Below are 100,952 nucleotides of genomic sequence, written 5' to 3' on the forward strand. Positions count from 1 at the left end.
CGTAGCAGGGGATCGTCCGGCCGCCCCACTGGCAGACGCCGCCACCCCCGCCGCCCCCCGACGCTCCCCCGCCCCGGGCCCCCCCCCCCCCCGGCCCGGTCAGATGAGTCGACCGGGCCGGCGCGGGCGTCCCGGTCAGGGGTAGTTCGTCAGGTACACCGTCTGGTTGGCGGCGTTCGCGGTGCCACCGGCGTTGTTGATCACCCGGTTGATGGTGCCGACGCCACCGAGCGAGACGGTGACCATGTTGGTGAAGCGCACGTTCGAGTTGACCGGCACCTCGAAGGAGTGCTCCTCGACCACGGCGGGGTTGACGTTGAAGTAGCTGTAGCTGCCCAGCCCGAACGCCTGGTGGCTGGTCACCGAGTCGGCCACCTTGTACGCGGCGTAGCCCCGGGTGGACCCGTTCATCCAGGCCGCCTGGTTCGGCACGTCGTACGGCAGTTCGTTCTGGTAGAAGTACGTCCGCCCACCGTTGCCGTTCCAGATGGTCTGGTACTTCTGGTAGTGCTCGACGAAGAGGCCGTACATGGTGACGTCGTCGCCGTTGACGGTGAGCCCGGTGTCGGCGGTGTTCAGCGTCCACCCGGTGGGCACGCCCTGGGCGGCGTGGTCGGCCCGCCACAGCCACATGTGGTCACCGATCACATTGTCGCTGTTGACGGTCAGCGTGTTGGTGGCCTTGCCGACGAGCGGACCGCCGATGCGGAAGAACACGTCGTGCAGCGAGGTCGGGTTGCCGGCGTGGCTCGCCGACGAGCCCGACGGGCCGACCTCCATCAGCACCGGCGAGTTGGTGGTGCCGGCCTCGAACATGATGCCGGCGACCTTGACGCCGTCCACGTCGGCGACGCGCATTCCGACGCTGCCGTTGTCGGCCTGGATGGTGGCCAGGCCGAGGCCGAGGATGACCGTGTCGGCCCGGTTGACCTGGATCGGCTCGGTGACGTGGTGCACGCCCGGGGTGAAGAGCAGGTGCTTGCCCTGGGCGAGGGCGGCGTTGATGGTGGCCGCGCTGGTGCCGGGCTGGACGACGAAGAACTGCGACAGCGAGATCGACGAGCCGGCCGGGGTCTTGTTGTACCAGCTCGTGCCGGTGGAGTTGGTGCGCACCGCGGGCACGAAGACCCGGTACTCGCCGCTGCCCGTCACGTAGAGGAACGGCTTCTCGCGGACCTGCGGGGTCTGCGCGATGACGGTGTGCGACGGGTTGGGGAAGCTCGGCGGCGGAGCGCCGTTGACGCCCTGGAAGACCATGTTCCACACCGAGCCGGTCCAGCCGTTGCCGAACTCGCTGTTACGCGAGTACCACTGCTGCTGCGATCCGGAGACGACCAGGCCGTCGATGCGGGTGTCGGCCAGCAGGCCGCCGCTGGACCAGCCGTCGCCGCCGTTCCAGAGCTGGATCTGGTTCTGCGCGCCGCGCAGGTGCATCCGCCGGTACGGCGCGGCCTGCGACACCGCCCACCGCTCCACGCTGACTCCGGACGGCAGGGTCACCGAGAGGTTCTCCGCGGACCGCCAGAAGTTCTGGGTGGCGTTGCCGCCGAACCAGGTCGCCTCGGCCCGGACGTGACCGTTGAGGTTGACGTCGTCGGGGCTCATGCCGAGGCCGGCGACCTGGGTGAAGAAGCCGAGGTTGACGTCGGCGGTGTAGGTGCCCGGCTTGAACAGCACGGCGTAGCGCTGCGCGCCGAACTGGTTGGTCTCCTGCTGGGTGAAGATGGTGTTCAGTCGACTCTGGATCGTCGACGTCGGGGTGCTCGGGTCGAAGACGTACGTGTTCGCGCCGAGGTTGGGGTTGTACGGGTCGGTCGTGCCGACCGGGGGTTCGGTGGTGCCGCCGCCGGTCGTGTTGACCGCCACCTCCCACAGCGAGTAGCCGTAGGCGGTGCCCCGGGCGGTGCCGTACACGCGCAGGTAGCGTCCGGTGCCGGTGACGGTGAGGCTCTGCGTGCCACCGGTTGCCGTGGTGGTGGAGTAGATCGTGGTCCAGGTGGACCCGTCCGCGGAGGTCTGGAGCTGGAAGGCCCGGGCGTACGCGGCCTCCCAGGTCAACGTGACCCGGCAGATGGTGCGGGTGCTGCCCAGGTCGACGCGCAGCCACTGCGGGTCGCTGGCGGCGCTGGCCCAGCGGGTGCCGGTGTTGCCGTCGACGGCGGCCGAGGCGGGGGTGCCGGCGTTCTCGGTGGACGGGGCGGTCACCGGGCTGCCCTGCGCCACGTTGGCGCTGCCGCAGGTGGACGTGTCGCCGCCGGTCTCGCCGTAGACCTGGAACTCCCACAGCGAGTAGCCGTAGGCGGTGCCCCGGGCGGTGCCGTACATCCGCACGTACCGGCCGGCGCCGGTCACGGTGAGGTTCTGCGTGCCGCCCGCGCCGGTGGTGGTCGAGTAGATCGTCGTCCAGGTGGCGGCGTCGTCGGAGGTCTGGATCTGGAAGGCGCGGCCGTAGGCGCCCTCCCAGAGCAGGTTGACCTGGCTGATGGTGGCCCGCGCGCCGAGGTCGACCTGGAGCCACTGCGGGTCGCTGAAGGCGCTGGCCCAGCGGGTGCCGGTGTTGCCGTCGACCGCGGCCGAGGCGGGGGTGCCGGCGTTCTCGGTGGACGAGGCGGTCACCGGGCGGCCCTGCGAGAGCAGGGTGGGGGCGGCCTGCGCGGGCGCCGTGGCCACCGCCGGGGTCAGGGCTGCCACCAGGGCCACCGCGACTCCGGTGAGGAGGTGCCGAACGGTCCGCCGCCGGGGACGCGGGCGTACGGATGTAGCACGAGATGTCATGACATCGCCTGTCGATAGGGCGTTACGGACGCCGTGCGGGTGGGGTCGGTCTTCGCCCGTGGTGCCGTGGGTGGTGCCGCCGATGCGACGCCGCGGGGAGAGGAGAGCGCTCTCGTAGGAGTGTTGCGGCGAGATTGCGGCGGCGTCAAGACATCGATCTATAACTTCGTTATTTATCCCGAGAATCAGATTTTGTGTAATTCCACCCCGCCCCACCCGTCCACCCCCGTCCCGCCGGCCCGAGCTGACTCCCGTTGATCAAGAGGTTGGCGTCAGAAACCGCGCCCGGGATGACGCGAACCTCTTGATCAACGGGCGAAGGGGGTCAGGTGGGAGGGACGCCGCCGGCGGTGAGGAAGCGGGCTATCGGGAGGGTGGCCGCGCCGAGGGCCACCGCGTCGACGCCGAGGCGGCACAGTTCGATGGACGCCTGCTCGTACGGCTGGCGCAGCGCCTGCCGGCCGGCGGCCTCGCGCACGGCCGGCAGCAGGTCGCCCAGCGCCATCGCCGCCCACCCGCCGAGGACCACCCGCTCCGGGTTGAACAGGTTGATCAGGTTGGCCACCCCCGCGCCCAGGTAGCCGGCGGTGTCGTCCAGCACCCGGCGGGCGGTGGCCGAGCTGTCGGCGGCGGCGACCAGCGCGGCGAGCTGGGACTCCTCGTCCTCGCCGGGAACGGCGCGTCCCCGACGGGCCTCCCGGTAACGGTCGATGATCGCCTCCGCGCCCACGTACGCCTCGAGGCAGCCGCGTGCGCCGCACCGGCAGGTCCGGCCGCCGTACACCAGGGTGGTGTGCCCCCACTCCCCCGCGCTGCTGGACGCGCCCCGATAGGTGGCGCCGTTGGTCACCACGGCGGCGCCCACGCCCGACCCGACCAGCGCGAAGACGGCGTGCCGGGCCCCACGCCCGGCGCCGAACCACATTTCGGCCTGCCCGAGGGTCTTCGCGCCGTTGTCGATGTGCAGCGGCAGGTCGGTGCCGGCGCCGATGAGGCGTTCCAGCGGCACCCGGTCCCAGCCGAGGGCCTGGGCGTGCACGACGGCCTCGTCGCCCTGCTCGACCACGCCGGAGACGCCGATGCCGACGCCGAGCACGTCGGCGGTGGCCACGCCGGCCCGGCCGGTCACCACCTCGATGCCGGCCAGCACGTGCCCGGCCACCAGGTCCGGCTCGGTACGCGCCGGGTCGAGCGGATACTCGACGCTGGCGAGCAGCGTCATCGCGAAGTCGAACAGCTCGACCCGGACCCGGGTCTCGCCGACGTCCACGCCGATCACGAAGGCGTACCGGGCGGCGACCCGCAGCAGCATGCTGGGTCGGCCGCCGTCGGACTCGGCGGCCCCGGCCTCGACGACGATGCCCTCGTCGATCAGGTCGGCCACCACGTTGCTCACCGCCGGCTGGCTCAGCCCGGTGCTGCGCACCAGGTCCTGCCGGGTGAGCGGGGCATCGAGGAAGAGCTTCGTCAGCAGAGCGGACCGGTTGCGCAGCCGGACGCTCCGGTTGGTGGCACGCGCCAGCTCCACTCGTCACCTCGTTCCCGTCGGCCGTAGGTGGCGACTGTAACCGCACCGTGCTTGACGACCCACCGGCCAACCACTTTAATGACGACATTCATTAAGCCGTGATGTAACTCCCGGGAAACGCCGAAGGACCTCCGACGGCGCGTCCGGAGAAACCCCGTCCGCAGCCGACCGCCGTCGCCTCACCCCTATCGACGACGACGGTCGGCGGACCCCCACCACGCACCGGAAGGGCTGACCGTGTCGAGACGACACCTCGGGATATTCGCTGCCGCCGTACTGGCCGCCGCATCGCTGACCGCCTGCGGCGGCTCCGGCGACGACTCCGCCTCCTCGCCCAAGACCCTCACCTATTGGGCCAGCAACCAGGGCGCCAGCCTGGAGGCCGACAAGACCACCCTCCAGCCCGAGCTGGACAAGTTCGAGAAGCAGACCGGCATCAAGGTCAACGTCGAGGTGGTCCCCTGGTCGGACCTGCTCAACCGGCTGCTCGCCGCCGCCACCTCGGGCAAGGGCCCGGACGTGGTGAACATCGGCAACACCTGGTCGGCGTCGCTGCAGGCCACCGGCGCGCTCGTCGAGTTCGACGACGCCGCGCTGCAGGCCGTCGGCGGCAAGGACCGGATCGTGCCCGCCGCGCTCGCCGCCGCCGGCGCGCCCGGCAAGCCGCCGGCCGCCGTCCCGCTCTACTCCATGGCGTACAGCCTGTACTACAACAAGAAGATGTTCGCCGACGCGGGCATCACCGCCCCGCCGACTACCTGGGAGCAGGTCGTCGAGTACGGCAAGAAGCTCAGCACCGGTGGCAAGTGGGGCCTCGCGATCGAGGGCGCCAACCCGTCGGAGAACGCCCACCACGCGTTCACCTTCAGCCAGCAGTACGGCGGCGAGTGGTTCGACTCGGCCGGCAAGCCGACCTTCGACACCCCGCAGAACGTCTCGGCCATCAAGCGCTACATCGACTTCATGGCCGCTGACAAGATCACCAACCCGAGCAACGCCGAGTACGCGCAGAACCAGTCGGTCTCGGACTTCGCCAACGGCAAGGCCGCCATGCTGCTGTGGCAGTCCGCCGGTTCGAACCTCAAGACGCAGAACATGGCCGCCGACGCGTACGGCGTGGCCCCGGTGCCGTTCCTGGCCAACCCGCCGGCCGGCGGCAAGAAGGTCAACAGCATGGTGGCCGGCATCAACATGGCCGTCTTCAAGCACACCAAGAACAAGGACGGCGCGCTGAGCTTCGTCAAGTTCATGACCAGCGACGAGGAGCAGACGATCCTCAACAAGACGTACGGCTCGCTGCCGGCCGTGAAGACCGCCGGCGCCGACCCGGCGTTCAGCGCTCCGGAGCAGAAGAGCATCCAGGAGACCCTGGTCACCACCGCGGCCCCGCTGCCGCAGGTGCCGGAGGAGAGCACCTTCGAGACCCTGGTCGGCACCGCGATGAAGGAGTTGTTCGCCGACGCGGCGAGCGGCAAGCCGGTCACCGAGGCATCGGTGAAGGCGAAGCTGACCGACGCGCAGCAGAAGATGCGCTGACCCACGCAGCGCCGGTGGCCGTGGTCGGGCTCGTCGCCTGACCACGGCCACCGCCTCCGAGAGGACCCCGATGGCAACCAGCACCACCGCGCCGGACGCCGACCGGTGCGCACCCCGGGCCGGGTCACCCGCCCGGGGGGCCGCCCGCCGGCCGCGCGGCCCCCGCCGTTCCCCCCTGCCGTACCTGCTGCTCGCGCCGGCCATCGTGCTGGAACTCGCCATCCACGTGATCCCCATGGTGGTCGGGGTCTGGATGAGCATGCTGGAGCTGACCCAGTTCCACATCCGCGACTGGTCCACCGCACCCTTCGTCGGCCTGGAGAACTACCGGGCCACCCTCGATTTCAACAGCGCCGCCGGCAAGGAACTGCTGCACTCGTTCTGGGTGACGCTGGCCTACAGCGTGCTCTCGGTCGGCTTCGCCTGGCTGCTCGGCATCGCGGCGGCCGTCGTGCTGCAGAAGCCGTTCCGTGGGCGGGCCATCCTGCGGGCGCTGTTCCTCACCCCGTACGCGCTGCCGGTCTACGCCGCCGTGATCACCTGGAGCTTCCTGCTGCAGCGCGACACCGGCCTGGTCAACCACGTGCTCGTCGACCAACTCGGGCTGCTGAACGAACGGCCGTTCTGGCTGATCGGCGACAACAGCTTCTGGTCGCTGCTGGTGGTGTCGGTCTGGCGCAACTGGCCGTTCGCCTTCCTCTGCCTGATGGCCGGTCTGCAGAACGTGCCCGGCGAGCTGTACGAGGCCGCCGCGATCGACGGCGCGGGGTTCTGGCGTCGGCTGCGCTCGGTCACCCTGCCCATGCTGCGGCCGGTGAACCTGGTGCTGCTGCTGGTGCTGTTCCTGTGGACGTTCAACGACTTCAACACGCCGTTCGTGCTCTTCGGCGGCTCCGCGCCCGCGCAGGCCGACCTGATCTCCATCCACATCTACCGCAGCTCCTTCAAGACCTGGGACTTCGGGTCGGGCTCGGCGATGTCGGTCGCGCTGCTGCTGTTCCTGCTGGTCGTCTCGGCCGCGTACCTGCTGATCACCAACCGCCGGAGGGACGATCATGCGTGAGACCGCCGGTGAGCGCTGGGGCCGGCGCATCGTGCTGACCCTGCTCACCCTCTTCGTCGTCATCCCGCTCTACGTGATGGTGACCTCCGCGGCGAAGCCGCTGCGGGACGTGCAGAACGGGTTCACCTGGTGGCCCAGCCGGCCCACCCTGCAACCGTTCGTCGACATGTGGAGCACCGTGCCGCTGGCGCGCTACCTGGTGAACAGCCTCGTGGTGTCGAGTCTCGCGGCGGTCTGCTCGGTCGCGATCGCCATCTTCGCCGCGTTCGCGGTCAGCCGGTACCGGTTCCGGGGCCGGGGCGTCTTCACCGTGACGGTGCTGTCCACGCAGATGTTCCCCGGCATCCTGTTCCTGCTGCCGCTGTTCCTCATCTACGTCAACCTGGGCAACGCCACCGGTATCGAGCTGTACGCCAGCCGGACCGGCCTGGTCATCACGTACCTGACCTTCTCGCTGCCGTTCTCGATCTGGATGCTGGTCGGCTACTTCGACTCGATCCCGCGCGGGCTGGACGAGGCGGCGCAGGTCGACGGGGCCGGGCCGTTGCGCACGCTGTTCCAGGTCATCCTGCCGGCCGCCGTGCCCGGCGTGGTCGCGGTGACCGTGTACGCGTTCATGACCGCCTGGGGTGAGGTGCTGTTCGCCTCGGTGATGACCGACGAGGGCAGCCGCACCCTGGCCGTCGGCCTGCAGGGCTACTCGACCCAGTTCAACGTCTACTGGAACCAGATCATGGCCGCGTCGCTGGTGGTCAGCATTCCGGTCGTCGCCGGGTTCCTGGCCCTGCAGCGGTACTTCGTCGCCGGCCTCACCGCCGGCGCCGTCAAGTGATCCACCCGAACCCAGAGGAGAGCCTTCCCGTGCCGGACCTGTCCAAGCTGCCACCCGACTTTCTCTGGGGCGTCGCCACGGCGGCGTACCAGATCGAGGGGGCCGTCGATGTCGACGGCCGGGAGCCGTCCATCTGGGACACCTTCTCGGCGACCCCGGGCAACGTCGACAACGGCGACACCGGGGCGGTGGCCTGCGACCACTACCACCGGTGGCCGGAGGACGTCGGGCTGCTGCGGCAGCTCGGCGTGGACGCGTACCGGTTCTCGGTGGCCTGGCCCCGGGTGATGCCCGCGGGTGTGGGCCGGGTCAACCCCGCCGGGCTGGACTTCTACGACCGGCTCGTCGACACGCTGCTCGCCGACGGGATCCGGCCGTTCGTCACGCTCTACCACTGGGATCTGCCGCAGGCCCTGCAGGACGCCGGCGGTTGGCCGGAGCGCGCCACGGCCGAGGCGTTCGCCGACTACGCGGCGGTTGTGGCCTCTCGCCTGGGCGACCGGGTGGCCGACTGGTGCACGGTCAACGAGCCGCTCTGCGTGTGCTGGATCGGGCATCTGGACGGGAACATGGCCCCCGGCGAGCGGGACCTGACCCGCGCGGTGCGCGCCTCGCACCACGTGCTGCTCGGGCACGGCCTCGCCACCCAGGCGATCCGGGCGAACGCCGCCCGGCCCGCCTCGGTGGGCCTGGTCGTCAACCTCAGCCCGATCGAGCCGGCGACCGACCGGCCCGAGGACGTCGCGGCGGCGCGGCGGGCGGACGGGCACGTCAACCGCTGGTGGCTGGACCCGATCCACGGGCGGGGCTACCCCGCCGACATGGTCGAGACGTACGGGGTCGAGCCGCCGGTACGCGGTGACGACCTCGCGGTGATCGCGACGCCCACCGACTTCCTCGGGGTGAACTACTACTTCCGGCAGTTGGTGGTCGACGACCCGACCGGCCCGGCGCCGTACGCGAAGCAGGTGCCCGTCCCCGGCTCGGTGGAGACCGCGATGGGCTGGGAGATGTACCCGGCAGGGCTGGAGCGGCTGCTCGTCGACGTGCACGAGCAGTACGGACCGGCCCGGATCATCGTCACCGAGAGCGGCTCGGCGTGGCACGACGAGATCACCCCCGACGGCACGGTCGAGGACAAGGAGCGCACCGACCACCTGGAGCAGCACCTGGCGGCGTGCGCGTCGGCGGTGGCCCGGGGCGTGCCGCTGGACGGCTACTTCGTGTGGTCGCTGCTGGACAACTTCGAGTGGGCGTACGGCTACGACAAGCGCTTCGGGCTGGTGCACGTCGACTACGCCACCCAGCGGCGGACGGTGAAGGCGAGCGGTCTGCGCTACGCGGAGTTGATCCGCGCGCATCGGAATCTTGCCCGGGCCACTCCGGTGGCCTGAGACGGGGGCGGGCGGACGGCCGCCCGGGTGGCGCTGCGGCGCGTACCCGGGCGGCCGTCGCCGTTCGCGGGGCGGACGCCCCACGGCGAAGCGCTCTTCGCGTTATTCGCCCGCATTTGTACCCGGGATGGCTAATCTGGGGCGGTGTCCGCAGCAGCAGAGAGACAGACGGTCGTCGACGCGCAGCACGCGTCCCGGGTGGGGTTCGACGTCAACGGCGCCCCACGCGAGGTGACGCTGGACAATCGCACCACCCTGCTCGACACGCTGCGCGAGCATCTCGGCCTCACCGGGGCCAAGAAGGGCTGCGACCACGGCCAGTGCGGCTCCTGCACGGTGCTGCTCGACGGTCGCCGGGTGAAGAGTTGCCTGCTGCTCGCGGTCACCCTGGACGGCCGCTCGGTGGTCACCGTGGAGGGGTTGGCCGACGGGGAGGAACTGTCGCCGTTGCAGGCGGCCTTCATCGCGCACGACGCCTTCCAGTGCGGCTACTGCACCCCCGGGCAGCTCTGCTCGGCGCGCGGGATGCTCGACGAGGTCGAACGGGGCTGGCCCAGCGCGGTCACCGAGGACCTCGCCGCCGCGCCCGACCTCACCGACGCCGAGATCCGCGAGCGGATGGCCGGCAACCTGTGCCGCTGCGCCGCGTACCCGCACATCGTGACGGCCGTCCGCGAGACGGCGGCGGCGCGATGAGGCCGTTCCGCTACCACCGGCCCACCGACGTGGCCGACGCCGTCGCCGTGCTGGCCGCCGAGCCGCAGGCGGCGTACCTCGCCGGCGGCACCAACCTGGTGGACCTCATGAAACTCGGGGTACAGCGCCCCGACGTGCTGGTGGACGTGAACCGGCTGCCCCTGGACACCGTCGAGGAACTGCCCGACGGCGGACTGCGGATCGGCGCGACGGTGCGCAACAGCGACCTGGCCGCGCACCCGGCGGTCCGCCGCGACTACCCGGTGCTGACCCGCGCCCTGCTCGCCGCCGCCTCCGGGCAACTGCGCAACATGGCCACCACGGGCGGCAACCTGTTGCAGCGCACCCGTTGCCCGTACTTCCAGGACACCGGCAAGGCGTGCAACAAGCGCGAGCCGGGCAGCGGATGCGCCGCCCTGCACGGCGAGAACCGCGACCTCGCGGTGCTGGACTGGTCCGAGCAGTGCGTGGCCACCCACCCGTCGGACCTGGCCGTCGCCCTCGCCGCGCTGGACGCCGTGGTGGAGGTGCACGACACCGACGGTGTCCGGGACGTCCCCATGGTCGACCTGCACCGCTCGCCCGGCGCCCATCCGGAACGGGAGACCACCCTGGCCCGGGGCGCGCTGATCACGGCCGTACGGCTGCCGGCGCTGCCGGCCGCGCGCCACTCGACGTACCTCAAGGCACGAGACCGGGCGTCGTTCGCCTTCGCGGCCGGCTCGGTGGCCGCGGTGCTGGACCTCGACGGCGGCGTCGTCCGCGACGTGCGGCTGGCCTACGGGGCGTTGGCCCACCGGCCGTGGCGCGCGTACCGGGCCGAGCAGGAGCTGCGCGGCCAGCCGTTCAGCCCGGAACTGGCGGCGCGGGCCGCCGACGCGGAGCTGGCCGAGGCCCGCCCGCTGAGCGACAACGGCTTCAAGCTGCCGCTGACCCGGTCCATCACCGTACGGGTGCTCAGCGAACTGGCGGCGTCGTGAGCACCGGGGCGATCGGTCAGGCGCACCCCCGGCTGGAGGGCCGGGAGAAGGTCACCGGCGCGGCGCGGTACGCGGTGGAGTACCCGGTCGACGGCGTAGCCTACGGCTGGGTGGTGCCCGCGACGGTGGTGCGCGGTCGGATCACCCGGATCGACACCACCGAGGCGCTGGCCTCGCCCGGCGTGCTGGCCGTCGTGCATCACGGCAACGCGCCGCGGCTGGCGACCATGGTGGAGCCGGACCTGTGGCTGCTTCAGGACCCGGCCGTGCACTACCGGGGGCAGTACGTCGCGGTGGTGGTGGCCTTGAGCCTGGAGGCGGCCCGCGAGGGCGCCCGGCTGGTGCGCGTCGAGTACGACACGGGCCCGCACAGCACGGTGCTCACCGACGACCACCCCGGTCTGTACAAGCCGGACGAGGTCAATCCCCACTACCCGACCGACACGGCCGAGGGGGACTTCGACGCGGGGTACGCGGCCGCGCCGGTCCGGGTGGACGCTACCTACCGGACCCCGGCCTACCACAACAACCCGATGGAGCCGCACGCCACCACGGCGCAGTGGACCGGCGGGCGGCTGCTCGTGCACGACTCCAACCAGGGCGCGTCATCGGTGCGGGCCACCCTCAGCGAGCTGTTCGACCTGCCCCGCGAGTCGGTCCGGGTGATCGCCGAGCACGTCGGCGGAGGCTTCGGCAGCAAGGGGTACGCCAAGGCCGCCGTGGTGTTGACCGCCCTGGCCGCCCGCCACGTGGACCGGCCGGTGAAACTGGCGCTGACCCGCCAGCAGATCTTCGGGCCGATCGGCTACCGCACGCCCACCATCCAGCGGGTCCGCCTCGCCGCCGACACGGATGGGCGACTGACCGCGATCAGCCACGACGCGATCAGCCAGACCTCGATGATCCGCGAGTTCGCCGAGCAGACCGCCGTCTACACCCGCAGCATGTACGCCGCGCCGCACCGCCGTACGACACATCGACTGACCCGCCTCGACGTGCCCACCCCGTTCTGGATGCGGGCGCCGGGCGAGTGCCCCGGCGCGTACGCCCTGGAGTCGGCGATGGACGAGCTGGCCGTGGCCGTCGGCATCGACCCGGTGGAGCTGCGCGTCCGCAACGACCCCGAGGTCGACCCCGACCAGGGGAAACCGTTCACCAGTCGGAATCTGGTGGCCTGCCTGCGCGAGGGCGCGCGGCGGTTCGGCTGGGCCGACCGGAATCCGACGCCCCGGTCCCGGCGCGAGGGACGCTTCCTGGTCGGCTCCGGCATGGCCGGCTCGGCCTACCCGACCCGGTCCCGCCCGTCCTCGGCGCGGGTCACCGCCCGTCCGGACGGCGGCTTCCTGGTCCAGATCAACGCCACCGACATCGGCACCGGGGCGCGTACGGCGCTCTGGCTGGTCGCCGCCGACGCCCTGGGGGTGCCGCCCGAACGGATCGAGATCAGGATCGGTGACAGCGACCTGCCCACGGCCCCGTTGGCCGGTGGCTCGATGGGCACCTCCAGTTGGAGCTGGGCGGTGATCCGGGCGTGTGCGGCGCTGCGCGCCAAGGTGCCCGACGGCAGACCGCCGGACGCCGAGGTGACCGCCGAGGCGGACACCACCGACGAGATCGGCGAGCAGGCCGCACTCCCCCGGTACGCGTACGGGGCGCAGTTCGTCGAGGTCCGGGTGGACACCACCACCGGCGAGATCCGGCTCAACCGGATGCTCGGCGTGTTCGCGGCCGGCCGGATCGTCAACCCGACGACGGCGCGCAGCCAACTCATCGGGGGCATGACGATGGGCCTGTCGATGGCGCTGCACGAGGGGGGCCTGCTCGACGAGCGGTACGGCGACTGGGTCAACCACGACCTGGCCACCTACCACATCACGGCCTGCCCGGACGTGGAGTCCATCGAGGCGTACTGGGTGGACGAGCACGACGACGAGCTGAACCTCGCCGGGGTGAAGGGCATCGGGGAGATCGGCATCGTGGGCGCGGCGGCGGCGGTCGCCAACGCGGTGTACCACGCCACCGGGGTGCGCATTCGTGACCTGCCGATCCAACTCGACAAGCTCGTCGGAGTATCAGAGCTGGCTTAAATAAGTCAGGAGTGATACAACTGTCGCCGTGCACGCCTTCGACGTGCTGGGCGATCCGGTCCGGCGCCGCATCCTGGAACTGCTCGCCGACGGCGAGCAGAGCGCCGGCGCGGTGAACGCGGTCATCCGCGACGAGTTCGGCATCTCCCAGCCCGCCGTGTCCCAGCACCTCAAGGTGTTGCGGGACAACGGCTTCGCCACCGTGCGTCCGGACGGCGCCCGGCGGCTCTACGCGGTCGACCCGCGCCCGTTGCGCGAGGTGGACGGCTGGCTGGAGCACTTCCGCCGCTTCTGGGCGCCACCCCTGGCGGCGCTCGCCACCGAGCTGGCCCGGGGCCGACGCGAGCGGCGCCTACGCGGGCCCGCCGACCCACCCGACGAGAGGAACACCTGATGTTCGACGCCACCGAGCAGATCAACGCCGTCCAGCGACAGGTCGGCAGCCGCACGCTGGCCGCCGGCGAGGCCCGGGTGACCACGATCAGCCAGACCTACCAGGCGACGGCCGAGGACCTGTGGGACGCCTGCACCAACGCCGAGCGCATCCCCCGCTGGTTCCTGCCGATCAGCGGCGACCTGCGGCTGCACGGCACGTACCAGCTCGAGGGCAACGCGCACGGCACCGTCGAGACCTGCGAGCCCCCGCACCGCTTCACCGCTACCTGGGAGATGGGCGGCGAGGTGAGCTGGATCGAGGTGCGGGTCACGCCGGTGGGCGACGATCAGGCCCGCCTGGACCTGGACCACATCGCGCACGTCGACCAGGACCGGTGGGCCCAGTTCGGACCGGGCGCCGTCGGCGTCGGCTGGGACCTGGGCCTGCTCGGCCTCGCCACGTACCTCTCCGGCGGCGTCGGCGTGCGACCGGAGGACAGCGCCGAGTGGGTCGCCTCCGCCCAGGGTCGACGGGCCATGGAGCTGAGCAGCCACCTGTGGGGCGAGGCAAGCATCGCCGCCGGCACCGACCCCGACGAGGCCAAGGCCGCCGCCGAACGCACCACCGCCTTCTACACCGGCACGCCAATCGAATGAGCGCGGCCGGCGGGTAACGTGCTGCGGCATGACCGGTACGCCGTACTCGCACTGCTCCTACTGCGGCGCCGCCTACCCCGCGGCGGCCGGCTGGCCGCGGGTCTGCGCGGCCTGCGGCGAGACCGTCTGGCGCAACCCTTTGCCCGTCGCGGTGGCGGTGCTCCCGGTCCGCACGGCCGAGGGCCTCGGCGTGGTGGTCGTCCGCCGGGCCATCGAGCCGGCCCGCGGGCTGCTCGCGCTGCCCGGCGGTTTCATCGAGTACGGCGAGGAGTGGTCCGACGCGCTGGTGCGTGAACTGTGGGAGGAGACCGGGCTGGTCGCGGACGCCGCCGACGCCCGGCTCCTCGCCGTACGGGGCGCACCACAGGGCGGCACCATGATGATCTTCGGGATGCTGCCGGAGCGGGACGCCGAGGATCTGCCGCCGTCGCGGCCCACCGAGGAGGCGACCGAGTGGTTGGTCCTCACCGACCCGGTCCAGTTGGCGTTCTCCACCCACACCCGCGTCCTGGCCGACGTCCTCACCAACCAGGCCTGACCACGACCCCCGGGCCCGGCCCCCGCCGCGATGATCCACTCGGGTTCGGTGATGTCGGGCCGTACTCAGCGGCGAGACGCCCCGGGTTCCTTGAACCCGAGTGGATCAAGCCCGAGCCGAGGCTCACCCCGACCCCCGCCGCGCCGCGGCTCCCACAGAACCGCCAGCCCAGCCCACCCACCCCGCCGGCCGGCCGGCCGGCGATCTTGCACTTTATGCGGCGACATAGGGCGCATCCCCACCGAATTCAACAACCGAAAGTGCAAGATCGCGGGGGCGACGGGCGGGGCGGGGGCGACGGGCGGGGCGGGGGCGGCGGGCGGGGGTGGCGGGCGGGGATCAGGGGCGGTGGGCTTCGCTGGTGTGGGCGCGGTAGCCGCTGGCCTGTAGCTCGAACAGCTCGCGGTAGAGGCCCCCGGCCGCCATCAGCTCGTCGTGGTTGCCCTGCTGTACGAGACGGCCCTGATCCATGACGAAGATCCGGTCGGCGTGCCGGACGTTGGCCAGCCGGTGGGTGATCAGGACGACCGCCCGGTCGGGCCGGCGACGCAGGTGCTGGAACAGGGCGTGTTCGGCGCGGGCGTCCAGAGCCGCCGACGGCTCGTCGCAGATCAGCAGGGCGGCGTCCCGGTAGAGGCCACGCGCGGCGACCAGCCGCTGCCACTGTCCGCCGGACAGCTCGTGGCCGTTCTTGAACTCCCGGTCGAGCAGGGTGTCGTAGCCGTGCGGCAGGCCCTCGATCATGTCGTGGGCGGCGGCCGCGTCGGCCGCCTCCCGCACGGTGGGGCCGGGCCGCTCGGGCGTACGGTCGTGCCGGCCCACCCTGATGTTCTGACCGGCCGTGAACGGGAACTTCCAGTACTCCTGCGTCATCACCGCGACCTGTGCGCCGAGCGCGCGCGGATCCAGCTCGGCGGCGTCGACGCCGTCCCAGCGGATCGTCCCGCCGGTCGGCTGGTAGAGACCGGCGATCAGCTTGGCGAGGGTGGTCTTGCCGGAGCCGTTCTCACCGACCAGCGCGATCACCTCGCCGCGCCGGATCGTCAGACTGACCCGGTCGACCGCAGGGGCGTCGGTGTCGGGGTAACGCAGGCTCACCTCGTGCAGGTCGATCGCCTCGACGCCGTCGGCCGTCCGGCTGCCGCCGACGGGCACCCGGCCCTGCGCCCGGGTGAGGAAGTCCCGGTAGTCCTGGTAGTAGAGGGCGTCCTCGTACAGCGAGTTGGTGGCGACGACCGCGACGCCCAGGCTGGTCCGGGCGGACTGGAGGGCGAGCAGGGCGGTGGCCGCGGCGGCGAGGGCGACCATGCCGGCGAGCAGCAGGCCACCGAGCACCGCGTACACGCCGAAGGTGGCCAGGCCCGCCACGGTGGCGCCGGCGACCCGGGTGCCGGTCTGCGAGCGGACCAGCCGCAGTTGGGCGCGGGTCTCGACGGCCATCACACCCCGGTACTCGGCGAGCAGGAACTCGCGCATCTGATAGGCGCGCACCTCGGCGGCGGTGTGCCGGTTGGCCATCAGGTGGGCGAGCATCCACATCCGCCGCCGTCGGGTGATCCGGGCGAGCATCGCCAGGTACTCCCGGCGGGCCATCCGCACGGCCGTGATCGCCTGGGGCACCGCCGCGAGCAGCAGGCACGGCAGCAGCAGCGGCTGGATGACGGTCACCGCGACGGCGGTGGCGAGCATCCCGACGACGCCGGTGACCAGGTTGACGGTGTGGTCGACGATCCACGCCGCCTCGCCCATCCCCCGGTCGCGGACGCGGTCCATCTCCTCGGCGAACCCGGCGTCGTCGAACGCGGCCAGGTCCACCGCCGTGGTGGCCTCGAACAGCCGCAGCTCCACCTGGTAGTTGATCTGAGGGGTGAGCCGGGCCTGGGCCCAACCGGCGGCGATCGTCAGGCCGCCGCGCGCCGAGATCGCCGTCGCGGCCACGATCAGCGCCGGCAGGGCGGCGCGCACCCGGTCCGGGGTGGGACCGGCGGCGAAGAGTTCCCGCAGTACGCCGGTCGTGGCGAGCAGGCCGAAGGTGGTCATCACCCCGGCGGCGACGTTCAGGCCGATGGAGGCGACCGTGTCCGTGCGGTTGGTGGCCCAGGCCAGGGCCACCGCCTCACGGACCAGCCTCGGCAGCCGGCGGGCCACCGCCCAGAAGCTGGTGTGCGCGAAGGTGTGCGCGTGGTGCATCCAGACGGCGTCCTCCAGCTCCGGCAGCACGGAGCTGTCGTCGGGGGGATCGATCGGCTGGTCATCGTGGGTCGCGGTACGCGGGCGGGCCATCGAGTCCACGGAAGCTCCTCGGGGGGCGGGAAGCACGGACGCCGCCCGAGACTACTGCCCGCAACCGCTCGATGTCTCTAGGTAGTCGGCGTGTCAGGGCAACGCGGCCACGTCCTCGGTGATCGGCAGCAGGACCCGGAAGGTGGTGTGCCCCGGCTCTGTCTCCACCCGGATGTCGCCGTGGTGCTTGTTGACCACGATCCGGTACGAGATGTCCAGTCCCAGTCCGGTGCCCGCCCCGACCGGCTTCGTGGTGAAGAACGGCTCGAAGATGCGCGGGCGCACCTCCGGCGGGATACCGGGACCGGTGTCGGTGATCTCCACCGCCAACAGGTCGCCGACCCGTCCGGTGCGGACGGTCAGCACGCCCTTCTCCCCCATCGCGCCCAGCGCGTTGTCGACGAGGTTGGTCCACACCTGGTTCAGCTCCGCCGCGTACGCCGGGATCGGCGGCAGGCTCCGGTCGTACTCGCGGACGAGTTTGACCTCGGCCGGGATCTTGCCCTTGAACATGACGAGCGTCGCGTCCAGCAGGTCGTGCACGTCCACGACCCGGTGCGGCGCGCGATCGAGCTGGGAGTACTGCTTGGCCGCGCCCACCAGACCCGAGATCCGGGTCACCGCGTCGCCGATCTCGCGCATCAACAGTTCGGTGTCGACCGTGTACGACAGCCACCGCACCGCGGCCTCCAGGTCCGCCGGCCCGACGGCCGCCTTCACCTGGGCGAGCCACGCCGCGTCCAGGCCCCCGGCGACCAGGATCGGCGCCAGGTCCCACGCGCCACCCACACCGTGGTCCTCCAGCCAGTCGGTGAGGATGTCCTCGGCGTCGGCGGTGGCGACCGGGGTCAGCTTCGGCGCGGTCGCCACCCGGGCCACCGCCTCCTCCTGCAACGCGACCAGCCCGTGCAGCGCCCGCCCGTCGAGCCGCCCGTCGGCGATCATCGCGAGCTTGTGCCGCATCCCCGCGACCCGGTCCCGCAACACCGACGTGGCCCGCACCGCCGCGGCGGCCGGATTGTTCAGCTCGTGGGTCAGCCCCGCCGAGAGCGAGCCGAGCGCCAGCAGCCGCTCCCGCTCGCCCACGATGGTCTGGCTGTCCCGCATGCCGAAGAACAGCCCTTCCAACAGGTGCATCGGCATCGGGAACCAGGACCGCAGGGCGTGCGCGAAGTCCTCCGCCGGCAGCACGAAGAAGTCGGCGTCGACGAGCGCGCGCAGGCTGTTGCGGTACGTCTGCTCGACCTGGTCGCCCAGGTAGGCCTGGGTGGCCCCGCCGTACACGCCGCGCTGGTCGGTGCGGCTGACCTCGACGTCGTCGCCACGGACCTGCCGGCTCAGCGCCACCGCACCGCGCAGCAGCACGAAGAAGCAGGTGGCGGCCTCGCCCTCGCCGTACACGAGGGTGCCGCCGGCGCGCTGCTCCACGCGGCCGTGCTCGCTCAGCCAGTCGAGCTGCGCGTCGTCGAGGGCCTCGAACAGGAACAGCTCACGTAGCTGTGCCGGGGTCAGCCGATCGGACTGGCTGGTCATTGGGCCTCCAGGTAGCGGTGCACGAGCGACACGGCCATCGCGCCCTCGCCGACTGCCGAGGCGACCCGCTTGACCGACTCGGCGCGGACGTCACCGGCGGCGAAGACCCCCGGCAGGCTGGTCTCCAGGTGGTACGGGTCGCGGGACAACGACCAGCCGGCCGGGCGTCGCCCACCGGCCAGCAGATCCGGGCCGGTGACGATGAAGCCCCGACCGTCCCGCACGAGCACGCCGTCCAGCCAGTCGGTGCGGGGTTCGGCGCCGATGAAGATGAACAACCAGGAGGTGTCGACCGTGCGACTCTCCCCGGTGCGGGTGTCGCAGAGGGTGAGCCGTTCCAGGTGGTCGTCGCCGGCCGCGCCGACCACGGCGGTGTGCGGGTGCACGGTGATCCGGTCGATGCGCGCCAACTGGTCGATGAGGTAGCTCGACATCGACGCCGTCAGGTCCGCGCCGCGGATCAGCAGGTGGACGCGCGCGGCGTACCGGGAGAAGTGCACCGCCGCCTGGCCGGCCGAGTTGGCCCCGCCCACGATGTAGACGTCCTGGTCGACGCAGCTCGGCGCCTCGGTGGCGGCCGCGCCGTAGAACACCCCCCGACCGGTGAAGTCGGCCAGCCCGGGAGCGTCGAGCACCCGGTACGACACGCCGGTCGCCAACACCACCGTGTGCGCGGCGATCTCGCTGCCGTCGCCGAAGCGCAGCAGCCGCGCGCCGCCGGCCTCGCTCAGGCCGACCACCTCGCGGGCGCTGAGCAGCTCCGCGCCGAACTTCACCGCCTGCCGGCGGGCCCGGTCGGTCAACTGCGCGCCGGAGACGCCGTCCGGGAAGCCCAGGTAGTTCTCGATCCGGCTGCTCTGCCCGGCCTGCCCGCCGGTCGCCCGCCGCTCGACGAGCACGGTCCGCAGCCCCTCGGACGCGCCGTACACGGCCGAGCCCAGGCCCGCCGGGCCGCCGCCGATCACCACGAGGTCGTAGAAGTCGGACCCGGGCACCACGGTCAGCCCGGCCAACGCGGCCAGCTCGGCCTCGCTGGGGGCCACCAGCGCCTTGCCCTCGGCGGTCACCACCAGGGGTACGTCCGCCTCGGTGGCCCCGGCCGCGTCGAGCAGCCGGGCGCCCTCCGGGTCGTCCGAGAGCAACCAGCGGTACGGCACGAGGTTGCGGGCCAGGAAGTCACGGATCTTGAACGACGGCGCCGACCAGCGGTGCCCGACCACGCGGATCTCGGCGCTCGTGGCGTCCGGGGTCACCGACCAGGCCTCCAGGAGCCCGTCGACGACCGGGTACAGCTTCTCCTCCGGCGGGTGCCACGGCTTGAGCAGGTAGTGATCCAGGTCCACCACGTTGATCGCCTCGATCGCGGCGTCGGTGTCCGCGTACGCGGTGAGCAGCACCCGGCGGGCCGCCGGGAAGATGTCCATGGCGGCCTCGATGAACTCGACGCCGGTCATCTCCGGCATCCGGTGGTCGGCCAGCAGCAGCGCCACCTGCTCGCCGCGTAACTTGACCTCCCGCAGCGCGTCCAACGCCTCCGGTCCGGAGGCGGCGCGCAGCACCCGGTAGCGGTCGCCGTAGCGGCGCCGGATGTCCCGGGCCACCGCCCGGGACACCGCGGGATCGTCGTCGACGGTCAGGATCACCGGGTTTGCCATGGCGCCAATAGAACCACCTCGCCGGGCCGCTCCGCACCACCGGTGGGCAGCGCCGCGAGGCGTGATCCGGCGCGGGGCGGGTAAGCGGCACCGCCGCGGGCGGCCGGCGCCGCGTCCCGCCGGCTGTCACACACCTCGGGGGGCCCATGGCGGACGCGTCGCCGACCGGACCGGAGACGGGTCGGATCGTGGAGCTGCGGGTGCACGGCGTCTCGGGGGCGGGCGCTGACCGGGTGCTCAACCGGCCGTTCGTGCACCAGGTGGCCGGCGACCGCAGCGGCGGGTTCTACCGCCCCCGTCCGGGCTACCCGGACTCGACCGGCACGGACGGGGTGACGCTGGAGGCGTACCGCTGGAACGACCTGCCCTCCGGCACGGCCGTACGGACGCTGTCGCTGGTGTTCCTGTTGCCGTTCATGCTCTGCAACGTGGCGCTCTGGATGCGCCCCGCCAACGATTCGGCGAAGCACGCCCTCGTCGCGTTGGGTCGGGTGCTCGCACTCACCCTCACGATGCTCTACGTGCTCACCATCGTCGGGGTGGCGGTGGACCTCGTCGCCTGGCGGTGCATGGGCACGCCGAGCTGCCTGGACGGACGCAACTGGCTGTCCTGGCTCGGCGGGCGTTCGCCCGGCGTACGCCTGGGCGTGCTGGCCCTGGTGCCGGTCGCCGCCATCGGGATCGTGTGGCGGCTGTCCGCTCGGCCGAGCCACTCGTTCGACGCCTTCCGCACCGGGGCGGTCCAGGAGACGTCCGTGTCGCAGTTGAGCGCGGTCGGCCAGTGGGACGGCACGCCGGTGGTGGGACGGCTGCGCTCCGTGCACGTCGCGGCCGCGTTCGCCACGCTGGACGGCAGCCTGCTGGCCGCCTGGGACAGCGAGAACTCCTCGTGGGTGCGGGTGGCGCTGGCGGTGGCTACGGGCGTCGTGCTGCTCGCCTGCCTGGTCCTGCTGACCCAGGTGAGCGGCATGGACCGAACCAGCTTCGTGCCCGGGCTGGAGAGCGTCACGCGCGGGCTCCGTACGATCGCCTGCGGCCTGACGATCCTGGTGATCGCGTACACCCTGGCCAGTGGCGAGCCCTGGCCGCACAGCGAGATGCTGCCCGGGTACAGCGCCACCGTGGCCTGGTTGTTCGTCAGCCAGACCTTCCTGCTGGTCATCCTCGCGGCGACGGCGCTCTGGGCGCGCGGCGGCGGACGGCGTGCCGACGGACAACGGCTCCCGCGGCTGCGCGCGCTGGGCGCGCCGGTCTTCGTCACGGTCGCCGCCGGACTCGCGGTCGCGTTCTCCGCCGAGTTGGTCTACCGCGTGGCGGACGTGTTGGACCGCGACGGGCGGCACGTCAGCCGGTTCGCGTTCGGCCCGCCGCTGGCGTACAAATGGGCGATCTTCGGGTTTTTCCTGGCGGTGGCCGCGGCGGTGCTGGTGGGCGTGCTGGTCACCGTCGCGACCCGTGCCAGCCGGTGGCGGGCCGCGCGGGCGATCGTGGCCGCCGACTACCCGGACGCGCCGCCGGAGGCGGCGACGCGGCTGCGACGGGTCGAGCAGGCGGTCGCCCGGGCCCGGTTCACCGAACGCGTGGAACCCCTCGCCGTGGTCTACGCCGCATTCGCCGCGATTGGGCTGGCCACCAGCCTGCTCGGCCTGTTGCAGCTCTATCCCGGCGACCTGTTCCAGGCGTACCTCGGTGTGCCCGACAGCTTCGTCAACTTTTTCATCGGGGCGGGCAACTACGCGATCGCCGCGATCCTGATCGGGCTCGTGATCGGTGGGTTCTTCGCCTACCGGACGGCCGGGTTCCGCCGGTACGTGGGCGTCCTGTGGGACCTGGGCACCTTCTGGCCCCGGGGAGCGCATCCCTTCGCGCCACCCTGTTACGCGGAGCGGGCGGTGCCCGAGTTGGCCAAGCGGATCACCTACCTCGTGGACCAGGGCGAGGGCGTCCTGCTGGCGGGGCACAGTCACGGATCGGTGCTGCTCACGGCCACGCTGCTGCAACTGCCACGGCGGGTCACCGACCGGGTCGCCCTGCTGACCTACGGGTCACCGCTGAGTCGGCTGTACTCGCGGCTGTTCCCCGCCTACGTCAACCCGGGGTCGCTCCGGGACATCGGCGAGCGCATCGGCTGGCGCTGGGTCAACCTGTGGCGCGACACCGACCCGATCGGTGGGTGGATCTTCGCCCCGCACCGGTGCGGGGACACCGGGCCGTCGACCGGGCCGGAGGCGACGGTGGACCGCCGGTTGACCGACCCGCAGGGGCTCGTGCCCCCGCCCAGCGACAGCGTGCCGCCACCCATCCTCGCTCACCTGCCGTGCGAGTCGCAGGAGGAGTTCGGGCAGGCGGTACGGGACCTGACCGCGCGGCTGCGTGCCGAGCGCCGGACGGGAGACTGAGGCGGCGCCGGATATCGTCGCCGGGTGAGCCCGTCCCGCAAGCCCGAACGCCGACTCATCGCCTCGAACAAGAAGGCGCGACACGAGTACACCGTGCTGCGCACGTACGAGGCGGGCATCGTGCTGGTCGGCACCGAGGTGAAGTCGCTGCGCGAGGGGCGGGCATCGCTCGTGGACGCGTTCGCGCACGAGCGCGACGGCGAGATCATGCTGTACGGGCTGCACATCGCCGAGTACCGCTACGGCACCTGGACCAACCACGCGCCCCGCCGTAACCGCAAGCTGCTGCTGCACCGCTCCGAGATCGGCAAGATCCTGGAAAAGGTCCGCGAGGGCGGGGTGACGCTGGTGCCGCTGTCGATGTACTTCGACAACGGGTGGGCCAAGGTCGAACTGGCCCTGGCCAAGGGCAAGCGCACGTACGACAAGCGGCAGTCCCTCGCCGAGCGCGACGCCAACCGCGAGATCGCCCGGGAGCTGGGCAGACACCTCAAGGGCCATCCCCGCCCCAACTCCTGAGTCAGCGTCCGATCGTGTCCAGCTCGACGAGGTCGTCGTCGGACAGGACGAGGGCCGCGCCCGTGATGTTCTCGCGCAGGTGTGCCACGGACGACGTGCCGGGGATCAGCAGGATGTTCGGCGACCGCCGCAGCAGCCAGGCGAGGGCGACGGACATCGGTGTCGCCTTCAGCCGCGTGGCGACGGCCGAGAGGACGGCGGACTGCAACGGGCTGAAGCCGCCCAACGGAAAGAACGGCACGTAGGCGACGCCCTGGTCGGCGAGCGCGTCGATCATCTTGTCGTCCTGGCGGTGCGCGAGGTTGTACATGTTCTGCACGCACACGATCGGCGCGATCGACTGCGCCTCGGCGACCTGCTCCGGCGTCGCGTTGCTCACCCCGAGGTGCCGGATCAGGCCCTGCCGCTGAAGGTCCACGAGCGCGTCGAGCGCCTCCGCCACCGGCCCGGGTTCGGGGCCCTCGGCGTTGCCGAGCCGCAGGTTCACCAGGTCGAGCAGTTCGAGGCCGAGCGTCTGGAGGTTCTCGTGGACAGCCCGGCGCAGGCTCTGCGGGTCGCGGGCAGTGGGCCATCCGCCCTGTTCGTCGCGGATCGCGCCGACCTTGGTCACGATGTGCAGCGACTCGGGGTACGGGTGCAGCGCCTCCCGGATCAGCTCGTTGGTGACGTGCGGCCCGTACGCCTCGGCGGTGTCGATGTGGGTGACGCCCAGTTCGACGGCCTCGCGAAGCACGGCGAGCGCGCCGTCCCGGTCGGCCGGCGGTCCCATGACCCAGGGGCCGGCGAGCTGCATCGCGCCGTAGCCGAACCGGGTGACGTCCAGGTCGCCCAGCCGGAAGGTGCCGCCGGGGAGAGAGTGGGAAGCCATCTTCGCTACCTCTGACTTTCGCATCGCACCGCGCGGGGCGCCGGTGCCGCACTGTTACCGGAACCAACTATCAGGGGGTAACTTCCTGATGGAAAGTAGGCACCTCGAAGTGCGTAACTCACCCTCAGGAAGGAGCAGGGCGATGGCGACGGCGACAGCGGCCCAGAAGAGGGCGCAGGCCAAGTCGGAGTACGACGCGTTCCTGGCGCAGTGCCCGAGCCGCAAGCTGCTCGACCGGATCGCGGACAAGTGGGTCACGTTGGTGCTGGCCGCGCTCCGCGGCGCAGGCTCGCCGCAGTCCGGTGCCGACTGTGCCGGCGAACCCCGGCCGATGCGCTACTCGGAACTGTCGCGCCAGCTCGCCGGTGTCAGCCAGAAGATGCTCACGCAGACACTGCGCTCGCTGGAGCGGGACGGTCTGATCACGCGCACCGTGGAGCCGACCGTGCCCGTCACGGTCACCTACGAGCTCACCGACCTGGGCCTCTCCCTGCACGAGGTGGTGCGGGGCCTGAAGGCCTGGGCCGAGACCCACATGGACGACGTGTTCGCCAACCGCGCGACGTACGACACCCGGGCCAGCTGAGCCCTATCGCAACTGCGATCGAAAACCGCGCACGCGTACGCAGAATCGGCCCTGTTTGGCTCTTCTTCCTCGCAGATGCGGCGGCTATGGTTTTCCGGTGACGACCTTCCGGATCGGCGCGGCGGCCGACCTGCTCGGCGTCAGCGCCGACACGATCCGCCGATGGGTGGACGCCGGGCGGCTGCCCGCCGGGCGTGACGAGCACGGCCACCGGATCATCGACGGCGTCGACCTCGCGGCGTTCGCCCGGGCGCAGGCCGCCGACCCGGACGCGGGCGCCGAGCTCTCCTCGGCGCGCAACCGGCTGCGCGGCATCGTCGTCGACGTCCGCAAGGACACGGTGATGGCCCAGGTCGACATCCAGGCTGGCCCGTTCCGGGTGGTGTCGCTGATGAGCCGGGAGGCGGTCGACGAGCTCGACCTGCGGGTCGGCTCGGTCGCCGTGGCCGTCATCAAGTCGACCACCGTGGTGGTGGAGCGGGCCGCGCCCACCGCCCCGGCCGGAGCGAGGGGGAACGGATGAGGCCTCGGGCCAGATTCGTGGCGCTGGCGCTGGCGGTGGCCGTGCTGGCGACGGCCGGCTGCGACCGCGCCGGCGACCCGGCGACCGGGGGTGACACCCGGGACGGTCGGGTCAGCGGCACGGTGACCGTGTTCGCCGCCGCCTCGCTGACCGAGTCGTTCACCCGCATCGCGAAGGACTTCGAGGCCGCCAACCCGGGCGTCACCGTCACCCTCAACCTCGCCGGCAGCTCGGCCCTGGCCAACCAGATCACCCAGGGCGCTCCGGCGGACGTCTTCGCCTCGGCCGCGCCGAAGAACATGGCGACCGTGACGCAGGCCGGTGACGCCGACGGCACGCCGTTCGTCTTCGCCCGCAACCAACTGGTGGTCGCGGTGCCCAGCGGCAACCCGAAGGGCGTGACCGGTCTCGCCGACCTGGCCCGTCCGGGCGTGAAGGTCGCGCTCTGCGCCGAGCAGGTGCCCTGCGGCGCGGCGGCGCGTACCGCCCTGACCGCGGCCGGCGTCGCGCTGACGCCGGTCACCCTCGAACAGGACGTCAAGGGTGCGCTGGCCAAGGTCAAGCTCGGCGAGGTCGACGCGGCCCTCGTCTACCGCACGGACGCCCGTGCCGCGAGCGCCGACGTGACGGGTGTCGAGTTCCCCGAGTCCGCTCGGGCGATCAACGACTATCCGATCGTCGCGCTGAAGAACGCGCCCAATCGGGCGGGCGCGCGCGCCTTCGTCGCGTACGTCCGCTCGACGCCGGCACAGGCGGTCCTCGCCGAGGCGGGGTTCCAGGCGGCGTCGTGAGCCTGGTCCGCGAGCCCACCACCTCGCGACGTCGTTCGAGGGTGCCGGCGGCGTTGCTGATCCCGGCCGGGCTGGGCCTGCTCTTCCTGGTCCTGCCGCTGGCCGGGCTGGTGATCCGGGCGCCATGGGCGACGCTGCCGCAGCGGCTCACCGCGCCGGGGGCGCTGACGGCGCTGCGCCTGTCGGTGCAGACCGCGACCCTAGCCACGCTGCTCTGCCTGCTGCTCGGAGTGCCCCTGGCGTGGTTGCTGGCCCGGGTCGACTTCCCCGGCCGCCGGCTGGCCCGCGCCCTGGTCACCGTGCCGCTGGTGCTGCCGCCGGTGGTCGGCGGCGTGGCGCTGCTGCTGGTCTTCGGCCGACGCGGGCTGCTCGGCGGCTGGCTCGACGCCACATTCGGCGTCACCCTGCCGTTCACGACCGCCGGCGTGGTGCTGGCCGAGGCGTTCGTCGCCATGCCGTTCCTCGTCATCGCCGTCGAGGGCGCGCTCCGCGCGGCCGACCACCGCTACGAGGAGGCCGCCGCGACACTGGGGGCCAGCCGGTGGACGACCTTCACGCACGTCACGTTGCCGCTGGTAGCACCCGGGATCGCCGCCGGCGCGGTGCTGTGCTGGGCGCGGGCGCTCGGCGAGTTCGGCGCCACCATCACCTTCGCCGGCAACTATCCCGGGCGTACGCAGACCATGCCGTTGGCCGTCTACCTGGCGCTGGAGACCGACCTGGAGTCGGCCATCGTGCTCAGCCTGGTGCTGCTGATCGTCTCGGTGGGCATCCTGGCCGCGCTGCGCGACCGCTGGATGGCGGCCCCGTGACCACGCCGCCACCCAACCAGAGGCCCGTGACCGCGCCGCCGCCCAACCAGAGGCCCGTGACCGCGCCGCCGCCCAACGAGAGGCCCGTGACCGCGCCGCCGCCCAACGACCAGCCCGTGACCACGCCGCTGTTGGATGCCCGGCTGGTCGTCGACCGGGGCGCCTTCCGGTTGGACGTACCGCTGCGGGTCGCACCGGGTGAGGTCGTCGCGCTGCTCGGGCCCAACGGGGCCGGCAAGACCACCGCGCTGCGCGCCCTGGCCGGGCTGCACCCGCTCACCGCCGGGCACGTCACCCTCGACGGTGTCGACCTGGACCGGCCGGCGAGCCGGGGCTGGGTGCCCACCGAGCGCCGGCCGATCGGCGTGGTCTTCCAGGACTACCTGCTGTTTCCGCACCTCGACGCGTTGGACAACGTGGCGTTCGGGCCGCGCCGGCACGGCATTGACCGGCGGGCGGCACGGGCCACCGCGCGGAGCTGGCTCGACCGGGTGGGCCTCGCCGACCAGGCGCACCGCAAGCCCCGCCAGCTCTCCGGCGGGCAGGCGCAGCGGGTGGCGCTGGCCCGCGCGCTGGCCGTCGGACCGTCGCTGCTGCTGCTCGACGAGCCGCTGGCCGCCCTGGACGCCCGTACGCGCCTGGAGACCCGCGCGCAACTGCACCGCCACCTGGCCGCGCACCCGGGTGCGACGGTGCTGGTCACCCACGATCCGCTGGACGCGTTGGCGCTGGCCGACCGCCTGGTCATCGTCGAGGGCGGGCGCGTCGTCCAGGAGGGCGACGGCCCGAGCGTCACGGCCCGCCCGCGCACCGACTACGTGGCACGGCTGGTCGGGCTGAATCTCTACCGGGGTCGGGCCGAGGGCCACGGCGTACGTGTCGCGCCGGAGTTGACCCTGAGCGTGGCCGACCGGCTCGACGGCGACGCGTTCGTGGCGTTCCGCCCGGCGGCGGTGGCCCTGCACCCGTCGCGACCTGACGGCAGCCCCCGCAACACGTGGGCGGGCACGGTGAGCGGCGTCCAGCGCCACGGCGACAACGTGCGGGTGCAGGTGGACGGACCGGTCGGCGTGGCCGCCGACGTCACGCCGGCCGCGGCGGCCCAGCTCCGGCTGATCCCGGGCCAACGGATCTGGGTGGCGGTCAAGGCGACCGAGACCCACGCCTACCCGGCGACGAGCTGACCCCGCCGCACGACGAACGGACCGTGCCCGCTCTGCCGGCCTCGGTGCGCAGGGCGAGGCCGGACCGTGTGCGTCCACCGCCGCACGGCGCCCAGGCCCGACGCCGGACCGGGCGCGAGCCGCCGCCGGACCGGGCGTGAGCCGCCGCCGGACCGGGCGCGAGCCGCCGCCGCACGGTGCGCAGGGCCAGGCCGGACCGGGCGCGAGTCGCCACCGGCCCCGGTAAGCGGAGGTCAGTCGGCCAGCAGGTCGGCGTGCGCGGCGCGCAGCCGGGCCAGCGTCGGGTCGCTGCCCGGGACGACCCGGCGGTCCAGCTCGGCCCACACCTCCGCCAGCGCCGCGCGGACCGCGCCCAGCTCGGCGGCGTGCCGTTGGCTGCTGCGACGGTGCTGCTCGTCGAGGCGGCGGGCCCACCCGGCGGTGACCGCGGCGAGCCGGTCGGCGTCGGCGCGGGCCTGGGCGGCGCTGCGGGCCGCGGCGGCGGGAACGATCGCGGCGACCGGGCGGGGATCGCCGTCGCGGGTGACGACGGTGACCGCGTCGGTCAGCTCGGCCAACGCGACGAGCTGGCTGAACCGGGTGCGCGCCTCGCGCAGCGGCACGGAGCGCGGCGGGTCGGGATGCGGGGTGAGCGCGGGGATGGCCATGAATGCATGCTGCCGCCCGGGTACGACAGAAATCCGTCGTCGTCAGTGGACGGTGGGTGGTGGCACGGACGCGGCCCGCCACTCGTCGGCCAGCACCGACCAGATCTCCAGGTCGATGCGACCGTCCATGCCCGGGTAGACCTGACGCAGGGTGCCGTCGTGGCGCAGGCCCAGCCGGCGGGCCAGGGCGATGCTGCGGACGTTTGCGGCGTTCGTCCGCCACTCGACGCGGTGGATGCCGCGCTCCCGCACCGCCCAGTCGACGACCCGCCGAATCGCGGGGGCGACGAAGCCCTGGCCCTGCGCCGCCGGCTCCACCCAGCAGCCGACCTCGCACAGGCCCACCGTGACGTCGAACGACACGAACATCACCCCGCCGACCAGCGTGCCGCGCCACCACAGGCCCCAGATGCCGCCGGCGTCGGCCGCCCAGCGGTCGGCGTAGCGCTGCAACACGGCACGGGCCGACGGCAGGTCGGTGGCGACGAAGGACGGCGCCACCCAGGGACTTATGTGATCCCGCGCCCGGTCGAGATGGGCGAGGAACTCCTCGGCCCGCCAGGGGTCCAACGCGCGCAGCTCGACATCCTCGTTCAGCGCCAGGGCGAACACCGGGCCTCCCCCGAAGTTGGCGACGACGGGTACCAGGCTCGCACAGGGTCGCCGGTGCTAGACCGGCAGGTGCGTCCGCAGGGCGGCGAACTGGGCCACCGTCAGGTACGAGGGGTTGGCCGCCTGCGGCTGTCGGAGCACCTCCAGAGCGGCGAGCCGGTCGTCGGCGCGCAACACGCCTCGGGGCACCCGGTCCGGCTCGGCGAGGATGGGCAGCTCCACGGGCACCGACCAGGGTCGCCCCGGTGGCCCCGGCTCGGCCGGCCCGGTGACCCGGCCGACGCCCCACACCCCGTACGGCAGGCGGGCGCGGCTGCCACTGGCCCAGAACACCACGGGCTGCCCGGTCCGCATCAGCCGGGCGCGGTAGCCGGGGCGTACGCACCAGCTCGTCACCAGGGGTTCGCGGGCGAAGCGGGTGGCGAGGTCGACGGTGTCCGCGTTGCCCTTGATCAGCCAGGCGCCCAGGTCGTCGAGGCGTACCCGTGGCTCGGTCATCGCCTCATCCTGCCCCGACCGACGTCCGTCCAATCAGATGATCATGTGGGTCCAGTAGGTGAGCCAGAGCACGAACAGCGCGCCCTGCACGAGGGCGAGCGCCGCCGTCAGCCACCCGTCGACGCTCGCCCGGCGGGCCCAGCGGGCCAGCACGAGGGCCACCGGGAACGCGGCGAGCAGGTAGCGCAGCAGGCTCTTGTAGACGGCGGGGCCCAGCGACAGCGGCACCACCACCATCAGCACGCCGTAGACCAGGTAGGGCAGCTCCCGACGGCGGAACCCGGCGGCCAGGACGGCCAACACGACCAGGGCGAACAGGACCCGGGCGGCGTCGCGCGGCTCGCCGGTGAGCCCGCCCAGGACCACCGGAAGCGGGTTCTGCGTCTCGATCCCCCAGCCGGCCTTCTGGGCGTGCTGGTAGGCGAACCAGTCCCCGCCCCGCCATTTGCAGAACGCCATGAAGGTGAACCATCCGGCGGGCAGCAGCAGTAACGGCCAGCCGGTCCGCAGGTATCCGAGCAGGGCACGCGGACCGAGCCGCCAGTCGTGCTGGCGCAGCAGCACGAGCGCCAACGGCAGGACGACGAGCAGTCCGAGAGACCGGCTCATCGCCAGGAAGTAGCCGACCACGCCGACCACCAGCCACCGGCGACGCTCGGCGTAGTAGAAGGCGGCCAGCGCGAGGCAGACGAACAGCGACTCGGTCAGCGCGGCCTGGAACAGGAACGCCGTCGGCAGGAGCACCAGGTAGCGGGTGAATCGACGAGCCGCGTCGGCGTCGGCGAACAGCAGCTCGGCCAGCCGGTAGCCGTACCCGAGGACGCCCAGGAACGCGACATTGCTGATCAACAGCAGGGCCAGCGCGTTGTCGCCGCCCAGCAGCGCGCCGACCGGCCGGGCGAGGAAGGGGTAGAGCAGTGGAAAGCCGAAGTCCCCCCACGGTCGCCCGGTCAGCGGCAGCTCGCTCAGCCGCAGGTAGAGCAGCGCGTCCCAGGCGAACCAGAAGGAGATCCACCGGTGCCCGGAGATCTCCCGCTGCTGCGCCCACATCAGCGCCTCGTCCGGCGGTGGCGCCCCGGGGATGCCGTCCCAGGCGTGCAGGACCAGGAGGCCGAGCAGGGTCAGCAGCAGCTTCGCGCCGAGAAAGAGCCCGATCAGGTACGGCCAGGGAGGCGGCACCCGGCGGACCAGTCGCGCGCCCGTCCGGACCAGCGCCGTCGCGCGCCGCCGGCCGCCCCGCCACCGGTGCATCCGCCCCGCTCCCCCGGTCCGCCGAACCGCCTGCCGCCCTCCCCGTTGTACGCCCCGGCGGACCTCGCCGGAGGAGAAACCCACCAGGACCAGAGGTGACATCCCGGTCATAACGGGTACGCGGGCCGCCTCGACCAGCAACAGGGAGTTCGGCGGCATGAGCGAGCAACACGGCACGGTGGTCATCGGCGCGGGGCCGGCGGGGCTCACGGCGGCGTACGAGTTGCTCCGGCACGGGCGGCCGGTCCAGGTCTTCGAGGCCGATGAGGTGGTCGGCGGGATCAGCCGGACCGTGGAACGCGACGGGTGGCGCTTCGACATCGGCGGACACCGGTTCTTCACCAAGGTCCCCCGGGTGGAGGCGTTCTGGCACGAGATCCTGCCCGACGAGGACTTCCTGACCCGGCCCCGGATGAGTCGGATCTTCTACCGGGGCGCCCTGTTCAACTACCCGCTGAGCCCGTCGAACGCGCTGCGCAACCTGGGTCTGCCGGAGGCGGTGCGGTGCCTCGCCTCGTACGCCCGGGCGCGGGTTCGCCCACCTCGCGACCAGTCGCACTTCGAGGGCTGGGTGTCGGCCCGGTTCGGCTGGCGGCTGTACTCGATCTTCTTCAAGACGTACACCGAGAAGGTCTGGGGGATGCCCGCGGACCGGCTGCGGGCCGACTGGGCCGCCCAGCGGATCAAGAACCTGTCGCTGGCCACGGCGATCCGCAACGCGGTGCTGCCCGGACGCCGCCGCACCGACGTGACCAGCCTGATCGAGGAGTTCCAGTACCCGAAGTACGGGCCGGGGATGATGTGGGAACGCTGCGCCGACCAGGTACGCCAGCGCGGCGGGGAGGTGTCGACCGGTACCTGGGTGACCGCCGTGCACCGCGACCCGAAGCGACGCCGGGCGATCAGCGTGACGCTCAACGGCGCGGGCGGGCAGCGTACCGAGCCGGCCGACGACGTGATCTCGTCGATGCCGATCTCGGAGTTAGTCGCGGCGCTGCGCCCGCCGGCGCCCCCGCACGTGCTGGCCTGCGCCGCCGACCTGCGCTACCGCGACTTCCTGACCGTCGCCCTGGTGGTGCCGGCCGAGTTCTCGTTCCCCGACAACTGGATCTACGTGCACGATCCCGCGGTGCGGGTGGGCCGGATCCAGAACTTCGGCTCCTGGTCGCCGTACCTCGTCAAGGACGGGCGCACCTGCCTGGGCCTGGAGTACTTCGTCTTCGAGGACGACGAGATGTGGCGTACCGCCGATGCCGACCTGGTGGCCCTCGCGACCGCGGAGCTGCAGCGGTTGGGCCTGGTCCGCCCGGGGGTGGTCGAGGCCGGCTACGTCGTGCGCATGCCGAAGGCCTATCCGGTGTACGACGAGCGCTACCAGCACAACGTGGACGTGATCCGGGCGTGGCTGGCCGAGGCCGTGCCGAACGTGCACCCGGTGGGACGCAACGGCATGCACCGCTACAACAACCAGGACCACTCGATGCTCACCGCGATGTTGACCGTGGAGAACATCGTCACCGGCAGCGCCCACGACATCTGGTCGGTCAACGTGGAGCAGGACTACCACGAACAGTCGACCACCGGCGGCGCGCTCCGGGGCACGGGTCGGGACGCGCCGGTGCTGCCGAGCCGGATCATCACCGCCCCGATCACCGCTCCCGAGGGCGTCCGCGCGGCCGGCGACGGCGGCCGATCCGCGCAGGCGCCGCTGGTCTGACGGACCGGGGCTCGTTACGCGAACGCCGGCGTCAGATCGGGCCGCTGGTGTAGATCTCCGTGCTGCTCTCGTTGCCGATGAACGGGTTGTTGACCGCCCACAGCAGGCCCTCGTCGTACTCCGGCACGTCGAAGTTGCACATGACCCAGCCGGCGTCCGCGCCGCTGCTGTTGATGCACTGCCGGCTCCAGTCCGGTCCCTGGATCGCGCCGGCGGCGGGCGCGCCATTCGCCTTGGTGTCCTTCACCCAGACCCGGTCCCCGTACGCGGCGAAGCACGCCTTGGCGCCGGTCGTCGACACGCACCACACGTCGACACCGTTGGCCGCCGGCGGCGCACCGCTCGGCGTGCCCGTGGCCGCCGACGCCGCCGAGGCGGTGCCGACCAGAACGAGGGCCACTGTCGTCGGCACCATGACCAGGGCACCCGCCAACCGCGTGCTCGGCTTCCCACGCATCCCCGTCAACTCCCCACATCCACCATGATCGTCATTCCGGTGCTGGACGATAGCAGTCGGGCCCTCGTTGAAGCCGATGTGGACGGTGGCACATCATGAGGGCGGCCCACCCGCCGGCCGCGTCCCCAACCTCTCTGGACAGAACACCTAGGGCTCGAGTGTGGCGGGCATGCTGAAGGCGGCGACGTGACGGGCACCGATGAAGGCGTTGCTCTCTACGATCTTCCCGTTCTCGATCCGGAGTACGTCGACGACCAACGCCTCGTAGTGCGGGCTGCCGGGCCGGCGGAGATAGTTGATCAGCGCCGGGCGCCCGTTGGCCGAGGTGGGGAACGTACGCCAGTCGAGCGGTCGGCCGAGGAACTCGGCGGCCGCGTCGATCCCGACGACCGGCGGCTCGGGCGGCATCGTAATCCGTACGTCCTCGGCGAGCAGTGACCGGATCGTCTCCGGGTCCTTCGCGTTGGCGTAGCGGCGCAGGATCTCTTCGTCCTCGCTGGTGAGCTGCGGGCGGCGCCAGTCCTGTGGGTCCGACGGAGCGCGCCCGCGGAGGGTGTGGCGGGCCCGCTGGAGGAGGCTGTTGACGGCCGCCACGGCGGTGTCGAGCGCGGCGGCGATCTCCGGCGGCGTCCAGCCGTGGACGTCGCGCAGTACGAAGGCCGCCCGCTGCCGTGGCGGCAGGTACATGAGCGCGGCTATCAGGGCCAGCTCGACGGTCTCCCGGGCGGCGAGACCGGTCTGCGGATCGTCGGCCAGCAGGGCGTCCGGATAGGGACCGAGCTCGGTGGACCACTCCAGCGGATCCCCGGACGGTACCGTCCGGTGACCGGCCGCCTTGCGGCTGTCGAGGAAGACGTTCGTGGCGATCCGGTAGAACCAGGTGCGCGCCGACGCCCGACCCTCGAAGCGGTCGCGAGCCCGCCAGGCACGCAGGAATGTCTCCTGCACCAGGTCGTCCGCGTCGGTGACGTTCCCGGCGAGGCGGTAGCAGTGCACGTGTAGCTCGCGCCGGTGCTCGTCGAAGGCGCGCTGCAGCCAGACCGCCTGCTCGTCGGTCGAGTCGGACATCTGATTTCCCCGGGGCTGAATGATCCTCACCACTGTACTGACGACCGCAGACCCCATCCGTCATCGGTCGCCGATGACGATCGCCGACTCGGTCGTCTGTACCTGTAACCGATCCTCACCTACTAAGGAGAACGCCATGACGGCAACCCCCGCCTTCAGCGCCGCCGCGCCCCCGGTCGTCGACCGGGAGACCTGGCTGCGCGAGCGCGACGAACTGCTGGTCCGGGAGAAGGCCCATACCCGCGAAGGGGACGCGATCGCAGCCGCTCGCCGTCAGCTGCCGATGACCTTGATGCCGACGGTGACGGTCCAGGGCCCCGGCGGGGACACCCCGCTGGTGGAGGTCTTCGAGGGCCGCCGGATGCTCATCGCCTACTTCCACATGTGGCACGACGACAAGCCGTACGAGCACCAGTGTGAGGGGTGCACCTTCTCGACCTGTCACATGCAGACGCTGGACTACCTGCACGCTCGGGACGTCACCTACGCCGTGTTCTGCCAGGGCCCCTACGACGAAAGTGCCCCGTTCGCGGAGTTCATGGGCTACCCGTTTCCCTGGTATTCGGCGAGAGACTCCGACCCGGCTCTGGCCGACGGTCGTGACTTCGGGTTCATCGCCTGCTACCTGCGCGACGGCGACAACGTCTACGAGACCTACTGGACCACCGGGCGGGGCGTGGAGGCGTTGATGACCACCTACCACGCGCTGGACCTCACCGTGTACGGCCGGCAGGAGAACTGGGAGAACTCGCCGGAAGGCTGGCCGCGGGTCACCGGGCACCCGTGGCGTCTCAACGGCCGCCCCACCGCGCAATGGTCACGCCCCGGCGTTACGCCAGCGGTGACGACCTGATGATCGAGGTGATCATGCTCGGGTCGACCGCGGTGTCGACCTGCTGCTCGGGCATCCTGCCCATCGTGAGGAACACCTCGACGCCGCCGGGCGTCGTCCGGGCCCGCCGCAGGCCGACCAGTTCTTATGAAACAGGCCCTAGGCGTGATCCGGCCACCGCGCCGGCCCGATCAGCAAAGCGGTGGCTGTCATCTCAGGTAGGCAGCGAGTGGGATGTTCTGCGCCCGCAGGGCGGTGGCGACCAGGCCGGCGATCTGTCTGGCCCCGGCGGTCTCGAAGTGGGTGTGGTCGTTGCAGAAGAACGCGCCCACCGCGCCCGTCGAGTAGTCACCGTTGTTCGGGCACAACCGGAGCGAGTTGTAGAGCGCCACGCTGCTGGCGTGCAGGTCGATGACCGGTACACCGTTGGCGGCGGCCGCGGCCGTCGTCTCGGTGACGAAACCGCGATTGCCGACGGCGGTGTTGCCGCTGCAGGTGATCGCCGCGACCGGGGTGACGAAGATCGGCTTCACCCCTCTGGCCTTGGCGGCCGTCGCCATCACGCCGAGCAGTTCCTTGAAGCGGTTGGCGCCGACGTGTCGCGGGCAGGCCGAGTCACCGTCGTTGATGCCGAACTGGATGATCAGGTAGTCCCCGGCCTTGAAGCCACTGCCGCTGTCCAGCATCGCCGACCATCGCGCGCTGTAGGCGGTCGAGCTGAGCGCGCACTCGCCGGCCGAGTTCTTGGTGGAGGTCACATTGCCCTCGTACAGCCAGGTCTGGATGCTGCGACCGCCGACGGCGCTGTTCTGCACGGTGACGTTGGACGTGAGGTAGGACGCGAACTGGCTGCCCCAGCCGATCGGACAGGAACTGGCGTTCATCATCGTGGAGTCGCCCGCCATCCACACCTTGGTCGGCACGGGCGTCGGTGACGTGGAGGGGCTGGCCGGCGGCGTGCTCGGGCCGGTGCAGGGTGTCGGCGCCGGGGATGGCGTCGATGTCGGCGACGGCGCGGTGGGCGACGGCGTCGGCGCGGTGGGTGTTGGTGCCGGTGGACCGGCACAGGTGGTGCCGTTGAACGAGAACGACGACGGCACCGGGTTGCTGCCGCTCCACGAGCCGGTGAAGCCGAAGTTGACCGACGCGCCGGTGCCGACGGCACCGTTGTAGCTCACGTTGGTGGCGGTGGCCGCCGAGCCGGTGACCGTGAGGGTGGCGTTCCACGCCTGCGTCACGCCCTGCCCGGGAGCGAAGCTCCACGCCAGGCTCCAACTGGTCACCGCGTCACCGAGGTTGGTGACGACGACATCCGCGCCGAACCCGCCGGTCCACTGGCTGGTGACCCGGTAGTCGACAGCGCACGCCGGGGTGGCGGCCTGGGCGGTGGCGATGCCGAGCCCACCGGCCACGACGGTCAGGACCGTTGCCGCCAGAACCACGAGACGCGATCGGCGAACCGTCATCGGGTTACTCCTGCCTCGATCGGAGGCGCTCGCCATCACGTGACGGCGGCGCACGGGGAGCCGTTGAGGGCGAAGCCGGTCGCTCCGCCGAGCGGGCTGTCGGTGATGAATCCGAAGCTGGTCGAACCGGCGGCCGGGATCACCGTGTTCCAGGCGACGTTCACCGCCGTGGCCGCGGCGCCGGACTGGGTGACCGTGGCATTCCAGGACTGCGTGATCCGCTGACTGCCCGGCAGCGACCAGGTCAGTGTCCACCCGTTGATTCCGACGGTGGAGGTGTTGTTGAGCGTCACGTCGAACTGGGCGCCCGTACCCCAGTCACCGGTCTTGCGGTAGGTGACCGCGCAGGCCGCGCCCGCGGAAGGCGTCGGCGCGGGCGTCGTCGGCGGCGGCGTGGTCGGCGCGGGCGTCGTGGGGGGCGGCGTGGTCGGCGCGGGCGTCGTCGGCGGCGGCGTCGTCGGGGCCGGGGTCGTGTTCAGTCGTGCGCTGAGGATCGGGGCCAGCCGGTCGGTGATGGCCTGGTGGCCGGCGTCGTTCGGGTGCACCGAGTCGCTCAGGCCCCCCGACGGCAGCCAGCCGGTGGTGTCCAGGTAGAACACGTTGGCGTCGCCCGCGGCGTTGCGCGCCCGCACCGCCGCCTCCGTCTCCGTCGCGTACCGACCGATGAACGTCCGCATGGCGAAGAGCTTGGCGTTCGGGAACCTGGCCCGGATCCTTGTCAGGAAGGTGGTGTACGCCGTCTGGAAGGCGGCCGCGCTCACGCCGTGGCTCTTGTCGTTGGTCCCCAGGTTGATCACCACGCCGTCGGCGGTGTAGCGGGAGAAGTCCCACGGGTCGGTGCCGACCTGGCCACCGGAGGACATCCAGTAGCGCGTCTCCTGCGCCCAGCACCCATCGGTCGTCTCGGCCAGACACATGCCACCGATCGCGATCTGCGTGTGGTCGTAGCCGAGCCGCTCACCGACCTTGAAGCCGTAGTCCGTCACGGCGAGTTGACTGCTCGTGGCCCCGGCGGTGATCGAGTCGCCGACGAACTCGACCAGCTTGGGGCGGGTCGGTGGCGCGAAGGTGCGCGCGCCGGAGTCGAGGATCAACCCCTGGAAGACCGCGTCACCGGTGTAGGAGCCGGCCACCTGCCGGTAGCTGACGATCAGCGTGTGACTGCCGGCCGCCAGCGCGGTCGGCGTCAGGTTGATCGTGCCGGAGCCGGTGAAGGAGGTGAACGCCCCACCGTCGATGCTCGCCCAGAGTTGGATGGTGTTGCGCTGCCGGAGCTTCACCGTTCGGCCGGTGAACCCGACGCGCAGGTACGCGCCGGCCCAGTAGGGCACGTAGGCCGAGGCGTTCGTCCTGTTCCACCGGCCGACGAAGCTGATGTTCGAGTCGGCCGGCGTGCCGTCGCCGGCCGCGGCCTGGGCGCTGAGCACCGGCAGGCCGGCGGCGAGCACCCCGGCGGCGACCGCGATGAGGGCCGCGGTACGCAGGGAACGGATCGTCGTCATCGGATCGGGTTCCAGCCGTCGGTACCCGCCAGGTAGGCGGTGGGTGTGTACTGGGTGGCGGTGGAGGCGCTCATCTGCGGCCGGTTGGCGTTGATGACGGCCCCGGGCCCGGTGCTGCCGTACTCGGCGAACCGGGCGTTCCGCCACGAGAAGCCGGACATGTCGGTCCACGGGTCGGTGCGGATGTGCGCGCCCATCGTGACGCCCCGGTAGAGGACCTGACCGCGGGCGTTCACGTCGCCGCTGGGGTGCCAGGGCCGGCCCAGGTAGACGGTCCTGGCGGGAGCGTTGCTGGTCAGGGTGGTTCCCCAGAACAGGAAGCCGAACTTGTTGTTGATGTCGGTGGCCGCGGCGGTGAGGTAGCCGTTGTTCGACGACGAGCCCCGCGTCAGCGAGTGCACGGTGCCGTTCTGGAAGACCATGGTGCCCCGCCCGAAGATGAAGTCGACGTCACCCTCCACGTAGGAGTTTCGGACGTAGAGACGCCGGACCGAGCTGACACTGGGCGCGTTGACCAGCAGGGTGTCCTGGTTGCCGAGAACGCGGACGTTGTCGAACTGCACCCGGTCGCCCGAGGTGTTGACAGCGACGGCCTGCTCGGCGTCGAGAGTGTTGGCGGCCTCGTCGAAGTCGTTCGACATGGTCAGGTTCCTGATCGTAGTGTCGTTGGCGTTGACGAAGACCGAGGCGCTGCCGGACGTGCCGTACGTACCGCCACCGGGCTTGGTCTGGCCGGAGGCATGCCCTTCGACGATCACCACCTGGGCGGCGGAACTGCCGGCGCCGACCAGGGTGAGGTAGGGCTTGTTGGCGGGAATGGTGACCACGCCCCGGTAGGTGCCGGGTTTGATGGTGATGGTGACCGGCACGCCGTTGTTCGCCGCGACACTGTCGATCGCCGCCTGCACGGTCGTGTAGGTGCCGCTGCCGTCGGCGGCCACGGTGATGGTCGTCGCGGACGCGGACGCGGCCACCGGGACCGCGGTGGCGAGGGCGCACCCCGTCAGCACCGCCACCGTGCGCAGCCCAAGCACCCTGCCGGACGTGGTCATAAGCGTTCTCCGATCCCCGGGTCACTGCCGACGACCATGTCGACTGGCAGACGACGACGTTAAGTGAACGTTAACATCGACGTTCGGGAATATAAAGCGGATGTCCGCGGAAGGTCACCCGACCCGGACGTCGCGCCCGGACGTACTGGCCTCGGGGGCCACCGACGGTGTCCGGCTGGGCAGCAACAGCGGGGTGGCAAGCAGCAGGACTCCGGAGAGCGTGATCGCGGCGAGCGGGCTGGTGAGCGTGGCGAGAAGACCCCAGCCCACCATCAGGGCAGCCTGCAGGAGCTTGCCGACGGCACTCCACGTGCTGAGCACCCGCGCGGCGTGACCCGCGGGGACCCGGCGCAGGCGTTCGGTCGCGTAGATCGGATTGAAGACTCCCATGCACGTGATCAGCAGTCCCTCGACGACGATCACGGTGACGAGTCCGGGCACACCCGGCTGGACGAGGGCGAGACCGAGTGGGAAGACCGAACGCAGCCAGCCGAAGAGGATCATGACCCGGTGTCGGCCGTGGCGGCTCACGAGGCGCGCGGAGAGGCGGGCGCCCAGCAGCCCACCGAGCGCCGGGATGCCGAAGGCGAGGCCGTACTGCCACGCCGGCAGGTGGTACTGGCCCAGCAGGAGCACGGCCAGCAGCGGCGCGGTGGCCATGATGAGGCCACCGACCAGAATCGAGTTGAGGAACAGCCCGCGCAGGACGCCGTCGCCGAGGATGAGCCTGCCCCCGTGCAGCAGGTCGGCGGGCCGCAGCCCCGCAGCGCGGCCACGAGGTGTGGCGACGTCGCCGCCCCGCACACGCAGGATCGCGAACGCGGACAGCAGGTAGCTGACGGCGTCGGCCAGGACGGTCACGACTGGACCGAGCAGCCCGGCGAGCGCGCCACCCAGGGGCGGCCCGGCCGCGGTCGCCACCCAGGCCGTGCCCTCGAACCGCCCGTTGGCCGCCAGCAGGTCCGCGCCACGCACCAGATGTTTCAGGTACGCCCCGGACGCGGCGGAGAAGGCGATGCCCGCAGTCCCCGAGATGATCGACACAACCAGCAGTTGACCGTACGACAGCAGCCCGAGGCCGTACGCGGCCGGGACGCTGACCATCGCGACGAAGCGGACGAGGTCCATCGTGATCATCACCGGTCGCTTCGCGCGGTGCTCGACCCATGGCCCGAGGGCAAAGGCCACCACCGCCGCGACCGCGAGACCGGCCGCATCCAGCACCGCCACGGCGACCGCCGAAGAGTCCAGAACACGGACCGCTATCAGCGGAAACGCACCGAAGGCGAGCCAGGTGCCATACGTGCTGGCGGCGTACGCCGACCACAGCCAACCGAAATCGCGCCCCAACCGCCCCCGCATGCGACCCTCCCGAATCCACCGACATCCGGGGGCAGCACAACTCTCGCGCCCGCGCGGAAGCAAACAACTGGGATCCCGCGAGCCACAACCAGCAGTTGTGGATGGGCATAATGAGCCGGTGGATACCGAGGCGGTGCGGTCGTTCGTGCGGGCGGCCGAGTTCGGGCAGTTGCAGCACGCGGCCGACGAGCTGGGGGTGACGCAGCAGGCGATCTCCAAGCGGATCGCGGCGCTCGAACGCGCCCTGGCGGTCCGGTTGTTCACGCGTACCCCCCGAGGGGTCGAGCTGACACTCGACGGCCAGGCGTTCCTCCCGCACGCCCGGGGCATCGTCGCCGGGGTGGACCGCGCGGTCGCCGCGATCAGGCCCGGCTCGCGGGCCCTGCGGATCGACGTTCTCGGCCTGCGCTCCGCGCAGGCCGTGGTCCTGCACGACTACTGGCGCTCCCATCCGCAGACCGACCTCGACGTCGTGACACTGCGGGTCAACGACCCGCGCGAGGCGGTCGCCGCCATCCAGGCGGGCGACGTCGACGCCTCGTTCCGGTCCGTCACCGATCCGACGACGCTGCCGCGCGACGTGCGGATGGTCCACGCCTTCGACTCGGCGCTGGAACTGCTCGTCGGCCCACGGCACCCGCTCGCCGCCGCGCGCACGCTGACGCCGGCCCAGCTTCGGGGGCACCGGATCTGGGTGCCGGGCATCGCGCCGCACAGCGAGTGGGCGGACTTCTACGACCAGCTCACCGAGGCCTTCGACCTACGGATCGACGCCGCCGGGCCGAACTTCGGCAACGAGGTGCTCCTCGACGTCCTCGCCGAATCCCCCGACGTGGCGACCCTGGTCGGCGCGCGCGACAGGTACCTCTGGCCGGCGACGCACGACCTGCGCCGCATCCCGATCGCGCGCCCGACGCTCGCGTACCCGCTCTCGCTCCTCCTGCGCCGCGCGAACCCGCACCCGGGGCTACGCGCGGTGCTCGACCACTGCGCGGGGCTGACGCCGCTGCCCGCGCCGACCTGGCGTCCCTCCTGGGCGTTGGGTCCTGTTTCATAAGGGCGGTCGAGCCGAGCGGAGTCCGGGCGTCCATCCGGCGGCATTGCGGTGGCGTCCGGGGACGCCGCCGACGAGGTCGAGCAGGGTCGCCGTCCGCGTCGACCACCTGTGACGGCCCGCTTCGCGGCATCGGCGCGAGTCCGCGCCGCACCGTCGGAGAATTCTCTGCGACGGTGTCGATGCGCGGTCAGCTCGTTCGACGAAGAGGCGCGAGGGGCGAGCGGCGACCCCGCCGAAGGAGGAGAGGGCAATGGCGAAGTACATGCTGATCATGCGGGGCACCGACGAGTCGAACGCGGCCATGATGGCGTCGATCGACGAGGCGATGGCCGCGACCGGCCAGTTCATCGAGGAGATGCTGAAGGCCGGCGTCCTCCTCGCGGCCGAAGGACTGGACGATCCGGGCCAGGGCGTCGTGGTGGACTTCGGCGGCGACGCCCCGATGGTCACGGACGGCCCGTACGGCGAGACCAGGGAACTGTTCGGGGGCTACTTCCTGCTCGACGTCGACTCGAAGCGGGAGGCCGTCGAGTGGGCCACACGCGTCCCGGCGGTCCGCGGGTCCAAGATCGAGGTCCGGCGGGTGGCGGAGGCCGACGAGGTCCCGGCGGGCAGCGGGAACGACGGCGAGATTTGATGGGTACGGCCGACGTCGAGGCCGTCTGGCGGGTCGAGTCGGCGCGGATCGTCGCCGCGCTGACCCGGTTCACCGGCGATCTCGGGCTGGCCGAGGACGCCGCCCAGGAGGCGGTGGCCGAGGCGCTGGTGTCGTGGCCGCGCGCGTCCCCGGCCAATCCGGCCGGCTGGCTGATGGCCACGGCCCGTCGACGGGCCATCGACACGATCCGCCGCCGGAGCGCGCTGCGCGAGCGGTACGCCCTCCTGGCGACCGACACGGCGGTCGGCTCGGCGCTGGACGAGGAGGTGGACCCCGACCGGATCGACGACGACATCCTCGCCCTGATGTTCGTCAGCTGCCACCCGGTGCTCTCCCCCGAGGCCCGGGTGGCGCTGACCCTGCGCGTGGTCGGTGGGCTGTCCAGCGAGGAGATCGCCCGCGCGTTCCTCGTGCCCGTGCCGACCGTGCAGGCCCGCATCACCCGCGCCAAGAAGACCATCGCGGCGGCCGGGGTGCCCTTCGAGCTGCCGCCGTCCGGCGAGCGCCGGGCACGCCTGGGCGGCGTGCTGCACGTCCTGTACGCGATCTTCACCGAGGGGTCGACGGCCACGTCGGGCGACCACCTGCTGCGCCCGGACGTCGCGTACGAGGCGATCCGACTGGCCCGTGCGCTGGCGGCGCTCCAGCCCGACGAGGCGGAGGTGCACGGCCTGCTCGCGCTGTGCGAGCTGACGGCCGCGCGTTTCCCGGCCCGGGTCGGCCCGGACGGCACGCCGGTCCTGCTCGAGGATCAGGACCGACGGCGGTGGGACGCCGCCGCGATCGGCCGGGGGCTGGCCGCGCTGGCCAGGGCATCGACCGGTCGCCTCGGCCCCTACGGTCTACAGGCCGCTATCGCCGCCACCCACGCGTCGGCGCCGTCGGTGGAGGCGACCGACTGGACCCGGATCGTGCGGCTCTACGACGCGCTCAGCCGGGTCGCGCCGTCACCGGTCGTCGAGCTCAACCGGGCCGTCGCCGTGGCCATGGCCTCCGGTCCGGCGCGGGCGCTGGCCATCGTGGACGAGCTGGTCACCGCCGGCCGACTCCCCGGATCACATCTGGTCCCGACCGTACGCGGCGAGTTGCTGGCCCGGCTCGGTCGGCGGGCGGAGGCCCGCGCCGAGCTGGAGGCGGCGGCCGGGCTCTGCGCCAACCAGCGCGAACGATCGGTGCTGCTGCGCAGGGCGGCCGCGCTGACCTGACGGGCTGCACACCGCCCGGTGCGGCAATCTGGTGAGGTGAACGGTGATGACGTGCGAGCTCCCCGAGCGCAGACCGGGTCCAGCCCGCAGCACCTGCTGGCGACGGTACTCGGCGAGTATCTCGACTCGGCGGACGCCGACCTGCCGTCGGCGGCGGTCATCGCGATCCTCGCGGAGTTCGGGGTCAGCCAGTCCAGTGCCCGTGCCGCCCTGTCCCGACTGGTCAAGCGGGGCCTGATCGCGATGAGGGCGAGCCGACGGCCCCCGGTCTACCACCTGACGCCCGAGGCGATCGCCCGGCATCGCGTGCGGATGCGGCACTTCCTGACGTTCGGCGCTCGGCCACCACACTGGACGGGCGACTGGGTGCTGGCCTCCTTCTCGATCCCGACTTCCGGGCAGGCGTCGCGGCACGCCGTACGCAGAACACTGGGCGCGCTACGTTTCGCGGGCCTGTACGACAGCGTGTGGATCCGGCCGGGATCGGACGCCGCGCCGGCGCAGGGGGCGCTGAGCGAGCTGCTGGACCAGGTCGAGGGCGCCCGGTGGTCGGTGATGCACGTCCGGTTCGACGAGGAGTCCGGACCACACGGTCCGGCCGGCGCGTACGACCTGGCCGCTCTCGCGTCGGAGTACTCGCGCTTCATCCGGCGGTACGCGCCGCTGCGGGCGGCCGTACGTGACAACGAGGTGGACGCGGCGCGGGCGCTGGTGGCCCGGACCTCGGCCATGGACTCCTGGCGGCGGTTCGCCGACATCGACCCGGACCTGCCCGACCACCTGCTGCCGAAGCCGTGGCCCCGCCAGGAGGCCAGGGACACCTTCCTGGAGATCCACTCCGCGCTCGGCGCGCTCGCGCAGGCGCGGCTGGTCGAGGTGGCGACACCGCACTGGCCGGACGCCGCCGCGTGGATCACCCACTTCGAGGCCTCGGAGGACCTCCCGACGGCCGGGTCGGGTGGCATCGGGCCGGCACGCCGAAGCCGGCGTTGAGACCTCTCCAGACATTGACACTTTTCGTTGCGGCAGTGATAGTAACTGCACACCGCTCCCATCGGATCGCCTGTGGGGACCCCGCCGGGTGGTCGACACGTACCTATCGACCTGGCCCGTGGCCTGCGCTCGCCGCGCGAACGTACCGCCGCCACCGCCGCCGCGGGGAGCCCCACCGTGACATCCGTTGGAGGCGCGCATGAGAAGAAGATCGAAGATCTACGCGGGGTTGGCGGCCGCCGTGGTGCCGATCGCCTCGATGATCATTACGCTCGGCGCGACGCCGGCCGATGCCGCCGTGGGCGGTTCCGGCCCCTACCCCGCCGACTACGAGACCTCGGCCAGCCTGACCAACCACACCATCTTCCGGCCGCAGACGCTTCCGTCCGAGCGCCTGCCCATCTTCGTCTGGGGCAACGGCGGCTGCTCGGCCAACGGCCTCTCGCAGGGTAACTTCCTGCGCGAGATCGCCTCGCACGGCTTCCTCGCCATCGCCAACGGGGCCCCGAACGGCTCCGGCTCCACCAACTCCCAGATGCTCACCCAGTCCATCGACTGGGCCATCGCGGAGAACTCCCGGCAGGGCAGCAAATACTTCAACAAGATCGACACGACGAAGGTCGCGGTCGCGGGCTTCTCCTGCGGCGGGCTGGAGGCGTACGCCGTCTCCAACGACCCGCGCGTCACCACCACCGGGATCTTCAGCAGCGGCCTGCTCAACGACGCCGACGACTACCAGCTCAGGAGACTGACCAAGCCGATCGCCTACATCATCGGCGGGCCCAGCGACATCGCCTACCCGAACGCCATCGACGACTGGGGCAAGCTGCCGTCCACGCTGCCCGCCTTCATGGGCAACCTCAACGTCGGGCACGGCGGCACGTACGACCAGACCAACGGCGGCGAGTTCGGCCGCGTCGCGGTGCTCTACCTCAAGTGGCGGCTCAAGGGCGACACCACCGCCGGCGCCAACTTCGTCGGGCCCAACTGCGGCCTGTGCCGTACCCAGTGGACGGTCCAGCAGAAGAACCTGACGCTGGACGGCGACACGCCGCCGACCACGCCTCCACCGACCACGCCGCCGCCCACCACTCCGCCGCCCACGACTCCCCCGCCGACCACGCCCCCACCGACCACGCCGCCGCCGACGGGCGCCGCCTGCACCGCGACCTACGCCGTGCAGGACCAGTGGAACGGCGGCTTCGTCGCCAACGTCACCGTCACCGCCGGAAGCACCGCCCTCAGCGGTTGGCGGGTCACCCTCAACCTGCCCAGTGGCGCCTCAATCACCTCGCTGTGGAACGGTGTCGCGACCGGTAGCAGCGGGACCGTCACCGTCGCGAACCAGAGCTACAATGGACGACTCGCCGCAGGCCAGAGCACCAGTTTTGGTTTCCAGGGCACCGGAAACGGCAGCGGCACCACCGCCAGCTGCACCGGAAGCTGAACCCGAACCACCTCGGCGGTCGGCGCGTGACGCGCCGGCCGCCGAGCGCGTTCCGCCGACCCAAGGAGACGACAATCGCCGAGAGTACGCTGGCCGTCATCCTGCGCGCCGCGGCGGACGGGCACTTCCCGCCGGCCGACGGCGGGACCACCGTCGTACCGCAGCCGTGCCACCGCGACGCCGGCGTCATCGCGTTCACCGCGCACTCCGTGGTGTTCACCAACGAAGACCCCGAATGGGTACGCCACACGCTGGCGGCCATCGACTGCGACGGCCTGGCGGCCACGATGAATCCGCGTTTCCTCGTCGCGCTGCTCGACCGCACCGGGCGCCGCACCGACACCATCGACCTGCTGACCGTCGCGAGTCCGCTAACCGGCCCGCCCCCGCTGCGGCTGACCGAAGTCCCGGACGCCGGTCACGCCCGCGCGGGCCGGGCTCGTCGCCGTCGTGACGACGTCCGGGTCTGGGCCGCCGACGGCGGGGTGGTCGTGCTGGGCCGAGGCGTGGCGGGCCGCTGGGAGACGGCGATCGAGGTCGACGAGGACTGCCGCCACCGGGGCCTGGGGCGGGCGCTGGCCACGGCCGCCCGACATCTCGTACCCGATGGGCAACCGCTCTGGGCACAGCAGGCGGCCGGCAACGCCCGCAGCGTGCGCGCCTTCCAGGCGGCCGGGTTCCGCCCGGTCGGCGCGGAGGCGCTGCTGTTGGCGACGGCTGGGGCGTAGCTCAGGCCCAGAATGTGCTGGCGAGTTCAGGACGACCTCCACACCTGAAACGTCTGCTGGAGTCGCCACTCCCCGTCGGGCTGCCGCGCCTCGTTGCGCCAGCGGAACTCGTCGGCACCGATGTCGGAGAAGGTCCACCGCAGGTCACCGCCGTCGAGCACGATCTCGTCGCCGACCCGGGACGCCAGGAAGGTGTGTGTCCGCCGGCGGGCCGGGCCCACCCACGTCGAACGCCACACCCCCGCACCCGCCGACGGGTCGGGGAACCGCACGCTGACGCCGTGTTCGACGCCCGGCAGGATCCAGACGTCGGTGGTCGCCCGCCCGCCGAGCGCGTACCCGAAGTGCCACTCGCCACGACGGACGGTCGACGACCCGTCGGGTTCGTACTCGGTGCAGTCCAGCGTCCAGGAGCCCGCGAACTGCCCGAACAGGCTGAGGTCGACACCATCGGCCGGGCCGTCCGCGAGGAAGGCCGCGCCGACGACGCCGGAGAGATCGATCGCCATGCCGGAGACGATAGCCAAACGTCCGAGCTTCGCGTTCGCTCGGCGGTAGGTGGTGGTCACGCACGTGAGAAGGCATCGTGTTAGCCTCTTGATGCGCCCCAGATGGGCCTACCCCCGGAGGTTCTGGCTACTTCAGCCGCCATGCCGAGATCGACGCGTACGCGTCTCCCGCATGGGTCCGGGGCGTTCTCGCCTCCGGGGTCTGTCAAATCAGTACGGCTGCTGGACGCCGTGTGCTTCCGGTCGGGTCTTCGGATCGACCGAAAGACGGGTACTCGTGACGGTCACGTTCAACCACACCATCATCGCCTCGACGGACAAGCACGCGTCGGCGGCCTTCTACCGGGAACTGTTCGGACTCCCGGAGGCGCCCTCGTGGGGGCCGTTCGTCAATGTACTGCTGGACGAGGGGGTGCTGCTCCAGTTCGCCGAGCCGCCGGTGGACATCCAGATGCAGCACTACGCGTTCCTCGTCGACGACGAGCTCTTCGCGCGTGGCCTGGCGTACATCCAGGAACGAGGCGTCACGTACTGGGCCGACCCGCAGATGAAGCGGCCAGGTGAAACCAACACCGAGCACGGCGGCCGAGGGGTCTACTTCAAGGACCCGGCAGGACACGCGATCGAACTCATCACGCGCCCGTACCTCTAGCAGCCCTCCTGGTCGGACGCTGTGGCTCAGCGTCCGACCAGGGCGGGTGGGCGAGCCGCCCTACCGCGGCCGGACAGCGAGGTGGATGTGCACGACGTCGTCGAGGGCAATGCCCTCCTTGTTGCGCACCGAGTCCCGCAGCGGAAGGACGTAGCCCCCGTCCCTCGGGAACAGCGAGGTGCGCCACCGGCTTCGCCCAAGCCGGACCTCGACCGGGATCATCCCCCAGCCGTAGGTGACGGCGGATGCCACCTGACGCACCATGTCGACGCACTCGGCTGGAATCGTTACGAAGTGGTACGGCGATGGCCCGCGCCACTCCCACACGGCATCCTCGAACTCGTACTCCACCACGGCATCAGATCACGCCGAACCCGTTGCCGTAGGGGCACGGCAAGACGGCGTGCCCCTACTCCTCGCCAACGACGGACCGCCCTGTGCCGTCTTCCTGCTCTGGACCTTCCGCCTGGTCCAGTAGTGCGATCAGCGTCCGCACCGATTGTTCGTCGAGGGCAGCGATGACGGCGCCGCGAAAATCGTGCTCGCCGAGCATCCTGCGGAGCTCACGGAGCCGGGCGAAATTGAAGCCGGCTTGGGGAACGCCGATCCCGAGCCGTATCGCGAGGGCCTGGCAGTGGAAGGTCACCGCCTCGCCAAATTCCCCCATTTCGGTACGCAGAGTCCCGAGCTGGCTGATTGAGGTGGCCATATCGGCCTGGTTGCTCAGCCCTTCGTTGATCGCCCGAGACTGCTGGTAACGGCGTTCGGCCTCACGGTAGTCACCCCGAAGCTGAGCGAGTACGCCCATCTGGTGGTAACTGGCAGCCATACCAGACTGATTCCCCAGCTCCTCTTTGATCGCCAGGGACTGCTGGTAACGGTGTTCAGCCTCGCCGTAGTCACCCCGCTCCTGCGCGAGGATGCCCAGATGGTGGTAGTTGATAGCCATGCCGGACTGGTTGCCCAGCCCTTCGTTGATCGCCAGAGACTGCTGGTGACGGCGTTCGGCCTCCTCGTAGTCACCCCGAAGCTGGGCGAGGGTTCCGAGCTGACCGTAGCTGGCGGCCATGCCGGCCTGGTTTCCCAGCTCCTCCTCGATGGTCAGGGACTGCTGGTAACGACGCTCCGCCTCGGCATAGTCACCCCGATACTGAGCGAGGATGCCGAGCTGGTGGTAACCGGTAGCCATGCCAGACCGATTCCCCAGCTCCTCCTTGATCGCCAGGGACTGCTGGTAACGACGCTCCGCCTCGCCGTAGTCACCCCGCCCCTGCGCGAGGATACCCAGCTGGTGGTAATTGGCAGCCATGCCGGACCGGTTGCCCAGCCCCTCGCTGATCGCCAGAGACTGCTGGTAACGGCGTTCGGCCTCACCGTAGTCACCCCGAAGCTGGGCGAGGGTTCCGAGCTGACCGTAGCTGGCGGCCACGCCGGCCTGGTTTCCCAGCTCCTCCTCGATGGCCAGGGACTGCTGGTAACGACGCTCCGCCTCGGCATAGTCACCCCGATACTGAGCGAGGATGCCCATCTGGTGATAGCTGCTGGCCATGCCGGCCTGATTCCCCAGCGCCTCCTCAATGGCCAGGGACTGCTGGTAACGACGCTCCGCCTCGGCGTAGTCGCCGCGAAGCTGGGCGAGGATGCCGAGCTGCTGGTACCAGGCCGGCCGACGGGGTGAATTTTCAGGAAGCCAGCGCAGGGTGTCGTGGATGAGGCTGGCCTCTCGGTCCCAGGCCCCCCACTCGTCGAGTTGGCTGCAGATGTGCTCGGTGATGGTGCCGGCGGTTTCCAGATCGCCGGCGGCCAGCAGGTGGTGCCGGCTCTCGCCGAGATCGTGGAGGTCGTCGAGCCGATCTTGCGGCCATCTCCCCACGCGCCACTGCCAGTATGTCGCGGCGGCCCGGTGGGCGGCGGTGACCAGCCCGGGGCGGTGGTGCGGACCTTGGTCGCTGTTCCAGTGGCGATGCAGCTCGGCGGCGGTCCAGCGGTGCATCACGATCCGGCCGTCATCGACGATCGCTATCAGACTGGTAGTGGCGAGTTTCTGGGCCAGCCCGGCCATCCCCGGTGGTGCGGTGAACGGGGGCTGAGGCGGTCGGCGTGCCTGCTCAAGAAGCCGGACGAGACGTTCGGTGTCTACCGGGGTCAGCGGGCTGTCCTGCCCGATTGCCTCCGCCAGCCCGTTGAGATCGAGTGCATAACGCGACAGCAGGTCCGTGATCTCCGCGGCCGCCTCCGCCATGTCGCCGGGCTGCTGTTCGGCATCCGGCTTCGCGACACCGACCTGGAAGAGCAGCCCGTTGACGTCGACGGGTTCGCGGTAGACGCTGATCCCGGCCAGCAGCCGGACCGCGCCCTCGATGGCGTCGAGGCGGGTCAGGTGCTCGGTCAGCAGGACATCGTCGGCGGCCAGCGTGACCGTGTCAGCCAGCGCTGCGTCCAAAGTGCGCTGTTGGGCCAGCCAGGCGGCCGTGCCGGCAGTACCGAGCCGTGTTTCGACGGCGTGGTGGAGGCGTCGGGTGATGTCGGCGAAGCGGCCCCGTCCGGCCGGGTCGCCGCCATTGCCGGGCAGCAGCGCGTCGAGGTACTCCAAGGCCCGAGGATGCCCACCGACGGTCTGCCAGATGCGCTGCACCGCGTCGATATCGGCGGCGTGCCGGTCCAGTCGGGGCAGCGACCACAGCAGCTTTCGGGTCTCGGCCAGGCTCAACGGCGGCACCTGGTAGGGATGCAGCCGTTCGGCGGCCGGAACGGGTAGCCCGAACCGGTAACGGCTGGTGATCAGCAGCCGGCTCCGGCCAGGGCTGGTCAGCCATGCGGCCAGCAGTCCCGCCAGCCCGGAATCCCCGACTGACCAGCCGCCGTCGATGCCGCCGTCACGGATCAGGTTGTCCTCGAAGTTGTCCAAGACCACCAGGATCCTGACCCCGGCCAGAACCTGGTCGCGCAGCAGCGCGAACCGGTCCGACCAGGGCAGGTCGACCCGACCGGCCGTCTGCACCGCGACCATCGGCGGGCCGCTGAACTGTGTCCGCAGCACCAGTTCCCGGCGAGCCGCGTCGGCGAGCGCGGTCAACAGCCCGTCGACGGTGACCGGCCCGGTCACGGTGACCAGACGCCAGTCCGGCGAGGTGTCCAGCAGGCGGCGCACCACCTCGGCGGCCAGGGTGGTCTTCCCGACCCCACCGATGCCGTGCAGCAGCACAGCCGTACCGGTGCCGTCACTGAGGAGGCCGGGCAGAACGCGCTGGGCGGGTCGGCGACCGACGAACTGCCCGACGGGCCGGGCGAGGAGGCCGCCCAGGTCCGGCACGATCTCCGCGCGAGATTCGGCTGGTGCGGTGCCGTCCGCGACGGCCACCGAGGGTGTGGCGGCCAGCACGCTGACCACGCTCCACTCGTCCATGCCCCCGACCGCCTGGGTCAACGGGTCCGGACCGGTGGCCAGGTCTCGTTGCACGCGCCGACGGGCCTGCGCCACCGCCGCGACCACATCCGGCCGCGCCGATGCCGCCAGCTCGGCGTACACGGCGGCGAACAGCCTCGTGGCGTACACGTCGGTGACCGAGGTCTGCGTCGCGATCACCGCGCCCGCGCCCCGCCGGGCCAGCCTGGCGGCGAACGACCCCGCGCCGTCCTCGCCGTCGACATCGGTGTAGCAGGCCGCCAGTGAGATCACCCGCGGCATCCGGCCCTCCGGGATCGCCTCCGCTATCAGGGTTTCCGGGTCCACCGACCGCGGACGCCCCTGCTCGTCCTCCAGGTGCAGGACGCCCGGCGCACCGTGTGCGGACAGGTGCAGCACATGCGTGGTGTCCTCGGCGAGGACCGCACGGATGGCCGCCGTCGTGGCGAACGGCACGATCCGCACCACCGCCCGGCTGCGGTGCGCACCGTGCACCGCGTCCAGGACACTGCCCAACTCCCGCTCGTAATCCAGCAGCGGACCACTGCCGGCCTCCGGCGAGGCGATCGCCACCACGATCCGCAACGGCCCCGGCGCCGCAGCCGATCGGGAGCCGGCCACATCCACCCTCCGATACACCGACACCAGCTCGTGCAGCACCACCGGACGGCCGGTCACCGGCTCCGGCAATGCCTCCCACGGCAGCCACCACCAGTCCGGCGCCTGCACCCCCACCCGCACCGGCACGTGCTCCCGCTGGGCACGGCGGATCACCCGGGCAAGCGCCTGCGCCACCGCGACCGGCAGAAATGATTCCGCCATCAGCTCGCCGGCGCGCCGCAACGACACCACGCCGGCGGCCTGGCCACCGGTCGCAAGGTCACGTACCACCGCACGTAGCCGAGCGCGTTCCCGGCGTACGTCGTGCAAGGCGTTGGCCAGACCAGCCGAGACACCACGATGCTCCGCGGTCACGTCCTGGCCACACCCCGACAGGCGCACCTCTGACTGCGACACCGTCAGCACCAGGTCCAGCAGACCATTGGCCGGCGTCGTCTCCTCGACGACGACCGACGCCACCCCTTCCAGCAGCGCGGACAGGTCTTCCACCCGCGACACCCACACGGCGCCGGCCAGCCAGCCGTCCTGCGAGTTGTAGCGGCCGGAAACCACGCCGACCACCGCCCGGTCGGACGCCCGCAGCACCGGCGCACCACTCATGCCGGGCATCACCGCGTCCGCCTGTAGACGTGACCACAACACGCCGTCCCGCAGCGCCGGCCCGCGCCAGTGGCCTCCAGCGGTCAGCAGCTCGTACTCGTGCCCGTCGTCCTCGACCGTCGGGTAGCCGGCCGTCGTCACCGCCTCGTTGTCCCGCACCCCGTCCGAGACAACGAGGTGCGACGCCGACCCCGGAAGCGGCCGCTCGGCGCGCAGGACCGCCAGGTCGTGCACCTCGTCGAAGCGTTCGACCGTCGCGTCCCATCCCGCACCGACGCCGACGGGCCCGACCCGCACCATGGATCCCACCGCCGCCGCACCGATATCCACGAGAACGTGGTGGGCTGTGACCAGCACACCCCCCTCGACCTGGAAACAGGTGCCGGCAGGCGACGCGCCATCAGCAGCAACCCAGCCGAGAAAGTCGTAGCCGGCCACCCGCACCGTCATTACGCGCCGTCCTGCGGCGCCTCAGTTTCGGTGTCCGCGTCGTCCGGGGCCGCTTCGCCCGGCCCGAGATGCACAGGGTCGGCACTCGCGCCATAGGTGATCTTCACCTTCAGCGATGCCTCACCCGCGGCGCCCGCAACGATCACGTCACCCTTGGCCGACACCTTCAGCCCGAACTCGACCTCGACCGACTCCGGGCTACCGACCCGGCGCGTAACCCGGCCGACCGTGCGCGCCGTCGACACGGCGATCTCCTCCACCGCCGACTGCGCCCGCTCGAACGCGCCTGCCGCGTAGTCCACCGCCCGATCGACGCGTCCCGGTGTCGACGTCTGCTGAGAACCAGCCGCAGGCACGACCTCGACCAGCACCTCGACCGCACCCACCCGCACAGGAACCGTCTGCGCCACGGAAGACTCCTTCGCCGAGAAATGGTAGAAACCGTCCGACCATCAAGTGGAGACACCAGACAAGATCGAGCAAGGCCCGGCAGGGGTCAAAATAAAGCACAAACGAAGTGCCACCCGCCAGGGCCACAGCACCGAAATGCCCCAAACGAACGGGCGAAGTCAGGGATCCGACAACAGTTTCGGTACGCAACAAGATGGGCTGACAACAGTTCCGAAGAATTGGACAGATCACGCTCAGGAGAAGGCCTTACGCGCTCTCATCGCAATCCGCAGGAGGCCACAGTGGCATCGTCCGGAACCACGGCGTCGGGGTCGCCGCTCACCCGCGCCTCGAACGCACGGATACGCCGGATGACGCCGGACGGCCCGTCGGCGGCAAGTAGTTCCCGCACCCCCGGCCAGTCGGTCAGACCGTACGGGGTGACGATCCGGCTGGCACCGTTGCTGAGCACCGCGATGCCGTGCAACTCGTCGAGGGCGACGCTCCCGGTCACCGCCTCCCACGCCGCCCGCGGATCGTCCTTGGCGATCCAGTAACCGCCCGGCCGGTTCCGACGAGCGCGCAGTGCCAGGGCGCAGGAGGCGCGGATGCGGTCGTACTCCGGGGTTCCGGGTGTGATGCCGGCCAGGGGCGCCGAGCATTCCCGCCGGGCGACCACCTCGCGCTCGTCGGTGACCACCCGCACGCCGCCGCCGACCTCATCGAGCACGAGGTACGAGTCCGCGAGCAGAAGGTGCTCCAGCCGTCCCCGGTGGACGCGGGCCATCAGAGCGGTCGCCTGCGGGCTGCTGGGATCGGTGATGTCGCAGGTGGCGCGATGCGCGGCGGCCGTCTCAGCGATGGCGTCGGCGAGGATGGCCGCGAGGCCCCGCCCGTCGGCCCGCGACAGACCGCCGAGCAGCGTGCCGCCGAGACGATGGGTGTACCAGGCGACCCCGTGCGCGCAGAACGCCTCGGCCCCTGGAATGCCGGCGCCGTCCAGCAGGACGAGAGCGCCGGGCACCGCCCCCACGAAGTCCTCGTTCGGCCGGCCGGCCCTACCGGCGCTCGTCGCGAGACTGACGTGCATGGGCCGCTCCTTGCCACGAGAGATCAGCGTGCCGCGTTCAGATAGCGCAGTACGGCGAGAACTCGCCGGTGGTCGGTTCGCGCCTGGGGTAGGTCGAGTTTGGTGAAGATGGCCGTCACGTGCTTCTCCACGCTGCGCGGGGCGAGGTGGAGCGACTCGCAGATGGCGAGGTTGGACCGGCCCTCGGCCAGCATCCCCAGGACCTCGCGCTCCCGCTCGCTGAGCCGGGCGACGCCCGCGTCCACCGACGGCGCCGCCAACAACTGGCGCACCACCTCCGGATCCAGCGCCGTCCCGCCGGCGGCCACCCGGCGCAGCGCGTCGACGAAGTCCTCGGTGCTGACGATCCGGTCCTTCAGCAGGTAACCGACCCGACCCGGGTGCTCGGCGATCAGTTGCCGCGCGTACCGGGTCTCCACCCACTGCGAGAAGACCAGCACGCCGGTGTCCGGGTGGGCCGCCCGGATGGCCAACGCCACCCGCAGGCCTTCGTCGGTGAAGGTCGGTGGCATCCGTACGTCGACCACCGCGGCGTCCGGTCGGTGTTCGTCGACCGCCGCGCGCAGGTCGTCACCGTTGTCCACCGCCGACACGACGGTGATCCCGTGATCGGTCAGCAGCAACGTGATCCCGTCGCGCAGCAACGGGTTGTCCTCGGCGATCACTACGCGCACGGCAGCTCCACGGTGATGGTCGTCGGTCCCCCGGGCGGACTGTCCAGCCAGAGCGCGCCGTCCAGCGATTCAGCTCGTCGGATCAGCCCCGCCAGACCCGTACCCCTGCTCCCGGATCGCGCCCCGCCGCGCCCATCGTCGCTGACGGTCAGGCGCAGGACGCCATTCTGCGCGCGAAGGTCCAGCCGGATCCGGCTGGCCCCGGCGTGCTTCGCCACGTTGGTGAGGAGTTCGGCGGCGCTGAAGTACAGCGCCGATTCCAGGTCGGGTGTCGGGCGCTCGGGCAGGTCCACGTGTACCTCGACGGGCACCGCGCTGCGCGCGGCCAGGGTCTCGATCGCGGTGCTCAGGCCGGTGTCGAGCGCGGGCGGGTGGATGCCCCGCACGATGTCCCGCAGCTCGGTCAGCGTCTCCACCACCGAGCCCCGGGCCTGGGCCACCATCGCCTTCAGCTCCGGCTCACCGGCTCGCCCCTCGATACGCGACAGACCCACGCCGAGCGCGACCAGCCGGGCCTGCGTACCGTCGTGCAGATCCCGTTCCACCCGCCGCAGCAGCGCGGCCGCGTCCGCCCGCAGCGCGGCCCGGCTGGCCTCCAGAGCCGCTATCCGGACCCGCTCGGGTCCCGGCTCCAGCAGTGCCCGCACCAGCCACCGGTCCAGCGACACGATGAGTCGGAAGTACCACGGGAACACCAGCAGCGCGGTCAACCCCTGCGCGGCCAGTGCCCAGGAGCCGCCCCACGGCGGGTCTTGCGGAAAGCGGTGCACCCACACGGGGTAGGTGACGCCCACCAGACCTCCGACGACAAGGGCCCCGCCGAGGTACGCCCCCGCGGCCATCAGCGGCAGCCGGGCGAAGCAGTACGCGAGGGCCTTCCAGCCGCTGGCGTCCGTCAACACCGCGCGTGCCCAGCGCACCGGGCCCGTCCCCCGGCGGCCCACGGGCGGCGGGTTCGGCCAGCTCCAGCCGAGGAACAGCCGGGCCGGCCCCCGGAAGTACCGAACGGTCAGCCGCGCGAGCAGCAGCACACCGGTCAGCAGTGGTAGCCCGATCGTCAGCAGCGACAGCGCGGAGAACACCAGCCCCAGCAGCGCTATCGCGAACGTCGGCACGGCCAGCACGGTGCCGGTGACCGTGTATCCGACCTCACGCCAGGTACGGGCGGTCGTCGGAGCACGCAGGACCACGCCGACGACGGACCTCACGGGTCCACCGCCAGCGACTCCACCGCCGGGCGGCGCATCGCGACCAGCGCCGGCACGACGGTGCCCAGCAGCACCAGGCCAAGCACCACGGCCAGGCCGCCGGCCAGTTGCCCGGGTGGCAGGTAGGGCATCCACGTGCCCAGCATGCCGTGCAGCATCGGCACCATGGTGACCATCGCGACCACGGTACTGACCGCCAGGGCGGTCACCGTCACCAGCAGGGCTTCGCAGACGACCACGGCCAGCGCGCGCATCCTGCTCGCGCCGACCAGCCGGGTCACCGCAAGCTCCCGGCGTCGGGACAGGAGTACGGTCACCAGCGTGTTCACCGCGGCGACGGCGGCGAAGGCGACGTAGACGGCGGTGCCGGAATACTCCGTCCACACCTGCGCCGCCGGGTCGGGAGCGCCGTGCACACGCGCGGACGTGGTGTGCGTGACCACCTTCACCGTGGCGAACGCGATCGCCAGGACCAGTGGCACCAGCGCGCCGGACAGCGCCGTGGCGCGCACCGCGAGGTTGTCCGCCGCCAGCGCCCCGGTACCCCCGAACAGTCGCGTCAGCGGAGCGGCCAACCGCAGCAGGACCGGGCCGAGGAAGCCGGCTCCCACGCACATCGCCAGCATGGTGAAGAGACTCGACTCACCGGCCTTGGCCGGGTCGCCCTTCGCGATCAGGATCGACAGCACGACGCCGCCGGCCAGGAGGACCACCCCGATCGCGGTACGCAGCAGGCTGATCCGACGCCGCGGGACGGCCGTCTCGGTCAGCGCGGCGGCGGGGCGTACCCGTGCTGGTCGCATCGCGGCGGTCAGCGCGCCAACCACCGACGCCCCGACGGTGATGCCCAGCGCCGCGGGCAGTGCCGCAGGCGACGGGTGGAACGTCACGCCGGGCGGGATCGCCTGGTGTCCGGTGAGCCCCGCCAGCCAGGCGTGGGCGAGCAGGGCACCGAGCGGTACGCCGAGCACGGTCGCCGGCACCGCCACCACGGCGGCCTGGGCCGCCACCGCGCGGCGCACCCGGCCGGGAGTGGCACCCACCGCTCGCACCAGCGCGATGTCCCGCGCCTGCCGGGCGATCGACGACGTCATGGTCAGTCCGACGATCAACGCGGTCAGGTACACGGACACCACCACGAACAGCGTGGCTATCTCGGGGATCGAGCTCTCGGTCAGCACCTGCCGGGCGGGCGGGTCCAACCGCGCGCCGGACATCGAGGAGCTGGCGCCCAGCGCTCCGGACACCAGCGCGGCGGCCAGGCACTGCGTGACGAACGGACCGGCGAAGGCCCACGGCTGCTTGCGCAGCGCCTGCCGGGTCAGTCCCGCGCTCACCGGGCCACCGCCGGGTCACCCGTGGTGGCACGCAGCCGCTCCCCGATGTGTGCCGCATCGGGTGTCGGGCCGTCCGCCACCACCTCGCCGTCGCGCAGCAGGACGAGTCGGTCGCTCCAGGCCGCCGCCATCGGATCGTGGGTGACCATCACCACCGTCACCCCGGCCCGGTCCACCCCGTCACGCAGCAAGCGCAGCATCTGCTCACCGGTCGTCGGATCCAGCGCCCCGGTCGGCTCGTCCGCGAACACGACGGCGGGACGACTGGCCAGCGCGCGGGCGATGGCGACCCGTTGGCGTTGGCCGCCGGACAACTCGCCGACCGGCCGACCGGCCAACCCGGACAGACCCACCTCGGCCAGCACCTCGTCGAGTGGGCGCGGACGCGGTCCACCCAGCCGCCGGGGCAGCAGCACGTTCTGCCGCACCGTCAGCTCCGACAGCAGGTTGTACGACTGGAAGACGAAACCCACCCGGTCGCGACGCAGCCGGGTCAGCGCGCCTTCGCGCATTCGGGTGACGTCCCGGCCGACCAGGCGGACCCGCCCCGACGTCGGCCGGTCCAACCCCGCCGCGCACTGCAGCAGGGTGCTCTTGCCCGAGCCGGTGGCTCCCATCACCGCCACGAACGTGCCGGCCGGCACCACGAGCGAGATGCCGCGAAGGGCGGCGAGCGGCCGTCTGCGCGAGCCGTAGGTGCGGGTCACGCCGTCGAGTTCCACCACGTTGTCCATGTGTTCCACCCTCGACGCCGACGGCGATCCGGACATCCGGGCGACCCGAACGATCCTGGTGCGGTTATCCGTACCCGCGTCGCGCTGCGGCAGCCCGCCAGGAAACCGCTTACCTCGTGTCTATTGACGCTCATAACTGGCTGTCAGTACCGTGATGCGGGCATCGAGAAAGCGCTTTCCGACCCTCACCGTCCGACAGGGAGCGCCCCCATGCCCAAACACCTGCGCGCGATCTGCCTCGCCCTGCTCACCGTCGCCACCGTCCTGAGCACCACCACCGCCCTGCCCGCCGAGGCCGCCCCGCGCTTCCGGGTGCTGGTCTTCTCGAAGATCACCAACTTCTACCACGACTCGATCCCGGCCGGCGTGGCCGCGATCCAGCAGCTCGGCGCCACCCACAACTTCGAGGTCGTCGCCACCACCGACGCGGGCGCCTTCACCGACGCCAACCTCGCCACCTTCGACGCCCTGGTCTTCAACAACACCAACTCCACCCCCGCCTCGGGCGACCTGCTCAACGGCAGCCAGCGCGCGGCGTTGCAGACGTTCATCCGCAACGGCGGCGGCTGGGCCGGCCTGCACGCCGCGTCGGCCAGCGAACGCGACTGGTCCTGGTACGAGGGTCTGGTCGGCACCATCTTCGACTACCACCCGGACTTCTCGGCCACCGGCGGCACGTACCCCGGGCGGGTGAAGGTCCTCGACCGCGCCCACCCCTCCACCCGCAACCTGCCGGAGCTGTGGGAGCAGAGCGAGGAGTGGTACAACTGGCGGACCAACCCGACCGGCAACGTGCACACCCTCGCGCAGATCAAGGTGCGTGACGGGATCAGCGGCCTGGACGAGGGCGTCGACCACGCGTACTCCTGGTGTCAGCGCTACGACGGCGGCCGGTCCTGGTTCACCGCCGGTGGGCACGCCAGCTCCCAGTTCAGCAGCGCCACGTTCCTGGAGCACCTGCGCTACGGCATCGAGTGGGCCGCGGGCGCGGTCGCCGGCGACTGCTCGGCCAGCAGGACCGGCACGTTCGAACGCGTCGGGCTGGTCACCGAGAACCTGGCCGACCCGTTCGAGCTGGCCGTCGCTCCCGACCGCAGGGTCTACTACATCCAGCGCACCGGCGCGCTCAAGGTGGTCGACTCGGACACGCTCCAGGTCACCACGCTGCTCGACCTCGCGTACACCTCGGCGATGACCGACCAGTCCGACGGCCTGCTCGGGATGACCCTGGACCGCGACTTCGCCAGCAACGGCTGGGTCTACCTGCTCTGGTCGGACAAGACCCTCAAACAGCTCAACCTGTCCCGGTTCACGGTGGCGAACAACAGCGTCGCGCTCTCCTCGGAGAAGCGGCTGCTGACCGTCCCGACGTACCGGGGCGTGGGTCGGGCCAACTCGCACATGGGCGGATCGCTGGCCATGGACGCGGCCGGTCGCCTGTACGCCGCGATCGGCGACAACACCGACCCCTTCGCGTCCAGCGGTTACACCCCGATCGACGAGCAGTCCGGGCGAGCCGCCTGGGACGCCCAGGGCACCGCCGGCAACACCAACGACCTGCGCGGCAAGATCCTGCGGATCACCCCGCAGGCCGACGGTACGTACACCGTGCCCAGCGGCAACCTCTTCCCCGCCGGCACCGCGCGGACCCGACCGGAGATTTACGCGATGGGCATGCGCAACCCGTTCCGGATCACCATCGAGCCGGGAACGAACGCGGTGCTCGTCGGTGACTACGGCCCGGACGCCCGCGCCGCAGACGCGAACCGTGGACCGGAGGGGACCGTCGAGTTCAACCGCATCACCGCCGCCGGCAACTTCGGCTGGCCGTACTGCGTGGGCAACAACATCCCGTTCAACGACTACAACTTCGCCACCAGCACCTCCGGGGCGAAGTTCACCTGCGCCGCGCCGGTGAACAACTCCCCCAACAACACCGGCCTGACCACCCTGCCAGCGGCGAAGCCGGCGCTGGTCTGGTACGCGTACTCCGCCTCCGCCCAGTTCCCCGAGGTGGGCACCGGCGGTGGCGGCCCGATGAGCGGGCCGGTCTACGACTTCGACCCGGCGAACACCCGTACCACCAAGTTCCCGGAGTACTTCGACGGCAAGTGGATCACGTACGAGTTCACCCGCAGGTGGTTCAAGACGCTCTCGATCCACCGGACGGCGCAGACCTTCAGCAACTCACGTTTCGCCCCCACGGCCGTCGGTGACCTCCAGTCGATCAACGGGATCTTCGAGAACATGAGCTGGATCCAGCCCTTCGAGGCGGAGTTCGGCCCGGACGGCTCGCTCTACGTCATCGACTTCGGCGAGGGCACCGGCAGCGGTCGCGGCGGCAGCAACGCCGGCGCGGGCATCTACCGGATCGACTACGTGGCGAACGGCCGACCACCGACCGCGAAGATCACCGCCAGTCCGGACACCGGGCCTACGCCGCTCACGGTCAGCTTCTCCTCGGCCGGCGCGACGGCCGGCGACGGCACCGCCCTCAGCTACGCCTGGGACTTCACCAACGACGGCACCACCGACTCCACCGCCGCCAACCCGAGCTTCACCTACTCGGCTGCCGGGAAATTCACCGCCCGGCTGACCGTCCGCAACAGCGGCAACGGTCTGACCGCCACCGCCGTCACCGACGTGGTGGTCGGCAACACCCGGCCGACGGTCACCATCACCGTGCCCGACGGCGGCTTCTTCGACTTCGGCGACAAGATCCCGTACACGGTGACGGTCACCGACCCGGAGGACACCACCATCGACTGCGCGAAGGTGACCGTCCAGACGCAGCTCGGGCACGACACGCACGCCCACCCACTGGACGTCTACACCGGCTGCTCCGGGCTGCTGGCCACCGAGGCGGACGCCGGTGACGGGCACGGGCCGGGACAGAACCTCTACACCCTGATCACCGCGCAGTACACCGACGGTGGCGCGGCCGGCGTGCCGGCGCTGACCGGCTCGACCCGGATCCAGCTGCAGCCCAAGAGCAGGGAGGCCGAGCACTTCAGCGCCCAGTCCGGCCTGATCGTCAACGACCGGACCACCGCCCGCGCCGGCAAGCGGCTCGGCGACGTCGACCACAACGACTGGGCGGCGTACGGGCCGGTGGACCTGCGCAACATCGGCTCGGTCACGCTCGGGGTCACCAATGGCGGACTCGGCGGCACCATCGAGCTGCGAACCGGTTCACCCACCGGCACGCTGATCGGTACGGCCACCATCGGCTCCACCGGCGGATGGGACAACCTGGTGTCCCCCACGGTCACGCTCACCAACAAACCGGCCGGCACCACCACCCTGTACGCGAAGTTCGTCAACACCGCGCAGGTCGGCGGCACGCCGGACCTGATGTCGCTGGACTGGATGCGGTTCAACGGCGCCGGCGTCAAGCAGGAGCCGGGCGGAAGCCTGACGATCGCGGCCAACCCGACCGGCGGCGCCGCGCCGTTGACCACCACGTTGACCGCCACCGCGACCGCGCCGTCCGGGCAGAGCATCACCGACTACGCGTGGGACTTCGGCGACAACGGCGCGGTGGCGCACGGCGCGACGCTGCGGTCGACAAGTCACAGCTACCCGCGAAAGGGCACCTTCACCGCCCGCGTGACGATCACCTACACCGGCGGGGAGACCCGCTCACTCAACCTGACCGTCACGGTCACGGTCACCTGATGGGAATCGGTGGCGGGCGGATCAACCCGCCCGCCACCGGCCACGTCCCGGACCGCCAGAGACCGCACGTCTAGCGGTCCTGCCTGACCTTGGCGATGTCGAGATCCAGCAAGGGGCCGAAGAACCTGGCGAAGTCGTCCAGGGAGTCCGACCGGAAGATCTCCCGCGCACCATCCAGGATGGCGACCGCACCCGAGGGAAGGTCGAAGAGGTAGCCGACAACCTTCTCATCCTTGATGAGAACGAAGACCTGCGGCACTTCCGCCACGACAACCGTCGGGCTTTCCAGCATCGGTGGACTGCTCGCGGGCGACGCTTCTGGATCGCCACAATTTCTCGTCATGGACATCCTCCTCCTGAGGGCTCCCCGCGCGCCGGTCGCGACGGCCGACCCGACCTCGGCCTCATCGAGACCAATTGTCTTGGGACAATCCCTGGGGATAGTCTGGGGACAATCTGACCCAGAGTCAAGGCTTGTCTATGGACAACCGGGAAGGGCGTTGACGTGCCGGTGCACTCGCGCTACCTGAACATCGCGTCCACGATCCGCGAACGGATCGAAGCCGGAGAATGGGCACCGGGTGCCCGGCTTCCGACCCTCAACGATCTCGCGGCCGAGTACGACGCCAACCGCGACACAGTCGGGAGGGCCATCGCCCTGCTGGAGACCGAAGGCTACGTGTGGGCCGTCCAGGGGCGGGGCATCGCCGTTCGATACGGCACGATACGTCCACGTCGACCCCGCGGCGATCTGGTCAAGCGCAACGAGCAGGCAACCGGATACTCATTCCCTTCGGCAAGCAGCCAGGAGGTGTGGGTCAGCCACGGCAAGGCCGTCAACCTGCCGGCCCGACTGGACGACCCCCGCGTCGCCAAGCTTCTGGGAGTGGAGCCCGGCACCGAAGTGCTGCGCCGGTTCCGGGTTACCGGGCCAGCGTCCGAGGCCCCGTTCCAAATCAACATCTCGTGGATTCACCCACGCGTCGCCGACATCGTGGCCAACCTGGACGCGAGCCCGGCGGCGGGCGAGTGGCTGCACCACATCGAAAAGGCCGGCCACTGGCCGATCAGTTGGATGGAGATTCACCGCGCCCGGATGCCCAGCAGAGACGAGGCAGCTCTTCTGGAGATCCCCACCAACCTGCCCGTACTGGAGATCGTGCGGGTCGGCACCTCCGGGGGCGACCAGAAGCCGGTCGAGGTGACCGAGTACGTCGTGGCGAGCGACCGAGTCGAGACGGTCCACGTCCTGCACCGCGACGCGAACGCAAAGGAGCCGTGGCCTGACGGCGAGCCGAGGAGCGGGTCATGACCGTGGCCCTCACTCTCGCGGCGGCCAGCCGGACGCACCAGGGCCTCGTCCGCAGACGAAACGAGGACTCCCACAGCCAAGGACAGTGGCTGTACGTGGTTGCAGACGGCCTCGGCGGCCATGTCGCCGGTGACATCGCGAGTAGCACAGTCGTCGCTGCCGTGAAGGCGTACGACCGCCTGGTGGATCCTGAGGATCTTGCTCACTCCTTGGGACGGGCCATCAACGACGCGAGCGACGAGTTACGAAGGAAGGTCCGCGAGAACCCGAATCTGGCCGGGATGGGCACCACGTTCGTCGCTCTGCTGCATGCCGGCAGTGATGCGGTCGTGGCAAACGTTGGGGACTCTCGTGCCTACCTGATCCGACGCAAGCGCCCCCGCGACAACGCCCTGGTGCAGATCAGCGAGGATCACACCTACGAACACCTCGTCGCCGACGCCGAGGAGGTGCCCAACCTCCCCGGGAGGCTAGCCCGCTTCCTCGACGGACGGGCCGACGGCCGGTCGGCCGACCTGAGGCCTCTCCAGCTTCAGCCCGGCGACCGAGTCCTGTTGTGCTCTGATGGACTGAGTTCGTACGTGCCGTACGAACGGATACGGGCCGCGCTCGACTCCGACGCCGACCCCGGGGACATCGCCGAACAACTCGTGGCCCTGGCGATCGACGAGGGTGGACACGACAACATCACCGTGATCGTCATCGAAGCGATCCGGCCCTGACGAACCCGCGCGCTAGTTCGACAGGGACGCTGGCACGGGTAGCTCGAGATGTGCCAGGAGGGCGGCGACCTCGCGGTCGAGCTGCAGGCCGACCTCGTGGATCGCCTCCACGCCGAACGACCCGAACGTGCGACTGGGCTGCTCGATCACGAACCGCACCCCGCGGTCGGGCCCATCGCCGATCATCGTGCGCAACGGCGCGTACAGCATGGCGGTCGGGTCGTGCCGGTACATCTTCTCGGCGATGGTGTGGTTGCCCATCAGGTACTCGACAGCGTTGCCGGCGTCACCCGCGAGGCCCATCATCGGCCGCAGCTCGCCACTGCTCCAGTAGATGAGGAAGTCGTGGGGCGCACGCTCGCGCATCAGGGCGAGCACGTCGTCCCAGGGGGCGTCGCGGGCAACCAGGGCGTCGAACGCCGCGGCGTCGTAGCGCGGGACTGCCTGCTCGTACTGCCGCCGGAACTCCTCGAACGGTCGATCGACACCGACGTCCAGGCGTCGGGCCTGGTAAGTGCGTTCGGTGTAGCCCGGCTTCATCCCGCGTTCCCCGATCCCCGTCGAGCTATTTCACGAGCGTCACCACTTTAGTCCGAAATGCACCCTTAGGATCGGATCATTCTTGGTTCAGCCGTCGGTGAGGTGGTGGGTGTGAACGGCGCGGAAGCACTGCTGCGGACGCTGGCCGACGCCGGGGTGGAGGTGCTCTTCACGAACCCCGGCACCACCGAGCTGCACCTGGTCGGGGCGCTGGAGTCGGTCCCCGAACTGCGCGGAGTGCTCGCACTCTTCGAGGGCGTCGTCACCGGCGCGGCCGACGGCTACGCCCGTATCGCGGGCAAGCCGGCGGCGACCCTGCTGCATCTCGGGCCCGGACTCGCGTACGGGCTCACGAATCTGCACAACAGCCGACGCGCCAACTCGCCGGTGGTCAACATCGTCGGCGACCACGCGACGTTCCACACCGCCTTCGATCCTCCGTTGAACTCGGACATCGCCGCCCTGGGCGGATGGCTGCAAGGGCCGGTTCGCCGACCCGAGGACGCGGCCGGGGCCGGCCCCGACGGCGCGGCCACGCTCGCCGCCGTCCTGGAGCCACCCGGTCAGATCGCCACCGTCATCATGCCGGCGGACGTGTCGTGGTCGGACGGAGGCACGGCCGCACCGCCGATGCCGCCCCGCGCGACGCCGGCCGTCAGCCAGGACGTGCTCACGCGGATCGCGGAGGTCCTTCGCGCCGGGGAGTCCACCGCCCTGATCATCGGCGGGACCGTGCTGCGGGAGTCGGGTCTGTTGGCCGCCGGCCGTATCGCGGCGTCGACGGGCGCGCGGGTGTTCCAGGAGTTGTACTCCAACCGGGTCGAGCGTGGGGCCGGCCTGCCCATGTTTCCCCGGCTCGGCTTCTATCCGGATCAGGTGCTCGACCAACTGCACGGGATACGGCACGTCATCGTCGCGGGCACCAAGGCACCCGTCTCCTTCTTCGCCTACTCCGATCAACCGAGCCTGCTCGTACCCGAGGGAGCGCAGACGCACGTCCTGGCCGAGGTTGGCCAGGACGCCGTCGGCGCGCTCGACCGACTCGCCGACCTGGTGGCCCCGGACGCAACCACCCCGGTGACCGAACCGCGTCGACCGGCGCTGCCGACGGGCAACCTCACCCTGCGGAACTGGACGGACGTCGTCGCGGCGTTGCTGCCGGAACGCGCCATCGTCATCGACGAGAGTGTCAGCTCCGGCACCGCCCTGGCTGCCGCCACCGCTGGCGCTCCCCGCCACGACGTGCTGATGCAGACCGGCGGAGCGATGGGTGACGGCCTGCCCCTCGCCGTCGGCGCCGCCGTCGCGGCACCCGACCGGCCGGTACTGGCGCTGGTGGCGGACGGCTGCGTCATGTACACCGTCACCGCGCTGTGGACGCAGGTACGCGAGGGGTTGAACATCACCAACGTCGTCCTCAACAACCGCGCGTACGCGATTCTGCGCCAGGAGTGGGAGTACTTCAGCAATCGTCCGGGTCACACCAACCCGGACGGAAATCCGCTGTTCGACCTGGCCAACCCACAGATCGACTTCGTGGGTCTGGCGAACGCCTTCGGCATGCCGGCCAGTCGTGTCACCACCGCCGAGCAACTCGCGGAACAGCTTTCCCGAGCGCTGGCCGACGACGGACCGCACCTCATCGAGGCCGTCATCCCGGCCGCCGCGTAGACGCATCCGGTCCCGCGACGCGGCCGCTCGACCCCGGTCGCCACGGCGGCATTGATCGTTTCCGGTCGCCGCTGGCGGGGAACTGCTCAGGTCGAGGTGAGGGGGAACCATGAGCCGATCCGCACTGCCGCCGACCGTCCGAGCGCCCCGGATGCTCAGGCTGATCCTGCCGTTGGTGGGCACCGTCGCGCTGAGCACCGCCTGCACGGCTGCCGAGGAGGGATCCGACGCGACACCGTCGAGCGCGTCGACGACGTCGGCCCCGGCGAGTCCGACCGACCCGCCGTCCGGGAGCGCCAGCGCGCCGACGACCATCCCGACGTCGGCCTTCGTGGAGCTACCGTCCGAGCTGCGGAAGTCACCCCGACGTTCGACGCCGGTCGCCGAGGCGCTGCCCAAGCTGTGCGGCAACGAGTTCGGCACCGGGGGCCGGCAGGTCACCGCGAGCGCGGCCATGACGGTGACGTACAAGAAGGCCGGCGAGCCCGACAGCAACACGCCGCAGGGCATGATCCACCAGACCATCTTCACCTTCGCGGGCGACGGCGCCACGGACTACCTGCGCCGTCTGAGCGATGCGGTGAAGGCCTGCCCCTCCTTCGACCAGGGCGACGACCCGGTCACGGTCGAGAGCAGGGCAGTGCCCGGTGTCGGGGACGAGGCGTTGCTCGTGACCCGCGCCTGGGCCGCCACGAACCTGAACGGCGAGCGCACCGGCGGCGAGGGGTCCAGCCAGATCGCCGTGGCCCGGGTCGACGGGGTCGTGACGGTCTTCGACGACCAGGGCTGGGAGGGCAGCAGCGGCAATCCCGCCATCCTGGACCAGACCATGCGCAAGGGCGTGCGCACGATCGACGCCTGGCAGCGCTAGCGAGAACAGTGGGGCGGCGCACGACAGCGCCGCCCCACGATTCCGGTACGGCTACTCCTCCCAGGCGCTCTGCTGGGTGTAGACGAGGTTGCCGGGGACGACCGTGCCGTTGGTGCGGTACTCGGTGTACGCCCAGAAGTCGCCCTCGGGCAGCGGCCGGTTGGGCTTCAACGTGAAGTTGAGGCTCATGCCGCGCTCGGTCGTCGACGGCAACGTCAGCGTGGCCGGCGCGTAGATGGCGTTGCGACCGATGATGGCGTGGCTCAACTGGAAGTCCACGACCGGGCCACCGGGCACCTGCGCGAACACGTAGGCCGTGTAGCGCCCCGGCTCGGGCAGGAACTTGTACGCCTGCTCCGCGCTGGTCCAGTACCTGTCACTGCTGTAGACGAGCTTGTCGCCCTTGTACAGGTACAGGTCGAGGTTCGTGTTCGGATCCTCGGTGTTGGCCTCGACGATGATGCCGGCGGTGTTCGCCGGCACCGTGAAGTCGACCTTCTTCACGCCGGACGCGCTCGGGTCGAACACGCCGCCGTACACCCCGGCCGGCATCGAGTACGAGTCCCGGCGCATCGGCGTGTAGCCGGTGCTGCGACCGGTGAGCGGGCCGGTGAAGCCCGGCTGGGCGTAGCCGAACGAGCCGCTGGTCATCCGGCCGAACTCCTCGCCGTCGTCAGCGTACGGCCGGGGGGTGATGCCCCACGGGCGGGCGGCGACGGGGATGCGGGCACTGTGGACCTTGCCGCGCCAGGTGATCGACCCGGTGACGTACCGGTCCCAGGGGGCGCTGCCCCGGCGCAGCGTGATGGACACCGTCGCGGACTTGCCGGGCGCGAGCGTCACCGACGCGGGCGACACCGTTACCGTCATGCCGGGCAGGCCGGACACCGACGACCGGTAGGTCTCCCGCGTCGTACCCACGTTGGTCAGGGTGCGCTTGATGGTCACCGGGTGGGTGCCGTCGTACTCGCGCAGCGAGATGGCCGGCAGGTTGAGTTCCTTGCCGTCGGGCTGGGCCGTCTCGCTGAACTCGACCAGGTCGGCCGCGGTCGGCTCGATGACCAGGCCCGGGTCCTTGGCTCCGGTCAGGTTGATGAAACCGCTGCCCTGGTCCAGCGGGTTGCTGGTGCCCCGGGTGTCGGTGGCGGTGGTCCGCAGGGCCGAGGCGACGGTCCCCGGCGACCAGGTCGGGTGCGTGGCGCGCAGGATCGCCGCCGCGCCGGCCACGTACGGCGAGGCCATCGAGGTTCCGGAGTACGCGTCGTAGTCCCGACCGAAGTTACCCGCCGGTGAGACCGCGGCGATGATGTCCGTCCCCGGCGCGACCAGGTCCGGCTTGAAGACGCCGAGGGTCACCTTGTCCGGGCCGGTGGAGGAGAAGTCCGCCACGCTCGGGATCCCCGGGACGCTGGAGCCGTCGCCACCGTTGCGCAGCGACACCCTGGCGTCGGTGGGGTGGCGCATCAGGTAGTTGAACAGCGTGCCGGCCTGCTTCTCGGTGTTCAGGTAGACCACCGGGAAGTTGTAGACGGAGTTGACCCGGTAGTTGCCTTCCGGAACGAACACGACCATCCCGACCCCGCCCTTCTCCTTCACCTCCAGCGCGGAGTAGAAGGGGGACGACAGCGCGCAGGCGACCACCTTGCCCTTGATCTTGGCCGCGTCCAGGCTGCCGGGTTCGCAGTACGCCGAACCCTGCTCCAGTGAGCCGGCCTGGTCGCCGAAGACCATCGGCCGCGAGGCATCGCCGGGCAGGGCGTCCAGTGAGCCGCCGACCAGCTTGGTGCCGTCGCCCAGCTTGACCGTCGCCTCGTTGGCGTTGGTCACCGCCGCGCCCACCGTGGTGACCCAGGGCGCCGCGTTGCTGATGGCCCCGCTCACGATGCCGGTGTTGCCCGCCGACGCCGCCACGAAGACGCCGGACAGCGTGGCGTTGAGGAAGGCGACACCGATGGGGGTGTTGGCCTCCCAGTCGCCGAGGTCGCTGCCGATGGAGAAGTTCAGGACCTGCACACCGTCGGAGACGGCCGCGTCGATGCCGGCGATGATGTCGGCGTCGTAGCCCATCCCGCCCCAGAGCACCTTGTAGACAGCGATCTGGGCGTCCGGCGCGACACCGGAGACGGCGCCGAAGGAGCGGCCGTCGATGGTGACGTCCCGCACCGGCAGACCGGCGGCCGTGGACGCGGTGTGGGTGCCGTGCCCGGCCGCGTCGCGGGGCGACAGGAACTCACCCTCGGGTACGGAGCCACCGCCGGCGAGCCAGGTGTCGGCGAAGTACCGGGCACCGACGATCTTGCCGTTGCAGTGCTCGGCCACGAAGGCCACGCCGGTCTGGCAGGTGCCGTGCCAGGTCTTGGGCGCCGGCATCTTCTTGGCGAACGACGCGCTCTCCGGCCAGATGCCGGTGTCCAGGACGCCGACGACCATGCCCGCTCCGGTGGCCGGGCCGGGCTTGACCGGCTTGGCCGGCTTGACCGGCTTCGCGGCGGCGTCCGTCGTGGACGCGGCGGCCGCGGAGGAGGTCGGCGTACCGGCGGCGGGGGCGCTCGGGGCGGCCGCGAGCGGCATCGCCGATCGGGTGCCCAGCGCCCGCGCGGCGGTGACGGCGCGGACGCGCTTGTCGGCCCGCAGCGCGGTCGCCTGCTTGGCGGTCAGCGTCGCCGAGAACCCGTTGAAGGCGGCGGTGTAGGCGGCCTTGACCTGGACGCCGGCCGCGCCCGCGACGGCGGATCGCTGCGCGTCGAGGTGCCGGCGGTACGCCTGCGACGGCGCCGACGTCACGTCCAGTCGGGCGCCCGGCGTGGGGCGGGTCCGCGCGAGCCCGGACGTCCCACCGACGTACGTGGTCAGCGGCGCCTCGGCCAGCTCGACGACGTAGACACCCGAGCCGTTGGCGTCCACGGCGGTCTTCGGGCTGGTCCCGTCGGCGTCGGCGCGACGATCGGCGCCGTCGGTCAGCGTGGTGCGCCGGTCCGATCCCTTGGTGAAGTAGCCGGCGCCGCCGCTGGCCGACCGGTCGCCCGGCGCTGCCGACGCTGATCCCGCGACGCCGGTTGTGCCGGCGAGCATCGCTGCGACCAGCGTCGGTATCGCCAGTCTTCGCAGATTTTTCCCGCTCGTGCGTGTGGACACGAGACTCCCTTCGATTGCTCCTGTGTGGAGCTTCTTCAGTGACCGCGACCCGCATGGGAGCGCTCCCCCACCTAAGCCCTCGACGGTTAATCGAGGATTCGAGCGGTGTTACGGATCATGATGCAGATAAGATCATGATGTTTCACCCGTGCCTAGATCATGTTTTTTCGGCGCGGCTGCGGGACAATCACCGGCTACGGCCAGAGCCGCACCACGGCGAAGACGGCGGCTATGACGATCGCGGGAAGCACCACGTAGATCACCAGGAGCACCCAGGGCAGCAACCGGAACGCCCTGCCCAGAGTGCTCTCCGGCGGGGTGTAGCGGACCGGCGACCCCAGACCCGTTCGCTGCCACACCAGCCCGGCCGCGTCGGTGAAGCGGATCCTCGCCTGCCCCAGGTACGCGGCAGTGCCGGTCAACTCGAAGCGCACCGCCTCGGACTTCTCCACCACGGCGAAGCGTCTGCCCCCGTTCGCGATCACGGTGCCCTGCATCTCTCGGCGACGTCCGGGCCAGCGGAACGACTCCTGCCAGGCGACGTCGACATGGACATCGAAGATGGGCGCGGCGCTGTGGTTGACGAGGGTCACCGTCGCCTCGGTCGGGTCGCGCCGGACCACGACGCCGTCGCTCTCATCGTCATCGCGGGTCAGTACCGGGATGACCAGGCGCGCCTGCGCCGCCTCGCGGCTCTCCTGCTCGTCCCGACGGACCCGGGTCTCGTGACGGAACAGCAGACCGGTGAAGACGACGGCGAAGGTCGACATGACCAACCCGGCCAGGCTCCCCCACGCCTGCATCCAGTCCGTGATCTTCGGGGCTTCGGCGGCTAGCACCGGATCAGGGTAGGTACGGCCGATGCGTCGCGTCGATCGGGAAGCGGCCCTGACGCCACTGCCAGTGCCGGCCAGCCGACAGGTGGTCGACGATCGCCCGTTGCAGGGCGGTGCGGCGCGGCAACTCGTCCAGCGGTGTGGTCAGCGTCCGGAAGACGAATCGCAGCACCTCGACGTCCGCGTCCAAGCCCTCCGGCTCCTCGTAGGACTCCAGCTCGAACCGTCGCTGGAACCGGATGATGTTCGAGTCGTCGGGCAGGTACTCCCGCAACTGGGGGTCGAGCAGCCACGAGCCGCAGGAGAACGCCGTGTAGTGCTCGTCGGGGAAGTGACGCGGGAAGAAGACCCGGGCCTCGTCGAGCGACGCCGAGACCGCCTCCGGGGTCAGCGGCCCCGCGTCGGGGATGTGCAGGCCGATGGCGCCGTCGCCGCGATGGTGCTGCAACCGGCCCAACTCGTAGACGGCGCCGCGCACGTGCAGCGTCAACCAGCTCTGCATGACCGGCCAGCCCTCGCCGCGCATCCGCCGGTCGACGGCGAGGTTACGACCCAGGTCGGCGAGCGTCGCCCAGGAGACGGCGTCGGGAACGCCGTGGTCGCGGTGGTAGCCCCGCACGATCTCGACCAGCGCGAGGTACGCGTACACGTAGAGATGCCGCCAGGCGGGGCCACGGTCGAGCGGCAGCTCCGGCCCGGGTGGCAGCCAGCCGTACCCGCCGAGATCCGCGCGGACCAGCGCGATCGAACGGTCGAGCAGCCAGCGCAGCTCCGGCGTCCACAGTGGTGAGTCGCGTTCCGGCCACCCCGCCATGATCTCGACGGCGTCGTCCGGCGGCACCGCGAGCCGGTCGAGGATCGCCGGCGCGTCGGCCTTGGCGGGCAGCGGGGCCGAGGGCCGGTCGCCGGCCAGCCGGTGCACCCGCTCGACAGCCTCGACGGGCACCCCGAGCAGGGCTGCGGTCTTCTCCAGATCCACGCCGACGACCCTACCGCCGGTCGGCGTACCCCTGCGCCCCGCGCCGGTCAGACGACGTGGCGCAGATAGCCGGCGATCGCCGCGTCCAGCACCTGCGCGCCCGGCCGCGCCCAGACCTCGGCGGAGAAGACCTCCACCTCGATCGGACCGCGGTAGCCGGCCGCGTCCACCGCCTCGCGCAGCCGCCGCAGCTCGATGCACCCGTCGCCGGGCAACGCCCGGCCGAGCAGCACCCCCTCCGGCAGCGGTGTCACCCAGTCGCAGACCTGGAACGCGGCGATCCGCGCGCCGGCCCGGACGATCTGCGCGTACACGGTGTCGTCCCACCACACGTGGTACGCGTCGATCACCACCCCGACCACCTCCGCATCGAACCGCTCGGCGATGTCGAGCGCCTGACCGAGGGTGGCGATCACGCAGCGGTCGGCGGCGAACATCGGGTGCAGCGGTTCGATCGCCAGCCGTACGCCGGCCGCCGCCGCGTGCGGCGCCAGCTCGCCGATCGCGTCGGCGACCCGACGGCGGGCACCGTCGACGTCGCGACTGCCCGCCGGCAGTCCGCCGGAGACGAGCACCAGCTCGGGTGCGCCCAACGCGGCGGCCTCCTCGATGGCCCGCAGGTTCTGCGCACGCCAGTCGTCGGCGGTGAAGAATCCGCCCCGGCACAGCGACGTGACGGTGAGGCCCGCGTCGCGGACCAGCTTCGCCGCGCGGGCCAACCCGTACTCGGCCACCGGCTCCCGCCACAGTCCGATGCCCGGCACACCGGCCGCCACACAGCCGGCGACCACGTCGGGCAGCGCCCAGCGCTGCGCGGTGGCCTGGTTGAACGAGAACCGCGCGAGACTCACTGGACAACCCCCGCGACGGTGAAGAACGCCCGCGCGCGGGCGGCGGCCAGCTCCGCGTCGGGCAGCAACCCGGCGGCGTCGGCGAGGGTGAGCAGGGTCGCCAGGTGCGCCGGGGACCGGCCGGACTGCGCGCCGCCGACCATCGTGAGGTGGTCCTGGTGCCCGGCCAGCCACGCCAGGAACACGATGCCCGTCTTGTAGTGCCAGGTCGGCGCCGCGAACAGGTGCCGGGCCAGCGGCACGGTCGGAGCGAAGATCTCGTCGTACGACGTCAGGTCGCCCCGGTCGAGAGCATCCAGCGCGGCGGCGGCGGCCGGCGCGATGGCCGCGAACACGCCGAGCAGCGCGTCGGAGTGGCCCACCTCGTCGCCCCGGATCAGCTCCGGGTAGTGGAAGTCGTCGCCGGTGTAGAGGCGCACCCCAGCCGGCAGTCGACGCCGTAACGCCACCTCCCGGTCGGCGTCGAGCAGCGACACCTTGATGCCGTCCACCGTCGACTGGTGGGCCTTGACCAGCTCGACCACCGTGTCGGCGGCCAGGTCCAGGTCGACGGACCCCCAGTAGCCGGTCAGCGCCGGGTCGAACATCGGGCCCAGCCAGTGCAGCACCACCGGCTCGCCGGCGGCGGTCAGCAGCTCGTCGTACACCCGGAGGTAGTCCTCGGCGTCGCGGGCGGTGGCGGCCAGGTGCCGGCTGCACATCAGCACCGGCCGCGCGCCGGCGGCGCGGACGTCGTCGAGCTGCTCGCGGTACGCGGCGGTGACCCCGGCCAGGCTGGCCGGGCCGGCCGGGAGCTGGTCGGTGCCGACACCGGCGACGATCCGCCCGCCCACGGCACGGGCCTCGGCGGCACTGCGTCGGACCAGCTCCCGGGTCGCCGGATAGTCCAGCCCCATTCCCCGCTGGGCGGTGTCCATCGCCTCGGCGACACCCAGCCCGTACGACCACAGGTGCCGCCGGAATGCGAGGGTGGCGTCCCAGTCCACCGTCGCCGGGGCGCCCGGTACGTTCTCCGCGCCCGGATCGGCGACCACGTGCGCGGCGGCGTACGCGATCCGGCTGGTCGCCGGTGCGGCCGGGCGGGTGAATCCGTCGGCCCCGGTGAGCCGGTGTCGCCGCCCGCCCGGCAGCGCCACTTCGACGGCGCTCACGGGTGCAGCTCCGGAACCTCGACGCGGACGCCCTCGCGGGCCGCGCGGAGCCCCAGCTCGGCAAGCTGCACGCCGCGCGCGCCGGCCAGGAAGTCCCACGGGAACGGCTCGCCGGCCACGACGTGCCGCAGGAATGCCTCCCACTGCATCTTGAAGCCGTTGTCGAACTCCTCGTTGTCGGGCACCTCGGTCCACTGCGCGCGGAAGTCCTCGGTGACCGGCAGGTCCGGGTTCCACACCGGTTTCGGGGTGACCGCTCGGTGCTGCGCCCGGCAGCGGCGCAGCCCGGCGACGGCGCTGCCCTCGGTGCCGTCGACCTGGAACTCCACCAGCTCGTCGCGGTACACCCGCACACCCCACGACGAGTTGATCTGCGCGATCACGCCGCCGTCGAGTTCGAAGATGGCGTACGCGGCGTCGTCAGCGGTGGCGGCGTAGGCGCGGCCCTCCTCGTCGAACCGCTCGGGCACGTGGGTGGCGGTCACACAGGTGACCGCGGTGACCCGGCCGAACAGCTCCTGGAGCACGTAGTGCCAGTGCGGGAACATGTCCGAGGTGATGCCGCCGCCGGCCTCGGCGCGGTAGTTCCACGAGGGACGCTGGGCCGGCTGCCAGTCGCCCTCGAAGACCCAGTAGCCGAACTCGCCGCGCACCGAGAGGATCCGACCGAAGAAGCCGCCGTCGACGAGCCGCTTGAGTTTGCGCAGGCCGGGCAGGAACAGCTTGTCCTGCACGACGCCGGTGCGGACACCGGCCGCGTCGGCGGCGCGGGCCAGGTCGAGTGCGGCGGCGGTGTCCTCGGCGAGCGGCTTCTCCGTGTAGATGTGCATGCCGGCCTCGATCGCCTGGCGGATCGCCTTCTCCCGCTGCTGGGTGACCAGGGCGTCGAAGTAGATCTCGACGTCGTCGCGGGCCAGCGCGGCGGTCAGGTCGGTGGTCCAGTCGGTGAGGCCGTGCCGCCCGGCGAGCTCGCGGAGCTTGGTCTCGTTGCGCCCCACCAGGACCGGTTCCGGCCAGATGGTCGTGCCGTCGGCCAACGTCACGCCGCCGGACTCGCGGATGGCCAGCAGGGACCGGACGAGGTGCTGGCGGTAGCCCATCCGTCCGGTCACGCCGTTGACGATGATGCCGATCGACCTGCGGGTCATGGTGGTCCCCTTCGTCGTGCTGGTCGTTCAGTGGTTGGCGGCCGCGCTGCCGAGCAGTCCGCGCAGTTCGGTGGCGAGCCGGTCGAAGCGGGAGTCCGACATCACCTGCGCGTAGTCGCGGTGCGCGGGCAGCTCGACGTCGAAGGCGCGGATGATCCGGCCGGGCCGGGCGCTCATCACCACGACCCGGGTGCCGAGGAAGACCGCCTCGGCGATGGAGTGGGTGACCAGCACCACCGTGCTGCCGGTCTCCCGCCAGATGCGGTGCAGCTCGGCGTTCATCTGCTCGCGGGTCAGCGCGTCCAGGGCGCCGAACGGCTCGTCCATGAGCAGCACCGGTGGGGCGTGCAGCAGCGCCCGGCAGAGCGCCACCCGCTGCTGCATACCGCCGGACAGCTCGTGCGGCAGCGCCTTCTCGAAGCCGGTCAGCCCGGTCATCTCGATCAGCTCGTCCGCCCGACGGGCCGCCCGCGCCCGGTCCATCCCGCGCATCTCGGCCTGCAGCAGGATGTTGGCCCGCGCGCCACGCCACTGGAGCAGCGCGGCCTTCTGGAAGACGAAGCCGATCTCCTGCTGCGGGCCGCGCACCGGTTGTCGCAACAGCGAGACCTCGCCGCTGGTGGGCTTCACCAGTCCGGCGACGATCTTCAGCAGGGTGGACTTGCCGCAGCCGGACGGGCCGACGATGGTGACGAACTCGCCCGGCTCGATGTGCAGGGACACGTCGTCGAGCGCGGTGGTCCGCGAACGTCGGGTGGTGAACCGGACGGTCACCCCGGACATCCCGATGGCGGTGCCGGTGGTCGCCGGCGCGGCGCTCACCTCGTCAGCCCTTGGCCGCGTACGACGAGTCCCAGTACGCGTCCGGCGCGCCCGGATCCTTCAGCTCCGCGTAGCGGGCCATCAGGTCGATGGTCTCGGACCACTGGGCTTCGGTGTTCACCCCGGCCGGACCGTCGCCGCCGAGCAGCGGCAGGTTGAGGGTGAGCTGCTTGGTGAGCACCTCGGGGGCCGGCTCGTTCTCGGCGAGCGCGACCATGGCGCTCACCGCGCCGGCCGGGTCGCGCGCCGCGTCGGCCCAGGACTTCTGGGTGGCCCGGACGAACCTGCGGGCCAGCTCCGGGTCCTTCTGCAGGGTCTGGGTGTTGGCGATCAGTCCGGTGCCGAGCAGGTTCATCCCGTAGTCGGCGAAGAGCAGCACGTCGACCTTCTTGCCGGTCTTGCTCTCGATGGTGGGCGCCTGGTCGTGGAAGAAGCCCATGATGGCGTCGACCCTGCCCTCGGCCAGGGCGGCGATCTTGCCGGCGGCGTCCACGTTGACGACCTTGACGTCGTCCTTCTTCAGGCCGTTCTTCTCCAACCAGGCCGGGAAGGTCGCGTAGAGGGCGTCGCCGGGTGTGCCGCCGACGGTCTTGCCCTTGAGGTCGGCCGGTGTCCTGATGTTCTTCTCGGTGAAGAACTCCACCGAGGACGGGCCCTTCTCCAGGTATGCGCCGAGGCTGCGCACCGGCATCCCGCTGGCCACCGACTTGAGCAGGACGGGACTGTCGGCCCAGCCGAAGTCGGTCTGTTTCTGGGCGACCTGCTTGACGGTGTTGCCGGAGCCGTTGCCGGGCAGGACCTTCAGGTCGATGCCCTCGGCGGAGTAGTAGCCCTGCTGCAGACCGTAGTAGAAGGGCGCGTGCTCGCCGTACGGCACCCAGTTGAGGGTGAGGGTGACCTGTTTCCTGCCGTCGGCGCCGGTCCTGCCGGCGGAGTCCGAGCCGCCGCAGCCGGCGGCGGCGAGCAACAGGGCGGCGGTGGCCAGGATGGTGGTGGCGGTGCGCTTCATCGGTGCCTCCGTGATGGGGTCGGTCAGGAGGTGGTGAGGGACACGCCGGCGCGACGGCTGGCGTGCCACGGGATGAGCAACGCCTCGGCGATCTCGACCAGAACGAACAGGACGATGCCGATGGCGGACATCAGGATCAGGTCGGCGAACAGCAGCGGGGCGTCGAGGTTGCCGTTGGCCAGCAACAGGACGTAGCCGAGCCCCTCGCTGGCGCCGACGAACTCGCCGACCACGGCGCCGACCACCGCGAGGGTGACCGCCACCTTCAGGCCGGCCATGAGGTGCGGCAACGCGTTCGGGAAGCGGATCTTGCGGAAGGTCCGCCAGGGCCCGGCGCCCATCGTGGCGGAGAGGTCGAGCAGTTCCGGGTCGGTCGAGCGCAGGCCGGCGACGCCGGAGATGACCACCGGGAAGAACGCGATGAGCACCGCCAGGATGATCTTCGGAGTGAGGCCGAGACCGAACCAGACGACCAGCAGCGGCGCGATGGCGATCTTCGGGATGACCTGTGCGAACAGGACGATCGGATAGAGCGCCTTGTCCAGGGTGCGCGAGTAGGCGATGGCGACCGCGGTGGCCAGCCCCAGCGCGGCGGCCAGGACGAAGCCGAGCACGGTCTCGTAGAGGGTGACCAGGGTGTGCCGGGCCAACTCGGACCACTGGTCGGTCATCGTGGTCCAGACCTGACCGGGGGTGGGCACGAGGTAGTTCGGCACGTACTCCCGGGCGGCGACGAACCACCAGGCGAGGACAAAGGCCGCCAGCACGAGCGCCGGCCGCCAGAGCGAGTCGGCGACCGCCGCCGCGCGACGGCCGAGCGTGCGTCGGGGTGACCGGTCATCATCGTCCGGCGACGGACCGGCCGCTCCGGATCCGAGCCCGCTCCCGACGCGAGCGTCGGCCGATCCGGGCGAGGAGTCCGCCGGGGCGGCTGAATCCGTTTCCCGCCCACCAGTCGCCTGGTCGGCGGCGGCGCGCCGGCCTGCCGTGTCCAAAGAGTTCTCGGTCACGCGAACCTCCTCGGGGCCCGGCGCGGCACCCGGGGGCCGGGTCGGTCGGCGGGTCAGGCAAACGCTTTCCTGGGAGCGTAGGCGGCGTCCAGACCGCAGGCAAGGCCTTTCCTCGATCTATTCGACGCCCGTCGGGCCGCCCGGTGAAGGCGTCGCCCACGGTCGACTCGGCTTGCTGGAAACCGGGCCTTCCCTCCCTCTCGGACACCGCGACTGCCCTGAAACCGAGTGGATCATCGCCCTCGCGGTCCGAACTGGACCGCGCGGCACCGGCGGCGTCAGCCGGCAGCCGGATAGGTGTCGAGCAGGCCGCACATCCCCAACCGGCCACGCTCGACGGGCGCGTCCACCGCGTACACGCCGGCCCCGCCCAGATAACGCCACTCGCCCCGCTCCAGGGCGTCCAACTGGGCGCCGGTGCCGGCGGCGGCCGCACCCGCGCCGTCCGCCCACCGCTGCCGCCAGGCCGCCAGCAGCGGCCGGCGCAGCGCCGCCGCCGCCGCGTAAAAGGCGGCCAGCGCCGTCGGCCCACCGGACCGCAGCGCCGCGAAGCCGGCCACCGCCAGATCCCGCCGACGGTACGCGCCCCGCACGTCCGCCTCCGGCGCTCCCCCGTCCGGCAGCGCCGCGGCCTCGGCGTACGCCTCGGGGTCGGCCAGCACCTCGGGCGGGAAGGTCAGGACCGCGTCGCCGGCCTCGGGCAGGCCGCTGTTCTGCATGAGCACCACGATGGACAGATCACCGCCGTTCACCAGGCGGTGCACGGTGCCCGGTTCGAACCACACCACCGTGCCCGCCCGCAGCGGGGTCTCCCGGAAGCCCTCGCCGCCGAGGGTCTGCACCGCGCCCTCGCCGCCGGTCACCACGTACCCCTCGGTGCAGCACAGGTGCACGTGCGGGGTGCCGCCGACCACGCCGTCCGGCGCCGCCGTGTCGTAGACGCGCAGCCGGGACACTCCGATGCCGCCGGGCAGTGCCGCGAAGCGTTCCGACATGGCCGGGCCTCCCTGCGGGAAAGGGCTTTCTCTGCGGTACGGTGACGCTAGCCGGCGCGGCGAAACGCCGTCAACAGACCGAGGGGGCGGGCCATGGCGACCTTGTCCGACGTGGCGCGGCGCGCGGGCGTCTCACCCGCCACGGCCTCGCGCGTCATCAACGGCAGCAGCAAACCGGTCACCGACGAGCTGCGCGAACGGGTGCTCGCGGCCGTCGCCGAGTTGCAGTACGTGCCGAACGCGCACGCCCAACTGCTGGCCCGCTCGCACCGCAGCGCGGTCGGCGTGATCGTGCACGACGTCTCCGACCCGTACTTCGCCGAGATCACCCGCGGCCTGCAACGCGTCGCCACCGACCAGGGCCGGCTGCTGATGATCTGCAACAGCTACCGCGACCCGGACCGCGAGCTGGAGTACGTGGAGCTGCTGCGCGGCCACCAGGTGGCTGCGCTGATCCTGGCCGGGTCCGGCTACCACGACGAGGCCTTCACCCGACAGCTCAACGAGAAGCTCGCCGCGTACGAGGCGACCGGCGGGCGGGTCGCGGTCATCGGCCGCCACGAGCACTCCGGCGACGCCGTCATGCCGGACAACCAGGCCGGCGGTCACCTCGCCGGCCGCGAACTCTGCGCGCTGGGCCACCGGGCGATCGGCGTGGTCGCCGGCCCGCGCATCCTCACCACCACCACCGACCGGCTGGCCGGGCTCCGGCAGGCCCTGGCCGAGCACGGCCTCGACCTGCCCGAGCGGCGCATCCGGTACGCCGAGTTTGACCGGGACGGCGGCGCGGAGGCCACCGCCCGGCTGCTCGACTCCGATCCGGAGCTGACCGCCATCGTGGCGCTCAACGACTCGATGGCCATCGGCGCCCTCGCCACCCTGCGGGCCCGCTCGCTCGCCGTACCGGGACGGATCTCCGTCGTCGGCTTCGACGACATGCCGATCGCCCGCGACGTCACACCCGCGTTGACCACGGTGCGGCTCCCCCTCGTCGACATGGGGGTCCGGGCCATGTCGCTGGTGCTCGGCGCGGCGGCGCCGACCCCCCGGGTCGAGGTGCTGCCCGCCGAACTGGTCCGCCGGGACACCGCCGGGCCGACGCCGGGTCGAGCACGCGCCACGACGATGCCGCGCGCCCGGCGCGCCGACGCCGCCTCCTGACGGGCCCGCAAAACCCGTTGTCCCCGCCGGCGCGTCCTGCGTAGCCTGCGCCCGTGTTGATCCGTACGTTCACCGACCAGGACTGGTCGCAGGTGTGGCCGATCATCGAGGACGTGATCCGGGCACAGGAGACCTTCGCCTACGACCCGGGGATGACCGCGCAGGAGGCGTACGCCCTCTGGGTGGAGGCCGCGCCCGGACGGACCGTCGTCGCGACCGACGGTGATCGGGTGCTGGGCAGCGCGAAGATGGGGGCCAACCGTCCCGGACCGGGCGCGCACGTCAGCACCGCCAGCTTCCTGGTGGCCGCCGACGCCCGGGGCCGGGGCGTGGGCACCGCGCTGTGCCGCGACGCTCTGACCTGGGCCCGCCTCGCGGGGTACGCCGGGATGCAGTTCAACGCCGTGGTGGAGACGAACCGGACGGCGGTCGAGCTGTACCTGCGGGAGGGCTTCGAGGTGGTCGGCACGGTGCCGGGCGCGTTCCGCCACCGAACCCTCGGGCGGGTCGGCCTGCACGTCATGTACCGGGAGTTCTGAGTCCCCCGCCGTGCGGTGCCTCAGCCGCCGGTCGTGCCGACGGCCGGCGCCGGCCCGAGTCCCGGTGCGGTGGACGCCGGTTCGGCGCCCGCGCGGCGGACCGGGGTGAACAGCCCGCCGACCGCCACCAGCAGGCAACCCGCTCCGGCGACGAGCGCCACCGCCGGTACGCCGTACCGGCTGGCCGTCCACGTCAGAATCACCGCGCCGGCCGGGCCGAGGGCGTAGTGCGTGCTCCAGAACGCCGAGGTGACCCGACCGAGCAGATGGTCGGGAGTGATCTCCTGGCGCAGTGACATCGAGCAGATTCCGCCGACGCTGAGACAGCACAGGTAGACGGCGGTCAGGGCGGTGACCGTCGGCACGGTCGTCGCGACGCCGACGCCCGCCACCGCGAACCCGCAGATCGCGTGCGCGCCGATCCAGGTGGCGCCGAATCCGCGTCGCCGGCGCAGCGGAGCCACCAGCAGCGCCCCGGCGACCGTGCCCAGGGCCGCCAGGCCGAGTACGGTGCCGACCGTCCCCTCGGTGCCGCCGAGGTCGTGGGTCACGTGGTAGATCAGCACGTCGGTGAAGCCGTAGGTGAGGAAGATGAACACCGACAGCAGGACGGTCAGCGCGCGGAGCACGGGCTGGCGCCACAGGAACCGCGCGCCGGCCAGGAACTCGACCAGCGGGCGTTCCCGGGCCATCGGCGCGGTGTCGGCGGGCTGGGCGGTGCGCAACCGGATCAGCCGCAGGCCAACGGCCGAGAGGGCGAAGCTGGCGGCGTTGACGGCGATGGCGACCGCCGGGCCGAAGCGGGCCGACACCACACCGGCGAGCAGCGGCCCGAGGACGGCGGTCGCCGCGAACGTCGCCTGGAGCCGGCCGTTGGCCTCGGTGATCCGGTCGGCGTCGACGAGGTTGCGGACGGCGGTCACCGCGGCGACCTGGAACAGCATGCCGGCCGCCTCGCAGACCGGCAGCACGACGAAGAGCAGCCAGACGCGCGGGCCAGCGAGCCAGACCAGCGGCACGAGACCGTAGAGGACCAGCCGGACCAGGTCCGCGACGATCATCAGCCGACGCCGGTCGTACCGGTCGACCAGCACCCCGCCGAAGATGCCGGCGGCCACGGACGCCGCGCCCGCGACGGCGGTGAGCAGGCCCATCTGGGCCACCGATCCGGTCGCCTGCAACACCAGCAGCGGTACCGCGAGGTAGGCGAACGCGTCGCCGGCCGCGGAGAGCGACTGCGCGATCCAGTACGTGCCGAAGGCACGGTCCCGCCACAGCGGAGCCCGCGCGGGGCTGGCGGCTCGGCTCATCACGCCGAGGGTAGCGGCCCGCCTCGCGCCGCGCCGACCGTCACACCGGGCCGATGTTCACGAACCCGCCGGGACACCCATGCACCGAGACGGCCGTGGGAGGGACTCCCGCGGCCGTCTCGAGGCGTACCGATAAAGGTCAGCCCTGGCGCAGCGGCGCGAGCGCGGTGCTCCAGGCCACGACCTGGTCGAGGGTGGTGGTCAGCGCCGGCAGGTGCTGGTCGCCGGGCTTGAAGGTGCTGAAGTTCTCGAAGTCGGTGTAGAGCGAGAGCGCGACCTGCGAGCGCACGTCGGCCATCTGCAGCTCACCGGCGATCAGGCGCAGGTGCTCCACGGCCCGGGCGCCACCGAGGGAGCCGTAGCTGACGAACCCGACGGCCTTGTTGTTCCACTCGTTGTAGAGGAAGTCGATGGCGTTCTTCAGGGCGCCGGAGGTCGAGTGGTTGTACTCGGGCGTCACCATCACGAAGCCGTCGAACGACGCGATGGTCTCGGCCCAGCGCAGCGTGTGGGGCTGGCTGTACTGGCCCATCGCCGGCGGCATCGCCTCGTCGAGGTGCGGCAGCTTGTAGTCGAGCAGGTCGATCAGCTCGAACTGCGCGTCGGTGCGCTGCTGGGCGATCTCGTGGACCCAGCGGGCGACGGCTTCGCCGTTGCGCCCCGGGCGGGTGCTTCCGAGGATGATCCCGATCCTGGTCATGGCTGCGCCTTTCAGTAGTCCGAACCTGACCGCCGGAACGCTAGCCGCTCCTTGCTTCGTCAAGCAAATGACCGTGGTATGAGCACCCTCACACCCACAGTAAGCAATTGCTCAATCAAGCAACTATGCTTGCGGGATGGCCGATCCCCACCCCGAGGCGCCGCGACCCCTCGAACCCGACGAGGAGGCGCTGGTTCGCGCCCTGGGCCAGGTGATGTACGTGGTGCCACGCGCGATCGACGCCGACATGGTGGGCGACCGGCAGCTACCGCTGACCGAGTACACCGCCCTGATGAACCTCTCCGAGGCGCCGGAGCGGCGAATGCGGATGCACGAACTCGCTACGGCCTGTTACCTCTCGTTGAGCGGCATGACCCGGACGATCATCCGACTGGAGAGCCAGGGACTGGTCAAGCGGGAACGGTGCGAGGAGGACGCCCGCGGCTGGAACGCGGTGCTCACCGACGCGGGCTTCGCCCGCCTCCAGGAGTCCTGGCCCAGCCATCTCGCTGCCGTACGGCAGCGGTTCCTGCGCCACTTCGAAGGGCTCGACCTGGCCGAGCTGGCCCGCGCGTTCCGGCGCGCGGGAACGGCCGACTGAGGTTCAGGTCACCGGGTCACCGGTCGGCGGCGGCCCGGTCTGCTCGACCTGCTGGATGAGTTGCTTGAGGTGGGCGATCTCGTCGCGCAGGGCGGCCTGACCGGCAGCGGTGAGAGTCACCCAGGTACGCGGGCGCTTGCCCTCGTAGCCCTTCTCGATCTGGATCAGCTCGGCCTTCTCCAGGACGGTCAGGTGCTGCCCGAGATTGCCCGCGGTCAGCTGCAGGGTGGTGCGTAGGAAGCCGAACTCGACCTGGCGAGCCTGGTGCGCGATGGCCAGGATGCCCAGTCGGACGCGCTGGTGGACCACGTCGTCGAGGCCGTTGGTGGGATGGTCGGTCATCGCCTCGGAACCTCGGTGCTCGGCCGGAACAGGGCGAAGGCCGCGCTGCCGAGCAGCAGCAGCGCCGCAGCGAGGAGCAGGTGCGGCAGGAAGAACCACGGCGAGGTCGAGTGGATGACCTGGCCGCCCTGCACCATCACGATCACCAGGTAGACGAGGCTGTACGCCAGCAGCGCCCAGTTGCGTTCGACCCACGCGAGCACCATCAGCGCCAGCGCGATGACCGCGACGGGACTGGCCAGTCCGTTGACGAGCCACGTCGCCGGCCCGACCTCGATCTTGACCGGGTCGGTGGAGAAGGGGTCGGCGGGGACGGGGAGGAGCGGGTGGAACGTCAGCCAGATCGACACGGCGGCCATCAGCACGGCCAACGCGACGCCGACGACGACGTAGGGGCGGATCGGGGTGCCCACGCCACGGCGTCGGGACTGCCGTACGTAGAAGCCGGCGATCGCCACGTACGCGAGCACCAGCGCGACGGTCCAGTACCCGAGCTCCGCCGGATTGGGCGCCATGCAGACCGTGTGCCCCGGGCGGGATCGGCAGGTGTCGAACACATCGAGGTAGGGGGCGTACCGGTAGACGGGGATCGCGGCCAGGGTGACCACCGCGAGGACCAGCAGCGGAAACCAGGTGCCGCGCTGGGCGACCTGGACCTGGCGGGTCAGGTCGCGCACAGCGGCCAACAGCTCCCGAGGGCCGTCCGCCTGCGGAGCGGATTCGTGTGTCATGAAGTTAGCTTTGCATTACAGACCTATCCGCGCAAGAGAGTTCGGCAAGATCTCGCGGGCCGGGCCGAGACAGCACGAGGGGCGTGTGTCGAAGCCCCCGATTCGGGGTTTCGACACACGCCCCGGCCAGGCCGAGCCTCGACGGTCTAGGCGTTGGCCACCAGCCGCCAGCGGTTGTCCGCGCTGCCGTTGTCCGAATCCTGCACCGCCTGCGCGCCCCGGGCGGTGGAGTTGTTCAGGATGCCGAGCAGCTTGCCGCTGTTGACGTTGCGGATCTTGTAGGTGCCGTCGCCGTTGTCGACGAGCGTCCACCGGTGGTCGGCGGTGCCGTTGTCCGACCACTGCAGGACGCGGGCGTTGTCGGCGGTGGACATGTTCTCCACACCGAGGACCTTGCCGCTGTTGACGTTGCGGAACCGGACGGCGTTGCCATCGGTGATCATGACCCAGTTGTGGTCGGCCGTGCCGCTGTCGTCCCACTGCAGGGCCAGCCCGCCGTCGGCGGTGGACATGTTCTGGATGCCGAGGACCATCCCGCTGCCCACGTTGACCAGCCGGTAACTGCCTCCGCCGCTGCTGCCGCTGGTGTTCCAGTACACCGTGTAGTTGAACCCGTGGGCGTCCTGGAACGGCCCGAGGTTGACGGTGGACCCGTTCGCGGTGGCCGTGAACGCGAGCGAGCTGGTGCTGGTCCGGGCGACCGACGAGACCACGAGCGACGGCAGCGAGTTGAGCGTGGTGTTGCCGTAGTTGCCGCAGAGCACGCTCGGGCCGTACGTGACGGCGGCGACGCTGGGATTGTCGTTGGCCGCCCGCATGACGACCCGCATGGGCAGTCGTACGGTGATGGTGTCGCCGGCGGCCCAGGTGCGGGTGACGGTGGCGTAGCTGCCCGGCGTCGTGGTGACCGACTCGGCCACACCGTTGACGCTGATGGTCGCGCCGCTCGTCCACGCCGGGATGCGCACCCGGATGCTCCACGAGCCACTCATCGTGCCGGAGAGCGTGAGCGTGCTGGTGTCGCTCACCGGGTACGTGGTGCTCTGGGTGACCGTGATCCCCCGCTGCGACCAGTTCAGCTCGGACGGCACGAAGAGGTTCACCGTGAGCGTCGTGCCGCTGTAGAAGTAGACGGAGTCCATCAACTTCGTGTTGATCTCCAGGCCGGTGCCCTGGCAGCACCAGAATGAGTTGTAGTCGGTGCTCCAGGTGCCGCCACCCCACGCCGGGCCGACGCCCCGCCGCCCACCGGGCTTGAGCGGGGTGAAGTAGGTGATGTGGCCACGGCTGTCGGCCGGGTTCTGCGCGCCGAGCAGGTGGTTGATCATCGCGCGCTCGTAGAAGTCGAAGTAGTCGGTCCGGTTCGGATCGAGCAGCCACAGCTCCCGCGTCAGCTTGAGCATGTTGTAGGTGTTGCACTGCTCGCAGGTGTCGTTGCTCAGGTAACCGGCGATGGCGTTCGGCGCGCGGAAGTGCTCGGCCTGGCTGTTGCCGCCGATGACGTAGGAGTGCGCGCCCACGGTGATGTTCCACGCGTTGCTGGCGATGTCCCGGTAGCGGGTGGTCCCGGTGGCCTTGAACTCGCGGGCCGCGCCGATCCACTTGGGCACCTGCGTGTTGGCGTGCAGACCGTTGAGCTGGTCCTGGTTGCTGGCCAGGGGGTTGAACACCGAGGCGTGGTCGAACCGCTGGGCCGTGGTGAGCCACCGGCTGTCACCGGTCATCTGGTAGATGTCCGTCAGCACGTCGTTCATGCCACCGAACTCGGTGCCGAGCATCGACTGCATCTGGCTGGAGCTGAGCCGGGACGTGCGGGTGTCGACCCAGCCGGCGAGGGCCAGCAGCACCGTACGGGCCTGGGTGTTGCCGGTGTAGCGCCAGACGTCGAGCAGGCCGGCGAGCGTCTTGTGGATGCAGTAGTACGGGACGTTTCCGTTGGACAGGGTCCGCGCCTCGAGCGCGGAGAAGTCCGACTCCGGGAAGCCGGAGAGGTAGCCCGCGCCGAACCCGGCCGCGCCGTTGTTCGCCTGGCACTTGGCCATCTCGGCGACCATGTAGTTCGCCTTGTCCCGGCAGGTGGTGTCGCCCAGCACCGCGTAGGCATAGGACCACGCGGTCAGGAAGTGCCCCTGCATGTGCGTACGGAACGGGAAGTTCGGCGCGTCCCACCCACCGTTGGTGGCGGCGCCGTTGGTGGACAGCCGGTGGTTGGCGCGGAAGTTGTAGAGCATCCGGTCAACGTCGACGAAGCGCAGATAGTTCAGGGTGCGGTTCTGGTTGTCCAGCCAACGGCCGCTGGTCAGTCGTACCTGACCGGGGTCGAAGGCGTAGGCCGCGACGCCGATGTCCGCGCGCGCTGGCGGGACCACCGCGGCGGCGGCGGGGCCGGCGCCCAGCGTCGCGGCGCCGGTCGCGGAGACCACGGCGGTGGCGCCGGCGGCCTGCAGAACGCGGCGTCGGCTGAGGGGCAGGGACGACATGGGACCTCCAAATGAGCGCTACCGGCGATGGGACGGCAACCGGGCGGGACGGGCTCGGCGGGATGCAGGGGTCCGAACGTTAGCGTTCACATCCGTGTTCGGCATGTTACGGCCGGACTACGCACAAATTCAAGGTTCTAACTATTACGGCTCCCTGTGCACCACGCCTGAGCTGGCAGATCAGGAGCGGCGACACGGGTGCGGTGGGGGTCTTCACCTCGTGTTATCGATAACACCAGTGGATCTCTGCTCGGTGCGGCCACCGTCGGCGCGCACCGAAACGGGGTGCGCGGCGACCGGTGCCGCTGGTGGAATCTCGGAATGAAGCACGATCTTGTACGTCCACCGAAGGCACGCCCGGGTGACCGGATCGCGGTCCTGTCGCCGTCCTTCGCCGCCGCCGGCGCCTTTCCCGAGATCCACGAGCAGGCCATGCGCCGGCTCGCCGACGTGACCGGCCTCGTCCCGGTCGAGTACCCCACCACCCGCACGGTCGGCGCGAGCGCACAGGCCCGCGCGGCGGACGTCAACGCCGCCTTCGCCGATCCTCGGGTACGCGCGATCCTGGCCGTCGTCGGCGGCGACGACCAGATCACCGTCGTCCCCCACCTGGACGCCGACCTGGCCCGCGCCGACCCGAAGCCGTTCCTGGGCACCAGCGACAACACCAACCTGCACCAGTGGCTCTGGGGGCTCGGCATCGCGAGCTTCTACGGCGGGTCGTCCCAGGTGCACCTCGGCCCCGGTCCCGCCGTGGACGACATCCACGCCCGCTCGCTGCGCGCCGCGCTGCTCACCGGCGAGCGGTTGGAGATCACCGACCCGGGCGAGTCCGAGGATGTCGGGGTTCCCTGGGACGATCCGCGGGCGTTGCAGTCGTTCGGGGAACGCGAGCCGGCCGAGCCGTGGACCTGGCACGGGCCGCGCCGCACCGTCACCGGCCCCACCTGGGGTGGCTGCCTGGAGGTCCTGCAGTGGCTCCTCACGGCGGGGCGTTTCCCGTTCGGACCGGAGGTGCTGCGCGGCGGCGTGCTGATCATCGAGACGTCGGAGGAGCTGCTCCCCGCGCGCGAGGTCGGTTGGATCGTCCGCTCGCTGGGGGAACGCGGTCTCCTGGCCGCCGCCGACGCGGTCCTGGTCGCCCGTCCCCCGGTCTCCGACCTGGACCGCCGGCCCGACGCGCAGGAGCGGGCACGGCTACGCGAGCAGCAGCGCGACACGGTCGTGGACCAGATACACCGCTACAACCCCGAGGCGGTGGTCTGCGTCGGCGTGCCGTTCGGCCACACCAGACCGCAGTGGATCCTCCCGCACGGCGGCCCGGTGACCGTCGACGGTGCGCAACGCCGGATCTACGCCGACTACCGGTAGGCGAAGGGTCAGCCGATCCGGAGACCGTCACGTACGGGTACGACGCGTGGTTGCCGTGCCCGGCGGGGAATGATCACTTGATGCTGACCAGTTCCAGGAGGGGCCGGACAACTGGTCAGCATCAAGTGATCGCGATGAAGACGGAGTGGCGTCAGCGGGCCGGGGCGTGGGCGGCCAGTGGATTGGTGAGGGTGCCGACGAACTGCAGGGCGGCCGACGGATCGGCCAGGTCGATCATCTGCTGGTTGTCGCGGAGCTGAAGGCGGTTGAGGCAGGACAGCGCGAACTCGGGAGCGAACAGGTCGTAGTGGCGGACCCGCTCGGCCAGGTGCGGCACCCGCGCGAAGTAGTCGGCGGCGCAGGCCGCGACCGTGCCCCAGAAGGCGTCCTCGGTGAGCACCCCTGCCTCGACGAGGACGGCGTTGAGGTGGCGCAGGAAGCAGTCGACCACGTCGGTGAAGATGGTCAGCAACTTGGTGTCGTCGGGCACCTCGACGCGGATGCGCTCCACCTCGGCCGGCAGCTCGACGTCGGCGCTCAACACCGCGATCTCCTCGGCGATGTCCTTGAAGATCACCCGCTGGACGGTGTGCCGCTCGTCGAGGACCAGGATCACGTTCTCGCCGTGCGGCATGAAGGCCAGGTCGTGGGCGTAGAAGCTGTGCAGCAGCGGGGTCAGGTAGGCGTCCAGGTAGCGGCGTAGCCACACCTCGGGCGCCAGGCCGGACCGGTCGATCAGCGCCGCCGCCAGCGAGCCGCCGCCGTCGTCGACGTGCAGCAGCGCGGCCATCGTGGACAGTCGCTCCCCCGGGGCCAGACCCGGCACCGGGCTCTCCCGCCACAGGGCGGCGAGCATCTTGCGGTACGGGGAGGTCCGTTCGGTGGCCGCCTCGTACTGCCGGTGGCGGTAGCCGACCGCCGCCCGTTCCCGGATGACCGTCAGGCCCGTGCCGGCCAACACCTCGTCGGCGGCGATCAGATCGGCCAGCCAGTCGTTGATGGCCGGCGTGGCGGCCATGTACGCAGCCGACAGCCCGCGCATGAAGCCCATGTTCAGCACCGACAGCGCCGTCTTGACGTAGTGCCGGCCCGGATCGGTGACGTTGAAGAAGGTACGGATGGACTGCTGCGCGAGGTACGAGTCGGGGCCGGGGCCGAGGTGCACGAGCCGGCGTTCGGCCAACTCCCCCGCGAACGTCACCGCCAGCTTGTTCCACCATTGCCAGGGGTGCGCCGGAATGAGGTGGTAGTCGGCGAGGTCGAGCCCGAGGTCAGCCATCGTGGCGGCGAACCGCGCCCGGGTCGCAGCGTCCAACTCGCCGGAGATGAGCGCGTCGTAGTCGAGGTCGGCGGCGCTGCTGAACGTCGAGTGGTCCCGGTGCGCGGCCAGCCACTCCAGGCGTACCGGCGTGCCGGCTTCCGGGGCGTAGCGGTGGTACTCGTCGACGCCGAAGCCGAGCCGGCCGTTGTTGGCCACGAAGCAGGGGTGACCCTCGGTCATGGACGTCTCGATGGTCTGGAAGTCCGCGCCGGCCAGCTCGGCGGCGCTCGGCGCACCCTGGGCCAGCTTGTACGCCGTACCGGCCAGGGTGGAGGTGATCTCTTCCAGGTAGACGGGCAGCACCCGAGCGGAGAGCCCGAGAGTGCCGCGCAGCTCGACGATCAGGTCCACCGCGTCGGGTGGCAGCGACGTGCCGTCGCGGTGCCGGGTGATGCTGTCCGCGTCGATCTGCCAGTGGGCCAGGGCGAGCACCCGGGCGGCGAACCGGTAGGTGACGGACTCGTCGTCGCTGCGGACCTCGTACCACTGCCGGTCGTCGGGGCCCGGCACGGGCGTCGGGGTGAGCAGCCGCTCGTGGGTGAACTCGGCGAGCGCCTTGCGGACCAGCATCCGATTGGCCCGCGCCCAGCGCTGCGGGGTGAGGTGCGCGACCGGGTCACCCGGGGTGGCCGGGCCGGTGACGGTCGGCGAGGTGGGGACGGCGGTGGTGGTCACGCCGGGGCTCCTTCTGCTGCGGTGGCGGCGGCCGGCTCGGTGGCGGCCTGGAACTGGGCGCGGGTGCAGACGCTGAGCAGCGCCTCTTTCTCCGGCTTGGTGATCGGGCCGACGACCTCGAACCCGACGGCGGCGTTCAGCGCGTGCACGGCCGTGTTGCGCACGTCCGGCTCGACCACCACGCGCACGGTCGCCGGGTCGGCGAAGAGCCAGGCCAGGACGGTACGGATCACCGCGCGGGTGAAGCCGTGCACCGGCGTGCCGGCGGGTGCGCACAGGAAGTGCATGCCCACGTCGCCGGGTTGGTGGTCGTACCGGCCGACCAGCTCCACGTGCGCCGGGTCGTAGCGTTCGGCCAGGAACGCCGGACTCCCTCGCCACAGGCCCAGGTACGCGTCGTGGTGCGGGTGGGCGGCGATGCGCCGGTACTCCTCGACGACCTGGGCCTCGTCGGTGTCCTGCATCAACCAGAACGCCGACTTCGGGTGGGTCACCCAGCCGTGCAGGACCCCGGCGTCGCTCCCTGGGTCGAGGCGACGCAGGGCGAAGTTCCCGAGCCGCTCGTCGGCGCGGCTGAAGACCACGCTCACGACACCACCCCGAACTCCTGGAAGGTGATGCTCTTCTCGATCGGGTAGTGCTCGCGGCCGAGCAGCTCGCGGATGATCCAGGAGTTGCGGTACGCGCCCATGCCCAGGTCGGGTGAGGTGATGCTGTGCGTGTGGGTGCCCGCGTTCTGCAGGAAGATGCCCCGCGCGTCGTGGTCGATGCTGTAGTTGCGGGCCACGTCGAAGCGGCCGTGCGCGTCCCAGCGGATGCGCTCGCGCACCGGTTCGAGGAACGTCGGGACCCGGTAGTGGTAGCCGGTGGCCAGGACCAGACCCTCGGTGCGCAGGGTGAAGTCCCGCTCCTGCTCCACCTGCCGCAGCCCGAGCGTGTACTCCCCGTCGTGGTGGGTGGCGTCGACCAGCTCGGTGTTGGTGATCAGCCGGGTGTTCACCGGACCGGCGACGCTGTGCGCGTAGAGCAGGTCGAAGATGTCGTTGATCAGGTCGGCGTTGATTCCCTTGAACAGCCCCTTCTGCGCCGATTCCAGCCGGTAGCGGGTCTCCTCGGGCAGCGCGTGGAAGTAGTCCACGTAGTCCGGTGAGGTCATCTCCAACGTCAGCTTGGTGTATTCGAGGGGGAAGAACCGCGGCGAGCGGGTGACCCAGTTGAGCTGGTAGCCGTACCGGCCGATGTCGCCGAGGAGGTCGTGGTAGATCTCGGCGGCGCTCTGCCCGCTGCCCACCACGGTGATGCTGCGCCTGGTCCGCAGCGCGTCCCGATGCTCCAGGTAGCGCGAGTTGTGCACGGAGTCCCCGGGCAGCCCGGCGACGGCCGCCGGCAGGTGCGGCGGCGTGCCGGTGCCGAGCACCAGGTGCCGCGCCCGGTACTCGACGCTCTCGGACCCGCCGGTGGTGGCCCGCACCACGTACCGCCCGTCGGCGCTGTCGTACTCCACGGTGGTCACCGTCTGACCGAAGCGCAGGTTCGGCAGTTTCGCGGCCGCCCACCGGCAGTACGCGTCGTACTCGCTGCGCAGCGGGTAGAAGCTCTCCCGGATGTAGAACGGGTAGAGCCGGCCGATCTCCTTGAGGTAGTTGAGGAACGAGTACGGGGAGGTCGGATCGGCGAGGCTGACCAGGTCGGCGATGAACGGGGTCTGCAACCGGGCCGACTCCAGCAGCATGCCGGGGTGCCAGGCGAGGCTCGGTCGAGCCTCCAGGAACACCCCGTCCAGCTCGTCGATCGGCGCGGTGAGACAGGCCAGGCCCAGGTTGTACGGGCCCAGCCCGATGGCGACGAAGTCGTGGGTGGACATCTTCTTCTCCAGGCGGGGTTCGGGGTCAGCCGACGGGGCAGGTCAGGACGGCGGCGACGGTGTCGCGCACGTACCGCCCGGCGTGGCCGGCGATCAGTTCGAGCACCTGGCCGACGTCGTCGACGGTCGTGGCCGGGTTCAGCAGCGTGAACTTGAGAAAGTGCCGGCCGTCCACCCGGGTGCCGGCGACCACGGCGAGGCCGGAGGCGGCCAGCGCCTCCCGGGCGTACAGGTTGGCGGCGTCGGCCAGCTCCCGGCCCGGACCGGTGGGCAGGTAACGGAAGACCACGGTGCTCAACTGCGAGCGGGTCACCACCTCGAAGCGGGGGTCCTCGCTGACGAGCTGCCAGGCGTCGGCCGCGGCGTCGACCACCTCGTCGAAGAGTTCGCCGAGCGCGTCCGGGCCCATCACCCGCAGGGTCAGCCACAGCTTCAGCGCGTCGAAGCGGCGGGTGGTCTGCAGGCTCTTGTCGACCTGGTTCGGAATCCGCTGCTCCACCATGCGCGCCGGGTTGAGGTAGTCGGCGTGGTAGGTGGCGTGCCCCAGCGCCCGCCGGTCCCGGACCAGCAGCGCGCTGGAGCTGACCGGCTGGAAGAACGACTTGTGGTAGTCGACGGTCACCGAGTCGGCGCGTTCGATGCCGTCGAGCAGGTGCCGGCGCGTCGGCGAGACGAGCAGACCGCAGCCGTACGCGGCGTCGACGTGCAGCCAGACGCCGGTCTCCGCGCAGACCTCCGCCAGGTCCGCGAGCGGGTCGATGGAGCCGAAGTCGGTGGTGCCGGCGGTCCCGACGACGGCCATCGGGACCAGTCCGGCCGCCCGACACCGGGCGATCTCCTCGCGGACGGCGGCGGGCCGGACGCGTCGCCGCGCGTCGGTGGGCACCGCGATCACCGCGTCCGGGGCGAGGCCGAGGAGCTTGGCGGACTTCTGGACGCTGAAGTGCCCGGCGACCGAGGTGAGCACGCGCAGGCGGGGCAGCAGGTCCAGGCGTGCCGCCGGGGTGGTCGCGGCGAGGCACGCCTCCTCCCGGGCCAGCAGCAGCGCCTGGAGGTTCGACTGGCTGCCTCCGCTGGTGAACACTCCGTCGGCGTCCGGACCGAGACCGATCCGGGCGGCGGTCCAGTCGATCAACCGTCGCTCGATGAGCGTCGCGCCGGCGCTCTGGTCCCAGGTGTCCAGGGAGGAGTTGACGGCGCTGAGCACCGCCTCGCCGAGCAGCGCCGGGATGACCACCGGGCAGTTGAGGTGGGCCAGGTAGCGCGGGTGGTGGAACCAGACGGCGTCGCGCAGGTAGACGTCCTCCAGCTCGTCCAGCGCCGCGCCGGCGTCGCCCAGGGGCCGGTCCAGGTCGACGCTGTCGACGAGGGGCGCCAGCTCGCCCGGAGCGATTCCGGTGGTGGGCCGGTCCACCGTGGCGACCCGCCGGGCGACCCGGTCGACGCCGTCGGCGATCGCGCGCCGGTACTGCTCGACCGACCCGTCGTGCAACAGGTGGGCGCGGGCCCCGGCGGGCGCTGTGGCCGGTGGTAGAGCGGCCGGTGCGCTGCGCGGGTCGGTCTCGCCGGGGTACGTCGGCACGGTCACGGGATGTCCTTCCACGTTCTGACGATGGGCAGCCGGAACCCTCCCCCGGCGCGTGCGCGCGCCGGGGGCCGTGCTGCGTTCTGGTGGGATCGCCGGTCAGGCGGTGGCGCCGGCCAGCGCCTCGGCGCGCAGGTCCTCCTCGGAGAGGCCGCGCCGCCAGTAGCCGGCGAAGGTCACCCGTCGACGGTCGAAACCGCGCTCGCCGACCAGGTGCCGCCGCAGCGCCCGTACCACGCCGGACTCGCCGGCGATCCAGGCGTACGGCGCGACGGCCGGAAGTCGGGTGACGCGCAGCGCGCTGACCAGCAGATCGCTGCCGGGTGCGGTGCTGCCGCGCACGATCCAGCGGATCTCGGCGTCGGCGTCGGTGGGCAGCTCGGTGATGTCCGCCGCGTCCGGGACCTCGATCCAGGCGCGGACCCGGGTGCCGGCGGGCAGCCACGCCAGGATCCCGGCGGTGGCCGGCAGCGCGGTCTCGTCGGCGGCCAGCACCACGAGGTCGGTGTCGTCCGGTGGCCGGAAGCAGACGCTGCGGTTGTCGTACACCGCCGGGCCGAGCAGCAGCACCCGGTCACCGGCCACCGCCAGGCTGGCCCACCGCGAGGCGGGACCGGTGCCGCCGTGGCCGACGAAGTCGATGTCCACCTCGCCGACCGCCGGGCGGTGCTCCCGGATGGTGTACGAACGCATGACCGCGCGGACGTCCGGCGGGAGGGCCCGCCAGGCGCCGAACCAGTCCTCGCCGCGCTCGACCGGGACGACCGGGGCGTCCTGACCCGGGTGCGGCAGGAACAGCGAGACGCTCTGGTCCCGGCCGCCGCCGGCGAAGTCGACCAGCTCCGCGCCGCCGAAGGTGACCCGGATCAGCGAGGCCCCCACCTGACGGGCCCGCACGACGTGCGCGGCGAAGAAGCGGTACTGCAGGGTGACGGGTGCGACGGTGCTCGTACTCATGGCGTCAGCCGACCTTCTTCGCGTTCCGGATGGCGGTGGCGAGGTTCTCCAGCAGCGGCGCTGAGCCGGCGTACGAGAAGCGGGGGACCGCGTCCCACGGCGTCACCTGGTTGGCCCGCACGGCGGGCAGCTGTGTCCAGGTCGGCTTGGCGGCGAGGTCCTTGGGCTGCAACGCGGTGCTGCGGTTGTCGAGCAGAATCAGGTCGGCGGGGAACTTGCCGGCGTTCTCCCAGCTCAGCGCCTCGAAGTAGTCGCCGGCTTCGAGCTTGGTCGGCACCACGATGTCGACGCCCAGCTCGGCGAAGTACATGAGGTCGGTGCTGACCTTGGGGTTGGAGACGTAGAACAGGTCGGGGCTGCCCGAGCAGGCCATCACCCGGATGCCCGGGTTGGCCTTGACCGCCTGGCGGACGGCGTCGGCGGCGGCGTCGAAGCGGGCCTTCGCGTCGGTGACCTTCTTGGCGGACAGGTCGGCGCCGAGCGACTCTGCCAACGCGGCGTACCGCTCGATCGGCTTGGTCATCGGCACCCGCGCGGTGGTGATCGCCACGCTCGGCGCGAGCGGGAGGATCTTGTCCTTGCTCTCGTCCGGCACGTACCAGAGGGCGTCGGGGTCGTACATGTGCGTGACCAGCAGCTCGGGGCGCAGGGCCGCGTACTTCTCCAGGCTGAACTCGCCCCAGGTGTTGCCCAGGATCTCCACGGCCTCGACGTTCAGGTCACCGGCCTGGGGGTCCTTCGTGCCGTCGGCGCGCTTGGTCTCGCCGAACACGCCGACGACCTGCTTGTCGAGACCGAAATCGACCAGGGCCGCCGCCACGCCGGTAAAGGCCACCACACGCGCCGGACGGGCCGCCACCTCGACCTTCTTGGCGCGGTCGTCGGTGAACGACCAGGGGCCGGCGGTGTTGTCGCTGCCCGCAGGCTTGGCGGAATCGTCCTTGCCGCAGCCGGCGAGCAGCGCGGCCAGCGTGGCGGCGCCGCCAGCGGCCAGCAGGCCACGACGGGAGAGGCGACGGGCGGACAGTGCATCGGGCATGGTGTCGTCTTTCGATCAAAGGATGGCCGGGGTCGACCGGGACAGCGGGGTTAGGTTAGCCTAACCTCGCTTGTTGTCAACAGCGGTTCGCCGTGTCGCCACACCCCGGAGCCCACACTGGACGCCACACCCACCGTCACCAGCCCGACACCATCAGTGCCGGACGTGTCGACGGCCCCCGCACCGAAGCGACGCCGGGCGACCCGCGCCGCCGGCCTGCTCGCCGCCGTGGCACTGCTCGGCGTGATCCTGGTGCTCAGCATCGCGGTCGGCGCGAAGTCGCTGCCGCTCGCCGACGTCTGGTCCGGGCTGCTGCACCGCGACGCCACCGAGTACGCCGTGGTGCACCGGATGCGCCTGCCCCGCACCCTGCTCGGACTGCTCGCCGGCACGGCGCTCGGCGTGGCCGGCGCCGTGATGCAGGCGCTCACCCGCAACCCCCTCGCCGACCCAGGGCTGCTCGGCATCAACGCCGGAGCGTCCGCCGCCGTGGCCACCGCCGCCGCTTTCCTGGGCGTCACGGCGATCGGCGGGTACGTCTGGTTCGCGCTGCTCGGCGCGGCCCTGGTCACCGCGCTGGTCTACGCCGTCGGCGGCGGGCGGGGCGCCACCCCGGCCCGGCTCGCGCTGGCCGGCGCGGCGCTCAACGCCACCCTCTACTCGTTCGTGAGCGCGGTCATGCTGCTGGACACCGCCTCGCTGGACCGGCTGCGGTTCTGGACGGTCGGCTCGCTGGCCAGCGCCGATGCCGCGACGGTGGCCCGGGTGACGCCGTTCATCCTGGTCGGCCTGCTGGTCGCCCTCGGGGCTGCCCGTCCGCTGAACGCCCTCGCGCTCGGCGACGACGCGGCCCGGGCGCTGGGCGCCCGACCGGCCGTGATCCGGGCCGCCGTGATCGTCGCGGTCACCCTGCTCTGCGGCGCGGCGACCGCCGCCTGCGGTCCCATCGTCTTCGTCGGCCTGCTCGTGCCGCACCTGGTACGCGCGCTGACCGGGCCCGACCTGCGCTGGCTGCTGCCGTACTGCGCGGTGCTCGCGCCGGTCCTGCTGCTCGGCGCCGACGTGCTGGGCCGGGTGCTCGGCCGCCCCGGTGAACTCCAGGTCGGCATGGTCACCGCCGTGCTGGGCGGCCCGCTGTTCCTCTGGCTGGTCAGCCGCTCACGGCTGGTAGCCCCGTGAGCGCGGTCATTCGTACCCCCGGTGGGTTGTCGGTGCGGTTCCGCCCCCGCGCCCTGGCGGTCGGTCTCGGCGCGACGCTGCTCGCCGCCGGGCTCTCGCTGGTCGCGATGGGCAGCGGCGACTACCCGATGGGCCCGAGCGACGTGCTGCGCGCCCTGACCGGCGGCGGCAGCGTGGCGGAGCAGTTCATCGTGACCGAGCTGCGCCTGCCCCGGTTGGTCACGGCCCTGCTGGTCGGCGCCGCGCTGGCGCTGGGCGGCACGCTGTTCCAGTCGCTGGTCCGCAACCCGCTGGGCAGCCCGGACATCCTGGGCTTCACCCAGGGCGCGTCGACCGGCGCGCTGGTGGTGGTCGTCCTGGGCGGCGGCAGCCTGGCGCTGGCCGGGGCGGCGGTCGGCGGCGGGCTCGCCACCGGCCTGCTGATCTACGCGCTCGCGTGGCGGCGGGGCGTGCACGGCTACCGCCTCGTCCTGGTCGGCATCGGCGTCGCGGCGATCCTCACCGGCGTGAACGGCTACCTGCTGACCCGGGCCCCGCTGATGGACGCCGCCCGCGCGGTGCTGTGGCTCACCGGCAGCCTGGACGGGCGGGGTTGGGCCAACGCCGGGCCGCTGTTGGCCGTCACCGCCGTGCTCACGCCGCTGGTGCTCATCGGTTGCGCGCCGGCGCTGCGGATGATGGAACTGGGCGACGACACGGCCAGCGCGCTCGGCGTGCCGGTACGCCGGACGCGCCTGATGCTGCTCACCGCGGCGGTGCTGCTCGTGTCGTTCGCGGCGGCGGCGGCCGGCCCGGTGTCGTTCGTGGCGCTCGTCGCGCCGCACGTCGCCAAGCGGCTGACCCGCGCGCCCGGGCCGAACCTGCTGCCCTCGATGGCGGTCGGCGCGGCCCTGCTGGTCGGCGCCGACCTGGTGGCCCAGCGGGCGTTCGCCGGGCATCAGCTTCCGGTCGGCGTGGTGACCGGCGTGCTCGGCGGCGGCTACCTGGTCTGGCTGCTGGCCGTCGAACGCCGGGCGGGCCGGCTGTGACCAACTGTGAACAAGGAGCACCCATGACCTCCCGTCTTGGCGGCAGCGCGCTGACCCTCGCCTACGACCGGCGCACCATCTCCGAGAACCTCACCGTGGCGGTGCCCGACGGGTCGTTCACGGTGATCATCGGGCCGAACGCGTGCGGCAAGTCGACGCTGCTGCGCGCGCTGTCGCGGATGCTGCGCCCGAGCGCGGGCACGGTGCTGCTGGACGGTCGGGACATCCACGACCAGCCCGCCCGCAAGGTCGCCCGGACCCTCGGCCTGCTGCCACAGACGTCGATCGCGCCGGACGGGATCGGCGTCGCCGAACTGGTCGCCCGGGGGCGCTACCCGCACCAGGGGCTGCTGCGGCAGTGGTCGCGTGAGGACGAGCGGATCGTCGACGAGTCGATGGCCGCGACCGGGGTCGCCGACCTCGCCGACCGGCCGGTGGACGAGCTGTCCGGCGGCCAACGGCAGCGCGTCTGGATCGCGATGGCGCTGGCGCAGCAGACGCCGCTGCTGCTGCTCGACGAGCCGACGACCTACCTCGACATCGCCCACCAGATCGACATCCTGGACCTGTGCGCCCGGCTGCATGAGGAGCAGGGCCGTACGCTGGTCGCGGTGCTACACGACCTCAACCACGCCGCCCGGTACGCCACCCACCTCATCGCCATGCGCGACGGTCGGGTGGTGGCCGCCGGAGACCCGCGCGAGGTGGTGACCGCCGACCTGGTGGCCGAGGTGTTCGGGCTGCCCTGCCGGGTGATCGACGACCCGGAGACCGGCACCCCGCTGGTCGTACCGGCCGCCCGCCGACGCACGGCCGAACCGGCATGACGGCACGACGGTTCCGCGACCCGTGGGGCGTGCCGCACGTCCGCGCCGACGACCCGCTCGCTCTCGCGGCGGCGCAGGGTCGGGTGACCGCGTACGACCGGGCGTGGCAGATCGAGGTCGAGCGGCACCGGTCGCAGGGCACCAGCGCCGCCTTCCTCGGCGTCGACGCGCTCGGCTGGGACCGGTTCGCCCGGCAGGTCCGGCTGGACGACACCGCCCGCCGCGCTCACGCCAACCTGGACGCGTCGACCGCCGAGTGGGTGGGCGCGTACGTGACCGGGGTGAACGCCGGCCTCGCCGCCGGGGCGGCCCGCGCGCCGGAGTTCGCCGCCGTCGGGCTCGCCCCGGGCCGGTGGGAGCCGTGGACGCCGCTCGCGGTGTGGCTGGGGCATCACATCCTGTTCGCCGGGTTCCCGGGCAAGCTCTGGCGCGAGCACGTCGCGCGGTGTCTCGGCCCGGCGGCGGCCGAGGCGTTCGCCACCGACGGGCCGGCCGTCGCCGGCAGCAACGGATGGTTGCTCGCCGGTTCCCGCACGGCCAGCGGCGCGCCGCTGCTGGCCGGCGACCCGCACCGGATCCTCGAGGACCCGGGCGTCTACCAGCAGATCCGGCTGGCCTGCCCGGAGTACGACGTGGTCGGCCTGGCCGTGCCCGGCGTGCCGGGCATCGCACACTTCGGCCACGCCGGCCCGGTGGCGTGGGCGATCACCAACGCGATGGCCGACTACCAGGACGTCTACGTCGAACGGCTGCGCCGGCACGACACTGGTGTACGGGCGCTCGGCCCGGACGGCTGGCGGGAGGCGTCCGTCCACGTGGAGACGATCGAGGTGGCCGGAGCGGACCCGGTCGAGGTGGAGCTGGTGGAGACCGACCGGGGCCCGGTGATCGCCGGCGGGCCGGACGACGAGACGGCGCTGAGCCTGCGCTATCCGCCCCGGGTCACCGGCGAGCTGGGCTTCGCGGCGATACCGGAGCTGCTGCGGGCCCGTAGCGTGTCCGACGTGGACACCGCCCTGCGGCACTGGGTGGAGCCGGTCAACGTGGTGCAGGCGGCCGACACCGCCGGTGGCCTGCTGCACCGGGTCGCCGGTGCGGTACCCGTGCGGCACCCGGACAACGGCCGCCGGCCGGTCCCGGCGTGGGAGGCGGCGTACGCCTGGCAGGGCTGGTACGCGCCGATGCCTCGGGCCGAGGTGGCCGACCGGGCGGTGATGGCCAACGAACGCGGGCTGTCCGCGCCGCTCGGCGTCGAGTTCGCCGCACCGCACCGCGCGCGCCGGATCGCCGACCTGCTCGACGCCGGCCGAGACGTCACCGCCGCAGACATGACGGCGATCCACACCGACACGTACCTCGGTTCCGCCGGGGCGCTGCTGGGGGTGCTCGACGCTCTGACCGGGCTCGGTCCGGCCGCCGCCGCCCTGCGCGATCGGCTGCTGCGCTGGGACCGGCGGATGCACGCCGACAGCGTCGACGCGGCCGACTTCGCTCTCCTGCGCGCCGCCGTCGTACGCCGGATCGCCGACCACCCGGCGCTGGCCGCGCTGGCCGAGCCGCCCGCGTACCCCGAGGTGTTCGCGCCCTGGTTGGCGCTGAGGGCGCGGGTCGGTTACGCGCTGGAGCACCTGCTCGGCGCGGCCCCGCTGCCCGGCCTCGACGTCGCGGCGGTGGTGCGCGCGGCGGCTGAGGAGGTCGCGGCCGCGACGGACGGTACGGTGCGCTGGGGTGACCTGCACCGGCTGACGGCCTGGCGGGCGCTGCCCGACCCGGACGCCGCGCCCGGCCCCCGCCTCGACGGCGACCACGACTGCGTGCTGGCCACGTCGAGCGTGCCCGGGGTCACCCACGGATGCTTCCGGGGGCCGGCCGCGCGGTACGTCTGGGACCTGGCCCGGCGCCAGGACAGCCGGTGGGTGGTCCCGTCCGGCGTCAGCGGAGTGCCGGGCGACGAGCACCACCACGACCAGCGGTCCGCGTGGCTGGCCGGTGAGCTGCTGCCGGTGACGACCGACTGGGACCGCCTCACCGAGGAGCCGGATGAGCAGTGACCGACAGCACCACCGACGCGACGTCCCCGGATTCGGTGTGGTCACCATCCGGCCGGTACGCCCCGACGACGACGCCGACCTGCTGCACGGTTGGGTCACGATGGACCGGGCCCGGTTCTGGGGGATGCGCGACGCCAGCCGCGAGCGGGTGCGGGAGATCTACGCGTACCTGGATTCGCTGACCACCCACCACGCGTACCTGGTGCACCGCGACGGCGTGCCGGCGGCGCTGGCGCAGACGTACGAGCCCGGGGCCGACCCGGTCGGCGACTGCTACGAGGTACGTCCCGGCGACGTGGGCGTCCACCTGCTCATCGGGCCCCCGGTGAGCGCCGAGCCCGGTTTCACCGGCGCGCTGTTCGGGACGATCCTGAACTTCGTTTTCGCCGACCCGGGGCGGCTGCGGGTCGTCATGGAGCCGGACGTGCGCAACGACCGGATGCTCCGGCGGCTGCGGCGCAGCGGGTTCCGCGCCGGCCCGGTGATCGAGCTGCCGGAGAAGCAGGCGCGGCTGCACTTCCTCGACCGGCCCGAGCGCGTCGGCCTCGCCAACGGCCGAGCCCACGACGACGCCGGCTGAGCCCACCACGGCGACGGCCGCCGGTCGGGATGCGCGCGCATCCC

The 100,952-nt window shown here is 71.6% G+C and carries 88 protein-coding genes; 40 read left to right on the plus strand and 48 right to left on the minus strand.

Annotated features, from left to right (window positions below; translation table 11 throughout):
• Nucleotides 1-135 precede the first annotated feature (135 nt).
• The gene (locus AB0J36_RS08070) at nucleotides 136-2,775 is read right to left on the minus strand and encodes a discoidin domain-containing protein (RefSeq protein ID WP_357398447.1); all 2,640 of its coding nucleotides are present in this window, start codon (nucleotides 2,773-2,775) and stop codon (nucleotides 136-138) included.
• A gap of 325 nt (nucleotides 2,776-3,100) precedes the next feature.
• Nucleotides 3,101-4,303 carry an ROK family transcriptional regulator gene (locus tag AB0J36_RS08075; protein ID WP_357118096.1) on the minus strand — a complete coding sequence of 401 codons (1,203 nt, stop codon included), beginning with the start codon at nucleotides 4,301-4,303 and terminating at the stop codon, nucleotides 3,101-3,103.
• A 237-nt stretch (nucleotides 4,304-4,540) separates the two neighbouring features.
• On the opposite strand from AB0J36_RS08075, the gene AB0J36_RS08080 reads away from it, so the two are divergent.
• The 10 genes from AB0J36_RS08080 (at nucleotide 4,541) to AB0J36_RS08125 (ending at nucleotide 14,461) form a co-directional block, all read left to right on the plus strand.
• Nucleotides 4,541-5,839 carry a sugar ABC transporter substrate-binding protein gene (locus AB0J36_RS08080; RefSeq protein WP_357118093.1) on the plus strand — a complete coding sequence of 433 codons (1,299 nt, stop codon included), beginning with the start codon at nucleotides 4,541-4,543 and terminating at the stop codon, nucleotides 5,837-5,839.
• A 70-nt stretch (nucleotides 5,840-5,909) separates the two neighbouring features.
• Nucleotides 5,910-6,902 carry a sugar ABC transporter permease gene (locus AB0J36_RS08085; protein WP_363660311.1) on the plus strand — a complete coding sequence of 331 codons (993 nt, stop codon included), beginning with the start codon at nucleotides 5,910-5,912 and terminating at the stop codon, nucleotides 6,900-6,902.
• A complete protein-coding gene (locus tag AB0J36_RS08090; RefSeq protein ID WP_357118087.1) occupies nucleotides 6,895-7,734 on the plus strand; it encodes a carbohydrate ABC transporter permease in 840 nt (279 codons plus the stop codon). The genes AB0J36_RS08085 and AB0J36_RS08090 overlap by 8 nt, the downstream gene beginning before the upstream one ends.
• 29 nt (nucleotides 7,735-7,763) lie before the next feature.
• Nucleotides 7,764-9,128 carry a GH1 family beta-glucosidase gene (locus tag AB0J36_RS08095; RefSeq protein WP_357118084.1) on the plus strand — a complete coding sequence of 455 codons (1,365 nt, stop codon included), beginning with the start codon at nucleotides 7,764-7,766 and terminating at the stop codon, nucleotides 9,126-9,128.
• Between the two features lie 198 nt (nucleotides 9,129-9,326).
• The gene (locus AB0J36_RS08100; RefSeq protein ID WP_357119408.1) at nucleotides 9,327-9,824 is read left to right on the plus strand and encodes a 2Fe-2S iron-sulfur cluster-binding protein; all 498 of its coding nucleotides are present in this window, start codon (nucleotides 9,327-9,329) and stop codon (nucleotides 9,822-9,824) included.
• On the plus strand, nucleotides 9,821-10,804 hold the full coding sequence (locus AB0J36_RS08105) for a xanthine dehydrogenase family protein subunit M (RefSeq protein ID WP_357118080.1): 984 nt from the start codon (nucleotides 9,821-9,823) through the stop codon (nucleotides 10,802-10,804). The genes AB0J36_RS08100 and AB0J36_RS08105 overlap by 4 nt, the downstream gene beginning before the upstream one ends.
• Nucleotides 10,801-12,891, plus strand: a complete 2,091-nt coding sequence (locus AB0J36_RS08110) for a xanthine dehydrogenase family protein molybdopterin-binding subunit (RefSeq protein ID WP_363660312.1) — start codon at nucleotides 10,801-10,803, stop codon at nucleotides 12,889-12,891. Before AB0J36_RS08105 ends, AB0J36_RS08110 begins: the two co-directional genes overlap by 4 nt.
• Nucleotides 12,892-12,919: 28 nt before the next feature.
• Nucleotides 12,920-13,285, plus strand: coding sequence for a metalloregulator ArsR/SmtB family transcription factor (locus AB0J36_RS08115; RefSeq protein ID WP_357118074.1), 366 nt, complete (start codon nucleotides 12,920-12,922; stop codon nucleotides 13,283-13,285).
• Nucleotides 13,285-13,923 (plus strand): SRPBCC family protein, encoded by a 639-nt coding sequence (locus AB0J36_RS08120; RefSeq protein ID WP_357118071.1) that lies wholly within the window; start codon nucleotides 13,285-13,287, stop codon nucleotides 13,921-13,923. The genes AB0J36_RS08115 and AB0J36_RS08120 overlap by 1 nt, the downstream gene beginning before the upstream one ends.
• A 28-nt stretch (nucleotides 13,924-13,951) precedes the next feature.
• Nucleotides 13,952-14,461, plus strand: coding sequence for an NUDIX domain-containing protein (locus AB0J36_RS08125; protein WP_357118068.1), 510 nt, complete (start codon nucleotides 13,952-13,954; stop codon nucleotides 14,459-14,461).
• 339 nt (nucleotides 14,462-14,800) lie between these two features.
• On the opposite strand, the gene AB0J36_RS08130 is transcribed toward AB0J36_RS08125, so the two are convergent.
• From AB0J36_RS08130 to AB0J36_RS08140, 3 genes are all read right to left on the minus strand, one after another.
• A complete protein-coding gene (locus AB0J36_RS08130) occupies nucleotides 14,801-16,744 on the minus strand; it encodes an ABC transporter ATP-binding protein (protein ID WP_363660345.1) in 1,944 nt (647 codons plus the stop codon).
• A 93-nt stretch (nucleotides 16,745-16,837) separates the two neighbouring features.
• A complete protein-coding gene (locus AB0J36_RS08135) occupies nucleotides 16,838-18,277 on the minus strand; it encodes an ATP-binding protein (RefSeq protein WP_357118065.1) in 1,440 nt (479 codons plus the stop codon).
• On the minus strand, nucleotides 18,274-19,932 hold the full coding sequence (locus AB0J36_RS08140; protein ID WP_363660313.1) for an FAD-dependent oxidoreductase: 1,659 nt from the start codon (nucleotides 19,930-19,932) through the stop codon (nucleotides 18,274-18,276). The genes AB0J36_RS08135 and AB0J36_RS08140 overlap by 4 nt, the downstream gene beginning before the upstream one ends.
• Nucleotides 19,933-20,078: 146 nt before the next feature.
• Between AB0J36_RS08140 and AB0J36_RS08145 the strand changes: the two genes are divergently transcribed.
• On the plus strand, nucleotides 20,079-22,331 hold the full coding sequence (locus tag AB0J36_RS08145) for a hypothetical protein (RefSeq protein WP_357169757.1): 2,253 nt from the start codon (nucleotides 20,079-20,081) through the stop codon (nucleotides 22,329-22,331).
• 24 nt (nucleotides 22,332-22,355) lie between these two features.
• Nucleotides 22,356-22,850, plus strand: coding sequence for an SsrA-binding protein SmpB (smpB, locus tag AB0J36_RS08150; RefSeq protein WP_357118056.1), 495 nt, complete (start codon nucleotides 22,356-22,358; stop codon nucleotides 22,848-22,850).
• A 1-nt stretch (nucleotide 22,851) separates the two neighbouring features.
• Here smpB and AB0J36_RS08155 read toward each other — a convergent pair whose 3' ends face one another.
• Nucleotides 22,852-23,718 (minus strand): aldo/keto reductase family oxidoreductase, encoded by an 867-nt coding sequence (locus tag AB0J36_RS08155; RefSeq protein ID WP_357118053.1) that lies wholly within the window; start codon nucleotides 23,716-23,718, stop codon nucleotides 22,852-22,854.
• A gap of 142 nt (nucleotides 23,719-23,860) precedes the next feature.
• Here AB0J36_RS08155 and AB0J36_RS08160 point away from each other — a divergent pair, with 142 nt between their 5' ends.
• From AB0J36_RS08160 to AB0J36_RS08180, 5 genes are all read left to right on the plus strand, one after another.
• Entirely contained in the window at nucleotides 23,861-24,304 is a 444-nt protein-coding gene (locus tag AB0J36_RS08160) for a helix-turn-helix domain-containing protein (RefSeq protein WP_357118050.1), read from the plus strand.
• Nucleotides 24,305-24,401: 97 nt separating this feature from the next.
• Nucleotides 24,402-24,827: a TOBE domain-containing protein gene (locus AB0J36_RS08165; protein WP_363660314.1), complete on the plus strand. Its 426-nt coding sequence runs from the start codon at nucleotides 24,402-24,404 to the stop codon at nucleotides 24,825-24,827.
• The gene (gene modA, locus AB0J36_RS08170; RefSeq protein ID WP_363660315.1) at nucleotides 24,824-25,618 is read left to right on the plus strand and encodes a molybdate ABC transporter substrate-binding protein; all 795 of its coding nucleotides are present in this window, start codon (nucleotides 24,824-24,826) and stop codon (nucleotides 25,616-25,618) included. Before AB0J36_RS08165 ends, modA begins: the two co-directional genes overlap by 4 nt.
• On the plus strand, nucleotides 25,615-26,430 hold the full coding sequence (locus AB0J36_RS08175) for an ABC transporter permease (RefSeq protein ID WP_357169754.1): 816 nt from the start codon (nucleotides 25,615-25,617) through the stop codon (nucleotides 26,428-26,430). Before modA ends, AB0J36_RS08175 begins: the two co-directional genes overlap by 4 nt.
• Before the next feature lie 116 nt (nucleotides 26,431-26,546).
• The gene (locus AB0J36_RS08180; protein WP_357119402.1) at nucleotides 26,547-27,614 is read left to right on the plus strand and encodes an ABC transporter ATP-binding protein; all 1,068 of its coding nucleotides are present in this window, start codon (nucleotides 26,547-26,549) and stop codon (nucleotides 27,612-27,614) included.
• A 233-nt stretch (nucleotides 27,615-27,847) separates the two neighbouring features.
• On the opposite strand, the gene AB0J36_RS08185 is transcribed toward AB0J36_RS08180, so the two are convergent.
• The 4 genes from AB0J36_RS08185 to AB0J36_RS08200 are packed head-to-tail and all read right to left on the minus strand — an operon-like array spanning nucleotide 27,848 to nucleotide 30,781.
• Nucleotides 27,848-28,261: a type II toxin-antitoxin system prevent-host-death family antitoxin gene (locus tag AB0J36_RS08185; RefSeq protein WP_357169751.1), complete on the minus strand. Its 414-nt coding sequence runs from the start codon at nucleotides 28,259-28,261 to the stop codon at nucleotides 27,848-27,850.
• Between the two features lie 42 nt (nucleotides 28,262-28,303).
• Nucleotides 28,304-28,873 carry a GNAT family protein gene (locus AB0J36_RS08190; protein ID WP_363660316.1) on the minus strand — a complete coding sequence of 190 codons (570 nt, stop codon included), beginning with the start codon at nucleotides 28,871-28,873 and terminating at the stop codon, nucleotides 28,304-28,306.
• A gap of 57 nt (nucleotides 28,874-28,930) precedes the next feature.
• Entirely contained in the window at nucleotides 28,931-29,371 is a 441-nt protein-coding gene (locus tag AB0J36_RS08195) for a hypothetical protein (protein WP_357169745.1), read from the minus strand.
• A 33-nt stretch (nucleotides 29,372-29,404) separates the two neighbouring features.
• Nucleotides 29,405-30,781: a hypothetical protein gene (locus tag AB0J36_RS08200; protein ID WP_363660317.1), complete on the minus strand. Its 1,377-nt coding sequence runs from the start codon at nucleotides 30,779-30,781 to the stop codon at nucleotides 29,405-29,407.
• Between AB0J36_RS08200 and AB0J36_RS08205 the strand changes: the two genes are divergently transcribed.
• Nucleotides 30,780-32,339, plus strand: a complete 1,560-nt coding sequence (locus tag AB0J36_RS08205; protein WP_363660318.1) for an NAD(P)/FAD-dependent oxidoreductase — start codon at nucleotides 30,780-30,782, stop codon at nucleotides 32,337-32,339. The two genes, AB0J36_RS08200 and AB0J36_RS08205, sit on opposite strands and share 2 nt — an antisense overlap.
• A 31-nt stretch (nucleotides 32,340-32,370) precedes the next feature.
• Here AB0J36_RS08205 and AB0J36_RS08210 read toward each other — a convergent pair whose 3' ends face one another.
• Nucleotides 32,371-32,796: a hypothetical protein gene (locus AB0J36_RS08210; RefSeq protein WP_363660319.1), complete on the minus strand. Its 426-nt coding sequence runs from the start codon at nucleotides 32,794-32,796 to the stop codon at nucleotides 32,371-32,373.
• 147 nt (nucleotides 32,797-32,943) lie between these two features.
• Nucleotides 32,944-33,864, minus strand: coding sequence for an RNA polymerase subunit sigma-70 (locus tag AB0J36_RS08215; RefSeq protein ID WP_357118019.1), 921 nt, complete (start codon nucleotides 33,862-33,864; stop codon nucleotides 32,944-32,946).
• A gap of 136 nt (nucleotides 33,865-34,000) precedes the next feature.
• Between AB0J36_RS08215 and AB0J36_RS08220 the strand changes: the two genes are divergently transcribed.
• On the plus strand, nucleotides 34,001-34,717 hold the full coding sequence (locus AB0J36_RS08220) for a DUF899 family protein (protein WP_357118016.1): 717 nt from the start codon (nucleotides 34,001-34,003) through the stop codon (nucleotides 34,715-34,717).
• 188 nt (nucleotides 34,718-34,905) lie between these two features.
• Here AB0J36_RS08220 and AB0J36_RS08225 read toward each other — a convergent pair whose 3' ends face one another.
• From AB0J36_RS08225 to AB0J36_RS08240, 4 genes are all read right to left on the minus strand, one after another.
• A complete protein-coding gene (locus tag AB0J36_RS08225; protein WP_363660320.1) occupies nucleotides 34,906-36,162 on the minus strand; it encodes a cellulose binding domain-containing protein in 1,257 nt (418 codons plus the stop codon).
• 35 nt (nucleotides 36,163-36,197) lie between these two features.
• The gene (locus tag AB0J36_RS08230; protein ID WP_363660321.1) at nucleotides 36,198-37,664 is read right to left on the minus strand and encodes a cellulose binding domain-containing protein; all 1,467 of its coding nucleotides are present in this window, start codon (nucleotides 37,662-37,664) and stop codon (nucleotides 36,198-36,200) included.
• Complete coding sequence (locus tag AB0J36_RS08235; protein WP_363660322.1) at nucleotides 37,661-38,716, minus strand: pectinesterase family protein; 1,056 nt, start codon at nucleotides 38,714-38,716, stop codon at nucleotides 37,661-37,663. The genes AB0J36_RS08230 and AB0J36_RS08235 overlap by 4 nt, the downstream gene beginning before the upstream one ends.
• A gap of 114 nt (nucleotides 38,717-38,830) precedes the next feature.
• Nucleotides 38,831-40,078, minus strand: coding sequence for an MFS transporter (locus tag AB0J36_RS08240; protein ID WP_357394621.1), 1,248 nt, complete (start codon nucleotides 40,076-40,078; stop codon nucleotides 38,831-38,833).
• A gap of 118 nt (nucleotides 40,079-40,196) precedes the next feature.
• Between AB0J36_RS08240 and AB0J36_RS08245 the strand changes: the two genes are divergently transcribed.
• The 6 genes from AB0J36_RS08245 to AB0J36_RS08270 all read left to right on the plus strand — a co-directional run bounded on the left by AB0J36_RS08245 (nucleotide 40,197) and on the right by AB0J36_RS08270 (nucleotide 46,166).
• On the plus strand, nucleotides 40,197-41,135 hold the full coding sequence (locus AB0J36_RS08245) for a LysR family transcriptional regulator (RefSeq protein ID WP_357394618.1): 939 nt from the start codon (nucleotides 40,197-40,199) through the stop codon (nucleotides 41,133-41,135).
• A 250-nt stretch (nucleotides 41,136-41,385) separates the two neighbouring features.
• Nucleotides 41,386-41,772: a YciI family protein gene (locus AB0J36_RS08250; protein ID WP_357394615.1), complete on the plus strand. Its 387-nt coding sequence runs from the start codon at nucleotides 41,386-41,388 to the stop codon at nucleotides 41,770-41,772.
• A complete protein-coding gene (locus tag AB0J36_RS08255; RefSeq protein WP_357117994.1) occupies nucleotides 41,772-42,998 on the plus strand; it encodes a sigma-70 family RNA polymerase sigma factor in 1,227 nt (408 codons plus the stop codon). The genes AB0J36_RS08250 and AB0J36_RS08255 overlap by 1 nt, the downstream gene beginning before the upstream one ends.
• Nucleotides 42,999-43,049: 51 nt before the next feature.
• On the plus strand, nucleotides 43,050-43,991 hold the full coding sequence (locus AB0J36_RS08260; RefSeq protein ID WP_357394612.1) for a PaaX family transcriptional regulator C-terminal domain-containing protein: 942 nt from the start codon (nucleotides 43,050-43,052) through the stop codon (nucleotides 43,989-43,991).
• Between the two features lie 199 nt (nucleotides 43,992-44,190).
• Nucleotides 44,191-45,438, plus strand: a complete 1,248-nt coding sequence (locus AB0J36_RS08265) for a cellulose binding domain-containing protein (protein WP_357169722.1) — start codon at nucleotides 44,191-44,193, stop codon at nucleotides 45,436-45,438.
• 74 nt (nucleotides 45,439-45,512) lie between these two features.
• Entirely contained in the window at nucleotides 45,513-46,166 is a 654-nt protein-coding gene (locus tag AB0J36_RS08270; RefSeq protein WP_357170559.1) for a GNAT family N-acetyltransferase, read from the plus strand.
• 26 nt (nucleotides 46,167-46,192) lie between these two features.
• On the opposite strand, the gene AB0J36_RS08275 is transcribed toward AB0J36_RS08270, so the two are convergent.
• Nucleotides 46,193-46,675, minus strand: a complete 483-nt coding sequence (locus tag AB0J36_RS08275; RefSeq protein ID WP_357117983.1) for a hypothetical protein — start codon at nucleotides 46,673-46,675, stop codon at nucleotides 46,193-46,195.
• Nucleotides 46,676-46,952: 277 nt separating this feature from the next.
• On the opposite strand from AB0J36_RS08275, the gene AB0J36_RS08280 reads away from it, so the two are divergent.
• Entirely contained in the window at nucleotides 46,953-47,327 is a 375-nt protein-coding gene (locus tag AB0J36_RS08280) for a VOC family protein (RefSeq protein ID WP_357394608.1), read from the plus strand.
• Nucleotides 47,328-47,387: 60 nt separating this feature from the next.
• Here AB0J36_RS08280 and AB0J36_RS08285 read toward each other — a convergent pair whose 3' ends face one another.
• The 8 genes from AB0J36_RS08285 to AB0J36_RS08320 all read right to left on the minus strand — a co-directional run bounded on the left by AB0J36_RS08285 (nucleotide 47,388) and on the right by AB0J36_RS08320 (nucleotide 57,837).
• Nucleotides 47,388-47,678: a DUF1905 domain-containing protein gene (locus tag AB0J36_RS08285; protein ID WP_357394606.1), complete on the minus strand. Its 291-nt coding sequence runs from the start codon at nucleotides 47,676-47,678 to the stop codon at nucleotides 47,388-47,390.
• Between the two features lie 58 nt (nucleotides 47,679-47,736).
• On the minus strand, nucleotides 47,737-52,404 hold the full coding sequence (locus tag AB0J36_RS08290; protein WP_363660323.1) for a tetratricopeptide repeat protein: 4,668 nt from the start codon (nucleotides 52,402-52,404) through the stop codon (nucleotides 47,737-47,739).
• Nucleotides 52,404-52,814, minus strand: coding sequence for a CU044_2847 family protein (locus AB0J36_RS08295; RefSeq protein WP_363660324.1), 411 nt, complete (start codon nucleotides 52,812-52,814; stop codon nucleotides 52,404-52,406). The genes AB0J36_RS08290 and AB0J36_RS08295 overlap by 1 nt, the downstream gene beginning before the upstream one ends.
• 257 nt (nucleotides 52,815-53,071) lie before the next feature.
• Entirely contained in the window at nucleotides 53,072-53,884 is an 813-nt protein-coding gene (locus AB0J36_RS08300; protein ID WP_363660325.1) for a hypothetical protein, read from the minus strand.
• Between the two features lie 23 nt (nucleotides 53,885-53,907).
• Nucleotides 53,908-54,558: a response regulator transcription factor gene (locus AB0J36_RS08305; RefSeq protein ID WP_357169707.1), complete on the minus strand. Its 651-nt coding sequence runs from the start codon at nucleotides 54,556-54,558 to the stop codon at nucleotides 53,908-53,910.
• A complete protein-coding gene (locus AB0J36_RS08310; RefSeq protein WP_363660326.1) occupies nucleotides 54,549-55,766 on the minus strand; it encodes a sensor domain-containing protein in 1,218 nt (405 codons plus the stop codon). Before AB0J36_RS08310 ends, AB0J36_RS08305 begins: the two co-directional genes overlap by 10 nt.
• Nucleotides 55,763-57,103, minus strand: a complete 1,341-nt coding sequence (locus AB0J36_RS08315; protein WP_363660327.1) for an FtsX-like permease family protein — start codon at nucleotides 57,101-57,103, stop codon at nucleotides 55,763-55,765. The genes AB0J36_RS08310 and AB0J36_RS08315 overlap by 4 nt, the downstream gene beginning before the upstream one ends.
• On the minus strand, nucleotides 57,100-57,837 hold the full coding sequence (locus tag AB0J36_RS08320) for an ABC transporter ATP-binding protein (protein ID WP_363660328.1): 738 nt from the start codon (nucleotides 57,835-57,837) through the stop codon (nucleotides 57,100-57,102). The genes AB0J36_RS08315 and AB0J36_RS08320 overlap by 4 nt, the downstream gene beginning before the upstream one ends.
• A 210-nt stretch (nucleotides 57,838-58,047) precedes the next feature.
• On the opposite strand from AB0J36_RS08320, the gene AB0J36_RS08325 reads away from it, so the two are divergent.
• Nucleotides 58,048-61,515 carry a ThuA domain-containing protein gene (locus tag AB0J36_RS08325; protein ID WP_363660329.1) on the plus strand — a complete coding sequence of 1,156 codons (3,468 nt, stop codon included), beginning with the start codon at nucleotides 58,048-58,050 and terminating at the stop codon, nucleotides 61,513-61,515.
• A gap of 70 nt (nucleotides 61,516-61,585) precedes the next feature.
• Here the strand turns inward: AB0J36_RS08325 and AB0J36_RS08330 are convergent, their stop codons facing one another.
• The gene (locus AB0J36_RS08330) at nucleotides 61,586-61,807 is read right to left on the minus strand and encodes a hypothetical protein (RefSeq protein ID WP_363660330.1); all 222 of its coding nucleotides are present in this window, start codon (nucleotides 61,805-61,807) and stop codon (nucleotides 61,586-61,588) included.
• A gap of 219 nt (nucleotides 61,808-62,026) precedes the next feature.
• On the opposite strand from AB0J36_RS08330, the gene AB0J36_RS08335 reads away from it, so the two are divergent.
• Both AB0J36_RS08335 and AB0J36_RS08340 read left to right on the plus strand, forming a co-directional pair.
• Nucleotides 62,027-62,827, plus strand: coding sequence for a GntR family transcriptional regulator (locus AB0J36_RS08335; protein WP_363660346.1), 801 nt, complete (start codon nucleotides 62,027-62,029; stop codon nucleotides 62,825-62,827).
• On the plus strand, nucleotides 62,824-63,549 hold the full coding sequence (locus AB0J36_RS08340; protein ID WP_363660331.1) for a protein phosphatase 2C domain-containing protein: 726 nt from the start codon (nucleotides 62,824-62,826) through the stop codon (nucleotides 63,547-63,549). Before AB0J36_RS08335 ends, AB0J36_RS08340 begins: the two co-directional genes overlap by 4 nt.
• A 12-nt stretch (nucleotides 63,550-63,561) precedes the next feature.
• Here the strand turns inward: AB0J36_RS08340 and AB0J36_RS08345 are convergent, their stop codons facing one another.
• A complete protein-coding gene (locus AB0J36_RS08345; protein WP_363660332.1) occupies nucleotides 63,562-64,089 on the minus strand; it encodes a hypothetical protein in 528 nt (175 codons plus the stop codon).
• 111 nt (nucleotides 64,090-64,200) lie between these two features.
• On the opposite strand from AB0J36_RS08345, the gene AB0J36_RS08350 reads away from it, so the two are divergent.
• Nucleotides 64,201-65,760 carry an acetolactate synthase large subunit gene (locus tag AB0J36_RS08350; protein ID WP_357169686.1) on the plus strand — a complete coding sequence of 520 codons (1,560 nt, stop codon included), beginning with the start codon at nucleotides 64,201-64,203 and terminating at the stop codon, nucleotides 65,758-65,760.
• A gap of 109 nt (nucleotides 65,761-65,869) precedes the next feature.
• A complete protein-coding gene (locus AB0J36_RS08355) occupies nucleotides 65,870-66,631 on the plus strand; it encodes a hypothetical protein (RefSeq protein WP_363660333.1) in 762 nt (253 codons plus the stop codon).
• Between the two features lie 51 nt (nucleotides 66,632-66,682).
• Here AB0J36_RS08355 and AB0J36_RS08360 read toward each other — a convergent pair whose 3' ends face one another.
• The 10 genes from AB0J36_RS08360 to AB0J36_RS08405 form a co-directional block, all read right to left on the minus strand.
• Nucleotides 66,683-69,703 carry a S8 family serine peptidase gene (locus AB0J36_RS08360; protein WP_363660334.1) on the minus strand — a complete coding sequence of 1,007 codons (3,021 nt, stop codon included), beginning with the start codon at nucleotides 69,701-69,703 and terminating at the stop codon, nucleotides 66,683-66,685.
• Nucleotides 69,704-69,960: 257 nt separating this feature from the next.
• The gene (locus tag AB0J36_RS08365) at nucleotides 69,961-70,605 is read right to left on the minus strand and encodes a hypothetical protein (protein ID WP_357117928.1); all 645 of its coding nucleotides are present in this window, start codon (nucleotides 70,603-70,605) and stop codon (nucleotides 69,961-69,963) included.
• Between the two features lie 4 nt (nucleotides 70,606-70,609).
• On the minus strand, nucleotides 70,610-71,581 hold the full coding sequence (locus AB0J36_RS08370) for an acyltransferase domain-containing protein (protein WP_363660335.1): 972 nt from the start codon (nucleotides 71,579-71,581) through the stop codon (nucleotides 70,610-70,612).
• A gap of 47 nt (nucleotides 71,582-71,628) precedes the next feature.
• Nucleotides 71,629-72,432 carry a sugar phosphate isomerase/epimerase family protein gene (locus AB0J36_RS08375; protein WP_363660336.1) on the minus strand — a complete coding sequence of 268 codons (804 nt, stop codon included), beginning with the start codon at nucleotides 72,430-72,432 and terminating at the stop codon, nucleotides 71,629-71,631.
• Nucleotides 72,429-73,583, minus strand: a complete 1,155-nt coding sequence (locus tag AB0J36_RS08380; protein WP_363660337.1) for a dihydrodipicolinate synthase family protein — start codon at nucleotides 73,581-73,583, stop codon at nucleotides 72,429-72,431. Before AB0J36_RS08380 ends, AB0J36_RS08375 begins: the two co-directional genes overlap by 4 nt.
• Complete coding sequence (locus AB0J36_RS08385) at nucleotides 73,580-74,731, minus strand: Gfo/Idh/MocA family oxidoreductase (protein ID WP_357169673.1); 1,152 nt, start codon at nucleotides 74,729-74,731, stop codon at nucleotides 73,580-73,582. The genes AB0J36_RS08380 and AB0J36_RS08385 overlap by 4 nt, the downstream gene beginning before the upstream one ends.
• Nucleotides 74,732-74,758: 27 nt before the next feature.
• Nucleotides 74,759-75,553 (minus strand): ABC transporter ATP-binding protein, encoded by a 795-nt coding sequence (locus AB0J36_RS08390; protein ID WP_357169670.1) that lies wholly within the window; start codon nucleotides 75,551-75,553, stop codon nucleotides 74,759-74,761.
• A 4-nt stretch (nucleotides 75,554-75,557) separates the two neighbouring features.
• Complete coding sequence (locus tag AB0J36_RS08395) at nucleotides 75,558-76,562, minus strand: ABC transporter substrate-binding protein (protein ID WP_357169667.1); 1,005 nt, start codon at nucleotides 76,560-76,562, stop codon at nucleotides 75,558-75,560.
• Nucleotides 76,563-76,585: 23 nt separating this feature from the next.
• Entirely contained in the window at nucleotides 76,586-77,572 is a 987-nt protein-coding gene (locus AB0J36_RS08400) for an ABC transporter permease (RefSeq protein ID WP_357169663.1), read from the minus strand.
• A gap of 278 nt (nucleotides 77,573-77,850) precedes the next feature.
• Nucleotides 77,851-78,567, minus strand: coding sequence for a cupin domain-containing protein (locus AB0J36_RS08405; protein WP_357169660.1), 717 nt, complete (start codon nucleotides 78,565-78,567; stop codon nucleotides 77,851-77,853).
• Nucleotides 78,568-78,660: 93 nt separating this feature from the next.
• On the opposite strand from AB0J36_RS08405, the gene AB0J36_RS08410 reads away from it, so the two are divergent.
• Together AB0J36_RS08410 and AB0J36_RS08415 are read left to right on the plus strand one after the other, a co-directional pair.
• On the plus strand, nucleotides 78,661-79,728 hold the full coding sequence (locus AB0J36_RS08410; RefSeq protein WP_357169657.1) for a LacI family DNA-binding transcriptional regulator: 1,068 nt from the start codon (nucleotides 78,661-78,663) through the stop codon (nucleotides 79,726-79,728).
• A 53-nt stretch (nucleotides 79,729-79,781) separates the two neighbouring features.
• The gene (locus AB0J36_RS08415; protein ID WP_357169654.1) at nucleotides 79,782-80,267 is read left to right on the plus strand and encodes a GNAT family N-acetyltransferase; all 486 of its coding nucleotides are present in this window, start codon (nucleotides 79,782-79,784) and stop codon (nucleotides 80,265-80,267) included.
• Between the two features lie 20 nt (nucleotides 80,268-80,287).
• On the opposite strand, the gene AB0J36_RS08420 is transcribed toward AB0J36_RS08415, so the two are convergent.
• Nucleotides 80,288-81,577: an MFS transporter gene (locus AB0J36_RS08420; protein ID WP_357117892.1), complete on the minus strand. Its 1,290-nt coding sequence runs from the start codon at nucleotides 81,575-81,577 to the stop codon at nucleotides 80,288-80,290.
• Nucleotides 81,578-81,716: 139 nt separating this feature from the next.
• Nucleotides 81,717-82,277, minus strand: a complete 561-nt coding sequence (locus AB0J36_RS08425) for an NAD(P)H-dependent oxidoreductase (protein WP_357117888.1) — start codon at nucleotides 82,275-82,277, stop codon at nucleotides 81,717-81,719.
• A gap of 136 nt (nucleotides 82,278-82,413) precedes the next feature.
• Here AB0J36_RS08425 and AB0J36_RS08430 point away from each other — a divergent pair, with 136 nt between their 5' ends.
• Complete coding sequence (locus tag AB0J36_RS08430) at nucleotides 82,414-82,878, plus strand: MarR family transcriptional regulator (protein WP_357117885.1); 465 nt, start codon at nucleotides 82,414-82,416, stop codon at nucleotides 82,876-82,878.
• A 3-nt stretch (nucleotides 82,879-82,881) separates the two neighbouring features.
• Here AB0J36_RS08430 and AB0J36_RS08435 read toward each other — a convergent pair whose 3' ends face one another.
• The 3 genes from AB0J36_RS08435 to AB0J36_RS08445 all read right to left on the minus strand — a co-directional run bounded on the left by AB0J36_RS08435 (nucleotide 82,882) and on the right by AB0J36_RS08445 (nucleotide 86,431).
• Complete coding sequence (locus AB0J36_RS08435; protein ID WP_357117882.1) at nucleotides 82,882-83,220, minus strand: transcriptional regulator; 339 nt, start codon at nucleotides 83,218-83,220, stop codon at nucleotides 82,882-82,884.
• Nucleotides 83,217-83,951 (minus strand): hypothetical protein, encoded by a 735-nt coding sequence (locus AB0J36_RS08440; protein WP_357169651.1) that lies wholly within the window; start codon nucleotides 83,949-83,951, stop codon nucleotides 83,217-83,219. The genes AB0J36_RS08435 and AB0J36_RS08440 overlap by 4 nt, the downstream gene beginning before the upstream one ends.
• A 146-nt stretch (nucleotides 83,952-84,097) precedes the next feature.
• Entirely contained in the window at nucleotides 84,098-86,431 is a 2,334-nt protein-coding gene (locus AB0J36_RS08445) for a beta-L-arabinofuranosidase domain-containing protein (RefSeq protein WP_357169648.1), read from the minus strand.
• A 321-nt stretch (nucleotides 86,432-86,752) separates the two neighbouring features.
• On the opposite strand from AB0J36_RS08445, the gene AB0J36_RS08450 reads away from it, so the two are divergent.
• Complete coding sequence (locus AB0J36_RS08450) at nucleotides 86,753-87,802, plus strand: LD-carboxypeptidase (protein WP_357169645.1); 1,050 nt, start codon at nucleotides 86,753-86,755, stop codon at nucleotides 87,800-87,802.
• 151 nt (nucleotides 87,803-87,953) lie between these two features.
• On the opposite strand, the gene AB0J36_RS08455 is transcribed toward AB0J36_RS08450, so the two are convergent.
• The 6 genes from AB0J36_RS08455 to AB0J36_RS08480 form a co-directional block, all read right to left on the minus strand.
• Nucleotides 87,954-89,693 carry an IucA/IucC family siderophore biosynthesis protein gene (locus tag AB0J36_RS08455; protein WP_363660347.1) on the minus strand — a complete coding sequence of 580 codons (1,740 nt, stop codon included), beginning with the start codon at nucleotides 89,691-89,693 and terminating at the stop codon, nucleotides 87,954-87,956.
• 101 nt (nucleotides 89,694-89,794) lie between these two features.
• Nucleotides 89,795-90,388 carry a GNAT family N-acetyltransferase gene (locus AB0J36_RS08460; protein ID WP_363660338.1) on the minus strand — a complete coding sequence of 198 codons (594 nt, stop codon included), beginning with the start codon at nucleotides 90,386-90,388 and terminating at the stop codon, nucleotides 89,795-89,797.
• On the minus strand, nucleotides 90,385-91,662 hold the full coding sequence (locus AB0J36_RS08465) for a SidA/IucD/PvdA family monooxygenase (protein ID WP_363660339.1): 1,278 nt from the start codon (nucleotides 91,660-91,662) through the stop codon (nucleotides 90,385-90,387). The genes AB0J36_RS08460 and AB0J36_RS08465 overlap by 4 nt, the downstream gene beginning before the upstream one ends.
• 25 nt (nucleotides 91,663-91,687) lie before the next feature.
• On the minus strand, nucleotides 91,688-93,157 hold the full coding sequence (locus AB0J36_RS08470) for an aspartate aminotransferase family protein (protein WP_357398763.1): 1,470 nt from the start codon (nucleotides 93,155-93,157) through the stop codon (nucleotides 91,688-91,690).
• Nucleotides 93,158-93,346: 189 nt separating this feature from the next.
• Entirely contained in the window at nucleotides 93,347-94,204 is an 858-nt protein-coding gene (locus AB0J36_RS08475) for a siderophore-interacting protein (RefSeq protein WP_363660340.1), read from the minus strand.
• 4 nt (nucleotides 94,205-94,208) lie between these two features.
• Nucleotides 94,209-95,243 carry an ABC transporter substrate-binding protein gene (locus AB0J36_RS08480; protein WP_363660341.1) on the minus strand — a complete coding sequence of 345 codons (1,035 nt, stop codon included), beginning with the start codon at nucleotides 95,241-95,243 and terminating at the stop codon, nucleotides 94,209-94,211.
• Between the two features lie 228 nt (nucleotides 95,244-95,471).
• On the opposite strand from AB0J36_RS08480, the gene AB0J36_RS08485 reads away from it, so the two are divergent.
• Genes AB0J36_RS08485 through AB0J36_RS08505 form a run of 5 tightly spaced genes read left to right on the plus strand, consistent with a single transcriptional unit; the run spans nucleotide 95,472 to nucleotide 100,908 of the window.
• Nucleotides 95,472-96,422 (plus strand): iron chelate uptake ABC transporter family permease subunit, encoded by a 951-nt coding sequence (locus AB0J36_RS08485; protein WP_357170553.1) that lies wholly within the window; start codon nucleotides 95,472-95,474, stop codon nucleotides 96,420-96,422.
• Nucleotides 96,419-97,450, plus strand: a complete 1,032-nt coding sequence (locus tag AB0J36_RS08490) for an iron chelate uptake ABC transporter family permease subunit (RefSeq protein ID WP_363660342.1) — start codon at nucleotides 96,419-96,421, stop codon at nucleotides 97,448-97,450. Before AB0J36_RS08485 ends, AB0J36_RS08490 begins: the two co-directional genes overlap by 4 nt.
• Nucleotides 97,451-97,473: 23 nt before the next feature.
• Entirely contained in the window at nucleotides 97,474-98,277 is an 804-nt protein-coding gene (locus AB0J36_RS08495; protein ID WP_357117854.1) for an ABC transporter ATP-binding protein, read from the plus strand.
• Nucleotides 98,274-100,328: a penicillin acylase family protein gene (locus AB0J36_RS08500; protein WP_363660343.1), complete on the plus strand. Its 2,055-nt coding sequence runs from the start codon at nucleotides 98,274-98,276 to the stop codon at nucleotides 100,326-100,328. The genes AB0J36_RS08495 and AB0J36_RS08500 overlap by 4 nt, the downstream gene beginning before the upstream one ends.
• Nucleotides 100,318-100,908: a GNAT family N-acetyltransferase gene (locus tag AB0J36_RS08505; protein ID WP_363660344.1), complete on the plus strand. Its 591-nt coding sequence runs from the start codon at nucleotides 100,318-100,320 to the stop codon at nucleotides 100,906-100,908. Before AB0J36_RS08500 ends, AB0J36_RS08505 begins: the two co-directional genes overlap by 11 nt.
• The last annotated feature ends 44 nt before the right edge of the window (nucleotides 100,909-100,952 follow it).

The organism is Micromonospora sp. NPDC049662, assembly GCF_040675055.1.
In the GTDB taxonomy this organism is placed as follows: domain Bacteria; phylum Actinomycetota; class Actinomycetes; order Mycobacteriales; family Micromonosporaceae; genus Micromonospora.

Coding starts and splice junctions, on each gene's coding strand:
- AB0J36_RS08070 (WP_357398447.1), bottom strand. CDS start 2,775: ATGACATCTCGTGCTACATCCGTACGCCCGCGTCCCCGGCGGCGGACC.
- AB0J36_RS08085 (WP_363660311.1), top strand. CDS start 5,910: ATGGCAACCAGCACCACCGCGCCGGACGCCGACCGGTGCGCACCCCGG.
- AB0J36_RS08090 (WP_357118087.1), top strand. CDS start 6,895: ATGCGTGAGACCGCCGGTGAGCGCTGGGGCCGGCGCATCGTGCTGACC.
- AB0J36_RS08105 (WP_357118080.1), top strand. CDS start 9,821: ATGAGGCCGTTCCGCTACCACCGGCCCACCGACGTGGCCGACGCCGTC.
- AB0J36_RS08120 (WP_357118071.1), top strand. CDS start 13,285: ATGTTCGACGCCACCGAGCAGATCAACGCCGTCCAGCGACAGGTCGGC.
- AB0J36_RS08125 (WP_357118068.1), top strand. CDS start 13,952: ATGACCGGTACGCCGTACTCGCACTGCTCCTACTGCGGCGCCGCCTAC.
- AB0J36_RS08130 (WP_363660345.1), bottom strand. CDS start 16,744: ATGGCCCGCCCGCGTACCGCGACCCACGATGACCAGCCGATCGATCCC.
- AB0J36_RS08135 (WP_357118065.1), bottom strand. CDS start 18,277: ATGACCAGCCAGTCCGATCGGCTGACCCCGGCACAGCTACGTGAGCTG.
- AB0J36_RS08140 (WP_363660313.1), bottom strand. CDS start 19,932: ATGGCAAACCCGGTGATCCTGACCGTCGACGACGATCCCGCGGTGTCC.
- AB0J36_RS08145 (WP_357169757.1), top strand. CDS start 20,079: ATGGCGGACGCGTCGCCGACCGGACCGGAGACGGGTCGGATCGTGGAG.
- AB0J36_RS08155 (WP_357118053.1), bottom strand. CDS start 23,718: ATGGCTTCCCACTCTCTCCCCGGCGGCACCTTCCGGCTGGGCGACCTG.
- AB0J36_RS08160 (WP_357118050.1), top strand. CDS start 23,861: ATGGCGACGGCGACAGCGGCCCAGAAGAGGGCGCAGGCCAAGTCGGAG.
- modA (WP_363660315.1), top strand. CDS start 24,824: ATGAGGCCTCGGGCCAGATTCGTGGCGCTGGCGCTGGCGGTGGCCGTG.
- AB0J36_RS08185 (WP_357169751.1), bottom strand. CDS start 28,261: ATGGCCATCCCCGCGCTCACCCCGCATCCCGACCCGCCGCGCTCCGTG.
- AB0J36_RS08195 (WP_357169745.1), bottom strand. CDS start 29,371: ATGACCGAGCCACGGGTACGCCTCGACGACCTGGGCGCCTGGCTGATC.
- AB0J36_RS08205 (WP_363660318.1), top strand. CDS start 30,780: ATGAGCGAGCAACACGGCACGGTGGTCATCGGCGCGGGGCCGGCGGGG.
- AB0J36_RS08200 (WP_363660317.1), bottom strand. CDS start 30,781: ATGCCGCCGAACTCCCTGTTGCTGGTCGAGGCGGCCCGCGTACCCGTT.
- AB0J36_RS08210 (WP_363660319.1), bottom strand. CDS start 32,796: ATGCGTGGGAAGCCGAGCACGCGGTTGGCGGGTGCCCTGGTCATGGTG.
- AB0J36_RS08215 (WP_357118019.1), bottom strand. CDS start 33,864: ATGTCCGACTCGACCGACGAGCAGGCGGTCTGGCTGCAGCGCGCCTTC.
- AB0J36_RS08220 (WP_357118016.1), top strand. CDS start 34,001: ATGACGGCAACCCCCGCCTTCAGCGCCGCCGCGCCCCCGGTCGTCGAC.
- AB0J36_RS08225 (WP_363660320.1), bottom strand. CDS start 36,162: ATGACGGTTCGCCGATCGCGTCTCGTGGTTCTGGCGGCAACGGTCCTG.
- AB0J36_RS08230 (WP_363660321.1), bottom strand. CDS start 37,664: ATGACGACGATCCGTTCCCTGCGTACCGCGGCCCTCATCGCGGTCGCC.
- AB0J36_RS08235 (WP_363660322.1), bottom strand. CDS start 38,716: ATGACCACGTCCGGCAGGGTGCTTGGGCTGCGCACGGTGGCGGTGCTG.
- AB0J36_RS08240 (WP_357394621.1), bottom strand. CDS start 40,078: ATGCGGGGGCGGTTGGGGCGCGATTTCGGTTGGCTGTGGTCGGCGTAC.
- AB0J36_RS08250 (WP_357394615.1), top strand. CDS start 41,386: ATGGCGAAGTACATGCTGATCATGCGGGGCACCGACGAGTCGAACGCG.
- AB0J36_RS08255 (WP_357117994.1), top strand. CDS start 41,772: ATGGGTACGGCCGACGTCGAGGCCGTCTGGCGGGTCGAGTCGGCGCGG.
- AB0J36_RS08265 (WP_357169722.1), top strand. CDS start 44,191: ATGAGAAGAAGATCGAAGATCTACGCGGGGTTGGCGGCCGCCGTGGTG.
- AB0J36_RS08275 (WP_357117983.1), bottom strand. CDS start 46,675: ATGGCGATCGATCTCTCCGGCGTCGTCGGCGCGGCCTTCCTCGCGGAC.
- AB0J36_RS08290 (WP_363660323.1), bottom strand. CDS start 52,404: ATGACGGTGCGGGTGGCCGGCTACGACTTTCTCGGCTGGGTTGCTGCT.
- AB0J36_RS08300 (WP_363660325.1), bottom strand. CDS start 53,884: ATGCACGTCAGTCTCGCGACGAGCGCCGGTAGGGCCGGCCGGCCGAAC.
- AB0J36_RS08320 (WP_363660328.1), bottom strand. CDS start 57,837: ATGGACAACGTGGTGGAACTCGACGGCGTGACCCGCACCTACGGCTCG.
- AB0J36_RS08325 (WP_363660329.1), top strand. CDS start 58,048: ATGCCCAAACACCTGCGCGCGATCTGCCTCGCCCTGCTCACCGTCGCC.
- AB0J36_RS08330 (WP_363660330.1), bottom strand. CDS start 61,807: ATGCTGGAAAGCCCGACGGTTGTCGTGGCGGAAGTGCCGCAGGTCTTC.
- AB0J36_RS08340 (WP_363660331.1), top strand. CDS start 62,824: ATGACCGTGGCCCTCACTCTCGCGGCGGCCAGCCGGACGCACCAGGGC.
- AB0J36_RS08345 (WP_363660332.1), bottom strand. CDS start 64,089: ATGAAGCCGGGCTACACCGAACGCACTTACCAGGCCCGACGCCTGGAC.
- AB0J36_RS08355 (WP_363660333.1), top strand. CDS start 65,870: ATGAGCCGATCCGCACTGCCGCCGACCGTCCGAGCGCCCCGGATGCTC.
- AB0J36_RS08360 (WP_363660334.1), bottom strand. CDS start 69,703: ATGCTCGCCGGCACAACCGGCGTCGCGGGATCAGCGTCGGCAGCGCCG.
- AB0J36_RS08385 (WP_357169673.1), bottom strand. CDS start 74,731: ATGACCCGCAGGTCGATCGGCATCATCGTCAACGGCGTGACCGGACGG.
- AB0J36_RS08395 (WP_357169667.1), bottom strand. CDS start 76,562: ATGAAGCGCACCGCCACCACCATCCTGGCCACCGCCGCCCTGTTGCTC.
- AB0J36_RS08405 (WP_357169660.1), bottom strand. CDS start 78,567: ATGTCGGAACGCTTCGCGGCACTGCCCGGCGGCATCGGAGTGTCCCGG.
- AB0J36_RS08410 (WP_357169657.1), top strand. CDS start 78,661: ATGGCGACCTTGTCCGACGTGGCGCGGCGCGCGGGCGTCTCACCCGCC.
- AB0J36_RS08420 (WP_357117892.1), bottom strand. CDS start 81,577: ATGAGCCGAGCCGCCAGCCCCGCGCGGGCTCCGCTGTGGCGGGACCGT.
- AB0J36_RS08425 (WP_357117888.1), bottom strand. CDS start 82,277: ATGACCAGGATCGGGATCATCCTCGGAAGCACCCGCCCGGGGCGCAAC.
- AB0J36_RS08430 (WP_357117885.1), top strand. CDS start 82,414: ATGGCCGATCCCCACCCCGAGGCGCCGCGACCCCTCGAACCCGACGAG.
- AB0J36_RS08435 (WP_357117882.1), bottom strand. CDS start 83,220: ATGACCGACCATCCCACCAACGGCCTCGACGACGTGGTCCACCAGCGC.
- AB0J36_RS08440 (WP_357169651.1), bottom strand. CDS start 83,951: ATGACACACGAATCCGCTCCGCAGGCGGACGGCCCTCGGGAGCTGTTG.
- AB0J36_RS08445 (WP_357169648.1), bottom strand. CDS start 86,431: ATGTCGTCCCTGCCCCTCAGCCGACGCCGCGTTCTGCAGGCCGCCGGC.
- AB0J36_RS08450 (WP_357169645.1), top strand. CDS start 86,753: ATGAAGCACGATCTTGTACGTCCACCGAAGGCACGCCCGGGTGACCGG.
- AB0J36_RS08455 (WP_363660347.1), bottom strand. CDS start 89,693: ATGCTGGTCCGCAAGGCGCTCGCCGAGTTCACCCACGAGCGGCTGCTC.
- AB0J36_RS08465 (WP_363660339.1), bottom strand. CDS start 91,662: ATGTCCACCCACGACTTCGTCGCCATCGGGCTGGGCCCGTACAACCTG.
- AB0J36_RS08475 (WP_363660340.1), bottom strand. CDS start 94,204: ATGAGTACGAGCACCGTCGCACCCGTCACCCTGCAGTACCGCTTCTTC.
- AB0J36_RS08480 (WP_363660341.1), bottom strand. CDS start 95,243: ATGCCCGATGCACTGTCCGCCCGTCGCCTCTCCCGTCGTGGCCTGCTG.
- AB0J36_RS08495 (WP_357117854.1), top strand. CDS start 97,474: ATGACCTCCCGTCTTGGCGGCAGCGCGCTGACCCTCGCCTACGACCGG.
- AB0J36_RS08500 (WP_363660343.1), top strand. CDS start 98,274: ATGACGGCACGACGGTTCCGCGACCCGTGGGGCGTGCCGCACGTCCGC.
- AB0J36_RS08505 (WP_363660344.1), top strand. CDS start 100,318: ATGAGCAGTGACCGACAGCACCACCGACGCGACGTCCCCGGATTCGGT.